This is a genomic window from Gracilimonas amylolytica, assembly GCF_002911695.1.
Lineage (GTDB): Bacteria > Bacteroidota > Rhodothermia > Balneolales > Balneolaceae > Gracilimonas > Gracilimonas amylolytica.
Window position 1 is genome coordinate 1 of sequence record NZ_PQBS01000032.1, and the last position, 91,361, is coordinate 91,361.

Below are 91,361 nucleotides of genomic sequence, written 5' to 3' on the forward strand. Positions count from 1 at the left end.
AATCGGTCTGCTTTTGAGCAGGCAAGAAACTTGGATTCCATTATCTTCGATAAAACCGGTACGCTAACCGAAGGAACCTTTACGGTAACCAATATTCTGAATTTTGGGGATGATCACTCCGATGAAGAGATACTTAAATATGCAGCTTCGCTGGAGAAAAACTCTGAACATCCACTTGCAAAAGGAATCCTCGAAAAAGCCGGCGAAACCTGGGAGCCGGATGAGTTTAATTCCATTACCGGAATGGGAATTGAAGGCAAGGTAAATGGAAAGTCAGTGAAAGTAGTAAGCCCCGGATATGTTCGGGAGCAGGAAATGGAATACCCAACAGCTGAAGTTGAAAAAGTATCATCCCAGGGAAAAACGGTCGTTTTTGTGATCATTGAAGATCAATTGACCGGAGCCATTGCTTTGGGAGATCAAATTCGAGAGTCGTCTAAGAATGCGATTCATGCACTGCACAAGATGGGTATTGAGTGCATCATGCTGACGGGCGATAATCAACAAACGGCCGATTATGTAGCTGGAGAACTAGGCATTGATCAGGTGTTTGCTGAAGTACTTCCGGATGAAAAAGCCGATAAGGTGAAGGAGGTTCAGGGGCAAGGAAAACTTGTGGCCATGACCGGAGACGGCGTCAACGACGCGCCCGCACTTGCGCAGGCTGATGTAGGCATTGCTATTGGAGCTGGGTCTGATGTAGCCGTTGAAACCGGTGATATTGTACTGGTAAAAGATAACCCTCAAGATGTAACAGCATTGATCAAGCTCTCAAAATCTACCTACAGAAAAATGGTGCAAAACCTGTGGTGGGCTTCCGGCTATAATATCGGAGCTATTCCTCTGGCTGCCGGAGTACTGTTTGCCTGGGGCATTATATTAAGTCCTGCAGTTGGAGCCATTCTGATGTCTCTAAGTACGGTGATCGTGGCAATCAACGCACGGTTTTTGAAGATCGAAAATTAATTCCAAACCATACTGACCATCACTCAATCTTTACAGTTCTTTTGTATACTTTCTGTTGAAAGTAAACGGAAGAATGAAGTATGGTTGCCTTTGAAGTCGTAAAAGCATCAGGTGAACGGGAGCCGTTTCAGTTATCTAAACTGAAGCATTCGTTGAGTAATGCCGGGGCTCAACCGGACATCATACATTCTGTGATCGATGATCTTGAAAAGAAAGGATTGTTCGAAGACGGAATGTCTACCAAAAAGATCTACAGGGAAGCTTATCGGTTGTTAAAGCAGAAATCAACACGTATTGCCGGCCGGTATAAATTGAAAGAGGCTTTGCTTGAACTCGGGCCTTCCGGGTACCCCTTCGAAATATTGATATCTGAACTCTTCAGAAAGCTCGGTTATACAACGAAAGTCGGGCAGGTTGTTCAGGGTGAATGTGTGTCTCATGAAATTGACGTGATCGCGGAAAGAGATCATGAGCATCTGATGATGGAGTGTAAATTCCACAACCGACAAAATCACCGTTCTAATGTCACCATCCCACTCTATGTAAGATCCCGCTTTCTGGATGTCAAAAGTTCGTGGATCAAACAACCGGAACTCAAACACAAACAATTTTCAGGCTGGGTTGTTACCAACACGCGTTTTACCGGTGATGCCACAGAGTACTCTAAATGCATCGGGTTGAAATTACTCAGCTGGAATTACCCCAAGAATAACGGGCTAAAAGACCTGATCGGCCGTACCGGACTCCATCCCGTTACCTGCCTGTCCGAAATTGACAAATCGGAAAAGCAATTACTTTTGAAGAATGATGTGGTTCTTGCCCGTCAGATCTGTGAGGATATCAACGTGCTGCTGCAGCTTGGCATCCAACATAACCGGGCAGAGCGAATTCATCAGGAGGCAACAGAAATCTGCAACCATAATCAATCTGATCATGAGCACTAATATTAAAGTTCATTTCCTGGGGGCTTCAGGAACGGTTACCGGATCCAAATATCTCATTGAAACACCTGATAAAACGATTATGATCGATTGCGGTTTGTTTCAGGGGGTTAAAAAATTACGAGAATTGAACTGGCAGCAGCTCCCCGCAAAAGCCTCTTCCATTGACCTGGTGTTGCTTACACACGGCCACCTCGATCATAGCGGTTTTTTACCGAGGCTGGTCAATATGGGATTTAATGGAAGAATTTGGGGAACCGCACCCACACTCGATATCGCAGATATCATTTTAAGAGACAGTGCTAAAATTCAGGAGGAGGATGCAGAACGGGCCAATAAGGATGGCTTTACGAAGCATCAACCGGCAGAACCGCTGTATACCACAGAGGATGCAGAAAATGCCATCAGTCGTTTTCAATCACAACCTGAAGATGAATGGATCGAGATCCAATCGGATATCAGAGTTCGATTCAGATATAATGGTCACATTATTGGCGCTACGTTCATAGAGCTTGATCTCTACGGCAAACGTTTTGTGTTTTCAGGGGATGTGGGCCGACCTAATGATCCTCTCCTGCGTGATCCGCAAAAACCTAAAAAAGCAGACGTTCTTTTCATGGAGTCCACCTATGGAGATCGCAAACACATAGTAGAAGATACTCTCGCAAAGCTTAAAACCACCATCGACGAGACCGTTCAAAACGGTGGAACCCTGATCATTCCAAGCTTTGCCGTCGAAAGAGCTCAGCTGTTGATGTACCTTATCTGGCAGCTTCATAGAAATGATCAGATCCCGGATTCTCTCCCGATCATCTTAGACAGCCCCATGGGGGCCCGTGCATTATCAACCTTTATCAAATATCCTGAATGGCATAAATTGACGGAGCGGGATTACAGGGACATGACCGACCGCATCCGCATTGTGGAATCGTATAAGGAAACCTGGCAGATCATTGACGATAAAAGACCGAAGATCATTATTGCGGGAAGTGGGATGGTTACCGGAGGCCGGGTACTCACTTACCTTCAGCAGTACATAAGCCGCGAAGAAACCACCGTGCTTCTGGCCGGCTTTCAGGCTGAAGGCACCCGTGGGCGACAATTACTGGATGGCGCCGAGGAGATCAAATTTTACGGAAAATATTATCCGGTTAAGGCTCGCATAGATATGCTGGAAGGGTTATCGGCTCATGCTGATCAAAGCGAACTATTGGATTGGGTTTCAAATATCGGTCACAAACCTGATCACCTGTTCCTTGTTCACGGAGAACCTCAAAGCCTGGATATGATGCGGGTTAAACTAAAAGACACCTACGGGTGGGATGCCCACATCCCTGAACTCTATGAGATCATGGATCTCACGATTTCATGACAGATAACTTTGGGGCATTTTTGGTTTGAACCGATCACTTAAGTATAATCTGACTTATCCCAAACCAAACCCAAGCCGCCATGAAAGAAACGATCCTGAGCTACCAAACTGATGAAATTAAAGTTACATGGGACAAAGAACGTTGCATTCATGCAGCAGAATGCGTTCGTGGCTTACCTAAAGTTTTTGACACTGATCGCAAACCATGGATCAAACCTGAACTGGCAGGCACTAGTGAGTTGATACAGGTTATTGAAAAATGTCCTTCAGGTGCACTGCATTACGAACTGAAGCAATCAGACCAAACCGAACAGCCTCCCGAACAAAATATTATCACGATCGAAGAGGATGGCCCGCTTTATATACACGGTGAAGTAGCGATCAAAGACCTGGATGGCAATGTAGTCTTGAAAGATACAAGAGTAGCTATGTGCCGGTGCGGTAAATCACAGAATAAACCTTTGTGCGATAATTCACATATCGAAGCCGGCTTTAAAGCAGACACCTCATACGATCCTGAAAGATTGGGAACTGAGCCCGTTAAAGGCAAGGGCGGAGAGTTATCGGTAACCCTTTATGAAAATGCCCCTTTCCTGGTTGAAGGGAATTATGACCTGGTTGGTGAAGATACCGGTAGAGAGACATGCAGCAAGAAGATGAGTTTTTGCCGATGTGGTGGTTCACAAACCAAACCATTTTGTGATGGAACGCATAAAAAGATCGGATTTGTAAGTAGTTAATCGCTTACTGGTGTAATGGTTATTGGGGATTTGTTAACTTATTCATATTCAAAACCTAATTTTCAATAACGATTAACTTATAACCAAATGTCGAATCCCAAGATCATCATCGCCATTGCAGCCATTCTAATGGCTATAGCCGTAGCAGCCGGAGCATTTGGTGCGCACGCCCTTAAAAATATTCTTTCGCCCGAACGACTCGAAACCTGGCAAACTGCCGTACAATATCACGCATGGCATGCTTTAGGGTTATTCCTGATCGCCCTGATCGGCTTACAATTTGATGTGACCATGACCTGGCCGGCATCACTGATCTTAGCCGGGATCCTGATCTTTTCAGGCAGCTTGTACACCTTATGCCTAACCGGGATCGGATGGATGGGGGCTATTACTCCGATCGGTGGGGTGGCGTTTATTGCCGGATGGATTTTACTGGGTTTCAAAATGTTGAAATAATTTCAAAATACACGGAGCCATGCCATGGGTATTAGATATCAATTTATACCGCTCACGTTATTCATCCTTTTACTGTTCAGTGCCCAAACAGTGGCTCAAAATGAAGTTCTCCGTGAACGAAACTCCTTGTATGGCATTCAGGAGTTCGGGGTGTCTGTCAATATTGAGCGGCCATTAACCCTCAATTCTGTTCCGTTCGATGTAGACAGTGTGCGACAGCTTATTGTGAACAAACTGAATGCGCTGCCGGTCAGAATAATTGGGGAAAGAGACCTTAAGCGTTCTGATCAGTTTCCCCTGCTGCATCTCCATATTAATATCATGAATGATGTGGGAGGTTTTCACCCATTTTCAGCGGAACTCAAGTTTTATCAGCCTGTAAAGTTGCCTCTCAATAACGATATTCAAACCATGGGTTCTACCTGGTCTGACAGTTTTATTGGAGTGGTTACTCCCGACCTTATGAATTTTATTGCAGCAAAATCAGCCGGACTCGCTGAGAATTTTCGGTCAGATTATGAATCTGTGAATTGATTCATGCATATCGAAGCCTTTTATAACTACTGCCTGGAGCTTCCGGGAACTACCGAAGGTTTTCCATTTGATGGATCCACACTGGTGTTTAAGGTCATGGGTAAGATGTATGCCTTGACTGATGTCGATTCCTTTGAGAGCATAAACCTTAAATGTGATCCTGTGAGAGCTTTGGAACTCAGGTCTGCCTATGAAGAGATCACACCGGGCTACCACATGAATAAAAAGCATTGGAATACGGTTAACACACATAGCTCCATATCCGATGAATTGATCTTTGAACACATACTGCACTCATATCAATTGGTGGTTCAAAAACTTCCCAAAGAGCTCCGGGAAGAATTAAGATCTACTTAACACAGATAAGGTCCTATTTATGCGGGACCATTCTTTCGAACATCTTCTTCATTCTGCCCCAAAAGAAGTCGAATTGACCAAACATTGCTGCATAGATCAGTATGAAGATATTGTACATCGGAAAGATGGTTACTGCCCAGATCAAAGTTTTAAACCAAAATGGGTCTGATGATTCAATACCCAAAAGCGGAAACAGAAATCGTCTCGAATAAAGCGCACTGATGCCGGTCAGAGCAAACACGACCAAAATAATAACTAACTGCCAATTGCTCTGAATTCCCCAACGGGATTTCATTTTTTTAAAATAATTCATGAAAATATCATTCTTTGCTTAAAAATATCCTTTTTCTAAACCTATATGAAGTCAATTATTTAGAAATCTTAAAATGCCTTTTTACAAAAAACATTAAGCTACTGTTGCAATTTCTACGCGCTGCAGGTAGTTTTCGAAACGAGGTTGGACACATTATAAATAAATAAACATCACGAACGATTTGGGTATGCAAGCATATGTAACCGAAGCGGTTGGCACTTTTTTCCTGGTAATGGTTTTTGGGATATCAGGTGATCCGCTTGCCGTTGGCCTTACCTTAATGGCCCTTATCTATATTGGATACCCAACTTCCGGCGCTCATTTCAATCCCGCTGTTTCAATCGCTTTCTTCTTTAAGAGAAAGCTGTCGTTCGCTGAGTTAACAGGCTACCTGTTTTGTCAGGTCATAGGAGCCTTTTTTGCTTCTTATCTGATCTACACCTTTGCCAACAGTGTGTTTTACCTGGAACCTCCGGTTGACACGGACTTATATGAGCAAGTGTTTTCTGAAGTCTTCTTTACAGCTATTTTTGTAAGTGTTATGCTTTCTCTAACCTTCTCTAATCTTCACAGAAAAAATCAGTACATGGGGCTGATCATTGGCCTCACCTTCACGGGAATGCTTATGGCTGCGTCTCCTTTGTCGGGTGGTGTACTCAACCCGGCATTCTCAGCAGGTACCACTTTGTTCGATCTTGTTAAAGGTGGAGACTCCTACATCTATTCTGTGTTATACGTATTGAGTCCCATTGCAGGTGGTGCCTTAGCGGCTTTCTCATCTTCTTATTTCAGTTCAAGATGGGGAGATTGAAGTAAAACCGACTCCCTTTTCCAACTTCACTTTCCACTTTTATATCGGTTTGATGAGCATTTAAGATTCCTTTCACTACAGAAAGTCCCAGTCCGGTTCCTCCCTTATCCCGTGAACGGGCTTTATCCGTGCGATAGAAGCGGTCAAACAAACGATCGAGGTGTTCACGTCCAATTCCGGTTCCCGTATCTCTCACCGATATTTCAACCACTTCACCTTGCTTCTCAAAACTCACTTCTACCTTACCGGCCTGCGTATATTTGATCCCATTGGAGATCAGGTTATCCAATACCTGTTCTATTTTATCGGGATCAGCATTCACCTTGCAAGAAAATGTATGGGACGTATCCAGTTCCAGTCCTTTTTTATGCGCTATGGGTTGATAGGCATGTTCAACTTCCTTAACCAGATCATTCAGGTCAAAATCCTTGCGGTTTATAAAGCTTTCATCAAAATCGTAACGCTGAAGCGTTTTGATATCCTCAAACAGCCTGGCTACGCGCTTGATCTGTTTTTGAGCCGTTACCATATACTGCTTTTTCTTTTCAGGAGGCAGATTCTCAAGCTCCAGCATTTCCAGGGCACCTGATATGGTGTGCAAGGGATTCCTGACCTCGTGCGTGATATCAGCAAAAAACTGACTCTGCTTCATATTCAGTTTCTTCAGCTTCTCGTTATCTGCTCTGAGCGTTCGTGCCATATGGTTCAATGAATCTGCCAGGGTACCGAACTCATCGTTTCTTTTCAGGTCGATCTTACGATCTAGGTTACCTCGTGCAATATCAAGGGCAGCCGCATTAAGATGCAAAATTGGAGCCGCAATATACCGGGCAAACAGAAAGCTGACGACGATCACTGCCGCGATGGAAAAGAACATCCCCGCATAAATAATATGCCTAATACTTGCCACCGCTGCATAATACTGACTTTTATCCTGACTGATCCTGAGATACTGAGCAGAGTTATCAGAATCACCCAGATCCACATAAGAGATCAGTTTGGGCGACGTCTCGGTATTCTCTATGATGGGCTCTCCGTCTCTTTTCTCAAGTTCTGCTAACAGACTGTTATCAAGAGAGGTCGCAACATTCTCAAAGGCTTCTTCGGGAAATGTTAAAAATCGATCCCCGGTTCGGTCATAAACAGCTACCTCATAATTTGAAAGCTCAGCTAACCCCACGATCTTTGAGCCGAATTGCTCATCTTCCTTAAAACTACCGGTAGCAAGCGCCATGGATAGGGCGTCTTTTTCAAATTGCTCGATCCCTTCTTCCAACAAAAAACTTCGAATGGTCAGAATCGAATAGGCACTGATGGTAATGATACCAATGACCAATAGGATGACATAGGTCCACGCCAGTTTAGAGCGAATTTTCATGCGTGAAGGAATTCCTTATTAAACCCGTAACCAACGCCACGATAGGTTTTAATAAGCTTGCCTTCATCACCCATTTTCAATCGCAGGTTTTTTACGTGAACATCCACGGTGCGGTCGAATACAAATTTTTCCTCATCCGAGATCTTCTCAAGGATCTGTTGACGGCTGTACACCAGTTTTGGGTTTTGAAAGATCATTTCAGCGATGGTGTACTCTGTATGGGTCAGGTCAATGAGTTCTTCGTTGATGTACATTTCTTTGGAATCGAGGTCCACATATACTTTACCATACTGAATCCAGTTACTTTTTTCCGGAGAGCGCCGGCGAAGCTGTGTTTCAACGTGTGCTTTAACAAGATTAAGGCTCGCCGGTTTTTTGATATAGTCATCGGCACCGAGTTCCAGTCCTTCTATCTCATCCTGTTCTTCATCCCGTGCGGTCAGAAATAAAACCGGAATATCATAGATCACCGGGTGCTGACGAATGTTACTGCATATCTCCTTACCATCGTGATGTGGAACCATTATATCCAGAATGGCCAAATGAATTTCATTCGCGTTCTCTTCTATATACTTGAGTGCTTGTTTTCCGTCTTTGGCCCACAAAACATTGTAATCATTCAATTCCAGGAAGTTAGCCAGCATCTCGCCTGACTCTTCTTCATCTTCCATCAGAAGTATGGTGTGTTTGTTACTCATTGCGGAGATTTTGTGTTAAAGTGTTTATGTGTTACAGTGTTAAGGTAAATAGAAAATATTACCTTAACACTGTAACACCTTAGTAATATTAAATTATCGCATTAAAAATCTGAATTCTACCATGAATTACCAAGGAAAAACCGTTTGGATAACAGGAGCCTCATCCGGAATAGGCAAAGCCTTTGCCCATAAACTTTATGATCTTGGTGCCAACCTGATACTTTCTTCTCGCCGTGAAGAGGCCTTGATCAAGGTTAAAAACGAACTTGGTGCGGATTCTTCCAGAATCAAAGTATTACCTCTTGATCTTACTGAACCTGAAACTTTCCCTGCTAAAACTAAAGAAGCACTAAAGGCTTTCGGGCAGATCGATGTTTTGATGAATAATGGAGGGATCAGTCAGCGTTCTACGGTGCTTGAAACAGATATGGAGGTGTACCGAAGACTGATGGAGATCAATTATTTTGGAGCCGTTGGCCTTACCAAACAAGTGTTACCGCATATGGTTGAGCGAAAAAGCGGGCACATCATTGTTACCAGCAGTGTGGCCGGTAAGATCGGAACCCGAGTCAGATCTGGCTATTCCGGCAGTAAGCACGCTGTTCAGGGTTTTTTCAATTCGCTGCGACAAGAGATGTACCAACACAATGTTGCTGTGACTTTACTATGCCCGGGATTTGTTAAAACGGACATCAGCAAAAATGCATTAACAGCCGATGGCTCTGAGTTCGGCAAGATGGGAGATGCCCACCAAAAAGCTATGACAGCGGAACAGATGGTTGAAAAGGTGATGCCCAAGATCACCGCTCGAAAAGAAGAGATCTATGTTACCGGTTTTAAAGAAAGGCTGGCGATCTGGGTGCAGCGAATTTCACCGACATTGTTGAATCGGATCCTGAAGAATCAAAAGGTGACATAGATTCGTTACTGGTGTATTCGTTGATGGTTATCAGTGAGCCGATTGCACGATCAACGAGTGATCTACCCCACCAAGACTAACCCAGTCTACGTCTTTTAGTAAGGTATGCCAGCAAAGACTGATCGAACTGAGCCTGTGTATCCATTTCTTCAAAATCGATCTCAAATTCACTGCAAGCCATTCTGAACTGCCTGGTGTAATCTTCGACCTTTCGTTGATAATCTTTCCGGACCTGTGCAGGCAATACTTCCACTTCATCACTCAGCTCCATGTCCTCAAAAACAAATCTTCGGTCAGGAAAATCAAGATCTCTCTCGCTTTTCTTTTCCAGCACATTGAATAGCAGTACCTCATGCTTCCGGTGGCGCAGATGCTTCAACGCTGATATCAGTTCACTGTGTTCACTTACATTTTCAAACAGGTCCGTTATGATGATCACCAGACTACGGTGATTCAGTCGCTCTGCCACTTCATGAATGGCCTGGGCAGATGCCGTTACCCGCTTGTCCTTATCCCCCTTTTCCTCACGGATCAACTCGCGCTCCAGTTCCGTATAGATCTGCCTTAAGTGCGCATAGGTGGACTTTGCGGGAATAAACGCATCGATCTTTGAATTGAAAGGAATCAGCCCGCAGGCATCCCGTTGTCGGTGCATGAGGTACATAAGCGAGGCCGCATAATGGATCCCATACCTGAGTTTACTCCATTCCGCAAAATATTTGAACTGCATGGAGGTACTTGTATCAAGCATGATGTACGATCTCAGGTTGGTCTCTTCCTCGTACTGCTTCACATAAAAACGCTCTTTCTTGGCATACACCTTCCAGTCAATGTGCTTGAAATCATCTCCGGGGTTATAGGGCCGGTGTTCAGCAAACTCCACACTGAACCCATGGAACGGACTTTTATGCAATCCGGATATGAATCCTTCCACGATCTTCTTGGCGCGAAGCTCAAGGGAGGATAATTTGGATAAAATACTTGGTTCAAGGATCATCCTATATGGTAACGGTATAAATCAATAGTTGAAAGTCATTACACACACTGCCCCTAATCTTCACAAACTTTTCGCAAAGAACAGCTATACTATGCACACTCACACACTCATTAAGTATTCGTATTCAGGTTAAACACCATGAAAACATTTTCTAAAGATCATGTATCTATTCTGATCGGGGTCATCGGATTTATCATTCCCTTTTTTCTCAGTATTCCGGGACTTTCTGAAGCCGGGCATGTAGCCTTAAGTGTCTTCATTATCGCCGCCATTTTCTGGATGTTTGAACCGGTTCCCATTTACGCCACATCCATTATGGTGATACTGTTGCAGGTGTTTTTTCTGAGCAAACAGGGCGTACTATTTCCTGAGGTTACGGCTGAATATACCCCAAATGGTTACACAGATTTCATCGGTACGCTTGCCAATCCCATCATCATTTTGTTTTTAGGAGGATTTGTACTGGCGGATGCTGCTGTTAAATATGATCTCGACAAGAACCTTACCCGGATCCTGTTAAAACCATTTGGTTCAAAACCCAAATTCATCATTCTCGGTTTAATGGTTGTGACAGGACTGCTTTCCGCTTTTATGAGTAACACGGCCACTACGGCTATGATGATGACCGTAATCCTTCCGATCATTGCCAAAACAGAAGTATCTGACCCACTTCGGATCGGATTGGCATTAAGTATTCCGTTTGCTGCCAATATTGGAGGGATCGCTACTCCCATTGGAACCCCTCCAAATGCTGTGGTGATCGGGGCTCTCTCGAATCAGGGAATCGATATTGCCTTCACTGAGTGGATGGTATTGGCAGGACCCCTGGTAATAATCGTGTTGTTCGTTACCTGGCTGGTACTTCTCTGGATGTTCAAACCCGAAACAGATTCCATTCCTTTAGATCTTAAAGGGACCTTCCAAAAGAACTCCTCAGCCATATTGGTTTATCTGGTTTTTGGTGCCACCGTTATACTTTGGGTCACTGAAAGCCTGCATGGCATCGGGAGCAGCATCATTGCACTGATCCCAGTAACCGTTTTAGCCCTCACGGGCATTCTGGACAAGGATGGCATTCGTCAACTCCCCTGGGAGGTTCTATGGCTGGTAGCCGGAGGCATTTCACTCGGTATCTCTATGGAGGGAACCGGACTGGCAGAGTGGATCATTACGAATATCGAATGGAGTATCTTTTCTCCGGTTTTTATGATCATCATCTTTAGCTTAGTGGCTATTGTGATGTCCAACTTTTTGTCCCATACCGTTTCCGCCACGCTGTTGATCCCACTGGCTGTCAGTCTTGCAACCTCCGGTGTAGCCGGAGAGGGATTCAGCCTGGTGTTGATCAGTTTGGTTATCGGTGTCAGTGCCAGCCTCGCCATGATGCTGCCGATCTCAACCCCGCCTAATGCCATTGCCATCAGTACCGGAACCCTGAAGACCAAACACATGACCCGCGCCGGCCTGGTGATCGGACTCTTTGGCCTGATCATGGTAACTCTCTACGCCTTGTTCTACTGGCCATTAATCTTAAATTAGAAAACCATGGATCACAAAATTTATATACTGATCGTTGAAGATGAACTTGAAGTGATGGATGCCCTTGTAAAGGATCTCGAAAACTTTGAGGCCTTCTTTCCCGTCGAAACTGCCAATGATACCCGCGAAGCACAGGAAGTGATCGATTATATCATTGATCATGGCCACAGGATTGGATTGATCCTCTGCGACCATGTGTTGCCGGGTAAGAACGGTGTGGATCTGCTTATCGACCTTCAGTCAAATGAGGATACCATCAAGAGCAAAAAGGTTCTCGTTACCGGACAAGCAGGACATGAAGACACCATTCTGGCTATCAATAAAGCCAACCTGGATCATTACATTTCCAAACCGTGGACGGAAGAAGGGTTACAGGAAGTGGTCAGAAACCAACTCACGGATTACGTGATCGAAAATGAAAAGAACCTTCTTTCTTACATGCAGATCCTGGATGCTGAAAAATTATCGGAAGCCATGCGAACTAAAAAAATGACCGATCATTGATATGACTGACCAACAAGGTATATCGTGGCTTAATGATACCGGGGCCATACTGAATTTTATTCGAAGATTGATCAAAGATCTTCCTGAACTGCAGGAGCGGCTCATGGACCTTAATGAAGGTGATCTACTTTTCTCTCAGGGTGATCCCCTGGAGCATATGTATCTTGTGTTGGAAGGAAATATCACTCTCACCCGAACTCAACCCGATGAATCTGAAGTTAAGCTGATCACATTGGGTCCCGGTAGTTTTGCCGGGCTTATTGCCTTCACCACCGGTGAACCAACCCTGACAAGCGGACGCATTTCACAGAAAGGTCAGGCTTTGAAGATGCGGCCTCAACAATTTGAGCAGTATTTGAACGATCACCCCCGCTTAAAACATCCGCTTCAGCAACTCATGCTGAACAACATGATCCAGCGGTATAAGAGCAACCTACGGCTTCAAACCAGAACCCACCTGCTCAGTAAAGAGCTGAACAAAGAGCGTAATGATCTTAAAAAAGCCTATGCCCAATTAGAGGAAACACACCAAATGCTGGTACATCAGGAGAAAATGGCGACCCTGGGTGAGCTTGTTTCAGGTTTTGCCCACGAGGTCAACAATCCGGCTTCCGCTTTAATGCGAGCCGCTGAAAACCTGGTAGAGATCTACTCCAAGTTTGAAAGCAGTCATTATTCATACAAGCTATTCAGGTTGGGCTTACAATCCACACCGGTTGACAGTAATACCCAGCGTAACCGAATGCTTATGATCGAAAAGCGTTACCCCTGGATCCATGATCGCTCATCGGTTAGAAAACTGGCTCATATGTCGGACGAGGCCCTTGACCTGATCGATGCAAACCGGAAAAAGGGAGAGATGGATACGCTTATCAATCATTATGAAGCCGGCAAGATGATCCATAATATTCGTATTGCCAGCCAACGCATCGCCAATCTTGTGAAGAGCCTTAAAAGTTACAGCCGTCAGGATCAAAACAAGGAAGAACACGCAGACATCAGAGAAGGCATTCAGGATACCATTTTGGTATTAAGCAATCGCCTCAAATTCATTGACCTGAACCTCAAGTTCAACGACATCCCAAAAACCTGCGCTAACATTGGAGACCTCAATCAGGTCTGGACCAATATTATCGTAAATGCCTGCGATGCCATGAAAGATCAGGGCAAACTCACTATCTCAACTGAAGCTACTGATGACTTCATCTTTGTGAAAATATCCGATTCCGGTCCCGGAATACCTGAACATCTCATTCCAAAGATCTTTGAACCGAATTTCACGACCAAAAATCAGGGAGCTGAATTCGGTCTTGGACTTGGACTTGCCATTTCAAGCGAGATCGTAGGTCAAGCCGGGGGTGAAATAGAAGTCACCAATAAAACCGGGGGCGGGGCTCAATTTTCTATTTCCATCCCAATTCGGGAAGATTGCTAACAGTTGATGCCTGATCAATCAACCCTTATGAATTCTTTTCCGCGGCTTCATTCGCCATATAATACAGCTGCATGATCCGGATCTGATCATAACCGATCTTCTTATTCATACGATCATACACCACTTTTAACATGTGTGAACCCTTCTCATCAAAAACTTTGATGATCTCATCCTGCTGCCTTAAAGATAGACTTGTGGCATCGGTGATACCATCCAACCGGAGATCATTACCCTCCTTCAAATAATCTTTAAGGTGGTTCAGAATGGTTACTTCCTTTACACCGTGTTCTTCAGCCAAATGTTCAATAGACTGACCGGCATTAAAGGCTTTACCTATCTGCTGATGCAGCTCAACATTTTCAAGTTCTTCGGCTTTTTCCTGAAGGGTTTCTTCTTTGGATTCAATGTCGTGCTCGGCCGTGTACTTTTTGATGACACCGATAAAGGCCGACCCGTACTTTTTCAGCTTCACATCTCCCACACCATACAGCGGTAACAAATGCTCCTTGTCTTTTGGATAATAATAGGCCATTTCCATAAGCGTGGTATCAGGGAAAATGGTGTACGGTGGAATGCCTTTTTCATCTGCCATCTGTTTACGCTCTTTACGAAGGATCTCAAAAAGGTCCTCATCGTATTTAGCTTCCACTTCACTGGCCACACGCGACGCTTCTTCGGTGCTCATGGCCGTAGCGGTTCTATCCAGCGTTCCGTACACATTTTCATCCCCTTTCAGCACAGAGTGGCCCTTTTCTTCAATCACCAGCTCGGCATGCTCGCCTTTCGACAAATAATCCTGCCGGATCAACATTCTTGAAAGCTGCTCCCACTGATTTTTCGACCATTCTTTGCCTGATCCATGTGAGCTTAGCTTATCGTGTTCCAACTCCAGTACTTTTTGCGCTTTGGAACCTCTCAATACATTGATGACCTGCGTTTTTCCAAAGCTCTCGCCCAATTCGGAGATACACTTCAGTAATTTCTGTGCCTGCAGGGTGAAATCTTCCACATCCTCTTCTTTTGAGAGGCAATTATCACACATACCACATTCATCTTTCGTGTATTTCTCTCCAAAATATTTCATCAAAGGAATACGGCGACATTTTTTTGTCTCAATGAATTTAACGAGATCATCCAGGTGCTTTTCAGCAATCTCTTTTTCCTGCCCTTCTTTTTTGTTGATGAAGTATTTGATCTTATGGCGATCGTTGTAGCTGAATAACATCACACAGTCGGAGCGTAACCCATCTCGCCCTGCACGACCAATTTGCTGATAATACTGCTCGATGTTCTGTGGCATATCATAGTGCATCACAAAACGCACATTTGGCTTGTTGATCCCCATCCCAAAAGCAATGGTAGCCACAATGATCTGCACATCATCCCTAATGAACTGCCGCTGATTTATGGCGCGGTCACGGTCAGAGAGTCCCGCATGGTAGGGTTTCACCGAATATCCTTCATCATCCAATGCCTGATAGAGTTCATCTACCTGTCGGCGTGAAATACAATAAATGATACCGGATTGATTCTTTCGCGTATACAGAAAATCCAGCACCTGATTGGTGGCATCTTCTTTATCCGCAATTTTCAGAAACAAATTAGGGCGGTCAAAGCTGGCGATGAATTCTTCAGACTCACCAAACTCCAGCGTCTTCTTGATATCTTCACGCACCCTTGGGGTAGCCGTTGCTGTCAGAGCCATGCAGGTGGCATCCGGAAAGATCTCCTTTCTTACCCGGGCCAGTTCCCGATAATCGGGTCGGAAATCATGCCCCCATTCAGAGATACAGTGAGCTTCATCCACAGCAAAGAGATCTACTTTAATATTATCCAGAAGCTCGCGGGTCTTGTCCATTAATAAGGTTTCCGGGGCTATATACAGGAGCTTAGCCTTTCCGTTCAGGACCTGTCGCCGGTTATAACCGTATGCTTCCGGTGAAAGGGAGCTGTTCAGGTGTACAGCATTGATGTCAAATTCGCGCAGTTGTTCAACCTGATCTTTCATCAGGGAGATCAGGGGAGATACGACCACCGTAAGGCCGTCAAAAATTAATGCCGGGATCTGATAGCAGAGAGACTTCCCCCCACCGGTTGGCATAATGACGAGTGCATCTTTTCTCTTGAGTACCTGACTGATAATATCTTCCTGAAGGGGACGAAAGGTATCGTAGCCGAACGTTTCTTTTAGGGTAGCTTTTGCTTCTTTGATCACAGAATAGTGGTGTTTTGGTGGAGTGCAGATCTTATCTCTTTATTGCTCGTCTGCAATTTCACACTTTAGATTTATAATTATTGGGTTCTCTTATGACCCTAAAGGTAAGGCTGTTTTCATCAAAATTTAAGGAGGTTAGCAAAATTGATGGCTATCCCAATTATTTAATATTTAGAATTTCTTTGTGAGCTATAAACGAATCGACCATCCAACGCCTAAAGCAACGTCAGAACTGGATTCCGTTAATCCAAAAGAAAGAGAACTATTCATCGATATTTTTGAGGAAATAATATAACCTAAACCGGTACTTACACTTAAAGGCGGCTCATAATCATTAATAATTTCAGTGAAGCCGCTCAGGCTGGTACTCACAAGCCATTTTCCATTTGCAAGAGAACGACTGTATCCGATACTATAAGATAAAGGATCCTGAAGTTTAAGGTCAGGCATATCACCATACCACCATTTCATGAGGTCAACATACAGAAAATTATTACTGAGAAACCGTTGTGAGAGTGAGGCTCCAAAACCAAAATCCCATTCACCGGTTCCAAACCCATTATCCGTGCTTGTCATTGGGATTTTCAGGTTCGCGTTAAGCTGAAGACTTGTAGCACCATTATTTGACCTGATGAGATTATAATTGGCATAAACTGACGGATCACCAAAAGAATAGGAGTTGTAGGACAGGGTATCCGTCAGGTTGATCGTACTGTCTGATGAGTTATTAGCTAATGAAGCAGGTGAACTAAATTTACCCATTCCTCCGCCTCCCTGACCTCTTCCCGGTCGGTTTCCGGATGAATCTGCCAATGAACCGTGTTGTGAACCTCCTGTTGGTAAGTAACCGGTAGCTCCATAGGAAATCCAAGGGGAATTCTGATAAATAAAAGGCACGGATAACGAGGCATTGATCCTACTTCCCGAGACCATAAACCCGTTTAAAAATGAGACACTCTCGGTGTTTTCAGTAAAAAAATAGGAACCGGTTGTGTAATGCATACTTCCGTTGTAGGAAATACTTTGTGCCACTACACAACCGATTCCCTGATGGCTTGCTAAAGTTACCATCAACATCACCCCAATTTTGATCATTTGGGATCTCATACACAACTCCTATCCGGCTATAAACCACTTATTATTTAGGTAGTTAGTACTCTTAGTTTTGATTTTGCTTCAGGTTATCTTTTTCGTGCAAACGATCCCGAATTCTATCCATCGCTTTTACGGCTTCCTCGGCCTGGCCTGTCATATCATTTAATCGTTGGCGAAGCTGTTCCATATCTTGCTGCATGGCTCTGTCCTGGGTCATCTGGCGATCTTGAAGCATCATATTGCAACGTTCAGCGGCGTTTTTAAGGTTACCGATGGTCAACCCTAATTGTTCACTGAATCGATACATATTCTGATACTGATATCGTAACTGTTCATTTTGTGTTTGCTGCATGTTACGATTCATTTCCTGACTCAACATGTGTGTGCGTTCCTGAAGCTGATTCATTTTCTGCACCATCTGTTGTACTTGTTGCTGTTGCTGCATCTGTTGCATTTGCTGTTGTTGACCGGTTTGCTGGGCAACAACATTTGCGGTTAGAAACATACACATCAAAAGCATTGACGAGATCTTCATGGTTGTTTTCATTGTGTCTCCCTTCTTTATTTAATATTAATTTTGGCTCTCTAAACCATATATAAAATAACAAAAACGCTTATCAATAGATATAGCAGACCCCTAAGGAACAAACATTTAGCTCAAACTATTTCAACTCAAACCTTACCCTACCATAACCCGAAAAAATAACAAAGCCCTCCGTAGAGGGCTTTGTTTATGTTACCGATATACGTTCTATTTAGACAAATACAAGCTCTTGAACTCATACGGTTTCTTGAAGTGCTCGTCATTGAAGTCCTTCGCGAAGTAGATACTTTCACCTGTGGACTTCATCTCCGGCCCCAGTTCTTTCTTCACTTCCGGGAATTTATCGAATGGGAACACCGGCTCTTTGATGGCCCAGTTCTCCAGCTTCGAGGTCAGGTCAAACTCGGTCAGTTTTGCCCCAAGCATCACTTTCACACCAATGGCAGCTTCCGGTCGCTGTGTGGCTTTGGCCAGGAAGGGGATGGTTCGCGTGGTTCGAGGATTTGCTTCCAGCACATACACCTTGTCATCCTTGACGGCATACTGCACATTCAGGAACCCGAGGATCTCCATGTTTTCAGCAATCTTCTCCTGATATTCTTCGATGGTTTTTATGATCTCATCGCTTAGTGAATAGGGAGGCAGAACTGCCGTGGAATCCCCTGAGTGAACCCCGGCCGGCTCGATATGCTGCATGATGCCCGCAATATGAAGCTGATCGCCATCGAACACGGAATCCACATCCACCTCAATAGCGTGCTCCAGGTATTTGTCGATCAGGAAAGCATTCTCGGGATGCGTTTTCAGAATATTGGCTACATATTTCCGCAGCTCTTCTTCTTTCACCGCGATCCGCATGCCTTGCCCGCCGAGTACATAACTTGGTCGAATCAGTACCGGATAACCGATCCGGTCAGCGATCTTAACCGCTTCTTCCACTTCATGGGCCGTACCATATTCAGGGAAGGGGATATCCAGCTTCTTCAGGAATTTCGAGAACTCTCCGCGGTCTTCAGCAAAGTCGATCATGGCGAAATCGGTTCCAAAGATCTTAATGCCTTCTTCCACAAAACGTTTTCCAAGCTTGAGGGCTGTTTGACCACCCACCTGCAAGATCACTCCTTCCGGTTTTTCATGGTCGATGATATCCAGCACACGCTCCCAATACACCGGCTCAAAGTAGAGCTTGTCGGCGAAATCGAAGTCGGTGGACACGGTCTCAGGATTACAGTTCACCATGATAGCTTCATAACCCATTTCCTTGGCGGCCAACACCGCGTGCGTGCAGGAGTAATCAAATTCTATACCCTGACCAATGCGGTTCGGGCCACTTCCCAGGATCAGCACTTTTTTCTTATCGGTGACTTCACTTTCGTTTTCACCTTCATAAGCAGAATAGTAGTACGGGGTCTGCGCCGGGAATTCGGCCGCACAGGTATCTACCATTTTAAAGGAAGGGGTGAGGCCCAATTCTTTTCGGCGGTCACGGACTTTCTTGTCATCCACTTTCTCACCGCTTTTGCTTAGCAAGTAAGCGATCTGCGAGTCAGAGAAACCGGCTTGTTTCAGCTCAAAGAAATCGTCCTTGGTGATCTCTTTCAGGCTTTGCCCTTCGGTTCTATTTTCCAGCGAGACCATATACCGGATCTGCTGCAGGAACCACGGATCTACTTTGGTGATATCGGCAATTTCTTCAACCGAAGCCCCCATTTTGAAAGCATTACGGATCTGCATCGAGCGATCCCAGTAGGGCTTCAGCAAGCGTTCACGGACCGTTTTTCGATCAAATTCCTCGTAGCCGTCAGCACCTAATCCATCACGTCCCACTTCCAGTGATTGCCACGCTTTGTTCAGAGCTTCCGGGAAATTTCGCCCAATGGACATCACTTCTCCAACTGCTTTCATCTGGGTTGAAAGCTCTTCATCCACGCCCGGGAATTTATCGAAGTTGAAGCGTGGTATTTTGCAGACCACGTAATCGATACTCGGTTCAAAACAAGCGGATGTGGTTCCGGTGATCTGATTCTTAAGCTCATCCAATGTGTAGCCCACGGCCAGCTTCGTCGCTACTTTCGCGATCGGGTATCCTGTGGCTTTGGAGGCAAGGGCTGATGAGCGGCTCACTCTTGGGTTGATCTCGATGGCGACCAATCGGTCACTTCCGGGTTCCATAGCAAACTGCACGTTACAGCCGCCCGCGAAAGTTCCGATAGAGCGCATCATCTTGATGGCTGCGTCCCGCATGTGTTGCAGTTGTTTGTCACTTAATGTTTGAGTTGGTGCCACGGTCACCGAATCTCCGGTGTGAACACCCATCGGATCCATGTTCTCGATGGAGCAGATGATGATCACGTTGTCGTTGGCATCGCGCAGTAACTCCAGTTCATATTCCTTCCACCCAAAAATAGATTCCTCGATCAGTACCTGATGCACCGGACTCATTTCCAGTCCGCGCAGTACTTTTCGCTCAAACTCATCCTCATTCCATACGATACCTCCACCGGCACCACCCATGGTGAATGATGGTCGGATCACGATCGGTAAACCGCCAAGCTCTTCCTTGATCTCCTTTGCATCCAGCAGCGATTGAGCCGTTCTACTTTTACACTGCTCGATCCCGATCTCTTCCATCTTATCACGGAACAGCTGTCTGTCTTCGGTCAGCTCAACCGCATCAATATCTACCCCAATGATCTGAATGTCGTTCTCTTTCCAGAAATTCTCTTTTTCAAGATCACGGCAAAGGTTCAGTCCTGTTTGCCCACCCATGGTTGGGAGTACGGCATCGGGTTTTTCCTTGGCTACAATTTCACGGATGGAGTCGGTGGTCATCGGCAGCATGTACACGGCATCGGCCATGATCGGATCCGTCATGATCGTCGCCGGATTCGAGTTGATAAGTACAATTTCATAACCCTCTTCCTGAAGAGAGCGGCAGGCCTGAGAGCCGGAATAATCAAATTCGCAAGCCTGACCAATTACAATAGGTCCTGAACCAATGATCAAAATTTTATGAATGTCGTCGCGTCTGGGCATTTTGAGTTTCGTTATTTGTTAATTCGTTATTGGTAATTCGGTGTTAGGTTGGTTGCTTACTTCTGCTCTTTCATCATGTCGATAAACTGATCGAACAGGTACGCTGAATCATGCGGACCGGGGGATGCCTCCGGGTGATATTGAACCGAAAACCCGGGAAAGTTCTTGAACTTCAATCCTTCAATGGTATTGTCGTTCAGGTTAATGTGGGTGACTTCAGCAATCTTCTCATCGAGAGAATCTTCATCGACTGCAAACCCATGATTCTGGGTTGATATTTCAACCAGTCCTGTCTCAAGGTTTTTCACAGGTTGATTGGCTCCGCGGTGTCCTACAAACATCTTGGTAGTTTTGAGGCCTTCGCTTAGAGCCATTAACTGGTGGCCGAGGCAGATGCCAAACATCGGCTTTCCGGTTTCCTTGGCGTAATTCACAGCTTCGAGAGCATACTCAGCTGTTGCGGTGGGGTCGCCCGGACCGTTGCTGAAAAAATATCCGTCCGCTTCCCATTCTTTGATCTCATCCACCGAAGTTTTAGCCGGAAAGATCCGCAGTGTACAACCGCGTTTATTCAAATTATTAATGATGTTCTGCTTGATGCCATAATCGAAGGCGGCAACTCTGAATTCATCTTCGCCATTCACGGTCTGCGCTTCGGACCGGGTGACTTTGGTAGCCAGTTCAAGACCTTCCATGTCGTCCCAATCTTTGGCCATTTGAACAAGCTTATCCTCATCCATTTCTGTGCTGGAGATCACCGCGTTCATGACTCCTTTTTCGCGAACATGGCGTACGAGCTTCCGGGTATCAACTCCTGAAATTCCCGTGATCTCATTATCCTCGAGATATTCCTGAAGGCTTCGGTCCGCCATGGTGTTACTATACTCATGAGAGAAGGCCCGGCAGATAATACCTGCCACCATCACTTTTCGGGCTTCATCATCGCGTGGCTGGGTTCCGTAGTTGCCTATGTGCGGATAGGTCATCATCATTAGCTGACCGTAATAACTTGGGTCGGTGAAGATCTCCTGATAGCCGGTCATGCTGGTGTTAAAACACAGTTCACCACCGGTGATACCTTTATGGCCAACGGCTTTCCCGTGAACCACGGTTCCGTCGCTAAGTGCAAGTATGGCTTTTTTTCTTTCGTTTAATGACATGGGTTAGATATAGTTCTGGTTTGGTGAAATTGGTTGTTGGATAAATCTTGTCACAAGCGAGCCGCTTGCGTCAGGTTTTGGCTGGATAGGTTGAGCGCCAAGACGGTAAAGACGCTGAGCGTCATACCCAGTCCTTAAGGTGTAATTCAGCATCTCGCTCCATACGCTCTGCGTTGGAGCGGGTTGATTACGAAACAGAGCGTCGTAATCAGGCAGGAATGGAATTTTTAGCTCAAAAAAAATCCGACTACGGAAACCGCGTCGGATTTGAAAAATGATATGGGCAAATAATAATGCCATCAATTGCACGACCTCCTTTTTTGGGCGTGCGTTGTCAGTGCTTCAAAGCTATGGATTGCTAAATCGTTAATTTTGGTACGAGCTTTTTTGAAGTTTGCCTAAGATAAGGAGCGGGAATATTGGATTCAATTTTTGATTGAAGTATTTACGAACCTGTCCCGGAGTTTCACTTTTAGTATTGGGTTTTGAATCACGGATTATGGGTATTTATAGATGAACGCGGATTTTCTAACTATTCCGTAAAATCCTCTAATCCGCGATTTAAACCCTCAGCTAAACTTCCTGGAACTCGGCGTCTCCTTCACCAAAGAACCCGTTAAAGCAGCCAACCCACTGACCAATCCACCCAGAATGCCTGTGACCAAAACCACTATGATCGGGGAGCCAACCGAAAGCATCTCTGCAATGCGGGTGGAAAGTATGGCATCGTTGGCAAGGTGAATGTAGAGCGCTTGCCCGCCCCAAAGCAGGAACAGGGCTAAAAACCCCAAGCCAAAAGATACCAACGCTTTTTTATTGAAAACATATCCAAAGATCAACCCGGGAATGGCAATACTCCACCAGGGTAAGAACAGGTTCAATAAAAAAGCACTAATTAAGATAGCAGCAGCAAGAAGCATTCTTTCAACATTAATTTGAGTTAAGGCCTGAAGTGTACCAATAATTTTTAAAAGCTGTAACTGTATCAGATCAATTTTGGAATTCTGTCTTTTTGGAATGAAATTCAGCCAAATTAAACCCACACTTTGTGTCATGAAATTTCGCCATTTACCCCTTCTACTCCTTTTTATTCTGCCTATCTCCGTACTAGCCCAGGAAGTCTACTATCCCGGCACCTGGGGAAATTGGGAGAAACGTTCACCTGAAGAAATCGGCCTTAACGCCGATAAAATTCAGGAAGCCATTGAGTACGCTCAGGCAAATGAGACAAGTAATCCCCGCAGTATGGAGGAGAATCATTATGGCACCTTTGGTCGTGAACCCTTTGGGGATGGTATAGGCCCATTCAAGGACAGGGGACCTCAAACGGGCATTATCATCAAAGATGGATACATCGTAGCCGAATGGGGGGAGCCGTTTCGTGTGGACATGACGCACAGTGTGACCAAAAGTTTCCTTACAACTACCATTGGGGTTGCCTATGATCGCGGGCTGATCCGGGATGTGAATGATAAAGTGGATCCATATATGGCTCCCATCTACCTTATGGAATGGGATAACAATCAAAACAAAGCAGATACTTATAAAGAGCCTAAAGTTTTTGAGCCCTTCAAGGGAGAACATAACTCCAAGATCACCTGGAATCACCTGCTTCGGCAGACTTCTGATTGGGAGGGCACATTATGGGGTAAGCCGGACTGGGCCGACCGACCATCCGGAGATCGCTCCGAATGGATGACCCGCGTACGGCACGAACCGGGTACCGAATTTGAATACAATGATGTAAGAGTGAATGTTCTGGCTTTGGCTGCTATGAATGTATTACGCGAGCCGCTTCCCAAAGTACTTCGTGAAGAAGTAATGGATAAGATCGGAGCGTCCCCTACCTGGAGATGGATGGGGTATGAGAATTCATGGGTGATCATAGATGGTCAACAAATGCAGGCCGTGAGCGGTGGGGGTCACTGGGGTGGCGGCATGTTCATCAGTGCCCGCGACCAGGCTCGATTTGGGCTACTGACTCTAAGAAATGGAAAATGGAAAGACCAGCAGATCATTTCTGAGGAATGGAATAAAATGGCTCAAACCCCCACCGAAGCCAACACCAATTACGGTTTTATGAACTGGTTTTTGAATGTCAATAAAGACCGGTTGCCAAGTGCCCCAACTTCAGCATTCTTCCATCTTGGCTCCGGAGTTAATATGGTGTACGTAGATCAGGCAAATGAACTTGTTATAGTGGCCCGCTGGATCGAAAGTGATGCTATGGATGGGGTGGTTAAACGAGTTTTGGAGGCTATGGAGTGATCTAGTAAAATCCCTTTTCAAACATAGTCGGACAGGAATTCAATATAATTATGTTATCCGGTTGAGTTAATAGTTCCGAAATCCTACATCATATCACCAAATTACCCATGAATAAAACAGCGATCGTTATAGGTGCTACAGGATTGGTCGGATCTGAAGGATTGAATCTGCTTCTGGAAGATGAGCACTATCAAAAGGTCAAAGTCTTTCACAGACGAAGTACCGGTATTAACCACCCTAAACTGGAAGAGCATATAATCGATTTCGACAAGATCCATGAATGGAAAGACCTGATCACAGGTGATGAATTGTACTCTGCTCTGGGCACCACGATTAAGAAGGCCGGAAGTGAGGAGAGGCAATACACCATTGACTACACCTACCAATATGAGGTTGCAAAGGCCGCTGCAGAAAACGGTGTGAAAAAATATTCCCTGGTTTCATCAGCCGGTGCTAATCACCGATCAAGGGTATTCTATTCCCGCCTCAAAGGTGAACTGGATGACGATGTTAAAGCCCTGCCTTTGGATGTTATCACGATCATGAGGCCGTCCATTTTGGTCGGCGTTCGTAATGAAAGCAGACCGGGAGAATCTGTTGGTCTATTTTTTATGTCCTTTTTAACCAAACTGCCCGGCTTAAAGAAATACCGTCCTATCCCCGGAAAAACAGTGGCTCAGGGAATGATCAATTCGATGCATAAATGTCCACCGGGATACCACATCTTTGAACTGGATGAGATCTTTCATTTATAGCAGACCTATGTCATTTCCACAGGCAGTAGAGACGCTATGCATCGCGTCTCTACTGCCTGTGGAAAGCCTATTTTCAATTTGCAGGCTGATTAGTTACTATCCCTAAACTGCAATTTTACTCTCCTGCTATGAAAAAAACCTTTCTGCTATTCTTAATTTCATTTATTTCAATATCTGCCAATGCCCAAAACCTTAAACAGATCATTGACCAAAAAGCGAATGACATTGAGGAACAGGTCATAGAATGGCGGCGGCATTTTCATGAAAATCCGGAGCTCTCTAACCGTGAATTTGAAACAGCTGCTTATATCGCAGAGTATCTGAATGAGCTGGGGTTGGAAGTAGAAACCGAGGTGGCCCACACCGGTGTTGTTGCAATTTTGGAGGGAGGCAAACCGGGCCCCGTGATCGGTTTACGTGCCGATATTGATGGTCTGCCTGTCACAGAACGCAATGACCTCCCTTTTAAATCCATAGCCACCGGAATGTATCAGGGGAAAGAAGTTGGGGTGATGCATGCCTGTGGCCACGACACCCATATTGCCATCTTAATGGGTGTGGCTAAGATCTTAATAGATATGAAAGATGAGATCAAAGGAACAGTCAAATTCATCTTTCAACCCGCTGAAGAAGGAGCCCCCGTTGGTGAAGAGGGAGGGGCGAAATTGATGGTGGAAGAAGGAGTGCTTGAAAATCCTGATGTGGATGCCATTTTTGGCCTTCATATCTGGGATAGTACCCCGGTTGGCACCATTGGTTACCGGTCGGAAGGCATCATGGCAAGTGTTAACAGTTTCAGTGTGGAAATTAAGGGAAAACAGGCCCACGGATCTGCACCATGGGCGGGTATTGATCCGATCGTGACCGCAGCACAGATCATCAACAATGCACAGACGATTGTGAGCCGCAGCATGCCTTTGACTAAACAAGCGGCTGTGGTAACCTTTGGTAAAATTGAAGGTGGCGTTCGCCATAATATCATTCCGGAATCTGTAAGTATGGAAGGAACCATTCGGGCGCTGGATGAAGACATGCGTCAACTCATCTTTAAACGACTGGAAACTATCGTCCAAAACACGGCTAAAAGTAACGGAGCTACTGCAGAGCTAACTATCTATGACGGATATCCGATTACCTATAACGACCCGGAATTAACTACCATGATGGCTCCAACCTTGGAAGAAGTGACTGACGGAAATGCCCGGATCATGGATGCAGTTACCGGAGCAGAGGATTTCTCTTTCTTTCAGAAAGAGGTTCCCGGCCTGTATTTCTTCCTGGGTGGAAAGTCGCCTGATGTGGAATCCGGCGGCCACCACACTCCCGATTTTTACGTGGATGAAAGTGCCATGAAGCTGGGTGTCCGGGCTATGAGTAACCTGGTGATCGATTACATGAACAAAGTGAAATAGCCTTATTGCTTCTATATGTTATGGGCTATGTAAGCATTTACATGAGAAAAAGTCCTCAGTGATCTTTATCATTCATTCAATGAATAAAACTAAACTCACTTATGAAGAAATTACTCTCTCTTACTTTTACACTTTTTCTTTTAACAACCACTCTAAAAGCTCAGTTACCGGATCAAATTCAGGTCATTGATCCACCCTTTTGGTGGACTGAAATGCCGGTGACAGAGTTACAGCTGCAGCTTTATGGAGACGACCTCGGGCTCTATCGGGCGTCAACCGACTACCCTGGTGTAAAGATCACTAAGCAGTATGCCGTCGATTCGCCCAACTATTTATTCATTTATTTTGATATTTCGGATGAAGCCCAGGCCGGGAAAATGGAGATCGTGCTCACCCATCACAACAAGGAAATTGTATTTGATTATGAGCTAAAAACCCGGGAATCAACGGAGGGCCGAAATCAGGGATTTGATCCCTCTGATGTGATCTACCTGATGATGCCCGACCGTTTTGCCAATGGCGATCTATCCAATGATTCCATCGAGGGCATGCTCGAATCAGCCGATCGGTCCGATCCGCAACGCCGGCAAGGTGGCGACATTCAAGGGGTGATCGATAATCTTGATTACATTCAAAACCTGGGCATGACCGCCATCTGGTTTACTCCCATGTTCGAAAATGATATGAGTCCTGAGTATGGTGCATATCATGGATATGCGGCCACTGATCTATATAAAGTTGACCGCCGCTACGGAACCAATGAACTGTATAAAGAACTGGTGTCGAAAGTTCAGGATAGAGGTATGAAAGTGATCATGGATATGATCCACAATCATATTGGAGATAAACACTGGTGGATGAAGGATCTGCCAACTAATGATTGGGTTTTTGATTACCAGGAAGTTGGGCAAACCAATCATAGAGGAGTTGTGGCTTCTGATCCCTATGCTTCCAATTACGACTCCACCAAACTTACGGATGGCTGGTTCGTCCCTGAAATGCCTGACTTAAATCAAGACAATGATCTGTTAGCTGATTACCTCATTCAAAATACTTTGTGGTGGATCGAATACTCGGGGATCGACGGTATTCGCATGGATACCTATGTCTATCCTGACAAAGATTACATGGCTCGTTGGGCCAAAGAAGTCCTCGCTGCCTATCCCAACTTTAATATCGTTGGGGAAGCCTGGGTTGAAAATGTACCGGCCGAAGCTTTCTGGCAGTTTGATCAAGAAGGCGTTGATGACGGATATCAGTCACATCTTCCAAGCCTGACGGATTTTCAGTTCGCATTTGCCATCAGAGAAGCTTTTAATGAAGACTTTGGCTGGGAAACCGGACTGAGTAAATTGTACTACATGCTGTCACAGGATTTTCTTTATTCGGATCCAATGGGGAATGTGATCTTTCTGGATAATCACGACATGAGCCGGTATTTCGAACATATCGGTAAAGATGAGGATCACTTCAAAATGGCCTATGCTTTTCTGATGACCACTCGCGGAATACCTCAGGTCTATTATGGAACTGAGTTGATGATGGCTCACGAAAACCGTGGGGGTGATGACGAGGCCTGGCGCCAAACCATGCCCGGTGGCTGGCCCGATGATGATCGTAATGTATTTACCGAAGAAGGTCGCACCGACAAAGAAAATGAGATCCACGATTACATCACTAAGTTGACCCAATGGCGAAAGGATGCCATTGCAACCCATGAAGGCGAACTGGTGCATTTTATCCCTGAAAACAACACCTATGTTTACTTCCGGGTCCATGATGAACAAACTATCATGGTAGCCATGAATGCCAATGAGAACGCTGTTTCGTTAGACAGAGATCGTTTCGCTGAGATACTGGATGAATTTGAGCTTGGTCTCAATGTGATGTCTGGTAATGAGATCAATCTTTCAGAAGATATCGGGATTGAAGGAAACACTGCCCTGATCTGGGAGCTGGAATAAGACACCATTCCGTAGGGACAATTCATGAATTGCCCCTACGGAATACATTTTGCTCTTTTCGAGACCATCACATTATGTGCCGACGCAATGCGTCAGGCACGAGGCCAAACTGATGTTGAATCAACTCACGTCATCTCTTTAGTACTCCTCACTCTCCACTACAAACTTCAACCAAAAGGCCGTATCTTTAAGGCTTCAATCAAGCTGAACGAGACACTATGAGCACGGCCACTGCCGAAACTGACATTACTAAAGAGGCGAAAAAACGACGGACCTTCGCCATTATATCGCACCCGGATGCGGGTAAGACTACCCTCACTGAAAAGCTATTACTGTATGGTGGGGCCCTTCACGAGGCCGGATCGATCCGGGCCCGTAAAGCGAGTCGTCATGCCGCCTCCGACTGGATGTCGATCGAGCAGGAGCGTGGGATCTCGGTAACCTCCTCCGTTCTCCGTTTTGAGAAAGACGGCATCAAGTACAATCTCCTGGATACCCCGGGTCACAAAGATTTTTCTGAAGACACCCTCCGAACCCTGGTAGCTGCCGATAGCGGCCTCATGGTGATTGACGTTGCCAAGGGAGTTGAGGAGCAGACCGAAAAGTTATTTGAGGTTTGTAAGCTTCGTGAAGTTCCGGTTATCACTTTTGTAAATAAGTGTGACCGCCCCGGTATGGAGCCCTTGGAAGTTTTGAGTAATGTAGAGAATAAACTTGGTATTGAAGCTGTTCCGGCCAGCTGGCCAATGGGCTATGGGCAAAAGTTTCAGGGCATCTACGATGTGATCGAAAAGAAAGTTCACATGTATGAGAAAACCGATCACGGGGCCAAAAAAGCCGTAACGGAAGTGCTCGATCTGGAAGATGCGCTTGAAAGGTCCACTATGTCTGATACTGAAAAAGCTGCTTTCGAAGAGGAAGTTATGCTGATCGATGATATGTATGAGAACATGGATCGCACTGCTTATGCCACCGGTAAAGTGACACCCGTTTTCTTTGGTTCAGCCTTACACAACTTTGGCCTGGATGTATTTCTAAACTACTTCCACCAGCTGGCACCTCATCCCCAACAATACAAAACACCGGACGGTGTGGCACGTGACCTGAATGACGGTTTCTCCGGCTTTATATTTAAGATGCAGGCTAATATGAATCCTGATCACCGGGACTGTGCCGCCTTTATTCGTGTGGCTTCCGGAAAATTTGAACGGGGCCAACAGGTTACCATTGCAGGTATTGACAAAAAAGTGAAGATGTCGACCCCACATACCCTGATGGGCGATGATCGTCAGCTCATGGAAGAAGCTTATCCCGGAGATATCGTATCGATCTTCAATCCCGGTTCATTCCGTATTGGAAGCACCATTTACGAGAAGAACGAGGTTAAATTTGATGTGATACCATTGTTCACCCCCGAACATTTTCAAAAAGTGGCAACCAAAGATCCTTTCAAACGAAAGCAGCTGCGGGAAGGTTTGAAACAGCTTTCCGAGGAAGGGGTGGTTCATGTTTTTGAGGTGCCAAACGGAGTTGGTAACGAACTTTTATTGGGAACCGTAGGAGTGCTTCAGTTTGAAGTGGTGGAGCACCGCATGCTTGCAGAGTATGGAGTTGAACTGATCAAGACACCGGTTTCTTACTACTGCGCCCGTTGGCTCCCCAATGATCGTGATGACGTGATCGAAAAACTGGAAGCAAGCTACTCCACCCACGTCACCAAAGACATGGAAGAAAATCCAATTGTTCTGTTTGACTCACAATATGCCTTAAGTCAGGGTGAGGAAAAGGTTGGAAAAGAAAACCTCTTCAAATTCAAACAGGGCTGATTCTCGCACAGGATCCTGAAAAACGGCTCAAAAAAATTCACTAAACCACTCATTTGAAAATGAAATGAGTGGTTTTTTTATGCCATTTCTGATCAAAGTTTACTCCGACTTCTCGACTATCTCTTCGGAAAACCGCATCCATTTAAAATTACCTAGGCAGCAAATAACTTTATGATTTTATAACGCATAAAATTCCACACCGGGTACAAACACGCAGTATAGTTCCGTAATTTTTGTGGGTATAAAAACACGAAAGATCCTGACCATTTTCTTTTCCCCTAAGGCTCATCTATAACAGGATCTGATTCAACAATAAATTCACAACATTACCACGACTACATCTACATGAAATAATATTTAGACCTGTTTGGTCTCAATGATAAGATCGACTATATAATTGAAATTTTAGCCGGTGTTACGGTTTCCCTTGCTTTGATCCCGGAAGCCGTGGCCTTTGCGATGATCGCCGGGCTTTCTCCTTTAACCGGTTTGTATGCCGCCTTCATGGTAGGACTTGTAACATCCATCATCGGTGGGCGTCCGGGTATGATCTCAGGAGCTACAGGGGCCGTAGCCGTCGTATTGGTAGCTTTAGCTGTTTCTCATGGGCCTGAATATATCTTTGCAGCCGTCGTTTTAGCCGGATTGATTCAGGTTGCAGCCGGAATGCTGAAGCTTGGTAAACTCATGCGCCTTGTTCCTCACCCCGTGATCTTCGGTTTTGTGAACGGATTAGCGGTAATCATCTTCATGTCTCAACTGGATCAATTCAAGTCTCCATCCGGAGAATGGATGTCCGGACAATCATTGTATATCTTGCTTGGGCTCGTACTTTTAACCATGGCGATCATTTGGGCCCTGCCTAAATTCAGTAAAAAGATCCCGGCATCACTTGTCGCCATTTTGACCATTTTTGCCATTGTGGTTGTCTTTGGGATCGAAACAAAGACCGTGGGAGATATTGCTTCTATTCAGGGAGGATTCCCCCCATTTCATATTCCACAGATTCCATTTACCTGGGAAGCCTTTATGGTCATTCTCCCATACTCTGTGATCATGGCCGGAGTTGGCCTGATCGAAAGCCTGCTAACGCTCAATATCATTGATGAGATCACCGAAACCCGTGGAAATGGAAATCAGGAAGCCATGGCACAGGGTGCTGCAAATATCTTCTCTGGATTCTTTTCCGGAATGGGTGGTTGCGCCATGATCGGGCAAAGCCTAATCAACGTATCATCAGGGGCACGAACAAGGATCTCCGGTATTGTAGCTGCTGTTATGCTGTTGGTCTTCATCATGTTCGGCTCAGGCTTGATAGAATTATTACCCATGGCCGCTCTCACCGGCTTGATGATCATGGTAGCGATCGGAACTTTTGAATGGGCCAGTTTAAAGACCTTCAACCGTATGCCCGTTTCAGATATTTTTGTGATGATCATGGTCACCCTGGTTACCGCGGTTCTGCATAACCTGGCACTGGCCGTACTCATTGGGGTCATCATTGCAGCCCTTGTCTTTGCCTGGGATAACGCCAAACGCATCCGCACCCGGAAACACATCGACGAAGATGGCATCAAACACTATGAGATCTATGGACCGCTTTTCTTCGGTTCTGTATCTGTGTTTAACTCCAAATTTGATGTATTGAATGATCCCGATGAAGTCATCATAGATTTTGAGGAAAGCCGGGTAGTAGATATGTCCGCTATTGAGGCGCTGAATAAGATCACCGAACGCTACAGTAAGGTCGGTAAAACGGTTCATCTAAAACATTTGAGCAAAGACTGCCGCCACCTGCTCAAAAACGCCGATGCCATCATTGACGTGAACGTTATGGAGGACCCAACCTACAAACTGGCTTTGGATAAGATCTAAAACGTATTAAAAAAGGCTCAGCATTGAGCCTTTTTTAATTTTTCTACTTACCACCATTTGCCTGAAGATCCGCAATACAATTTGCGTCGAGGGCCGGAATGGATTCATCATTGAAAAGCTGCTCAATAAGATCTGAGCGCTGCATGGCATAGTACATCAGGCAGCTTTCGTTGTCACAATGGCTTCCGTTCTGCTCATCCTGATGATCCGTTTGCATATCCGTACCGGAATTTGGCACGTTCACTAATCCAAAAAGATGACCAAATTCATGTCTGAGGGAGATCGCCTCTACCTGATAGCGGGTCAGGGATCCAAATCCGGTTGAGGCATCATCATAAGCCGGGCCAAAAAATGCGTTAGACGTATTGAAGTAGGCAATACCCAACACGTTTTGCTGAGAGTAGTAGCCATCCGTGATCACCATGTAGGTTGAAAGTACGCCTTCCTCTGAAAAATTATTCCGATGTTCATTTTCAATATTTCGCACATCATTGGCCGAGTACGAATTCTGCTCTCCGGATGGGATCTGGGTTGGCTCAAGTATGGTAACCGTTGATTTATTCAACCGCTGCTCAAGAAAAGCTTTTAGGCTGTCGAGGGCTCTTGTGTTGGGAGCGTAGCCCGGCATGTAATCGATCTCAACGATCAATTCAGAAAAGGATTCATCTGATAAAAGATCGTTAGCAGACAATCCGGGGTTTTTTTGATGATCATATTCAAATCCGTTGCCATCGCCATTACTGCTTTGCGGATTATTTACGCATCCATAGGCCATAAACAGGACGGCAAAGAGTGCGACTATTCCAAGGTATTTAGATTGTAACAAGGTTTTCATAAGTGTGGGTTTGTTCATATTTCACCTAATTTAATGATCTGCAGATCTTAAATGTTCCAAAATTACTCACTCAACGACTTTCAAACCTTAAAGTATATGTGTAATTTATGTTATGACCCACAATTTTCCCATCAGAAAGATTATTCATGTTGATATGGATGCTTTTTATGCTTCCGTGGAGCAGAGAGATAATCCTTCTCTCCGAGGTAAACCGGTAGTGGTGGGAGGTTCGCCAAGTGGCCGGGGTGTGGTGGCCACTTGCAGTTACGAGGCCCGTAAATATGGGATCCACTCAGCCATGCCGGCCTCACAAGCTATTCGACTTTGTCCTCATGCTATTTTTGTGAAAACGCGTTTTGATGCCTACCGGGAAGTCTCTAAGAAAATTAGGGAGATCTTTTTTGAGTACACCGATCTGGTGGAACCACTTTCGCTGGATGAAGCTTTTCTGGATGTCACTGAAAATCACAAGAACATTCCTTCGGCTACCCTTATAGCCAAACAGATCAAGGAGCGCATCTTTGAAGAAACGAAACTGACCGCTTCAGCAGGTGTGGCTCATAACAAGTTTCTGGCAAAGGTGGCTTCCGATATTCATAAACCCAACGGCCTCACCCTCATTACTCCGGAAAAAGCCGAAGCCTTTTTGGAAGAACTCGATATCAAACGGTTTTTTGGTGTTGGGAAAGCCACCCAAAAGAAAATGCATGCTATTGGCATTAAAACCGGTGCCGACCTTAAGCAGTGGACCGAAATTGACCTGGTGAAGGCGTTTGGTAAGTCAGGCCGATTCTACTATCGGATCGTACGAGGGATCGATAATCGCGAGGTTAAGCCCCATCGAATACGAAAATCATTCGGCAAGGAGAGAACCTTTTCGGAGGATATTGACAGCATAGAGTGGATCCATAATTTTCTGGATGAACTGGCTCAAACCATCGCAGAGGGTATGAAAAAGATCAACGCTGCAGGAAAGACCATCACCCTCAAGGTTCGGTACAAAGATTTTGAAACCATTACCCGTAGCACCTCTATTTCTCATTATACGAACCGGTATCAGGAGATCAATGATGTGGTACGTAGTCTTTTAAAAGATACAGAGGTCGGGAAGCGTCCGGTTCGGTTGCTTGGCATCACACTTTCAAACCTAAACCTGAATGAAAAGAAAGTCTGGGAACAACTGGAGCTTTCTTTAAAATATTAAAAGGTGATGGAACTACGGTGTTACAGTGGTCAGTATCAACCACTGTAACACCGTAGTTCTAAAACATCATCACACTGAATACAGACTATCATTTTATCAAGATTATCGTGAATTTCCCCCGATACCATTCAACAATAAGAAATTGACAAAAAATGAGTGACGGTTACGGATTATTAAAAGGAAAAAAAGGAATTATTTTTGGTGCTTTGGATGAGCGCAGCATTGCCTGGAGAATTGCCCTGGCTTGTAAACGTGAAGGAGCTGATTTCGTTTTATCAAATGCACCGGTTGCATTACGACTGGGAGCTTTAGATGCATTGGGAGAAGAAACCGGAGCTCCGATCATTCCCTGTGATGTAACTAAAGATGATGAGATCGAAGATCTGATGAATCAAACCAAGGAACACTTAGGCGGGGTAGATTTCATTCTTCACGCTATCGGTATGTCACCGAACGTTCGCAAGAAAAAAGAGTACACCGATCTGAATTATAACTGGCTGCAGCAAACCCTCGATATCTCAGCGATCTCGCTTCACCGGGTTCTGCACCATGCTGAAAAAATGGATGTACTGAACGATGGCGGAAGTATTGTCGCACTTTCTTACATTGGCGCACAACGCATCTTCTCAAAATATTCTGACATGAATGATGCCAAGGCACTGCTTGAGAGTATTGCCCGAAATTATGGAAGTCGTTTAGCAAAGCGTGGCATTCGAGTTAATACGGTTTCTCAGGCACCGACAAAAACCTCGGCCGGAACCGGTATCAAAGGCTTTGATGGCATGTACACTTTTGCCGATATGATAGCTCCGATGGGCAACCCCTCAGCTGACGAATGTGCCGATTACTGTGTGACCTTATTCTCTGATCTGACACGAAAAGTGACCATGCAGAACCTGTATCACGATGGTGGTTTTGTGAATTCGGGTATCTCTGAAGAAATGATCAACGACCTCGCAAAGATCTACGCTGACAAAGACGACGAATAATATATGCCTGATATAATCCTCGGCATCGATCCCGGTTCCCGAAATACAGGGTATGCCCTGTTGACGGAAGAAAACGGAAAACTGATCGCTTTAAGGTGCGATGTGATCCGTATGGCCGACATTGATGATCATGCCGAGCGATTACAGGTGATCTTTGATAAGATCTCAGGGATCATCAGATCCAATCAACCTACGGCTTGTGCTGTTGAAACCCCCGTTTATGGGGTGGATCCCATGGCTATGCTCAAGCTTGGAAGAGCTCAGGCAGCCGCCATGCTGGCTATCACCAATAATGGCCTTCCGGCGGTTGAATACTTTCCTAAAGTGGTGAAGAAATCCATTACAGGTAACGGAAACGCCAGTAAGGAACAGGTGGCCTTCATGCTTAACAAGATGGTGAAACTGCCCGATGAAAAGCTATCCAATGACGCAACTGATGCCCTTGCAGTCGCCTGGTGCCATTTGATGAAAGGCAAGGGAATCCCCGGCTCCACCAAAAAGAAAACACATCAGAATAATGCCAAAGGCGACTGGGCTAGTTTTGTAGCTGACAATCCGGATCGGGTGAAGGGGATGTAGATGAGGCAAAAGCCTTCATAAGACATTCCCCAGCAGAGCTACGGAATGAGATAGATACCGTAGGGGCGAATCGCATTCGCCCTGATGTTTGAATCAAACAAAGGCGTATGCGATACGCCGCTACAATAGAAATGAATAACACATGATCGCATTTTTAAAAGGTTACATCGAAGAAAAACGAGAAGGACTTGTGATCCTTGACGTATCCGGAGTAGGCTATGAAGTTGAGATCTCATCCATCACTCAGGAGCAACTGGAAAGTGCCGGTTCAGAGGTGAAACTTCTTATCTATCACCATATCACTGACAGCGACCAGCGTTTGTTCGGTTTCTTTTCAACGGATGAAAAGGCTCTTTTTGAAAAACTGATCACCGTTAAGGGGGTTGGGCCTAAATTGGGGCTGACCATCCTATCCGGGTTACCTGCCGACCAACTGATTGGAGCGATCACCAATGCTGAAGCATCCACCCTTTCTAAAGTACCCGGCATTGGTAAGAAGACTGCGGAACGTATCATTGTTGAGTTAAAAGATAAGCTGGCAGAGTATGCCGCATCAGCAGGCGTTACGCCTACCACTTCATCTGAATCCGGCGTAATGGGCGAAGCTATCTCTGCCCTGGAAGCACTTGGATTCAAGAAGAAAGAATCTGAACAAGCGGTGTTGAAGGCTATGAAAAACTCCGGTAGTGAAGATGCCTCGGTGATCATCAAGAAAGCTTTGGCGAGTTTAAATAAGTAGTCCCGCCTTTAGCAGACTACTACTGTTGGTGTGAATTTATCTTTCCTTCACATCGGTACCACATATTCACATACATTTAAATTTTTCCGCCAACAAAAAAGCGCTTCCAATGATAGATAATATCAAGATTGCCCAACAAGCTCCTATGAAACACATGCGCCATTTTATGGCCAAACTTGAACTGGATGAAGATAATTTTGAGTTCTATGGAAAATACACCGGCAAGATCCGGCTCAATGTTTTAGAGAAGTTTAAAGACCGACCAAATGGAAAGCTGATACTGGTGACGGCCATCACCCCTACCCCTGCCGGAGAGGGAAAGACCCTTACCTCCATCGGGTTGAGTCAGGGGCTCCAAAAATTAGGCAAGAAGCCGTTGGTTGCACTTCGGGAACCTTCATTGGGCCCGGTTTTTGGGATTAAAGGGGGAGCTGCCGGAGGGGGGTACTCTCAGGTCATACCCATGGAGCGCATTAATCTTCATTTTAATGGTGATATCCATGCTATCGGCACGGCTCACAACCTGTTAACGGCCATGCTGGACAATCACATCTTTAAAGGCAATGAACTGGATATCGATGTCACAAGTCCGCTATGGAATCGTGCCATGGATATGAACGACCGAGCACTTCGGCAGATCGTGGTAGGTTTGGGAGGTCGTGTAAACGGAATTCCAAGAGAATCGGCCTTTATGATCACCGCTGCTTCTGAGGTGATGGCCATTCTGGCCCTGGCAACTTCAAGGAGTGACCTCAAACGTCGTCTTGGAGATATCGTGGTTGGCTACAATCGTTCAGGAGAAGCCGTAAAAGCTAAAGACCTTGGGGCTCATGAGGCTATGGCGGTAGTACTTAACGAAGCCATAATGCCAAACCTGGTGCAAACCCTCGAGCATGTACCTGCGCTGATCCACGGCGGACCTTTTGCTAATATTGCTCACGGTACCAGCAGTATCATCGCTAACAAGATCGGCTTGAAACTTGCTGATTATGTTGTGACCGAAGCCGGTTTTGGTGCCGACCTCGGGGCCGAAAAATTCTTTGATATCGTTGCAAGAACCTCGGATATCTGGCCCTCTGCTGTGGTTCTTGTTGCCACTGTTAAGGCGCTAAAATATCACGGCGGACTCACCGTGGAAGAAGCGAAGGAAAGCGGTAAGCACCTCAAGGAACTTCAAAAAGGATTAGAGAACCTGGCAGCTCATGTCAACAACATGAAAAAATTCAAAACTCCTGTTGTGGTTGGTATCAACAAATTTGTGGGTGATACCGATGAAGAGATACAGATGATCAAGGATTTCTGTGTTAAAATGGGGGTTCCATGCGAAGCTCATAACGGGTTTGAAAAAGGCGGGGAGGGCGTTACTGACCTCGCAAACGAAGTGGTTAAGCAGGCCGAAATGAATAAGGAGCCTGAGAAAGTCACTTTATACGATACACAGGAACCCATTGAGCAGAAGATCGAAACGGTTGCACGCGAGATCTACAATGCTGATGGCGTTTACTTTGAGAAAAAAGCCCTAAAAAACTTAGCAACCTTTAAAAAACTGGGCTATAGTAAACTCCCGATCTGTATTGCCAAAACCCAATCCTCCATTTCTGATAACCCGGCTCTAAAGGGAGCCCCAAAAAACTTCACTCTCACCGTTACGGATGTTCAGCTTTCAGCGGGCGCCGGCTTTTTGGTGATCATCTGTGGAAATATGATGCTGATGCCCGGTTTACCTAAGGAACCTGCAGCCATCAACATGACCGTTGATGACGATGGGGTGATATCCGGATTGTTTTAAACACAAAAGGCTCCGTTTTTACACGGAGCCTTTTGTTAATTTCACGCTTCAATGTGGATCAACTCTTAGTCGATCTCAAGGTTACTGTGATCTCCCACATCCACCTTACCCTTAACATTCTTAAGGGTGGTAAATGCACCAACGGTTGAGCCTGAGATCTCGGAGGCATTGATCTCTGAATGATCCCTGATAATGGTATTCTCTATCTTGGAATCTTCGATCACCGTATCATTTTCAATACTCACTTTAGGCCCGATCGTACTGTTCTTGATCTGTACGCCTTCACCAATATATACCGGAGGTATGATCGTTGAACCGGGATATTTATCTTCATCCACACCATCAAATTCTTTTTCCGTGATGATGCCGGTCGTTTCCAGCCATGCGGGCAGAGTTCCGCAATCCAACCATTCATCTACTGTGGCTGTTTTAAAGATCTTTCCGTCTTTGATCATCTTATCGAGGGCATCGGTCAGGAAGTACTCCCCACCAGGCCCTTTCATATCATTATCGATCACCCATTCGATCTGTTTCTTGAAATATCCGCCGTCCTTGAAATAGTACACCCCAATAATAGCCAGGTCTGAAATAAACTCTTTAGGCTTCTCTACAAACCCGGTAATGGTATCGCCTTCATGGGTGGCCACACCAAAACGAGATGGATCTTCCACTTTTTTCAGCCAGATCACGCTGTCGGCATCACCCAGGTCGAATGCCTTGTCACTGTCAAAAATGGTGTCGGCGAACGCGATGATCACTTCCCCATCCAGATGTTCTTTTGCACAGGCAACGGCATGGGCAGTCCCAAGGGCCTCTTCCTGAACTTCAAAAATTGCTTTCGCATTATGGCGCTTGCTCATGTCACGCAGTGGCTGCTTGATATCCTCTCCGAAATCAGGCCCCAGTATATAAACGATCTCATTGATATCGCGATCCAGTGTTCGGTTAAAGGTTTCCACAATGCGCTCAACGATCATGGTTCCCGCTACAGGAAGCAAAGGCTTTGGTACGGTATGTGAATGGGGACGAACTCTGGTACCCCGTCCGGCCATTGGGATAATTAATTTCATATATTTCTCTTCGTTTTTTTGAAACATTTACTTTGAATGCGCGGTGAATATAGCAAGCTTATAAACCGATTTCGAATATTGGTTTATTTCATAACTTGTAAGAGCATTACACGGCTATTAATCCTAAATCAACCCACATACATTGAACTGGTACTACACGACGCTTAATGTCGGCGCTATACTGATTTCCTTTATCTTTTTACGGTACACCATTTACAGAATGCGATTCTTTTTGCATACCTACCAGCAGGTTGGCTATAAAAACAACGAATTCTGGCAGTGGATGAAAGAGCACTGGGAAGAAAAGGTACTTCCTCCCTCTCTTTCCATGTCAATGATCCTTTTGTTCATTCTTGTTATAGGTGGAAACTGGGTGCTTGAATACCTCACCTACACTTCATTGACCCTGATCGTATTTGTACTCATACTTTTCTGGTTCGGGTCAGTAAAAAATTACACCTCAGAAAAGGTTAAAAAGCCCCTCGTATTTACTCCCCGGGTCTATCGGTTGTCTGTTCCCTTTGCCATTCTAACTTCCTTGTTTCCCCTTTATTCTTCATATATGGCTTTTACCGGTTTTATGCCTTTTACTGAAGAAGTGGTTCCGGCTTATTTTGCAGGTGTGCTGAATTTTGATCTCACAATTTTATTTGCCGGATGGGCTTTCGGGATAGCATTTATTCCCTTTCTAATTCTGTTTTCCGGATTATTCACCCGCCCCGTTGAAACCTATATTCAGAATGGATTCAAAAAGCAGGCCCGTAAAAAACTCGCCTCCATGCCCGACCTTAAAGTCATAGCCATTACGGGCAGTTACGGTAAAACGAGCACCAAATTTATGATCCGCGATCTTCTTAAAGAGCGCTTCAGCGTGTGCTCTACACCGGGAAGCTACAATACCCCCATGGGAATCTGCAAAGTAATAAACAATGACCTTCAGGCCAGTCATCAGATCCTCATTCTCGAAATGGGTGCCCGCTATGAAGGCAACATTCAGGAACTTTGTGATATTGCAAAACCTGATATTTCCGTAGTTACAAATGTTGGTGTTGCCCACCTCGAAACCTTCGGGTCTCAGGATATCATTGCTCAGGAAAAGGGAACTTTGGTTGATAATCTGGGATCAGGTGATGTAGCAGTTCTTAATGCCGATGATCCGCGGGTTTCTAAAATGGGTGCAGATCGATCCGAAATAAAACGCATTATGGTTGGACTGAAGAACGGTGAGATCCGGGCTGACGATATCCAATACAATACGTCCGGAATGACCTTTAATGTGACCCTTGACGATGAAACCGAAGCATTCCAGACAAAACTTCTTGGAGCACACAATGCTCAGAATTTATTACTGGCCGTCGGTGTGGGGCATCATTTTGGTCTTCGATTGAAAACCATGGCCATAGCAGCCCGCAAGATCGAACCTGTTGAGCACCGGCTTGAATTGAAACAGAATGGAGAGCTCACGATCATAGATGATGCATTCAACTCAAATCCTGTAGGCGCCAAAAATGCCGTCGAGATCTTAAGTCAATTCAACAGTGGTAAACGCATTATCGTTACTCCGGGCATGGTCGAATTAGGTGATATCGAAGAAGATGAAAACTTTAAATTTGGACAGGCTATCGGTCAGGCCAATCTGGACCTGGTGATCCTTGTTGGAGAGCAAAGAGCCAAACCTATTCAGGAAGGTATCCGAACAGAAGATTCAGCCTCCCTGAATGTCAGAGTGGTCAACAGCTTGTTTGAGGCAAACGAACTGATCCAAAAAGTAGCGCAGGCCGGCGATGTGATCCTTTACGAAAACGACCTCCCTGATGTTTACAATGAGTCGTAACATTTCAATGGTTACCCCATCGAATTACTCATAACGCACCGCATCGGCCGGTTGAATTTGTGAGGCCCGGTGCGCCGGATACCAGCTGGCCAGAATACTCAGCATCAAACTGACCACCAGAATAAGCACAACGTCCAAAGGGTTGATCTGAACCGGGTATGCGTCGATGATAAATGCAGACGACAATTTTACCAATCCAAATTTCATTTGCAGCCAACTGATCAGTAATCCCAGCGAACCGCCTATACCACAGCCGATCAGCCCAATATACAATCCCTGTTTCCTGAAAATGGATTTGATCCCGGACTTACTATACCCCATTGACATCAGGATCCCAATATCCCTTTGTTTTTGAATGACGATCATGGTCAGTGATCCGATAATGTTCAACACAGCTACGATCACGATCAGTATGAGCACTACAAATGAGCCCCACTTTTCGAGATACATGACATCATACAACGGCTTCTGAAGGTCATACCAGGTGGAGATCTTGAATTCAGGCCCAAGTGCCCGGGTCAGTTCAGATTTTACCTCCTCAGCCATTTCATTATCCGTGAGTTTGAGGTCCAACCCGGTTATCTCATTCCTTACCTTGAACAAGCGTTTTGCCGCCTCTATATCCACAAATACTTTGGGTCCGCCGGCTATTTGCTGAAGATAATAGGCTCCTCGCAGATCAAAGCGGTAGGTCTGAGGAACTGTGATCTGGGTCAGTGCATTTTTCATACCGGCTGCGCTTAACAATGCAAGGTCATCTCCAACATTGATACGGAGCCGATTCTTCAGCTCCTCATGCACGATGATCCCGGGGGTTCTGTCACGCACGGTTACATCAAACACCCCGGTGGTGACGCTGTTTTCAATATCCACTAACTGAAAAAACACATCCCGTTCCACTCCTTTCACATCCACTACTTCGTTTTGTGCATCATCCATGGCAAGCAGGGCTTTTCCTTCTACATACGGCGAGATGATCTGCACTTCCGGGATCGATCGTATCTTATTCATCATCTTTTCGTTTTGTGCGAAGGTAGCGGTACCAGAGGCCTCAATTCTCACATCCGGATCGTAAGAGAGAAGGAAGTTTTTTATCACATCAAAAAAACCATTGAAAACAGACAAAACGACGATCAGTAAAGCTGTACCGATGGTTATACCTGTAATGCTGATAAATGTGAGAGTTGAGATCAGCGATATATGTTTACGTGAGAACAGATACCGCCTTGCAATAAATCCGGAGTTTTTCATAACTGCAAAATATAGAAACAAGCAATTGAAAGCACTTTAAATGGGCTCATACATTTGATAAACTTTTAGTATCTTTTATGCCCTTTCGAACCTAATAACGGTGATGAGTTCAACACTTACAAAAGAAATTATTTCTACCATATCAGACGGCTCTCATGGTGATCCATTCTCAGTTTTAGGATTGCATGAAGTTGAGATCGAAGGCAAAACCAAACTCGTGCTTCGCACATTCCGGCCCGAGGCCAAATCCGTAACTGTTCTCATAGATAAAAAATCTTACGACCTTGACCGAATCTCTGATGAGGGACTGTTTGAACGGGTGTTCACGAGAAGGAAGAACCGGTTCAATTATGAACTTAAGGTCCAGCCTCATAACGGAAAGACCTTTACCATCAGCGATGCTTATCAGTTCGACTCTCTGATCAGTGATTTTGACCTTCAGCTTTGGGGAGAAGGAAATCACAATCAGGCTTATGAATTTATGGGAGCTCACCCTCGTGAAATTGATGGGGTGAAAGGAACCCATTTTGTTGTTACTGCCCCCAGTGCAACGCGCGTAAGTGTGATAGGGGAATTCAACAGCTGGGATGGACGTGTGCACCGCATGCGAAAATTCCACGATCAGGGGATCTGGGAGATCTTTATCCCACATGTACAAGCCGGCGACTACTACAAATTTGAAATTAAAAGCCCCGTTCAGGATCCTCCCCTCAAGAAAGCCGATCCCTTTGCCTTTTATTCAGAACTCAGGCCGGGTACAGCCTCCATTGTTTCGGAAGTGGATAATTACGAGTGGAATGACGATGAATGGATAGAGTCAAGACCGGACAGGCAAGCGCTTGATCAACCAATTTCGATTTACGAAATGCACCTTGGCTCTTGGAAACGAAAGGTTGGGGAAGACCCCGGTTTTCTAAACTACAGAGAAACTGCCGATCAGCTGGTTCCCTACCTGAAAGAACTTGGGTACACCCATGTTGAGCTGATGCCGGTGGCCGAACATCCGTATGATCCATCCTGGGGATATCAGATCACAGGATATTTTGCTCCAACAAGCCGGTTTGGCACTCCAGAAGACTTTATGTATTTCGTGGATAAATGTCATCAGGAAGGCATTGGTGTGATCGTAGATTGGGTGCCTGCTCACTTTGCCAAAGATGACCACGGACTTCGCCGATTTGACGGCACCGGACTTTTTGAGCATGACGATCCCCGTAAAGGATTGCATAAAGATTGGGGAACCTGCATCTTTAATTATGGACGCACGGAGGTTCAAAACTTTCTCATTTCTAACGCGGTGTATTGGTGCGATAAATTTCACATCGACGGCCTGAGGGTAGATGCTGTAGCCTCTATGCTTTACCTGGATTATTCCAAGAACGAAGGGGAATGGGTCCCTAACAAATACGGCGGCAGAGAAAATATTGAGGCCATCGACTTTTTAAGGAAATTCAACGATACAGTTCACCACCATTTCCCCGGCGTGATCACTTTTGCTGAGGAATCCACTTCATGGGGTGGGGTTTCACGCCCTACTGAAACCGGTGGACTTGGCTTCGATTTCAAATGGAATATGGGTTGGATGAATGACACCCTGACCTACATTGAAAAGGATCCGATCTTCAGAAAATATCATCAGGATCAACTGACCTTTTCTCTGATCTATGCCTTTTCAGAACACTTCACATTGCCTTTTTCGCATGATGAAGTCGTACATATGAAGCAATCCATGCTGTCTAAAATGCCTGGTGATGATTGGCAGAAATTTGCTAACCTGCGGCTGCTTTATACCTATATGTATGCCCATCCCGGCAAGAACCTGCTTTTCATGGGGTGTGAATTTGGACAGTGGTCTGAATGGAGTGAGTCCCGGTCTCTCGATTGGCATCTGCTGGAATGGGAGAAGCACAAGGGATTACAACTCCTGGTTAAAGATCTTAACAAATTAAATACAGAAGAAAAGCCACTTCACGAACTCGATTTTGACTGGAGGGGATTTGAATGGGTTGACGTGAGTGATGCAGACAACAGTATTATTTCATTTATACGCCGTGCAGAAGACCCTGATGATTTTCTTGTCATCATTCTGAATTTCACCCCAACAGTGCACTACGGTTATAAGGTAGGCGTACCCCATGCCGGAGAATATGAAGTGCTCATGAACAGTGACTCAGAATATTACGGTGGCAGCAACGCCGGTGATAATAACATTCATGGTGAATGGGGAGAGTGGCATGGACAAAAAGCAAACATTTCAATTACAATACCACCTCTCGCAGGTGTAATTTTAAAACCTAAGAGTTAGATATTTCATGAGGTTTCCACGCTCTTGCGGTACTTTGGTACACCCAACATCTTTTCCCGGCAAATACGGAATGGGTGATTTTGGATTTGAAGCCCGCAATTTTATTGATTTTTTAGAACGAACCGATCAAACTATTTGGCAGGTCCTGCCCTTAACACCTACCGGTTATGGAAATTCACCATACGCCAGCTATTCAGCATTTGCAGGCAATGTATATCTGATCAGCCCAGACCTGTTACAGAAAAAGGGACTTCTGAACAAAGAAGAGATCAAAGAAATTGAGTTGCCTTCCGAAACAGAAGCCGATTACGACACTTCCTTCAATAATAAGGACAAGGTTTATAAGCTTGCCTCCGATCGGTTTTATAAAAACATGAGTAAGGAGGAAGAAAAGGCCTTTAATGCTTTTAAAAAACAAAATAAGCACTGGCTGGACGATTACGTTCTTTTCATGGCCTGTTCTCTCCATTACGATAAACAACCATGGAATACCTGGGATAAGGATCTTGCTCAAAGAAAACCCAAAGCACTGAAAAGCTATCGGGAAAAGTTCAGTGAGCAGATCGATTTTCAATACTGGTTACAGTTCGAATTTTATAATCAATGGATCGCCCTGAAAGAATACGCTAATGAACGCGGAATTCGGGTTGTCGGTGATATCCCGATCTTTGTGGACCATAACAGTGCTGATGTGTGGGCAAATCCTCAGTACTTTGAAGTCGATAAAAAAGGAGACCGGCAATTGGTTGCCGGCGTTCCACCAGATTATTTCAGTAAAACCGGGCAGCTTTGGGGTAATCCACTTTACAAATGGGATGAGCTCGAAAAAGATGGCTTCTCCTGGTGGGTTGACCGTTTCAAGCATATGTTTGAAGCTTGCGACGCCATTCGTGTGGATCACTTCCGTGGCTTTGATGCCTACTGGGAAGTAAAGGCCACCGAAAAAACAGCCGAAAAAGGCCGGTGGGTTGAAGGTCCGGGTGAAAACCTTTTTGACACCATATTAGAAAAATGCGGTGAATTACCGATCATTGCTGAAGACCTTGGATTTGTAACCGAAGGTGTCGAAAAGTTGAGGGATAAATATAATTTCCCCGGAATGAAGATCATTCAGTTTGCCTTCGATTCAGACTCCACAAACAGTTTTTTACCCCATAATTATTCTCAAAACAGTGTAGCCTATTCAGGCACTCACGATAATGATACAGCTATTGGCTGGTATCGATCAGCAAACGAGACGGAACAGCACCGGGCACGAACATACACGCGCTCTGATGGAAAGAATATTCATTGGGAATTTATTCGGTTGGGGATGTTATCCGTCTCTGACCAGGCTATTTTTCCATTACAGGATTATATGGGGCTGGATGCTGAACACCGGATGAACATACCGGGCACATCGTCCAATAACTGGCTTTGGAGGTACACAACCGACATGCTAGACTCTGTAGATGAAGATCATATCCGCCACCTCATCGAGCTTAGTAACAGGAACATAAACCGCGATAAATAACTATAGTGTTAGCCGATTTCATATACAGGTAGTGTTTTTGTATATTTCAGGCTTACATATTTCAACTAATTTATGGCATTTACACTCAAAAATTTACCCTACAGAACTGATAAACCCAGAACTAAAGGCCTCACACTGGCCCTGGATAAAGGTTATAGCGTAAGGCAAGCCGAAGATCTTGTTGAATCCAGCTCTAACTATATTGACGTGGTTAAACTGGGATGGGGCACATCTTATGTAACCCAAAACCTTGAAGAAAAGATAGCCGTCTATCAAAATGCTGACATTCCGGTCTATTTTGGTGGCACTCTTTTCGAAGCCTATCTGCTCAGAGATCAACTGGATGCTTATGTAAACCTCATGGAAAGGTATAACATCAGTCATGTTGAGGTTTCTAATGGCACTATCTGGCTATCAGACGACAGAAAACAGGCAATCATTAAAGAGTTAAGTAAAGATTTTACGGTTTACTCGGAAGTAGGAAGTAAAAACCCCAATGAGATCATACCACCTTACAAATGGGTTAAGGTGATAAATGAAGAGTTGAATGCCGGAGCAGAAAAAGTAATTTGTGAAGCTCGAGAGAGTGGAACAGTGGGTGTTTTTCGGCCAAACGGGGAAGTTCGTTCAGGATTGATCGAAGAGATAACCGATCAAATATCTCAGGATAAACTGATTTTTGAGGCTCCTCAAAAAGAACAACAGGTTTGGTTCATCCGAAAATTTGGAAGCAATGTTAACCTCGGAAACATCGTTCCTGCTGATGTAATTGCAGTAGAAACACTCCGACTTGGATTACGAGGCGATACTCTTCTGGATTTCTATTCTCTGGATGATGACGAAGACTTAAATCAAGTAATAAAAGATAGTAATACAATCTCTAACAAAGAGTAATCACTGAGAGCATACATTTATGAAAATTCTATACGTTGCAGCAGAAATTTCTCCATTTGCACGCATGACCTATACAGCAGACCTGCTGAGGTTCTTGCCTGCTTCACTACAAGACAAAGGATTTGAAATTCGGATCCTGTTACCCAAATACGGTACCATCAACGATAGAAGAAACCGACTTCACGAAGTGATCCGGCTTTCCGGTATTGAAGTAGAAGTTGGTGAGAATGTTGAGACCATGAAAATTAAAGTGGCGAGTATTCCCAACGCTAAACTACAGGTTTACTTTTTAGATAACGACACCTACTTCAAGCGTAAGGGACTATTCAGAAAGCCCGATTCTGAAGAGTTTTACGAAGATAATGATGAACGTTTAGCCTTTTACAATAAAGGCGTGTTGGAAACAGTTATTAAGCTCGGTTGGCAGCCTGATATTATTCACTGCCATGACTGGCCTGCAGGTTTGACTCCACTATTGGTGAAAACCCTGTACAAAGATGAGAAGATCTTCAAAGACACTAAGATCGTTTATAATCTGCATCACCCGATCAATGAAGGGGATTCTGATTCAGCGCGTGTTCTTGAGCTACTCGGATTACCGGCCGATACCGATATTGATAACCTTACTGAAGAAGGAAAGGTTGATCTTTTAAAACTTGGTTTGAAATACAGCGATCACGTCGTGACAGGAAACTACCTGAAAGACGAATTCGATGACGTATTTGATGAACTTGGCATCAAGCCGGAAAAAATTCAGGGCTCACCTGAAGATGTTTCTGATAAGTTCGCTGAATATTATCGCAAAATATCTGACGCAGAATAACCGAAAGAGAACTTTTTAAATACTTTCTTAATGACAACACACAATAAGGGTTTTGTTTCCTTATACATTACGCTGTTAGCTTTAATTATTTTTCTAAATGGATGCGAAGACCCCGGCAGTGTAGGCAGTGGCTTTATTGATGAACCATCAATAGTTACAGATACGCTAACTCTGGATAACACCACAACCGAAAACTTTGTTGGTTATACCGGAAATTTCGGTCTTTTTAGCATTGGTAAATATTCTGACCAGCTTTTTGGCGAGGTTTCAACAGTTGGCCTTTTAAAACCGATCCGCAGTGTACAGGTCCCTGACAGTCTCGATATTGTTGGCGACAACTTTTCCATGAAATTGCAGATCCAGCTGGATAGCCTGAACACCTACGGAGATACTCTTTCCACTTCTGAATTCTCAATTTATGAAGTAACTGAAACGTGGAGAGGGAACGAGATCAAATCCAACTCAGAAGTTGCCTATAATTCTGCAAATCCGGTTGGAAGCTTTACGATCGGTCAGGAAAAAAACATCACCGTTGACCTCTCTGAATCCTGGAAAGATCAGTATTACCCGTACTTTAGCAGTACTGAAGATGATGCCGATTCAACCTACCGTTATGAGTTCCATGGGCTGGCTATTGTACCCGAAAGTAATACCAATAAGATCTCATTCATGAGTTCTTCGGCCAGTCAGTTTTTGATATTGAGTCCGGATGAATCTGACACCGTCAGGGTAGGGCTAAATAACTGGGCTTATTTCATGGATAGAACAGGTGCCGTGCAGAATCCGGAAACGACCTCACTTTTTACCACTCTCGAAGAAGTGATGCGCATCGATCTTCCCCTAGAAATGCTGAGAGAAGAATATCGTTCCAAAAACATATTAAACGCCCGTTTGGTGATCCAGGAAAATTCAGAAGACCTGAACAGTACCTTAGCGGCCGATCACAGTAGGCCTAACCTTAATCTACTGAACCTTCACCTTGGCACAGATTATGATGAGGCTTTTGAATATCAGCTTACACAACCTGAATTTACTGCCTCAAGAGATTCTCTATCCACGGAAACATACAACAGCAATATCACTTTACTTTTAAATAACCTGTTTTACGGTGGAGCTGAAACAGATGAAATATATGTTGGCATAGGATCATTATCCGGAGTTCTCCGTTCCACACAGATCTATAATGGAAATGCGCAGGCTGATAGAAGGCCCAAACTTATTATCTCTTACATTGAATGAATAAACTGAACTCATATACATTTTTTACCGCGGTTTTTGCATTACTGTTCATTTTCAGCAGCAATGCTCTTGCACAAAGCGATGAAAGCAGTATTGGCAAAAGTGGATCTTTTTATTCTCTTTTTGGCATGGGCTTCCCGGTTGAAACTAACACTTCGCGAGAGCTCAGCATGGGGATCTCCGGTATCTCTTTAGATAATGCCCAATCAAACGGACTGCATAATCCGGCACTTTGGGGAACCAATACGTTTTCAACAGCCTCTACCGGCTTTAGTCTCTCAAAATTTCTTTCTGAAGATAATACTACAGAAAGTAAGAACACGGCTCTTCAGGCAGGCTACCTGCAACTTACATTCCCTGTTTACAGAGAAAAACTTGGGATCTCTGCCTCATTGCACCCGGTTACACGATCTAATTATAGGTTTTTTAACACCAGCAGCATACTGAATGAGCAAAACCAAACGATTGACTACGCCTCTGATGCCTATGGTACCGGCGGGATCAGTAAATTTGAGATCGGTTTTGGCTGGAGCATCAACAAAAATATATCTGTCGGTTATGCTCCCTCTCTGGTATTTCTCTCGCAAAATAATTCACGTGAGCTGTTTTTTGACGATGGCTCTTTCACAACCAATGTTATTGATTCAAAGATAACCGGATCCGATTTCAGTCATAAATTTGGGCTTCTGGCTTCATTCCCAACCATATTCAGCGACAGAGACCGTGTTAGCTTTGGAGCTACAGCTATACTGCCTGTAGAAATTAATACTAAAGAATCCATCTTAGGTTCTCGTCAGGTGAATAATCAGGTGCAAGAAGTCACGCTTGACGAAAATGTTGGCGGAAAAGCAGAGCTGCCTCTGGAATTAAACAGTGGGTTCACCTATTACCCAAGTACACTGTTCAATGTATCGCTGGAAGGTAAGTTTCAACAATGGAGTGAAACAAATTTTAACCTGAACACTACAAACGATACGTTTGAACTGTCAGACCGTTATAAGCTTGGTTTGGGCGCTGAATATCATGCCTACAGAACCAATTCAAACAGTTTTTTCTCGAATTTTCGGTATAACGCCGGAATGGCCTACGACTCAGGTCACCTCAAGACCGCTCAAGAAAACATTAATACACTTTGGTTTTCTGCCGGTTTAGGAATAATTTCACCGTTCTCCAATTCAACTATAGATCTCAGTGCCCGATATGGTTTGAGAGGAACCACGGCTAATGATCTTATTCAGGAAAGAATTTGGTCGTTCAATATCTCTGTTAATCTGACTGAGCTCATGTTTTTCAGACCTAAATTGAACTAATTATTCCTTATTTATAATAAATAAACACTCTGATTAGTTTATTTAACTAACAGCTTTAATTACAGTTAAGAACAATGAAACAATTAATTACGCTTTTAGGGATTCTTTTTGTTAGCTCTCCTATTATTAATGCACAGGCAGAATGCCAGCAAGAACCACCAAGTGGATTATCTCCTTTGGCAGCTTATTCTATTTTTTACGAAAACTATAAATCCGGCGATTATGAGTTCGCATTGGATTATGGCCGATGGATGACTTGTGCAAAACCCGAAACGATCGAGGGTAATCCTCGCTTTAGCTTATTAACTCAATACGAGCGTTTGGTTAAGATCTATGACGAAGTTGGACGAAGCAAGGATGATCCTACAATCAAAGCAGCTTACATTGACACAGCTGAAACTTTGCTGAACGAAGCCATCGAACTTTTTGGTGATAATCCTGAAGATAAATTCGACATCGTTTTTGATCGCGGACGTTTCTACCAGCAAAATTACAATATCATTGATGGAGGTCTAGATAAGGCCTACAATGACTACGTAATGCTTTTCGAGATCGACCCTGAACGAGCCGCCAACATGGGTAACGGGTACTACCTGCGCCAAGCCCTGAACCACCTGGTTAGCGAAGACCGAAAGGAAGACGCTCAAAACCTGATCGATACCGTCAGCCCTATGGTTAGCGGTGAGTTAGCAGACTTTCTGGGTGAAAAACAGCAAGACATCCTTGGTTCTCCACAAGAACGTGTGGCTTATTTTGAGCCTCTGTTAGAGAACGATCCGAATAACCTGGATGCCCTGAAAGCCCTTGAAGGTGCCTATGAAAGCCTTGATCAGCGTGATAAGCTCAATGAAGTCAAAGTTAAGATCAATGAGCTGGAACCTACTTACGAAAGTGCCTACAGCCTTGCTGAATTTGATAGAAGTAACGCCAATTACACCGAAGCCATCACGTTCTACGAGCAGGCGTTAGAAAGAGCTGATACAGATGATCAACGAAAAACGGTTTATCTGCGACTGGCTGATATGAATATTAATATTGAGAACCTGCAGACTGCCAAACGTTACGTACAACAGGCCCTGCAAATTGATCCAAATGATGGTAACACCATTATTAAGATGGCTACCATTTATGGAGCTGCAGTAACCAAATGTACCGAAGGCAGAAAGCTTGAAGCAGCTGATAAAGTGGTTTACTGGGTTGTCATTGACTACCTGAACAAAGCAAAAAGTGTAGATCCTTCAGTTGCCGGCACTGTAAACCAACAACTTTCTACTTATGAAGATGTGTCTCCAAACTCTGAAGACAAATTCTTCACGTTAAACCTTGAAGATGGAGATACGATCAGAGTAGACGGTTCCCTCAGAGACTGCTACAGCTGGATCAACGAATCAACAACCGTTCGTTAATTTGGTATCAATAAAAACATTTGTATCTTTTCTCATCCACTAAGATTTAAGGTGCGGATCTGAGATCCGCACCTATTTTTTCTCTCCCTCCTATCTAATTACAAAAACATTTCTGGTTTACACTTCGATATCGGGAGAAGTTCATAACAATTCGCATCAACTATATGGCACGGAAAAAAAATTATAAGAACCGTAACAAAAACCGTGGAAACCGCGGCAAGAATAACAACAATGTTTTCATTCCAAAATTCAACTGGAAGAATAACCATGGAGTAGCCGGTCGATACGCCGGTGTTTTGGAGATCAACTCCAAGGGATGGGGATTTATCAGAAAACTTGACTACGAATTTTCGTACCAGCCTCAGGATCCGTTTATGAAACCGGATGAAGTTAAAGAACTTGAATTACGTCCGGGTTTAGTATTGGAAGGGGAGTTTGAAGAAGACAATCAGGGAAGAAAACATGTATCCTCTGTAGATGTGATCAACGGCAGGCCGGTAGAGGCATGGAAGAAATCAAGCCGTTTTGAACGGCAAACTCCCATTATGCCTGTTGACTGGATCAAGCTTGGTTTTCAGCCTGACGACGTTGAAATGCGTGTTATTGATCTGGTGGCTCCTATTGGTAAAGGTCAGCGCTCACTTATTGTTGCTCCTCCAAGAACCGGTAAAACCGTTTTATTAAAAAAGATCGCAAAATCATTGACTGATAATTACGATGATATTCATGTCAGTGTTCTATTGGTTGATGAGCGACCGGAAGAAGTTACCGACTTTATCCGAACCACACAGGCAGAGGTCTTTGCTTCCTCAAACGATAAGAATACAGATAGCCACATTCGTATTACCGAAATGGCTCTCGGCTATGCTAAAAGAAAGGCAGAAATGGGAGAGGATGCTGTTCTGCTGATAGACTCTCTCACACGCCTTGGCCGAGCTTACAACGCGGTTCAAACCAACAGTGGCCGAACGCTCTCCGGGGGACTTGATATCAGAGCTCTCGAAATACCCAAAAAGATCTTCGGTTCAGCCCGAAAAATTGAAGGTGGCGGCTCATTGACCATTATCGCAACCTGTTTGATCGAAACTAATTCCCGTATGGATGACCTGATCTTTGAGGAGTTCAAGGGAACCGGTAATATGGAACTTGTTTTGGATCGTGAGTTAGCCAACGACCGCATCTATCCCGCCATTAATATTCAGGCTTCCGGCACAAGAAATGAGCATAAATTCATCACGGATTCTCTGGAAGAACGTAATATGGTAAGGCGATATCTTCTGAAAAAATCACCTAAAGAGTCTATGTTAGGTTTGCTTAAAGTACTTAAGAATACGGATAGCAATCAGGAGTTACTCAACCAGATAGCAGCACTGGCATAACGAGACCGGCACACATTTGTGTATTGATCGCGTTACATGAACGGAAGAGAAGGGTCAATTTCTTTGGCCCAACGCATCATGCCTCCCTGTAAACTGATCACGTTGTTGAACCCTTTTTCTTTAAGCTTTTTACAGGCATCCATACTGGTATTACCCGACCTGCACATAACGATCAGTTCAGACTCTGTATGTTCAGAGATCTCGTCCAATCGGTTTTCCAACTCTTCATACGGGATATGGTATCCATCAATGTTTGATACCAGATATTCGTGGTAATCACGGACGTCTAACAAGAAAAATGATTCCCCGTTTTCCTGCTTTTGTTTAAGGTCATGAACAGTGATCGTTTGCATAGCCATTAATCAGTTGTATATCGGTCTAGTTTAAATTGTTTACCTAAATATAATTTCTTGGCTTTTTCATCTTCGGCCAACACATCTGCTGAACCTTCCATTAAGATCTTACCCTCAAACATTAGGTATGCTCGATCCGTGATAGCCAAAGTTTCATGTACATTATGGTCTGTGATCAGGATCCCAATATTTTGATGCCTTAAACCTGATACGATCTGCTGAATATCTTCAACCGCAATTGGGTCTACGCCGGCAAATGGTTCATCAAGTAAAATAAATTTTGGATCGGTTACCAAAGCACGGGCGATCTCACATCTTCGGCGCTCCCCACCCGACAAACTATATCCCTTACTGTCAACAACCTTCTGTAGCCCAAATTCTTCGATAAGCTTATCCACTTTCAGATCGATCTGTTTCTTGGGAACCGAAAGAAACTGCAATACCGACTCCAGATTTTCCCGTACGGTTAGATTTCTGAACACACTTGCTTCCTGTGCCAGGTACCCGATTCCCATTCTGGCTCGTTTATACATTGGCATTTTGGTCAGATTCTTTTCGTTTAAAAAGATTCTGCCGCTGTTAGGCCGAACCAGGCCCACCATCATGTAAAAGGTAGTGGTTTTACCGGCTCCGTTTGGCCCAAGTAAACCAACTACTTCACCCTGTTTTACATTGATCGATACTTCGTCCACAACCGTTCGCTTCTTATAGCGCTTAACCAGGCTATTGCTGTGCAGCATAAGTTCGGGTTGTGTTTCTGTACTCATAATGGGGTTAAGCTACAGAAAGTGAGTTTAAAATAGATTCAAAGATCGGTTTTCCATCTTCCGAACCCAGTAGTTTTTCCATTGCTCGTTCAGGATGGGGCATCATACCTAATACATTTCGTTGTTTATTCACAATACCGGCAATATGGTCGACCGATCCGTTAAAATTGGCTTCTTCCGTCAACTCGCCCTGCTCATTACAGTATCTAAACAAGATCTGATCATTGTCCTGAAGGGATTTCAACCCGTCTTGTTCAATAAAATAATTGCCTTCGCCATGAGAGACCGGAATATCCAATATCTGCCCTTTTTCTAATCCTGAGGTGTAGATACTATCGGTTGACTCCGTTCTTATATATACATTCTTGCACACGAACTGGAGCTTTTCGTTATGCATCATAGCACCCGGAATCAATCCTGCCTCAAGCAAGATCTGAAAACCATTACAGATACCCATGACCGGCCCACCTTTTTCAGCAAACCTGACAACCTCCTGCATAACCGGTGAGAATCTGGCAATAGCGCCGGATCGCAGATAATCACCGTAGGAAAATCCTCCGGGTACGATCAGGAAGTCAATACCTGAAAGGTCTGTATCCTTATGCCAAAGGAATTTGACCTCGGAATTCATTACATGTTTAAGGGCATGATAGGCATCGTGATCGCAATTTGAGCCCGGGAATACTAATACGCCAAATGTGGCCATGTTTCTATCCTTTTATTTCGGTAACAAGTTGAATTTCTTTAAGTACGCTATCGATCTTGAGGCATTCTTCAAACTCGCCTTCGTGAACGATGGCCTTACCCTCATTATGCACTTTCCAGGTTAACTCCTCTGCTTTTTCCAAACCACATCCCGTGGCTTTCATTAACTGTGCAATAACCTCATCGAAAGTGTGAATGTCGTCATCATACAGAATAAGTCGCCATGGAGTATTTATAGCCTCCTCAACGTCTGTTTCCTCCTGTGTCTCTACGTTATAATCAACGCCTTCTTCGCTCAGCAAGATATCAATGATATGTCTTTGAGCAAGAATTGTCATAGATCAGGATTCGATCGTTATTTCAAAATCTTCCATCACTTCATTGGCCAGCAGTTGTGTACATGCTGATTCTACGATCTCTTTGGCCGTTTTTTCGTCTTTTGCTTCCACATCAAGCTCAATGAATTTACCTATGCGAACCTGCTGAACTTCATTCAATCCAAGGTTTTGCAGAGCATGATGAGCGGCTTTTCCTTTAGGGTCTAAAATTGACGGTCGGAGCGTCACGTTTACTTTCGCTTTGTACATAGTCGGGCTTCGTTTAAAATGAGTTCCAAAGTTAACCTTTCTGCAACTTAGCTGCTAACTTGTATTCGTGGATTTAGAAGGGTAAAACACATGATAATTTATTTCTATAAATCCACCGTTTTTATAATATTGAGACATGCCAACAGTTTTAAGAATAGACGGTTATCGTTTTTTCTTTTTTAGTAATGAGGGAAATGAGCCCGTCCATATACATATTGAAAGTGGAGACGGATATTGTAAATTTTGGATAAACCCCGTTTCATTAGCATATTCTAAAGGATATCATTCTTCAGAATTAAATAAAATTCGCAAGCTAATTGAAGAAAACGAACAACATTTTATAAGGGAATGGAATGAATACTTTAGTAAAAAATAAGCCGGCAATTGCCCAAAAAGTACGTTTTTCTGATAATATGTTAATTGCACAGTTGGAAGATGGAAGGGTGATCTCTGTTCCATTGGAATGGTTTCCAAAGCTACGTGATGCCTCTGAAAAAGAGTTAAATAATTGGCGTCTTATTGGTGGAGGTATTGGAATACATTGGGAAGATCTTGATGAAGATCTATCTGTTGAAGGGTTTCTTCATTGACTTTCGTTTCTGAACTAACCAATCCGCTGCAGCATTTCATCCACAATCATCTTATCCGGTTCCAGCCAATGAATGAATTCCCATCTTTTGTACCAGGTCATTTGTCGTTTTGAGTACCGCCTTGTGCTTGTTTTGATCTTCTCGATGGCTTTTTCCAGCGACCACTCTCCATCCAGGTATTTTATGATCTCCTGATATCCGACCGTATTCAGCGATTGAAGATCTTTTGAATGCCCGGCTTCAAGTATTGACTTCACCTCATTAACCAACCCCTGTTCTACCATCTGATCCACGCGCTTATTTATGCGTTCGTAGAGTTTCTGTCTGGGCCACCTCAAACCAAATACAACGGTGTTCTCATCAGGCTGTATCTCTCCCCGCTGATGGAAGCTGCTAAATGGCTTTCCGGTTTGCATCCATACATCCAGGGCTCTTATGATCCGTTGTCGGTTCATGCCGTCCATCTTTTCAAGGTACTCAGGGTCAATTTCCTTCAACATATTGTAAAGCGATTCAAGCCCTTCACGCTCAACCCGCTCGTTTAATTTTGTGATGTTATCCTCATCAGCTTCCGGCATTTCGTTGAAGGGTTGAATCAAACTTTGGATATGGAGTGTGCTTCCTCCTACATACAGCACGTGATCAGATTTTTCCAGAATTTTCTGCTCCCAGGCCTTCGCGCGTCTCTGAAAATTCATGGCGTTATCATCCTCTTCCAGGTCAAGCAGAGAAATATTGTAATGCCTCACCCTTTTCATTTCTTCGGGAGATGGCTTTGCAGTTCCGATATCGATATGCTTATAGCATTGCCTTGAGTCAGCCGATATGATAGCTGTATCTAAATTCTCTGCCAACTTGAGGGATAGCTCAGTTTTACCGGATGCCGTAGGACCTAAAAGTATAATGCGCAAAATGTAGATTATTAGTGTTAAGGTGTGATTGTGCTAAAGTGTTACGGTGTTATAATGTAAAAACTATAACACCGTAACACCATCAAACTGAAATACCGCAACACTAATTAAAATCAAACCTAAGCGAAATACGGTGGGTAAAGCCCATATCATTGGATGCTCCGGCAAAACTGGCGAAGCCATAATCGAGCACAAACCGGGAGACTTTCAGTCCCATACCAAGGGTAGGGGAAACAGTAAAACCGGACACCGGGTCGGTAATAAAATCCGTGACTCCGGCCCGCAATGCGATCAGGTCTCTGTATGAAATTTCTCCACCTACATGAGGCTCAATGCTCATCCTGCCGACGTTGATATAATAAGCCTGTCGGTTTTCAAAAAACAGATCGGCATCCACAGCAGCAACAACTTTCAGGTCGTTGGTAATGTTCAATTTTTTTGAGGCACCGAGTGAAACAGAAGGTAACACATACTCATTCTGACCGGTAGGAAGGGTAGCACCCAGGCTGTCGAATTGTGCTTCATAATCACCAAACGCACTTTCATCCACCGTCCACATCTTTTGCATGGTTGTAATATCCCTGACAGATACCCCAAGATCCGCGATCTCCGTTTTGTATTTAACGCCTACATCCAGGCTGTACCCCCAGGCTTGTGCAAACGGCCCCAGCTTATGATGAATGACCTTAGCGGATGCTCCAAATGAAAAGTTATTGGTGCGTTGCATAGCATATGAAAAGAAGAAGGCCATATCCGCCGCACTGAAACGGGTAATGTAGTCCTCCACATTTCCCCGGGGCTGATCGCGTTCCCGATCCCAAGCATTCAAAGTATTAGCAATGTTATCTACTCCCTGCCTGAAAAAACTAACCGAAACCACTCCTTTAGTGTGTTTCAATGGGAGTGCAGCGGCTCCGTAATCATACCCAACAATACCATTGAAACGCTCTGAATGCATATACATGATCTGCGGAGAGGTAATACCGGCCAGCCCGGCTACATTCCAATAACCTGATGTTACATCACTCGCTAAACCGGCGTGGGCATTACCCATCCCCAGGGCTCTTGCGCCGCTTCCGGTTGATAAAAAGTCATTTCCATACTTTGCCGCTGCAGCCTGGGCTAACACCTCCACAGAGCCAAAAAAAAGAACTATAAGCGCCGGAAGGAAACGGATCATCTGATGAGTTTTATAGTTAAATTAATGCAGCGCTAAATGGTTACTAACAGTGACTTGACAGGACTGAAAATTGCACTTTCTGCGGTTGCAGAGAGAGCGAGTATTTCTTAGTATAAGCACACTTCAATGAAAGGGCAATATCGGATAAAAAGGGCCCTTAAACCACTTTAAAACTTGTGTATATGAAATTTTCCGTATCGAGTAATGAACTGAACAAAGGACTTTCGGCCGTTATTGGAGCCGTTCCTTCAAAAGCCACTTTGCCCATTCTTGAAACCATTCTTTTTGAGTGCGAAGACGGAAAGCTAAAACTGACAGCCACCGATCTGGAGATCTCGATCATAGAATACATCAATGCGGATATTGAGGAAGAAGGAGCTGTAGCTATTCCTGCACGCAGGTTACTTGAAACCCTTCGTCAGCTGCCAAATATTCCGGTATTCTTTGATGTGGATGACCGAAAGAACATCAATTTCCGTACTGACAAAGGCACCTATAAGCTGGTGGGGGATGATGCCGATGAATTCCCTGAAGTGCCTTCCTTAGATGACGGTACCACGATCAGCACAACCGCTGAGCTGATGCACAATGCCATTCACAAAACACTCTTTGCCGTATCAAGTGATGACCTGAGGCCGGCCATGATGGGTGTATATTTTCAGATCGGAACGGACGAAAGTAAATTTGTGGCAACTGATGGTCATCGTTTGGTAAAATACACCAACCGTGAGATCACAGCCGATAATGACGTAAATTTCATTGTTCCGGATAAAGCCCTGAGCCTCATACAGAAAACCATTGAAGGAGACGATTGTGATCTGACCGTAACTGAAGATCATGCCCGTTTCAAAAGTGGAAATACCATTGTGATCACCCGCCTCATCAACGAGCAGTATCCCAACTACGATTCTGTGATCCCAAGAGACAACGACAAATTCCTGACGATCAGCAAAGATCAGATGCTTTCCACCGTTAAACGTGTGGCTATCTTTTCCAGCACAACTACGCGTCAGATCCGACTGCAACTTGGTTCAGACAAACTAACCATCCGTGCAGAGGACCTTGATATGAGCAGTGAAGCCAAAGAAACCATCGAATGCGAATACTCAAACGACGAGATGGAGATCGGTTTCAATGCAAAATACCTTGGGGATGTACTCAGCAACATTGACGACGATGAGGTTACCTTTGAGTTTTCTTCGCCTAACCGTGCCGGGATCGTAAAGCCTTCTGAGGAAAATGAGAACGAAGATATCCTAATGCTTGTGATGCCGGTGATGCTCAACAGCTATGCCTGATGAGTCAGATCATAACCCTTACAACTGATTTCGGATTACAGGACCATTACGTTAGCGCCATGAAAGCGGTGATGCTTGGAATAGCTCCCGATGTCCGTTTCGTGGATGTTTCTCATGAGATCCCGCCTCAGGATATCATGGCGGGGGCCTGGGTTATAAAGAATTCTGCCTTTTTGTATCCACCGGGAACCGTTCACCTTGTTGTGGTCGATCCGGGAGTGGGTACCAGCCGGCATCCCATCGCCCTTAAGATAGAGGATCAATATTTTGTAGGGCCTGATAATGGCATTTTCTCTCTTCTGTTCAAGGAATACGACTTTAAAGCCTACAAGCTGAGCAATTCAACATTCTGGAAGCAGGGTGTATCCAACACCTTTCACGGTCGTGATATCTTTGCGCCGGTTTCCGCTCACCTCAGTAAAGGCGTTCCCATTCATGAGATCGGTGAACCGATCGACGACCTGGTGACCTACCACTGGGCGGTTCCTATTGCTGACAGAGACGGTTTGCAAGGCTGGGTGGTTCATATCGACCGTTTCGGGAACCTGATCACAAACCTTTCCGGTTACCTGATCGAAGATCACCTGAAAAAGAAAATTGTTAAGATTTATGTCGGAAATACCATGCTCAATAAGATAGTATCGACCTTTGGGGACGTTGAAGAGGGTGAACCGGCCGCCTTTATCGGTTCATCGGGCATGCTGGAGATTGGCATCAACAAAGGAAATGCTGCCCGCATGTTAAGTGTTGACAAAGGTGCTCAGATTTCGATCGTTTTGCAAAAGTAGGAGCCCTCAGGTTTTTAAAAGTCTCTGAAACACATTACGGTTCAAAAGCGTATCCTCTTTAAAAATCACCCATTATGAAGTTAGAATTACGTTCGCCCATAAATGAACGCGCCGGTATTCACGTCCCCGATGAGGTCGCTCAATTAGCCAAGCCCTTTAACGGAACCGTTGTATCCAAAGAAGGGGATGAATACCCGATCAAGAATAACATCATAGACTTGTTAGGTAAAGAGCCTGATTTTACCTCCATTGCTAATTACTCCAATCACTGGAAACTTACAGCCTCGATCTATGAAGACATCTGGCGTAAACGATCACTATCACTGCTCTCGGGAGAAGAATTCCCCATTGAAAAGGAGCACGAACTGCTTATAGAATGGACCGCTCCTAAAGTGGATGGCTGGTATCTTGATCTCGGCTGTTCAACCGCACTATATGGCAGGGCCCTCAAAGCTGCTCAGAAAAAGGCCAACATCGTTGCGTTAGATTTTTCATCGCAAATGCTTGAAGAGGCTCGCCTCAAAGCGGAAGCTGATGAAACCGACATGTACTTCCTCAGAGCCGATGGCCGCCACCTGCCTTTCTTTTCGAACACTTTTGATGGTATCGTTATGGGAGGCACACTCAATGAGCTCACTGAAGAGATCAAAGTGCTGTACGAGGCAAAACGGGTAATAAAAAAGGATGGGGTTTTCTTCATGATGCACCTCATTAAGTCCGATGCCTGGTACGGGCGACTTCTTCAGGAATCAGCCTCCCTTGGTGGTATAAAGTTCTGGACCGTTGATGAAAGCAACAAGCTATTCAATCAGGCCGGTTTTAAAGTGGAAGAACAGCTGGTGAAGGGCATTGTGTGCTTTACGAAGTTGGTTCCGGCTTAGTCTGCATTTCTAAATCTCTTATTCTATAATTTAGAAATTTTAATCTCTTGAGATAACTGTTTCAGTTACTTTATTAGGGTACAAAACATTAGGAGTAATAAAATAAGCTCCGGGTATTTAACAGCACATACAGACGTAACCAAAAGCTCATATCATGGATAAAAAAGCCTCGGGGCAACCGTTTCCACTCACGCTACTACTTGTCACTTACACGGGTTTGATAGCATTTTTTATTCTCATTTACTTCAGTAGTCAGTGGATGGACTTTGAGATTGAAAAATTTACCGCAGACCCTATTACTACTTTCGACTCCCATCCGTTTGTTGGTGTGGTTTCCAATCTCGGGGCACTTATATGGTGTGCAACGGCCTCTGTATTATTCTTCTCATACATTTTGCTGAAGAACAAGTTAAAAGGAAGATCAGCCTCTTTTCTTTTATGGTCCGGTTTACTTACCTCACTGCTATTGTTCGATGACCTGTTCATGTTTCACGATTATCTGGCACTTTGGCATCTGAATATGGAGCAATATCAGGTGTATCTGATATACCTGATTCTGGCTTTAACCTGGTTTATCAAATTTTTTGATGAGATCATATCCAACGACTTATTGATCTTTTTGCTTGCCGGATTCTTTTTAGGCTTATCAGTTGTTGGGGATTTTATTCTTCCTCAGGAAGGCATTGCCTATATGTTTGAAGATGCCTTCAAATTCTTCGGAATCGTAACCTGGGCTATCTACTTTATTCGGGCATCTCTTTACCGTTACAACAAAATGAATCTTGCACCCTCTTAGGTCTCATACCTCAGTCTTTGTTGACCGTTGCCTTTAATAAGCTGTTTAATAGATCTGACTCAGGATCTTTCACATATACCGTATCGGTTCCTCTAATTGAAAACTTGATATCAGGGGTCTCTGTTTGTTCATTTAATACATTTCCGTGTTTGCCAATAAGCATGGCCACCAATGGATTCCTTTTCATTTTGAGGTTTTGATAAAATTGAACCAATACAGACCCATTATTCAGACAATGCAAGCCGGATAACCAGGAGGCTGAACCGTAGATCTCCATCATTCTTGTCGGATTAGATGACATTTGGTGCTTTTCCATTATTGAAAATAGATCCGATTTGATTTGAACCTCGCTTACTTTTTCTCCATCAAAGTCGAAGTAAAAGAGTTTAGGTAGCATGGCATGGCTCGCAACGATCTTATCCTGACAAACTACCGCAAACGAAGACTCAGCTAATGTGAGTGGCTGCATACCATATTCTGCTGGATCGACCGGTAGTTGGAAAAATGCTTTTTCCACTTCCATAGTTAACGGATCAAACAAGTGCAGTAAATAATGGTCATCAGGAGTGGTCATACCACCAATCAACAATACCACTCCATTTGGCAGTATCTTTAAGCCATTTAATCGCGGAATACCCGTGTCTGTTACCGATTGGAATTTTCCCGTAGCGTCAAACTTTGAAATCCTTCCTTTGAATTCTGAAACGAGATATTCCCCTGTTGATAATTTTACGACAGAGGTTGGTTTCTCGAGATCCCCCGGACCCCTTCCATATCTCCCAAAGTGGGTCAACAGTTTTCCCTCTTTATCATAGACCAATACACGGTGAGTTTCCTGATCTACAACCAATATTTCATTTCCAATTCTTTCCTGAAATCTTGGCAAGCCTAAGATCACCTCATTATTTTCTTCTAAGGTGAGTCTATCAGTGACCTCAAAAAATTGCCCGTAAAGATCATTTAGCGACAGCAATAAAATTACTAATACCGTTAAGAACGCTCGGCTCATAGGTTTGAATTCTTAGGGTTTTCAAAGAATCTAACCTGCATCCTTTATAAATCAAAATATGCACCCTGCCTGAAAAGACAGACCTTCTTACATCTGATCCGGTGCCGATATGCCCAGAATGCCCAATCCATTTCTAAGTACCTGAGCAGTAGCTTTTGCCAATTCTGTTCGGGCATGAGCCAGCTCCTCGTCTTCACCTAAAATTCTGCAATCATGATAGAAGGAGGTAAAGGCTGATGCCAGTTCATTAAGGAAGGTGATCACGTGGTGTGGTTCACGCAGCCTTGCTGCATTGCCAACGGTTTCTGGAAACTTCAGCATGGTTTTGATAAGCATGATCTCACTTGGATGCTCTAACAACTTCAGGTTAGCCCTTCCGCTCAGTTCATATTCATCATTCACTTTTCTGAGAATACTTGAGATGCGAGCATGGGCATATTGCAGATAAAACACCGGGTTCTTCTCGCCGGCTTCTTTGGCCTGGGCTATATCAAATTCGAGGTGGGTATTTGGGGAACGCATGAGGAAGAAGAAGCGCGTTACATCGGCACCCACTTCGTCCATCAGATCATCCAAAGTCACAAAGTTAGCCTTCCGTGTACTCATCTTGAACGGTTTGCCATCTTTAACCAGCGTTACAAACTGATAGACAACCACATCAACCTTATCGGGGTCGTAACCGAGGGATTTGATCCCACTCAGAACATCCGGGTAAGTGGCGATGTGATCGGCACCAAACACATCCACACACAGGTCATATCCCCGGTCTAACTTGTTGGCGTGGTATGCTATATCAGGCAGGCGATAGGTCGGCTCACCCGAACTTTTAACCAACACCGTGTCTTTATCCTTGCCAAAAGCGGTGGTCTTAAACCAAACCGCTCCGTCTTCATCGTAAGCCAGATCGAGATCTCTAAGCTTTTGAATGGTCTCTTCGATCTTACCATCTTCATACAAGCTGTGCTCGTTAAAAAAGGAGTCCATTTTGATATTCATGCGCTTCAGAGTTGCACTGATATCTGCAAAGATCTCCTCTTCAGCTTTTTCCTTGAATGGCTTTTCATCGGCTGCACTCAACAAACCATCTCCAAATTCATCAAGTAAAGATTTGGCAATATCCTTGATATATTCTCCTTCGTATCCTCCCTCCGGAAACTTCTCATCTTTACCAAGCAGTTCATAATAACGCGCCCTGACACTCTCACCTAAAACACGCATCTGCCGCCCGGCGTCGTTGAAATAATACTCTCTTTCCACATCCGCGCCGGTCCATTCAAGCAATCGTGCCACAGTATCACCCAATACCGCATTACGGCCGTGGCCAACTGTCAGCGGCCCGGTTGGGTTTGCACTCACAAATTCTACCAACACCTTTTTACCTGTATTTGTATCGGTTTTTCCGAATGATTCTCCCCCTGTTAAGACCTCATTCAACTCGTCAAACAGATAATCATCCGAATACCTGAAATTGATAAACCCCGGTCCGGCAATCTCAACAGCAGATATTTTTTTCTCATCATACTCAAGGCCATCCACAACCTGTTGGGCAATGGCACGAGGGTTATTCCTCAGTGGTTTGGCCAGCATCATGGCAATATTGGATGAGGCATCTCCGTGTTCAGGCTGATTTGGAGCCTCTATTCTGATATCCGGTTTCTCTTGCAGATCAAATTGTTTGAGTGAGTTGCTGATGATCTCAGCGATGTATTCTTTCATGGTAAATAAAGATTTCGAATTTGCTCAAAGATAAGACAAAAACTGACTATGAATCAGCTTCCTTTAAAAACTCTGTGGCATAAAAAAAGGGACCTCATTACTGAAGCCCCTTAAATTCTCTAAAGATCAGGTCAATTCATGTAGCCTTCTACAAGAGCTTTGAATTCTTCAAAGGTGCGGGGATTTCTTTCCACCTTATCACCATTGATGTAGAAAGTAGGGGTAGAGTTTACATTCAGGCGCATCCCTTGCCGTTTATCTGCCATCACAATGCGTTGCATATCGGCTGAATTAAGATCTGCGCGGAATTTTTCCATATCAAGTTCCAGGCTCTTGGCATAGCCAATAAACATGGATTCGGCATTACCTCTTGACCACTGCTCCTGTCCGGCAAAGATCATATCGTGCATTTCCTGATATTTGCCCTGAGCTCTTGCGGCTTCAGCTGCTCTTGATGCTAGTTGAGCATATTCATGCATGTTCAGTGGAAAATGCTTTGTGATGAGTGATATCTCTTCACCGAATTCCGCCTTCAGTTGCTCTTCAATAGGTACGTAATACTTACAAGCCGGGCATTGGTAATCGCTGTATTTTACGATCTCAACTTTAGCTTGCGAACTCTCACTGCTTTGAGCCATCAGCGGACCGCTGAATATCATTGCAAAAACGGTGAGTAAAAATAATCCTCTTTTCATGATCCTTATCCTTTCTTTCTGTAGAAATTTACTTTATCAAAATGTCGTTCTAAGATAACACTCATTTTTTCAATTATCTGTGGAATTCTTTGACTTCATCAGATGAACCAATAGACAAACGCCTTTCACACCGATTATCTTGTGTGCAGTTTTTATTTAAGTCAATTCAGCAATTCCTGCAATTCTTTTACAGAGTTGATTATCTTTTACTCAAGATACCGTTTCTTACATTTTTTAAAATTAATGTCACATCTATTAAATAGCTGCCATAAGGCCCATATGAGGAACATCGGATCATAATTACAGTACATCTTTTTCGTTAGCTATGCCTTAAACCTTCTCTCAAATTTTAGTACATTCAGGAAACGCAATTCTATGATGAGCAAAACACCCACATTTTTTCTGTTTATTGCATTTTTATTACCGGCTATTACCTTTGCACAAAATCGTCAGACCGGTGCGGATAATACATTACTGCCTGAGATAAATCCTCAGGATATTGAGATCCGAAGTGAATTCAAGGCCCGTTTTCCAGGCCTTAGGAGACAACCCATTTTAGGTTTCAATCCAAAACCACGTGTGTTTCAGATCGATCCTAACCGGATCCCGTTCATTGAAACCCGAGAGGAAGCGGTTGCCGATATTTCTGTGACCCAGCTTGGCAGACCTGAACCGCCAACCCGAAATATTCTGCAAGACCCTGACCGTATGAACGGATACATCCGAGCCGCTCTGGGTAGCTTTGTATCTCCTGATGTTAATGCTTACGGCTACTACGCCCTTGATGAAAGCAGTGCTGTCACCGGAAATATGAACATGCGCGGATCTACCGGTCACCTTGACGGGCCTGAAAGTTCTTTCCGTTACTTGGATGCCAATATTGGCTATATCAACAAATTGCAAAATGGCATGCGCCTTTCCCTCGATTTAGGGGCACTCAGTGACTTTAATGACTTATACGATCTCAATGACCCCAATATTCAAGGTCAGATCGGTGAAACAGCCTCTAAAGATTATTCCGGTTTTAACGGACAGCTTCGCCTTCAAAAAATCAAAAATACCCTTAACGGCTGGGACCTGACCGTTGGAGGAAATGTGTTCAGCACTACGCTTGATGCCGGTTCTTCTACACTTGGTGGTGAAACGGACGAAACAGCCGGACACCTATCCTTTTCTTATTACTGGCCGGGTCAAAAGATGTACGAAACATTCAAAGTTTCCGGTAATCTGGAGTCCGCCACCTATTCTTCTGATGCATTCGATTCAGAGAACTGGGTGAATGCTGAAGCGGCCGTTACTTATGAGAGGTTGTTCGACTTTTCAACCCGCATTAAGGCAAAAGGTGGTGTAAGTTATATTACCGATGCCGTTGACAGCAAAGTCATGTTGAGTCCTGAGATAGAGATTATTCACTATTTAAATGAGCGCCTTTCTGTTACCGGAACAGCCTTTGGCCGCCCTGAACTGAACACTCTACAGGAACACCATCAGTACAATCGTTTTCTTTCAGCCGATAACCTGTTAAGATACTCATATGATGTTGGAGCCGGGGCCGAAGCTAACTTACAGCTTTTTGGTGGCAACCGGGTATTTGGCGGCGCTTCTTATACCCATACCCAAAACTATGCATATTATCAGCGATCTATTCTGGCTCCAAATGATACGCCCGGATTTTATTCTGTGATGTATGGAGACGCGAACATTTTTGAGATCTATGCCGGTGCAAATCAACAACTGGTACCTGAAAAGTTCTGGGCTAATGCGAAAGTTTATGCCCGCAGCCCTAAGCTATCTGCCGGTGGTGATATTCCATACGAGGAAAAACTTGGCCTGGAGGGCTCTATATCCTTCAAACCGGTAAAAGAACTGACATTGAATGCGTGGGCTGAATATCTTGGAAAGCGCCGGTCACCTGAAACCGGTACTGAATTAAAAGCATTTGCATTACTTAATGCAGGTGCCGAATATCAGGTCAACGATAAAATTGGCGTTTTTGCCAAAATGTTGAACGTCTCAGGACAAGAATATGAGGTTTGGAGTGGCTATCAGGAACGTCCTTTTCAGATCTTTGGAGGTATAACCATAAAACTATAATCTCTTATGACGGATAAATTTTTAGAAGCACTGGGTGTGGTAATACGGGATCAGATCATAATGAAAAATTCGGTGGAAGTGGATGAACTTGGTACTTTCAAACCGGTTCATTACAACCAAAAACAGGAAAAACGTGCGGATGGCACCAATGTCATGCTGCCCCCAAAAGACACCATCGAATTTACATCTGCTAAAAAGGGATAAGCTATGCATATAGATCACTCAAAGCTTGTTGAGCTGCTTGTTGAAACTTCCGGTATCGAAAAGGAAAATATTGAAAATCAGCTGGCTGACTTAGTAAAAGAAATTAACGAGGCCATTGAAGAAGGGGAAGCCTATGAAATTGAAGGCTTTGGGGTCTTTAGTGCGATCGGTGAAAATGTAGTATTTATTCCAGCTGATGAACTTGCCACGGAGATAAATTACAAATACGTGGGCATGGAAGCCTTAGAACTGGATGAAGCTTCCGGTGCAGAAGACGAACCTGATGCTGAAGATAACGATGACCCCTTCGCCGGATTACTGGATGATGAACCTGAGATGGCCAAGACTCCGGAACCGAACATGGATACTGCTGATGATACCGGTGAAGAAGATGGATCGGAGGAAGAAGATTCACCTTTTGATCTGGATGATGAAACTGACGAGGGGGATGAAGAAGAGGAAAAACCCGGTCCTGATAAGTGGGGTATCGATACCTATAAAGATGAAGGGGCCGAAACCATGTTCTCCGGACTTTTAGGAGATTCCCCCGATGAAGAAACAGAGCAGGAAGAAGAACATTTTAAAGCCGTATTCGATCAGGAAGATGATGAGGACGAAGACCTTATTCGAATTTCTGAAATTGAGCGTGAACTTGCCGGTGAATCTGATGATGATTCCGATGACGAACAGGATCCTTTTGCCGCTCTCGCAGATGTCGGTTCAGATCCCGAAGAAGAGGAAACATCGGATGACCTTGATGATGTCCTAAGTTCTGCTGAAGAAAAAGAGGATGATGAGGAAACAGATGACCTGGAAAAAGCTCTTTCTTCTTCTATTGATGAAACCGTAAATGAAGATGACGACTCAGAGCCGGTTCCTGTTATCAAGAATTTAGCCTCAGCTAAAGACGATAAAAAAGGAAAAGACGAAGAAAAAAGTTCAGACAAAAAGAAAGAAACAAAACGAAAGCCCTTCAAACGGCCTCAAAAAGCCAAAGACACCGGAGGGCAGTCAGCCATCCTGTTGATCATTATCATCATATTAGTTTTAGGCGGTGGGATCTACGGATTGGGTTACTTTGGGGTGGTTAACATTCCGGGTATTACTCCAACTCCGGTTCCGACAACCACACAAACAACACCACCGGCTCCAACCCCTGATGTAACTGACTCTGAACAACAGACCCAGGATACCCCTGAACCTGTAACAGAGTCAACAGAGGCAGAACCGACTTCAAGTGATCAAAATGAGGCTGCTACAGGCACTTCTGATCAGGAAGGTGAATCTGCCAACAATGAAATGGAACAAGCGACTGAAACTCAGGTAACAGAAACAACACAAGAGGCTCAGGATACAGATTCCGGTGAACCTGCTTCCTATGGGCTTACCGGTTCTTTAAATGAGGCAGCTAACAACGGATATACCATTGTTGTTTACTCGTTAACCAACGAGGATAACGCCCGGGCTAAAGTTTCAGAATTAACCGATCAGGGATATCGCGTGATCTTAGCAGAAGTTCCGCATCAACAATATGGAACGCTTTGGAGAGTTAGCCTGGGACAGTTTGAAACCATGCGTGATGCCGCAGTGGCTGCTCAGGAACTCGGGAATCCCTTTAAAGACAATTATTTCGTAACTCAAATTCAGTAAATCAAAAGATCATCTACATGCACTCTTTATTGATATTTTTGCAGGATACTACTGCAGTTGACTCCCTGATGGCTATGCAGGAAGAAACCACTACATTCTTCGATCTTCTTGTTGAAGGCGGCGTATTAATGATCCCTATTACCATATTATTTATGATCGGTATGTACGTGATCGTTGAGCGCTGGAGAGCCCTAAACCGCTCACACGTTGACCCGGATAAATTTTTGGGTACCATTGAGAACATGCTCAAATCCGGAAAAGGCGGAGCCAAAAATGCCATGGATTACTGTGATGAGTTCAATAAACCCATCTCTCGAATCATTAAAGCCGGTATTCGTCGCTTAGGGCGCCCCATCAGAGATATTGAGGACGCCATTGACAACGCAGGTAAAAAGGAGATCTTCTTTCTTGAAAAGCGCATGAACTGGCTGGCAACAATTGCCGGTGTGGCTCCATTGCTTGGTTTTACAGGAACGGTAACCGGTATGATCGAAGCCTTTATGGATATACAATCGTTGCAGGGTAATGTTAATCCAAGTGTGCTTGCCGGTGGTATATGGGAAGCTCTTATTACTACCGCGGCCGGACTAATTGTTGGTTTGATCGCTTATGGATTCTATAACTTCCTGCTGGGTAAGATCAACCGCTCCATTTTTGAACTGGAAAATGCCTCAGCCGACTTCCTTGACCTGCTTCAATCACCTGCAAAAAAAGAAAATAACTGATCATGGCACGCGATTTCAGAAGAGGAGATAAACGCTTACCGCCCCTGTCATTGTTTTCACAATCGTCATTGACGGATATCGTGCTTCTGTTACTTATTTTCTTCCTGCTGACTTCATCTTTTGTGACCAATTTCGGAATACGGGTTGAAGTACCTAAAGCCGAAAGCAGTGCCGCAACTGAGCAACAGTTTATTTCAGTGGCTGTCACCAAAAATGGTGAGTTCTATGTGGATGGCGACCTGACCGCACGCGGTTCATTGGCTTCAGCTATCAGAAACGCACGAAATAATAAGCCTCAGGGAACCGTTGTACTAAGGGCCGACAAAGATGCCAAAGTTGACGATGCCGTAAGAGTGATGAATATCAGCAAGGCATTGAATCTCAAAATTATCATGGCTACCGAACAAGGATCCTGACCACTATGGGCCGCTATAAATTCACAGAAGATGACCGTTTTGCACTTAAGGTTACCCTTGGTGTAAATACCATTCTTTTGATCATATCTCTCATCTACACTTTTGATATGAATTCAAACGTGCGGCCTTCCTACATAGAAGTGGAATTTGGGGAATTCAGAACCGGACAACTTGCCGAATACTCAGAGACTCAAAATGAAGAAGTGGCTCAGCGACCTAATCCCTCTGAAGTTGAACCTGAAGAACCCGTTGAAGAAGTCGTGGAACCTGAAGTTACTCCACAAACGACCACAGAAGAGGAAACCAAACCTGTAGATCTTCCCGATGAGGTTGAGGAAGTAGAGGCAGAGGAAGTCACCACCCCCAACACAGAAAAGATCGATCCAAACCAGCAGGAATCGCAACCTCAGGAAGAGGAAGTAGAAATTCCACCGGTGGCACAAGAAAATGAAACCGTTACAGAAGGCGCCGACGAGAGTGGCGATGTGGACGGTGCAACAGGAGACATGCAGTCGGATCAGGGTATTGGAAATGATGAGGAAAAATCATCTCCCTACGAATTAAGCTGGGAAGGTGAAATTGACCGATCTCCAATGGTTCAACCCCTGCCTGAAAACTCCACCAATTCCGAGGCTGTTATTACCGTACGTTTTGAAGTTCGGCCCGATGGAACGGTGGGACGTATTATTCCACTTCGAAAAATGAACCCCGAATTAGAGCGTGAGGTAATGAGTACGCTGAGAACCTGGAGGTTTTCAAGACTACCCGGTGCTGTTCCTCAGGAAGTTCAGTGGGGTACATTAACCTTTCGCTTCGTCGTTCAATAAAGCCCTAAGATTTTATGAAGCTTTCTATTTTGATCCTTTCCTCAATGATCTTGTTATTAACCATAGGCTGCAGTACGGATCAGTCGGTAAGTGATGATAATTTTCAAAGTGTTGTGCCTGAACAGGTTGATATCGTTAGTCAGGAAGCTAATTCTGTAACCTTTGGATTATTTACCTCATGCGGTTCTGCCTGCTGGGGAGAGTTTCAACAGATCGTATCCAGTAATGGGAACACCTACGAGATCAATACCATGGCAGAAGTTACCGCAGAATTATGCACTCAACAGTGTGTGCCATACGATTGGGAGTATACTATTGAGGTTCCGGAACCGGGTGATTATACCTTTCAATTTACTCACCGGGATAGCGTTTATCACTCCTTAAACGTCAGTTTTCCCTGATGGTTTTAAAGCCTAAAGGCAGTTTAGGGCTCGCTTTTATCTGAATCGGTTTCAGAATCCTCTGACCCGTGTTTCACTTCTTTATTTCCCATATCTAATCCTGAGCGAACATGCAGATCGCGTTGAGGGAAAGGGATCTCAATGTCATACTCTGCAAATTTGCGGACGATCGCCTGATTCAATGTATTCTGAACCTGATACCTCTTTTTAACATCCGGGATCCATACCAGTAGTTTCATATCCCAGGCTGAATCCCCAAAACTTCTCAGATGCACATCATGCTCCGGATGCTTAAGAACATCGTCGCTTTCCTCAGCCACTTCATTTAATGCTTTTAAAACCAAGTCAAGAACTGAAGAGTAAGACACTCCAACATCAATACTTAACCTGTATGAGGTATCCCCATGAGAAAAGTTGATGACATCCTTCGATACAAACTCTGAATTTGGAACAATAATGGAAATATTATCCAGGGTCTTCACTTTGGTCGACCTGATATTGATCTCCTGAATGTCTCCCTCAATATTATTGACTGAAACCCGGTCTCCCACACTGATCGGACGTTCAAATAAAACGATCAGACCTGAAATGAAATTGGAGGTAATATTCTGCAAACCAAAACCAATACCTACAGAGAGGAAACCAAAGATCACCGCGAGTCCGGTCATATTGATCCCTAAGAACTGAAAGGAAATAAAGACCCCAATCACCACCACCACATATTGAGACATACGAGATAGGGTATAACGCAACCCACTATCCTTTACAAACTTGGGAAGGATTCGGTTATTGAGCATCCTCTTAACAAAAGATGCGAGGAATGAGAACCCAATGATCAGTAAAACAAATATAAGCAGCTTCAGGAACGTGACAGGCGTATTTTGAATGGTAAATAACTGCACCTGAAGCAGGTCCCATATATAAATAAAGGTGTCACCGACCGTGTAATCAGACGGGTCCGGAATATTCAGGGCCGAATCTGCTGAAATAATATTTTTGGCACTGTCGGTTGTCAGTGAATCGACTTGAGGTGTTGATGTAGGTAGTTGAAAATTATTCATGTACCAAAGATAATAGATTTGTAAGGATTATCGAACAGGGTTCTATAAACTAAAAGAGGCCAACCAATGGCTGACCTCTCAATATCTTTCAGCTCGATAATTTATTAACTGAATTAGCTCACGAACCCTGAACGGTTCCGACGCGGAGCGTACGGAACCAGGTCGGTTTTCGTTTTATCATTCAGATTTGAGCGATTTTTTATTCGTTATACTAAGCCCGATACTTGTAGACCTGATTGTCTAATATTCAGTTTACAGCTGTTATGAAATAGAGTTACTACACAAATGTTTTAAGCCGGTTTCACACACTCGGTGGGAAACCAACTCAACTCTATACTAAAACTACTTCAGGCTTTCCTTAGGTGCCTGCCAGATCTCATCGTTGTAATCATTGATGGTACGATCACTGGAGAATTTACCGATGTTAGCCGTGTTAATGATCGCCTTACGGTTCCATTCATCCTGATCCTTGAACGCTTCAGAAACTTCATCCTGTTTTTGGACATACGCCTCATAATCTGCCATCACCATAAAGTAATCGCCTTCATGGAGCAGGGCATTAATGATCGGTTCAAACAGGGCTTTATCTCCGTTACTGAAGAAACCATCACGGATCTGATCCACGGCTTGCTTCAGTTCAGGATTAGCGTTGTAGTAATCCCACGGATTATATCCTTCCCGGCGAACCTGTTCGATCTCTTCTTCTTCCAGACCAAAGATGAAGATATTATCGTCACCCACTTCTTCTTTGATCTCCACATTGGCTCCATCCAGTGTTCCGATCGTAAGGGCTCCGTTGAGCGCAAACTTCATGTTACCGGTTCCGGATGCTTCCATACCGGCTGTTGAGATCTGCTCCGACAGGTTTGCTGCAGGGATCAGCTTCTCAGCCAGGGTCACACTATAGTTCTGAAGAAATACACACTTCAGTTTCTTATTCACGTCCGGATCATTATTTACCACTTCTGCAATACTGTTGATCAGCTTAATATGCAGTTTGGCCATGGTGTAACCCGGTGCGGCTTTACCCGCAAATATGACCGTTCTTGGGGAAATATCGAGGTCCGGATTTTCCTTGAGCCTGTTGTAAAGAGTGATCACATGAAGAGCCGCCATCAGCTGACGTTTGTATTCATGGATACGCTTGATCTGAATATCGAACATGGAATTTGGATCCACATCCAAGTTGTTTTCAGCTTTGATGTAATCCGCTAAACGCTTTTTATTCTCCAGTTTGATCTCTGCAAATTGCTTGCGGAATTTCTTGTCCTCAGCATAGTCGTTGATCTGCTTCAATTCATCAAGGTCTGTCACCCAATCTTCCCCGATCTTCTCAGAGATCAACCCTGAAAGCGCCGGGTTACACTGCTTCAACCACCGGCGAGGAGTGATCCCATTGGTCTTATTGGTGAATTTATCCGGATACATTTCTGCAAAGTCCTTGAACATAGACTGCTTCAGCAGGCGGGAATGCATAGCGGCCACCCCATTTACTTTTCGGGCACCCACTATACCAAGGTGGGCCATGTGAACCACAGGATGTTCACCTTCACTCACTATACTCATTCGGCTCTGTAGATTTTTATCCTCTCCCAGCTTGATCTTCACATCATCCAGAAAACGCCGGTTGATCTCATAAATAATATTCAAATGACGAGGCAGCAGGTTCCGAACCAGAGATACCGGCCATTTTTCAAGGGCTTCCGGCAACAAGGTGTGATTGGTGTAAGCCATGGAGCGAACCGTAATGTCCCAGGCTTTCTCCCATTCCATATGCTCTTCATCCAGCAAATGTCGCATCAACTCAGGGATTGCCAGGTTTGGATGCGTATCGTTACACTGAATGGATACCTTGTCAGGAAATTTGGTGAAATCGTTATACTGTTTTTTGAACCGGCGGATGATATCCTGCATGGAGGCTGATACCAGGAAATACTCCTGCTTCAATCGCAACTCCTGTCCCACAAACACTTTATCATTGGGATATAACACCCGTGAGATATTTTGCTCCAGCTGATTATCGCGAACCGCATCAATGTACTGACCCTGATTAAAACTCTTAAGGTCTATGGCTGAGGATGATTCTGCTTTCCAGAGGCGCAGATAATTGACAATGCCGTTATCATAACCCGGAATAGGGGTGTCATAGGCAACCGCTTTAACACGGTGTGTATTCTCCCAGGAGTAATAGGTGTTGCCATTGCTGGATTTCTGTACACCCTGATTTCCATAAAACTCTACAGGATATTGCACTTTGGGGCGAACCGTATCCCATGGGTTCCCATATTTCAGCCAAAGATCCGGCCGTTCTACCTGATATCCATCCTGAATTTTTTGATAGAAAATTCCATAGTCATAACGAATACCATGACCAATAGCCGGAATACCCAATGTTGCCATTGAGTCAAGGAAACAGGCCGCAAGACGACCTAAACCGCCATTACCGAGCCCGGCATCCCATTCCTGATCGCGAATATCTTCATAGGACAGGTCGAGCTCATCCAAAGCTTCGGCTACCAGGTCACGAACATTCAGGTTGACCAGCATGTTATCCAAAAGACGGCCGATCAGATATTCCATGGATAGGTAATAAACCCGCTTGGCATCGGTCTTATAATAATGCTGCTGGGTTTTAAGGAGCCGGTCATTCAGCCGGTCCATGATGGTCAGGGTTACGCTTTTGTAGCGATCCCAGTTGGTGGTTGAATATTCATCCTTTGCCAGGGTGTGGCGCAAGTGCAGCTTGATATCCTCACGAAGGGAGTCTTTGTCCATTCCTGAGCGAATATTAACACCGGTTGCTTTCTTTTTACTCATAATTCTGTTTTCTAAAATCTAAAATTTCTTCTCTGATCTATACTAATAAGTGATAATGTAAGGGGTGATGGGTCAGACTTTGGCTTTAGTTGCTGCCTTTATTTCATAAAACCTTACAATAACTCCGGCTGTCAAGCCGCAAAAGTTATGTGATCACCCTTCACTGTATCATCCTTCTTTTAAATAAATGCCTTGGTCCGGCTTGAATTTTGGTCTGGTTATATTGGCCGGAAAACCGAGCTTATGAAACGATTCATACGCATTAATTGCAACAAAATCCTGCTCAAAAATGCCAAAAACACTGGAACCGCTTCCACTCATACTGGCGTATTCAGCCCCGAATTCGTAGAACTGATCTTTGATATTCCCGACCAGATGTAAGCGTGGAAATACCACCTTTTCAAGTTCATTCATCAGCAGGTAGCGCCACTCTTCCGGCTCTTCCTCCAGCAGTACATTCTTGAGTGAAAACTCCGGCTCCGGATTCGGCTCACAAAATTCATACGCCTTTTCGGTACTGCTCTCAATATTAGGATATACCGTAACGATAAAGGCATCGGGTTGAATATCCAGTGGCTCTATTTCATCGCCCTTACCTGTGGCAAACCCGGCTTCACCATTTATAAAAAAGGGAACATCCGCCCCGAGTTGTTTACCCAACTTGATGAGGTCATCTTGTGAAAGACCCAGATTGGCGATCTTATTCATCATCCGAAGGGTGGTAGCGGCATTACTGCTTCCGCCACCAAGGCCCGCACCGGTCGGGATATTCTTTTCAACCTTAATGTTATACTCATCCTTAAGACCTGCTTCCCTTTGAAGTAGTTTTATCGCTTTCACGATCAGATTTGTATCGTCCACAGGAATTTTCGGGTCACTCATTTCGAGGTGCATACGGCCGGGTTTCACCTCAAAACGGTCGTTCCACTCAATAAAGCAAAACCCCGTTTCTATAGCATGATATCCATCTTCAAGTCTCTCAAGGATATTAAGACCCAGGTTGATCTTCCCGTAAGAATTAGAGATCCAGAGTTCAGCCATTTTATAAAAAATCGTTTTTATGTTCCATCATATAGTTAAAGGCCGCATCATGATCATTCGGAATATCACCATTCAAAATCGCTTCTTTCACGGCATCTTTTACATCGCCAACGGCTCGGCTTGGTTTTATATTCAGTGCTTTCATGATCTCCTCTCCTGACAGTGGGTTCTTCCAGTTCCTGATCCGGTCTTTTTCTTCAACCTCTTTGATCCGCTTTTCCACATAGTCAAAGTTCTGCTGATATTTCTCCTGCTTGTACTCATTCTTAGTGGTGACATCTGCCCGGCAAAGCTTCATGAGATCATCAATATCATCACCGGCCTCATAAATTAACCTGCGTATTGCGGAATCCGAAACTTCATCCGAAACCAAAGCAATAGGCCTGAGGTGAAGGCGCACCAATTTCCGAACGTAACGCATGCGTTCATCCAGAGGGAGCCCAAGCCGGCGAAAAATCTTCTTGGTCCATTTAGCACCCAGGGCATCATGTCCGTGAAACGTCCAGCCGGCTTTTGGGTGGAACCTCTGAGTTGGCGGCTTGGCAATATCGTGCATGATAGCTGCCCAGCGTAACCATAGATCTGCCCCCAGCTCAATAACATTATCCAGTACTTTCAGGGTATGCCAGAAATTATCCTTATGCCGAACGCCTTTGATCTCTTTAACCCCATGCAGGTTGTGCATTTCGGGGAAAAACTCCTTCAGCAGTCCGGTCTTAAACAACATGGTAAATCCGAGAGAAGGATGATCACTCAATATGATCTTATTCAACTCATCAATGATCCGTTCTTTTGAAATGATATTGATCCGGCTTGCCATTTCGGTGATGGCATTAAAGGTCTCTTCCTCGATCCTAAAATTGAGTTGAGAGGCAAAACGAATGGCCCGCATCATTCTAAGTGGGTCATCGCTGAAGGTTTGATGAGGATCGATCGGGGTTTTGATATTCTTGTTTTCCAGATCTTCCATACCGCCAAAAGGATCGACCAATTCACCGTAATTCTCCTCATTGAGCGACCAGGACATGGCATTGATGGTAAGGTCCCGCCTTAGTTGGTCGTCCTCAAGGGTGCCGTCTTCCACAATAGGCTTTCTGGAATCCCTGCGGTAACTTTCCTTTCGGGCCCCCACAAACTCCAGTTCCAGGTCTCCCGTTTTGACTTGTGCCGTTCCAAATTGCTTGTAAACAGCCAGTGAGGAGTTTTTGATCTTATCAGAAACTGACCTAGCCAGTTTAATTCCGGAACCGACTGTAACAAAGTCGATATCCATCGCTCCTTCTTTTAAGCGGTTCAAATAATGATCACGTACATAACCGCCAACTACATAAACCGGGCAATCCAGTTCTTCTGCGGCCTGACTAATGATCTTAAATACTTTCTGGTGCGACGTTGGTATGTTTTTCATGTGTTTCAAAGCACTACAAAGATAGGAATGTTAAACGTTGCTTTCAGAGGATTACTAAGATATTTTCATTACCATTGTTACATTACAAAGAGACCTCGATAAGTCAAAAATATAGATATGGGAAATACAAAAACCTGGGTGATCGCTACAAATGGAACCAAATACGCAAGTGAGGCCGTAAAATATGCGGCTGAATTATACCGTGACTTGAGAACAGAACCGGAGATCTACATTCTGGTAGTGGCTACCGACGATGAGGCTGTTACCCAGGCTAAAGCTATTCTGGAAATGGCAAACTTCACCTTCGAGGATATCGCGGGAAAAGAGGGAGCTTTGACAACCCTGGTTGAAATTGGGGAACCGGGTGAGGTCATCATACAACAAATGAAAAAATTAAACGGTGACCACTTGTTCATAGGCGGGGCCGATTTCAAATGGGATATTAATGATGAGGGTGACGGTGGTATCAGTAACTACATCATTGAAAACATTAGCGGTGGTATCACACTCATAAAGTAACTTTTCAGTTTGTTTTACACATAATATTCACATCTCCATATATATTTATAGTAAATGAACCCTGTACATCATGGAAGCTCATTTACTTTTAGAAGCCAGATTACCCATGGTGGGGTCGGCTACCGACTTCACATATAAATGGTGTGTAAATATGGGGTTGAGCCGGGATGACGCTACAAAAATGGCCCTGGCTACCGATGAAGTTCTAACTGACATCCTTCTCCACGGATATAAAAATGAGTCGGGTTACATCGAAATATGGTTTCAATACACCTTTTCAGAGATCGAGATCGCCATTCAGGAAAAGGGTGAACCTTTTGATCCCGAAAAACACAGCTATAATGCGGACAGGGCCATAAAATACAATGACTTTGAAGGCGCCGCATTAAAGACGATCCGGAAAATGACCGATCAGTTTCTTTTCTTGAACCGGGGCAAAGATGGAAAAGAGTTTCGGCTGGTCAAGCAGTTTACTTCCTCCCACATAAAAGATCTGCTACCTGAGCATCTTGACCCGGAAGACCTGGATGAACCTGAAGCTGATTGTGATTATCTGTTGACACCCGCTACCACCGAAGATGCAGAAGATATTGCCAAACTCATTTATCGGTCTTACAGTTACACCTACTCCAAAGAAGACCTGTATTTCCCTAAGCGTATTGAAACGGCCATCAAGCACGAGTATAAATTTGGGACCATCGTTCGGACTGAAGCCGGGGGTCCTGCAGGATATTTTGCCGTCATCAAAAGTACAGATTCCATGATCGGGGAGGTGGGAGAGGCCGTGGTTTCACCAAACCACCGTGGACGTGGACTCATGAAAAAAATGATGAATGAACTCATCAAAATGAGTAAACAACGCGGTCTGCTCGGATTGTTTGGTATGGCATCTACTTTTCACATCATCAGCCAAAAGGTCAATGATAAATTTGGGTTCAGAAGTACCGCCCTGATCATCGCTAAATCTCCTCAGAAGCTGTACAAAGGAATGGCCTCGCAGGCCTCTGAGGTCGTCAGTGTGGTCATGGATTTCCTGCCATTAACCAGGTTATGGCGCAAGCCCATTATATTACCCGATGAATACGAAGATATACTAAGTGAGATCTATGCACAGTTCACCGGTCAAAACAGAACGATCGGAGCTGAAACCCCGGCTTTTCAAGATCCCGACCAAACCGACCTTGGGCTTACCATTAATTACGAGACCCAAAATGTCCTAATAACGGTCAAGGATTACGGAAAGACCTTTGAAACAAGCTGTCTTCGTTTGTTCAGAAGTATAGATGAACTGAATCTGAATGCGATTTATATCGACCTGCCGCTTAAAAGCACACGCATAAATGGTGCGGTCGAGTGGTTAAAAGAACAGGGATTTATCTTTAGTGGCCTCATGCCTCTGTTTCATCAGGAACATGACTTTATGCGCATGCAGAAGATCATGATCGAAACGAATTTTGATAAAATTAACACCTATACAGAGTTAGCCGGTAAACTGAAATCACTCATTAAAATGGAGTATGATGCAGTACAAAAAAGATAAATATAGAATTGAGGTTGAGCTGCCGGGCGATTTCAATCTGAATGCAGTGCGGCTCATTTCTGAGCAAATGGGAGACCGAAAGGAACTGCGTATCGACTTGTCCAAAGCTCACTTTGTGAATAGCAAAGCCATCATTTTCATGCATAAACTCATGTTCGGCGAAAAGCAGGTGATGGTAAAGCTCAAAGATCCTCCAAAGATTTTTTTTGAACTCCTACAAACCCTCGGTCTTCATACGGTATGGAACCTGGACGAAATTGTTGAACCTTAAAGAACTCCCAAAATGACACCTAAAAACGACCTGACAGTTACCCGTCTCAATCTTGAATTTCCGGTCTGGGATCAGATCTTTACGGTTCACCCTTTGGTTATCGTTGGAACGGTTGAGCCTGATGCTTCACCGGATTTTGCCCCCAAACACATGGCATTTCCCCTGGGCTGGAAAAATTATTTCGGCTTTGTATGCACTCCCAATCATTCGACCTACCAAAACATCAAACGAACCGGTGAGTTTACCGTTACTTATCCCAAACCGGATCAATTGGTACTAACGAGTCTGACAGCTGCCCCTCGCTGTGACGACGATACCAAGCCTGAATTAAAAAGCATGGATACTTTTTCTGCTACTGAGGTGGATGGAGAGTTCATCAAAAACGGATACTTATTTCTGGAATGTAAACTGGAGCGATTTGTAGATGGCTTTGGGGAGAACAGCCTGATACTTGGGGAAGTGGTTGCCGCCCACGCCGAAAACAACTTCATCCGAAAACCCTCTCAACCCGATGGAGAGAAATTACGCAGAAACCCACAACTGGTTTATGTGTCACCGGGTCGTTATGCCACCATTGAAGACACCCGGGCTTTTCCTTTCCCAAAAGATTTTAAAAAGTAGGTTATGGAAAATGCGACTCAACATATCAGGGATATTGACATAAAATCAGGCTATCGCGATTACTTCCTGAATATCTTACAAAAGCTGGTTGAAACAGAAACTCCGCCGGCAGATCCGGCATCACATAAAGCTTTATTTTCGATCCTTGAGAAGGAGCTTGAAGGACTTGGGTATGAGGTTTCTATGTACAATGGAGTTAAAAGCGGTGGACAGTTATTTGCCAAACCAAAAGCTCAAAAAACAGGGTGCTATCAGCTGCTGCTTGGTCACATTGACACCGTATGGCCGACAGATACCCTTCAAAAGATGCCATTCCGTAATGAAGATAACACGCTGACCGGTCCCGGTGTGTATGATATGAAAGCCGGAGTGGCGATGATGCTGACGGCTCTAAAGGTGATATATGACCACGATGATGTGGAACCGGTTGTAACGCCCATTCTGTTTTTGAATTCAGATGAAGAAAGTGGAAGTGTTGAATCCGCATCCCGAATTAAATTGCTGGCACGAGCCATGAACCGGGTGTTGGTGCTCGAACCATCTCTTGACCCGGATGGTAAGATCAAAACCCGCCGGAAAGGAGTCGGGCATTTTGATGTGACCATAAAAGGGGTATCATCTCATGCCGGTATTGAGCCTGAAAAAGGTCGAAGTGCCATTTTGGAATTATCTTATCTCATTCAAAAGCTGCATCAGCTGAATGACCCTGAAAATGGTATTTCCGTGAATGTCGGCACCATTGATGGGGGTATAAGTACGAATGTGGTAGCGCCGGAAAGCCGGGCTTCGGTTGATGTTCGCGTAAGAACCAAAGCAGATGCCAAGCGCCTTACAAACGAGATCACTGCCATGGAGTCAGATACCGAAGGGGTGACCTTAGAGATCAAAGGCGGGTTTCGTCGGCCTCCGTTGGTTCAGAACAAAAGGAACAGGGCTCTGTGGCAGGCAGCAAAAGAAGTCGGTGATCAGCTTGGACTGGAACTGACTGAAGGCACCTCCGGTGGCGGTTCTGATGGCAGCTACACCAGCTTGTTTGCGGCTACCTTAGATGGGTTAGGAGCCGTAGGTGATGGGGCTCATAGCCCTACGGAAAGGGTTTTTCTTAATGAAACGCTCCAGAGAATTCCCCTGATCGTGAATTTATTACTTTTACCACCCTTAAATGAACAGGGTTAATTTCAGTAACTAATCGTAGCCCTTAAACTTGAATAACTCAGGGACCGGATCTTTTAACGCATAGTATAATCCGGTTTGCGTGAATGAGTAGGAGCGTCCATTTTTTGATCTGAACATTTCCTTTAAAGCGGTGGTAGTCAGTACAAACTGGGTGTCCTTAAACTCCGGAAGCGGGAAACTTTCACCCAATGCAATTTTACAAGCCAGTAAAGGAAAGTTTATCCCTGCCTCTAATGAACCGAGCATGGTTGTCCAATACCGGGCGTTGAAATCTACGAGTTTGTAGGAGCCTTCACGTTCATCAAACCGGAAGTCGAGGTGACAGATCCCGGACCAGTTTAGCTTTTTGATGATCTCACTGATCTGATCAAGAAACCCCTCATTATGTAACAGTTCAATACCCGGAGAGTATTGAAGTTCCTGAAGAATGAATCCTTTTTGGAGGGTATAAGCCAGTATCTCTCCCTGATCACACAATAAACTACAGTCAATATCAAAACCGGGGATGTATTCCTGTAATAAGTAGTTATTTGGATCAATTGGATTTTCTTCAAGGAATTGATCCATTTCAAACCGGTCATCGAACATTCTTACACTGATACCATAGGCATCACCGCCACGATCCCACAGGGGTTTAAAAAGCACAGGAAAATTAAGGGATTCCGGAAGCATTTCATCCGGTTTTGATGGTACGTTCCATGTTCTCGCAAAAGGCAGATCATTTGCTTCCAGCCATTCATTCAAGGCATTTTTGTCGATCACCTGATGCAGGGTTTTAAGGTCTGATAACGGAGATATACTGGTCAAGTCGCTTATCTCATCTTTGTATTTGATTACAAATTCAACAGCCGGTTCATCGATCGGGAGCAGTACATCAGACTCGGTCTTTTGTATGATCGCCTTGAGGCTCAGAAGTTGTTCATCATCCGACTTACCGGAAAGAACGGTATAAGATCTCAGATAGCGGCTAAATCGAGTGCCGGTTTTGCCTTTTGCTGCATAGTGTATGGTAAGTCCCGGTTCCTGCCCTAAACAACGCACCACCGGTAAACCTAACCTATTTTCCCCGCCAAATAACAAGACTGAATAGTTTTCCTGACTCAAAATACCCTGTTTTTAATTTTCATTGTTATATACCTCGAAAAACTGAGCTGTAAATCTCCTGATTTATCTCATCTTTAACAATTGTCATTGATTAGATTCAATTAATATGAATACGAAGTTTGAAGAATCCTTTTAATCTCTCATATTAGGTGCATGGAGCAATCAAACACAGATAATTCCAGGCTGATAAAAGTGGCCGCCCTCTTAGTAATTGGGGTGTTAGTGGTCTACATCATGATCAACGCACAGTTCATTTTACTGCCTCTTGTATGGGCCGCCTTTATTGCCTTACTGATCCTGCCACTGACCGAGAAACTGGAACAGATCAAATTTCCCAGGTGGTTATCCATTATTTCTGTTTTGATTCTGGTCACGGCAACCTTAAGTATCATATTGTATTTACTTTCGCTACAGGTGGGAGGCTTGCTGAGGGATATTCCGGCTGTGACCGGTAAGCTTGATATCTGGTTCACTGACCTCCAGCATTTACTTGAAATACGTATCGGGATCTCTCACGAATTATTAACCCGGCAGGCCTCCAATTCTTTATCGCAGATCATTCAAACCGGGTTAAATGAACTGAGTAACTCTCTCTTTTCTGTGTTCAGGTTACTAACGGTGATCAGCGTGATCCCACTCTATATTTTCTTTATGCTTTACTACCGGGATGTGTTTTATCGTGGATCTCTGCAGTTATTCATCAACTATCACGACCAAACCCGCTGGCTCTTCAACAAGATCATTAAAGTGGCTCAACAATATTTAAGAGGGCTTATGCTAGTCACCCTGATAGTTGGAGTCTTATTTTATGTGGTTCTGTACGTGCTGAATGTTAAGTATGCTTTTTTCTTCGCCGTCTTTCTGGCGTTCTTCAACCTGATCCCTTACATCGGTGTATTTATTTCTTCCCTGTTGGTGGTGCTCTATTCTATCACAACCAGCGATTCCATGTTTTACCCGGTGGCTATTCTTATTTCACTCTGGGTCATTCAGCTTATTGAGAACAACCTGATCACCCCTTATGTAGTTGGTTCACAGGTCAAGATCAACCCATTGGCGGCACTGATCGCTGTATTTGCAGGAGCTTCTATCTGGGGAGTATCGGGCATGATCTTATTCATCCCCTTAGTTGGCGTACTTAAAGTCGTTTTCGACGAATTTGAAAGTCTGAAACCCTTTGGTCTGTTTCTTGGAAAGTATTGAATTCAGATTAGTTAGCGGACTTACTTCTTTTCAAGTTTTGAGATAAACTCATTGATCTTATCGACTCTTTTTTGCTCTGATGTTTGAGCGTTCACTTCCTTCAGCATATTCTTCACCTCACTCGTAGTCAGATCCTCAAACTCTTTAATAAGACCCGCCACCTCAAAGCTTTCTCGTAGCTCAGATTCATCTATAAGTCTATCCTTGGTTTGAAGAAACAAGGTCACCCGCACCATATCGCCACCCGTCTTACCAATGGTTTCCCGAATCTCTTTATTCACTGAAATATTCTTGTCGTCATCCTTTCTGGGGGCAAGATTCAGTTCATTTATTTCGCAGTTATCTATGGTTCCTGATACTTTCAGATCTCCCCATTTTCCCTCAATGTCGGCTGTGTCAGGAATCACAATATGATAGGTCCACGCTCCATTTCCTTTTTTATACCGAAGCTTTAGATCTTCATTTTTGACCAGTGTTCTCATTTCAATCATATTTAATCGATAAACAGGTATTCTTTTTTAAGACTAACAGCTTTCTTCCCTGAACCGTGCAAATGACCACCTATTTATTTACTAGACCCTGGCTTGTCCTCATGAACTAAAACATAGATATTACCCGTACTCATGAACAACTCTTCAGGTAATGAAAAACGCAGCCTCTCTAACACTTTTTCTTCTCGTACCTATCTTTTTATTCTTTTCCTGTGTCTCTGAAAACCAATTTTCCCTGAGTACACCCGAAGTCATTACATCCGGATATCAATTCACGGAAGGACCTCACTGGCTTGAAGATGGTAGCCTGATATTTAGTGATATTCCGGCAAACAAGGTCTATCAATGGCAGCCGGGATCAGAAGAAACAACCATCTTTATCGATTCCTCCGGTAGTTCAAACGGTATAGACGGCTTGCCGGGTGGTACCATTGTATTAACACAGCACGATGGTATGGTCTCAAAATTGAATGAGGCCGGCAAATTGGAAGCTTTGGTCAAAAATTATAAGGGAATGAGACTCAACAGCCCGAATGACCTGGCTATACGCTCTGATTCTCTGATCTATTTTACCGATCCGCCTTATGGGGTATCGGCTGAAGATCAGGAGCTTGATTTTGCCGGTGTGTACAGCATTGACCAGAACGGAGCTTTAATACTCCTGTACGATCAGCTTGCTCTGCCTAACGGCATTACATTTTCACCCGATGAGACACACTTATATGTCAGTGATTCTGAAACTGGAGACATACTGCGTTTTGAAGTCCTTGAGAATGGTGACCTTTCCGATCATATTGTTTTTGCAAATATTGGGAAACCGGGTGACAAAGGTGCTGCCGATGGACTGATAACCGATTCCGAAGGCCGGCTTTATACCACTGGTCCCAATGGGTTAACCGTTTTTGATGTGGAAGGCAATCAGTTGGCAACTTTAAGTTTTGATGAGCAGATCACAAATGTGGAGTGGGGCAGTGATGAAAAAACACTGTATATAACGGGAGCCAACAACGTTTATCAAATTATCGTCAGCAACTATTAATTCTTCATTAGTAATAACTCTACCGTATAATCTTCCTTATTTATCTTTTTATTTAAGCTTGGATATGGCTTTAAATCCTTTAACTCCAGCCTGTACCCGGACAACGTTGTATCCTGAGGATCCAGATAAGTATTTAATTCAGTTTTAAGCTCGTTAAGCTGAATAACGATCCTTCCATTACCTGCCCAGAAACAAGTTGCCCCTTCCGGACACCGTGAATCCTCCAGCAGCTCATCGAATCGAACGTTTAGATCCTCTTGTTGAAACATCACACTTTCCCCAAGTTTGATCTTGAAAGGTTCTCCAATCTCTGGAGTCACTGAGTTAACTGAGTTATCGCAACTCAGTAGCAATATGGTAAGTAAAACTATACCTGATAAATTTTTCAAAATCCTATCCCCTTAATAATTCTTACGTATATAAATAGGTAAAAGGAAAAACTATTTCAACACAGCACTCATCCAATGGTTTAGGTCTGTTAAGAACATCAAATACGATTCTCCTTTTTCAAAATTATGAGATTCCAATTAATTCCAATTGGATATTAAACTTTTCTTTCCCCTATTTTAGCTTCCGTTGTTAGCAATCAATATAATTTTAGTACGTGACCTTAGATCTGTTTGAACCAGCGGCCGTCACCCAAAAGGAGCGGGTGAATAATGCCATGGGTGAGGAGCTGCCTCCTCACGAACCCGGCGTATATACTATGTACGACCGTCATGATCAGGTGATGTATGTTGGAAAGGCTAAAGACCTTCAGCAGCGGATCACTTCTTATCGCTACACCAAGTCGAAAAAGTTACAACGGATGATCGCTCATCTTGAACGGGTATCTTACGAGGTCTGTAACACCGAAACGGATGCCATCCTGCTTGAAAACCTCCTCATCCGTTCACTCCGGCCACCATTCAATCATGCCAACAAAAAACCCGAAACTTACTACTATATCTCCACGGCACGCAGGGGGTATAACCGCGAGTTCCGGCTTTCCATGCGGGTTTTGGATGATTACCCAAACGTATATGGGTGTTTTAAAGGTCATCTGAAAACACGAAAAGGTCTCGGCGCTATGCTGAAACTCTTGTATGTGATGAATCGACCCATCCGCAGTGCCACCTACTTGCCAAGTCAGCTTCTGAACAGGATGACACCTCAGAAATTTCAGATCCGATTAGATACACAAACCGGTGTATTGGTGGATCAATTCTTGAAAGGGAGTTCCGGCTTACTGGTTGATGAACTGGAAGAACAGGTGATGGGGATTCGATTCAAAGATCGGTTCACCGAAAATTATTTTGATAACGAGCTTGAACAGCTTCGTATGTTTTTTACCCTGGGGCCAAACCGTAATTATCGACTGCAGAAAGAGCTTGGGCTGGATTCGGTGCTCATAAACCAGGATGAGATCGATGACCTGATGGCCTTAATGGGTTGACTTTTCATTGATATAAGCAGTGTATGCTTTATTGCTTCGACGCAAAGCGATCGGAGCAAGTGGGGGCAATTAATGGGCTTTATAGATACGGTTTTTAATAACTGCTACGAACCTCCCCCTTCAATACAACGTAGCTTTTTACACCTTGAGACCCTTCGCATTATGCCAAATCATCCTGATCATTCATTTTAAGCGCTCAGGGTTATAGATATCAGTTAATTCGATGACAATGTTGGTTAAGATGAAGACCCTGAAGGGGTCACATATGAATAACCCAGGGTAAAGCCGCGTAAGCGGGAGCAACCCTGGGATACATCTCCCGAAATAGCAAAAACCCAAGCAACGAAAGGAGCCAAAATATCACATGACTATCGCAGGGTTGGAGCAAGCGGACACCAAAGCCACTAAAAAAATTGGTTGCCCAAGCTTCGTTAAACGGTATAGACCAAATCCCCTTTTAGAGTCGTGCAGGAAAAAGTTTAATATTCTGTCCTCGAATTATCTAACATCTACAAGGGTGACAGCCGGGAACTCTGGTTATTCCGAACTCACGTTATAAGTTGCACCACGCTCCGCGTTGGAGCGATGCACTTATGGTCACTTGATGTTCCTTATTGAATGTTCAACCCACCCAATCCATATAATCACTTAGCTCGCCTCTGTTATCTGCGTTCTTTCCGGTTTTGGTCTGAACCGATTCGGGATATTCATCAGGAAACAGAAAAATGGCTCCCAAAAGGATCTCATGCTTTGGAATGCCAAGGTACTTCAGCACTTTGGGTTTTCTTAAACACCCACCAGACGACCAATAGGCATTGATCCCCTGATCGGTTGCTGCCAACAGGAGGTTTTGAATGGCAGCCCCGGTAGCGGCAATATGTTCCATATTCTTCACATTCGGGTGGTACTTACGACCCTTACTTCGGTTCTTTTCCGGGATCCAGGTTCCGAGTATCAGGGCATCGGCGGCCGCCAGCATTTGCTTGATGCCATCCGTCGATTTAACGGGTTTTTCATCGATCAATGCCTCAAGTAAAGACCTGCATCCGGCTCCGTCGATGGCATGAAATCGCCATGGCTCAGAACCTTTTAAATTTTTGGCCCGCTGCTTTTCAGGGCTTTCATAATGAAAGGGAGCCTGAGCTGCCAGTTCTATGAGTTGCTCTACCGTTGACCTGAATTCAACTCCTTTTGTAACCGGTAATGGTGATTCGGGATTTGCTCTCAGCTTCAGGGTCTTGCGGGCACGAATAGCTTCTTCAGTATTCATTCAGGTTTTATTTGGTTCGGTTTATTAATAAGAAGATAAGGATTAGATCATTATTCAAACACCAGAACGGAATACCCAACATGGAATAAAGAAGTATGAATTACCTGGATACCGGGTGTTCCGTGTTGGTTATTTGATATTCAAGCTAACCCACATCAATCAATCCAGAATATAGTTCTTAGCGATTTGATTGTATTCTTTTACTTCCTGTTCCACCCAGTCCTCATCTTTTCCAAACTCTTGGGCTATGAGTCGGCCGACCTCAGGGGCCATTTCCATACTGGCTTTGGCATCCAGCAACAGCGCGCGGGTTCTGCGAGACAGAATATCTTCAATGGTTTGAGCCATTTCATTACGTACGGCCCAGATGACCTCCGCTTTCACATAGGGGAGATCCGGATGTATTTTCTCACCCAGTTCCGGGTTCTCCTCTATCAGTTTTTCCAGTGCTACTTTATCTGATCCATATACATAGAGGTGGTTATTTCGATCCACATTCTTAAGCCACCCATGGATACGAAGGTCTTTGGTTGGGGTTTCCTTGACATCCAGCCCGGCAACCATAGCGGCCTGATCTATGGTATCTTCCGCCATTTTTCGATAGGTCGTCCATTTTCCTCCCGCTATGGTCACCAAGCCGGATTCCGAGAACTGTATATGGTGACTTCTCGATATTTCTGATGTATTCTTGGCGTCTGCAGGACTTACAAGTGGCCTGATACCTGCAAACACGCTTTTGACATCTTTTCTTTCCGGATCTTTGGTCAAATACTGAGCCGCGTGCCTTAATACAAACTCGATCTCTTCTTCCAGAGCTATAGGCTCCAGGGTAGCTTTTTCAACCGGTGTGTCTGTGGTTCCAACAATCACTTTATCATGCCAAGGGACTGCAAATAAGACACGGCCATCATCCGTATGAGGTACCATGATGGCAGAATCACCGGGCAAAAACTCCTTATCCAATACAATGTGAATCCCCTGTGCATACTGAATGATCTTAGTATGACCTTCCTCATCCATTTCCAGGATATCATCCGAAAAGATACCGGTGGCATTAACCACCACCCGGGCATTGACCTCGTGATCCTTTCCGTTCAGCATATCACGGATCCTGACTCCCTCTATGAGGTTTTGCCCGTTTTTCTTCAATCCGGTCACCTTCATATAGTTAAGCGGAAAACCACCCTCATCATACATGGTTTGAGCCAGGTTTATAGATAACCGTGAATCATCAAACTGACCATCATAATAGATCACCCCACCACGCAGGCCATCCGGCTCAAGGGTTGGAATTTTCTCCAGGGTTTCTTCTTTTGACAGGTTTTTGGATTTATTGATTCCCAGTTTACCAGCCAGGGCGTCATACACTTTCATTCCCACTCCGTAAAACGGTCCGTTCCACCACTCATAGCTTGGTACTATGAATGACTGATGACTCACCAGGTGAGGGGCATTCTGAATTAACAACCCGCGTTCATGCAGGGCTTCAATCACCAGCGAAACATCCCCTTGTTGCAGATATCTTACTCCGCCGTGAACCAGTTTTGTACTGCGACTTGAGGTTCCCTTGGCAAAATCGTGCATTTCCAGAAGCAGGATTTTGTAACCACGAGAGGCTGCATCAACCCCAACACCCAGTCCGGTTGCCCCTCCGCCAATGACTACTACGTCCCAGTAGTCATTATAGTTTTTTACGTGTTCGATGATCTCTGACCTGTTCATAGTAACTCCCTGTATGGTGAATATTCATCTAAATATTAGAGTATATATAACTAAAAATGAAGGGGCTGAAGTAGCTAAGGGTTAATGTTTGGTTTGCTTATACCATGATTTTAATTGCTTTAAGAGCTCTGCATGATTGCCTCCGTTGAAGCGCCACTCACATTCCTTTAAAAACCAGTAAAAATTATCTGCTTTGATGCCGTTAAATTTGCGCATATGACGCTTGGCTTGATTCCAGAAATTCTCTATTCCATTTATGTGATTCAGTTGATCTGCAAAGAGTTCACTGTGGTTAATTCGCATGTGGTGGAACTCAGAGATATCCAGGGCATTGTAGGAGCGAAAAGTATCGGTATAAACAATACTATCCGGCTGCACATTCTGTTGAATAATTGGTAGCAAGGTTTCTGTTTTAGCATTCGGAATAATAGCCGTGTACACTTTACCTCCACGCTTAAGTAATCCAAATACAGCTACTTTGCCGGTAGATCCACGGCCACGCTTACCTTTACGCTTGCCTCCAAAATAGCTTTCATCGGCTTCCACTTCCCCAGATAATTCATAACTGGGTAGTTTACTTGCAATGAGTTGACGTAGTCTCATAAAAAACCGTATAGCGGTGTTAGCTTGAACACCAATCAATTCCGAGGCTGCACGGGCCGTAGTACCTGCTACAAAATGTTCTATCAGCCGGCTTTGTTGGTGTGGGGTTAATCGACTTTTGCGTTCATACATAGTAACTAATTTAGCACCTTATTCAAGTCTTAGCTACTTCAGCCCC

Annotated in this window: 86 protein-coding genes; 53 read left to right on the plus strand and 33 right to left on the minus strand. The window is 44.3% G+C overall.

The annotated features are described in order from the left end of the window. From C3B73_RS07050 to C3B73_RS07080, 7 genes are all read left to right on the plus strand, one after another. Nucleotides 1-966: heavy metal translocating P-type ATPase (locus tag C3B73_RS07050; protein WP_157939443.1), on the plus strand; the 966-nt coding region annotated here is incomplete at its 5' end. Between the two features lie 80 nt (nucleotides 967-1,046). Continuing rightward, nucleotides 1,047-1,910 carry a restriction endonuclease gene (locus tag C3B73_RS07055; RefSeq protein ID WP_103664898.1) on the plus strand — a complete coding sequence of 288 codons (864 nt, stop codon included), beginning with the start codon at nucleotides 1,047-1,049 and terminating at the stop codon, nucleotides 1,908-1,910. Then, nucleotides 1,900-3,279, plus strand: coding sequence for an MBL fold metallo-hydrolase RNA specificity domain-containing protein (locus C3B73_RS07060; RefSeq protein WP_103664899.1), 1,380 nt, complete (start codon nucleotides 1,900-1,902; stop codon nucleotides 3,277-3,279). Before C3B73_RS07055 ends, C3B73_RS07060 begins: the two co-directional genes overlap by 11 nt. 80 nt (nucleotides 3,280-3,359) lie before the next feature. Further along, on the plus strand, nucleotides 3,360-4,019 hold the full coding sequence (locus tag C3B73_RS07065) for a CDGSH iron-sulfur domain-containing protein (protein ID WP_103664900.1): 660 nt from the start codon (nucleotides 3,360-3,362) through the stop codon (nucleotides 4,017-4,019). 87 nt (nucleotides 4,020-4,106) lie between these two features. Further along, nucleotides 4,107-4,475, plus strand: a complete 369-nt coding sequence (locus tag C3B73_RS07070; protein ID WP_103664901.1) for a DUF423 domain-containing protein — start codon at nucleotides 4,107-4,109, stop codon at nucleotides 4,473-4,475. Nucleotides 4,476-4,499: 24 nt separating this feature from the next. After that, nucleotides 4,500-5,009, plus strand: coding sequence for a hypothetical protein (locus C3B73_RS07075; protein ID WP_103664902.1), 510 nt, complete (start codon nucleotides 4,500-4,502; stop codon nucleotides 5,007-5,009). 3 nt (nucleotides 5,010-5,012) lie between these two features. Continuing rightward, entirely contained in the window at nucleotides 5,013-5,366 is a 354-nt protein-coding gene (locus C3B73_RS07080; protein WP_103664903.1) for an MmcQ/YjbR family DNA-binding protein, read from the plus strand. Nucleotides 5,367-5,379: 13 nt separating this feature from the next. On the opposite strand, the gene C3B73_RS07085 is transcribed toward C3B73_RS07080, so the two are convergent. Continuing rightward, a complete protein-coding gene (locus tag C3B73_RS07085; protein ID WP_103664904.1) occupies nucleotides 5,380-5,679 on the minus strand; it encodes a DUF6787 family protein in 300 nt (99 codons plus the stop codon). A 187-nt stretch (nucleotides 5,680-5,866) separates the two neighbouring features. Here C3B73_RS07085 and C3B73_RS07090 point away from each other — a divergent pair, with 187 nt between their 5' ends. After that, nucleotides 5,867-6,490, plus strand: a complete 624-nt coding sequence (locus C3B73_RS07090) for an MIP/aquaporin family protein (RefSeq protein ID WP_103664905.1) — start codon at nucleotides 5,867-5,869, stop codon at nucleotides 6,488-6,490. Here the strand turns inward: C3B73_RS07090 and C3B73_RS07095 are convergent. Both C3B73_RS07095 and C3B73_RS07100 read right to left on the minus strand, forming a co-directional pair. Beyond that, nucleotides 6,468-7,868 (minus strand): sensor histidine kinase, encoded by a 1,401-nt coding sequence (locus C3B73_RS07095; protein ID WP_103664906.1) that lies wholly within the window; start codon nucleotides 7,866-7,868, stop codon nucleotides 6,468-6,470. The two genes, C3B73_RS07090 and C3B73_RS07095, sit on opposite strands and share 23 nt — an antisense overlap. Further along, nucleotides 7,865-8,566, minus strand: a complete 702-nt coding sequence (locus C3B73_RS07100) for a response regulator transcription factor (RefSeq protein WP_103664907.1) — start codon at nucleotides 8,564-8,566, stop codon at nucleotides 7,865-7,867. Before C3B73_RS07100 ends, C3B73_RS07095 begins: the two co-directional genes overlap by 4 nt. A 121-nt stretch (nucleotides 8,567-8,687) precedes the next feature. Between C3B73_RS07100 and C3B73_RS07105 the strand changes: the two genes are divergently transcribed. Continuing rightward, nucleotides 8,688-9,485 carry an SDR family oxidoreductase gene (locus C3B73_RS07105; RefSeq protein WP_103664908.1) on the plus strand — a complete coding sequence of 266 codons (798 nt, stop codon included), beginning with the start codon at nucleotides 8,688-8,690 and terminating at the stop codon, nucleotides 9,483-9,485. Between the two features lie 76 nt (nucleotides 9,486-9,561). On the opposite strand, the gene C3B73_RS07110 is transcribed toward C3B73_RS07105, so the two are convergent. Further along, a complete protein-coding gene (locus C3B73_RS07110; RefSeq protein WP_103664909.1) occupies nucleotides 9,562-10,482 on the minus strand; it encodes a DUF58 domain-containing protein in 921 nt (306 codons plus the stop codon). 138 nt (nucleotides 10,483-10,620) lie between these two features. Here C3B73_RS07110 and C3B73_RS07115 point away from each other — a divergent pair, with 138 nt between their 5' ends. Genes C3B73_RS07115 through C3B73_RS07125 form a run of 3 tightly spaced genes read left to right on the plus strand, consistent with a single transcriptional unit; the run spans nucleotide 10,621 to nucleotide 13,960 of the window. After that, entirely contained in the window at nucleotides 10,621-12,021 is a 1,401-nt protein-coding gene (locus C3B73_RS07115; RefSeq protein ID WP_103664910.1) for an SLC13 family permease, read from the plus strand. A gap of 6 nt (nucleotides 12,022-12,027) precedes the next feature. Continuing rightward, on the plus strand, nucleotides 12,028-12,525 hold the full coding sequence (locus C3B73_RS07120; RefSeq protein WP_103664911.1) for a response regulator: 498 nt from the start codon (nucleotides 12,028-12,030) through the stop codon (nucleotides 12,523-12,525). Between the two features lies 1 nt (nucleotide 12,526). After that, on the plus strand, nucleotides 12,527-13,960 hold the full coding sequence (locus tag C3B73_RS07125) for an ATP-binding protein (protein WP_103664912.1): 1,434 nt from the start codon (nucleotides 12,527-12,529) through the stop codon (nucleotides 13,958-13,960). A 25-nt stretch (nucleotides 13,961-13,985) separates the two neighbouring features. Here the strand turns inward: C3B73_RS07125 and recQ are convergent, their stop codons facing one another. From recQ to C3B73_RS07160, 6 genes are all read right to left on the minus strand, one after another. Continuing rightward, nucleotides 13,986-16,175, minus strand: a complete 2,190-nt coding sequence (gene recQ / locus C3B73_RS07130) for a DNA helicase RecQ (RefSeq protein ID WP_103664913.1) — start codon at nucleotides 16,173-16,175, stop codon at nucleotides 13,986-13,988. A gap of 189 nt (nucleotides 16,176-16,364) precedes the next feature. After that, complete coding sequence (locus C3B73_RS07135; RefSeq protein ID WP_103664914.1) at nucleotides 16,365-17,282, minus strand: transporter; 918 nt, start codon at nucleotides 17,280-17,282, stop codon at nucleotides 16,365-16,367. Nucleotides 17,283-17,334: 52 nt separating this feature from the next. Next, nucleotides 17,335-17,817 (minus strand): hypothetical protein, encoded by a 483-nt coding sequence (locus tag C3B73_RS07140; protein WP_103664915.1) that lies wholly within the window; start codon nucleotides 17,815-17,817, stop codon nucleotides 17,335-17,337. Nucleotides 17,818-18,021: 204 nt separating this feature from the next. Beyond that, nucleotides 18,022-20,850: a carbamoyl-phosphate synthase large subunit gene (carB, locus tag C3B73_RS07145; RefSeq protein ID WP_103664916.1), complete on the minus strand. Its 2,829-nt coding sequence runs from the start codon at nucleotides 20,848-20,850 to the stop codon at nucleotides 18,022-18,024. Nucleotides 20,851-20,906: 56 nt separating this feature from the next. After that, complete coding sequence (gene carA / locus C3B73_RS07150) at nucleotides 20,907-22,010, minus strand: glutamine-hydrolyzing carbamoyl-phosphate synthase small subunit (RefSeq protein WP_103664917.1); 1,104 nt, start codon at nucleotides 22,008-22,010, stop codon at nucleotides 20,907-20,909. 569 nt (nucleotides 22,011-22,579) lie between these two features. Next, nucleotides 22,580-23,065 (minus strand): hypothetical protein, encoded by a 486-nt coding sequence (locus C3B73_RS07160; RefSeq protein ID WP_232803060.1) that lies wholly within the window; start codon nucleotides 23,063-23,065, stop codon nucleotides 22,580-22,582. Here C3B73_RS07160 and C3B73_RS07165 point away from each other — a divergent pair. The 6 genes from C3B73_RS07165 to C3B73_RS07190 all read left to right on the plus strand — a co-directional run bounded on the left by C3B73_RS07165 (nucleotide 23,064) and on the right by C3B73_RS07190 (nucleotide 32,110). Continuing rightward, nucleotides 23,064-24,278, plus strand: coding sequence for a serine hydrolase domain-containing protein (locus tag C3B73_RS07165; RefSeq protein ID WP_103664919.1), 1,215 nt, complete (start codon nucleotides 23,064-23,066; stop codon nucleotides 24,276-24,278). The two genes, C3B73_RS07160 and C3B73_RS07165, sit on opposite strands and share 2 nt — an antisense overlap. 107 nt (nucleotides 24,279-24,385) lie before the next feature. Continuing rightward, on the plus strand, nucleotides 24,386-25,033 hold the full coding sequence (locus C3B73_RS07170; RefSeq protein ID WP_103664920.1) for an NAD(P)H-binding protein: 648 nt from the start codon (nucleotides 24,386-24,388) through the stop codon (nucleotides 25,031-25,033). 128 nt (nucleotides 25,034-25,161) lie between these two features. Beyond that, nucleotides 25,162-26,445 (plus strand): amidohydrolase, encoded by a 1,284-nt coding sequence (locus C3B73_RS07175; protein ID WP_103664921.1) that lies wholly within the window; start codon nucleotides 25,162-25,164, stop codon nucleotides 26,443-26,445. Between the two features lie 101 nt (nucleotides 26,446-26,546). After that, nucleotides 26,547-28,409, plus strand: coding sequence for a glycoside hydrolase family 13 protein (locus C3B73_RS07180; protein WP_103664922.1), 1,863 nt, complete (start codon nucleotides 26,547-26,549; stop codon nucleotides 28,407-28,409). A 218-nt stretch (nucleotides 28,410-28,627) separates the two neighbouring features. Next, nucleotides 28,628-30,235 carry a peptide chain release factor 3 gene (locus C3B73_RS07185; protein WP_103664923.1) on the plus strand — a complete coding sequence of 536 codons (1,608 nt, stop codon included), beginning with the start codon at nucleotides 28,628-28,630 and terminating at the stop codon, nucleotides 30,233-30,235. A gap of 363 nt (nucleotides 30,236-30,598) precedes the next feature. Then, a complete protein-coding gene (locus C3B73_RS07190) occupies nucleotides 30,599-32,110 on the plus strand; it encodes a SulP family inorganic anion transporter (RefSeq protein WP_408609850.1) in 1,512 nt (503 codons plus the stop codon). A 43-nt stretch (nucleotides 32,111-32,153) separates the two neighbouring features. On the opposite strand, the gene C3B73_RS07195 is transcribed toward C3B73_RS07190, so the two are convergent. Then, the gene (locus C3B73_RS07195) at nucleotides 32,154-32,963 is read right to left on the minus strand and encodes a zinc metalloprotease (protein ID WP_103664924.1); all 810 of its coding nucleotides are present in this window, start codon (nucleotides 32,961-32,963) and stop codon (nucleotides 32,154-32,156) included. A gap of 136 nt (nucleotides 32,964-33,099) precedes the next feature. On the opposite strand from C3B73_RS07195, the gene dinB reads away from it, so the two are divergent. The 5 genes from dinB (at nucleotide 33,100) to C3B73_RS07220 (ending at nucleotide 38,245) form a co-directional block, all read left to right on the plus strand. Further along, nucleotides 33,100-34,149 (plus strand): DNA polymerase IV, encoded by a 1,050-nt coding sequence (gene dinB / locus C3B73_RS07200; protein WP_232803065.1) that lies wholly within the window; start codon nucleotides 33,100-33,102, stop codon nucleotides 34,147-34,149. A gap of 152 nt (nucleotides 34,150-34,301) precedes the next feature. Continuing rightward, nucleotides 34,302-35,138, plus strand: coding sequence for an enoyl-ACP reductase FabI (locus C3B73_RS07205; RefSeq protein ID WP_103664926.1), 837 nt, complete (start codon nucleotides 34,302-34,304; stop codon nucleotides 35,136-35,138). A 3-nt stretch (nucleotides 35,139-35,141) separates the two neighbouring features. Then, nucleotides 35,142-35,717, plus strand: coding sequence for a crossover junction endodeoxyribonuclease RuvC (gene ruvC, locus C3B73_RS07210; protein ID WP_103664927.1), 576 nt, complete (start codon nucleotides 35,142-35,144; stop codon nucleotides 35,715-35,717). A 142-nt stretch (nucleotides 35,718-35,859) separates the two neighbouring features. Continuing rightward, a complete protein-coding gene (ruvA, locus tag C3B73_RS07215) occupies nucleotides 35,860-36,456 on the plus strand; it encodes a Holliday junction branch migration protein RuvA (protein WP_103664928.1) in 597 nt (198 codons plus the stop codon). Between the two features lie 109 nt (nucleotides 36,457-36,565). Then, nucleotides 36,566-38,245: a formate--tetrahydrofolate ligase gene (locus C3B73_RS07220; protein WP_103664929.1), complete on the plus strand. Its 1,680-nt coding sequence runs from the start codon at nucleotides 36,566-36,568 to the stop codon at nucleotides 38,243-38,245. 65 nt (nucleotides 38,246-38,310) lie between these two features. Here C3B73_RS07220 and C3B73_RS07225 read toward each other — a convergent pair whose 3' ends face one another. Further along, nucleotides 38,311-39,315 carry a sugar phosphate nucleotidyltransferase gene (locus tag C3B73_RS07225; RefSeq protein WP_232803067.1) on the minus strand — a complete coding sequence of 335 codons (1,005 nt, stop codon included), beginning with the start codon at nucleotides 39,313-39,315 and terminating at the stop codon, nucleotides 38,311-38,313. 142 nt (nucleotides 39,316-39,457) lie between these two features. Here C3B73_RS07225 and C3B73_RS07230 point away from each other — a divergent pair, with 142 nt between their 5' ends. Then, on the plus strand, nucleotides 39,458-41,149 hold the full coding sequence (locus C3B73_RS07230) for a Mur ligase family protein (protein ID WP_103664930.1): 1,692 nt from the start codon (nucleotides 39,458-39,460) through the stop codon (nucleotides 41,147-41,149). Between the two features lie 24 nt (nucleotides 41,150-41,173). On the opposite strand, the gene C3B73_RS07235 is transcribed toward C3B73_RS07230, so the two are convergent. Then, nucleotides 41,174-42,400, minus strand: coding sequence for an FtsX-like permease family protein (locus C3B73_RS07235; RefSeq protein ID WP_232803069.1), 1,227 nt, complete (start codon nucleotides 42,398-42,400; stop codon nucleotides 41,174-41,176). A 103-nt stretch (nucleotides 42,401-42,503) separates the two neighbouring features. Between C3B73_RS07235 and glgB the strand changes: the two genes are divergently transcribed. The 8 genes from glgB (at nucleotide 42,504) to rho (ending at nucleotide 53,269) form a co-directional block, all read left to right on the plus strand. After that, nucleotides 42,504-44,705: a 1,4-alpha-glucan branching protein GlgB gene (glgB, locus tag C3B73_RS07240; protein ID WP_103664932.1), complete on the plus strand. Its 2,202-nt coding sequence runs from the start codon at nucleotides 42,504-42,506 to the stop codon at nucleotides 44,703-44,705. Nucleotides 44,706-44,712: 7 nt separating this feature from the next. Then, nucleotides 44,713-46,218, plus strand: coding sequence for a 4-alpha-glucanotransferase (malQ, locus tag C3B73_RS07245; protein ID WP_103664933.1), 1,506 nt, complete (start codon nucleotides 44,713-44,715; stop codon nucleotides 46,216-46,218). 72 nt (nucleotides 46,219-46,290) lie between these two features. Beyond that, on the plus strand, nucleotides 46,291-47,112 hold the full coding sequence (locus C3B73_RS07250; RefSeq protein WP_103664934.1) for a phosphosulfolactate synthase: 822 nt from the start codon (nucleotides 46,291-46,293) through the stop codon (nucleotides 47,110-47,112). Nucleotides 47,113-47,131: 19 nt separating this feature from the next. After that, the gene (locus C3B73_RS07255) at nucleotides 47,132-47,935 is read left to right on the plus strand and encodes a glycogen/starch synthase (protein ID WP_103664935.1); all 804 of its coding nucleotides are present in this window, start codon (nucleotides 47,132-47,134) and stop codon (nucleotides 47,933-47,935) included. A 30-nt stretch (nucleotides 47,936-47,965) separates the two neighbouring features. Beyond that, nucleotides 47,966-49,174 (plus strand): hypothetical protein, encoded by a 1,209-nt coding sequence (locus tag C3B73_RS07260; RefSeq protein ID WP_103664936.1) that lies wholly within the window; start codon nucleotides 47,966-47,968, stop codon nucleotides 49,172-49,174. Beyond that, entirely contained in the window at nucleotides 49,171-50,484 is a 1,314-nt protein-coding gene (locus C3B73_RS07265) for a hypothetical protein (protein ID WP_103664937.1), read from the plus strand. The genes C3B73_RS07260 and C3B73_RS07265 overlap by 4 nt, the downstream gene beginning before the upstream one ends. 74 nt (nucleotides 50,485-50,558) lie before the next feature. Next, nucleotides 50,559-51,890 (plus strand): tetratricopeptide repeat protein, encoded by a 1,332-nt coding sequence (locus C3B73_RS07270; RefSeq protein ID WP_232803070.1) that lies wholly within the window; start codon nucleotides 50,559-50,561, stop codon nucleotides 51,888-51,890. Between the two features lie 164 nt (nucleotides 51,891-52,054). Next, nucleotides 52,055-53,269, plus strand: a complete 1,215-nt coding sequence (rho, locus tag C3B73_RS07275; protein WP_103664938.1) for a transcription termination factor Rho — start codon at nucleotides 52,055-52,057, stop codon at nucleotides 53,267-53,269. 32 nt (nucleotides 53,270-53,301) lie between these two features. Here rho and C3B73_RS07280 read toward each other — a convergent pair whose 3' ends face one another. From C3B73_RS07280 to purS, 5 genes are read right to left on the minus strand one after another with little or no spacing between them, the layout of a single operon-like run. Continuing rightward, a complete protein-coding gene (locus C3B73_RS07280; protein ID WP_232803071.1) occupies nucleotides 53,302-53,628 on the minus strand; it encodes a rhodanese-like domain-containing protein in 327 nt (108 codons plus the stop codon). Next, nucleotides 53,628-54,389: an LPS export ABC transporter ATP-binding protein gene (gene lptB, locus C3B73_RS07285; RefSeq protein WP_103664939.1), complete on the minus strand. Its 762-nt coding sequence runs from the start codon at nucleotides 54,387-54,389 to the stop codon at nucleotides 53,628-53,630. Before lptB ends, C3B73_RS07280 begins: the two co-directional genes overlap by 1 nt. Nucleotides 54,390-54,396: 7 nt before the next feature. Further along, entirely contained in the window at nucleotides 54,397-55,095 is a 699-nt protein-coding gene (gene purQ, locus C3B73_RS07290; protein WP_103664940.1) for a phosphoribosylformylglycinamidine synthase subunit PurQ, read from the minus strand. A gap of 4 nt (nucleotides 55,096-55,099) precedes the next feature. Beyond that, a complete protein-coding gene (locus C3B73_RS07295) occupies nucleotides 55,100-55,432 on the minus strand; it encodes an ATP-dependent Clp protease adaptor ClpS (RefSeq protein ID WP_103664941.1) in 333 nt (110 codons plus the stop codon). 3 nt (nucleotides 55,433-55,435) lie between these two features. After that, nucleotides 55,436-55,681 carry a phosphoribosylformylglycinamidine synthase subunit PurS gene (gene purS, locus C3B73_RS07300; protein ID WP_103664942.1) on the minus strand — a complete coding sequence of 82 codons (246 nt, stop codon included), beginning with the start codon at nucleotides 55,679-55,681 and terminating at the stop codon, nucleotides 55,436-55,438. A 136-nt stretch (nucleotides 55,682-55,817) separates the two neighbouring features. Here purS and C3B73_RS07305 point away from each other — a divergent pair, with 136 nt between their 5' ends. Then, nucleotides 55,818-56,057, plus strand: a complete 240-nt coding sequence (locus tag C3B73_RS07305) for a DUF4160 domain-containing protein (protein ID WP_103664943.1) — start codon at nucleotides 55,818-55,820, stop codon at nucleotides 56,055-56,057. Beyond that, the gene (locus C3B73_RS07310) at nucleotides 56,035-56,271 is read left to right on the plus strand and encodes a DUF2442 domain-containing protein (RefSeq protein ID WP_103664944.1); all 237 of its coding nucleotides are present in this window, start codon (nucleotides 56,035-56,037) and stop codon (nucleotides 56,269-56,271) included. Before C3B73_RS07305 ends, C3B73_RS07310 begins: the two co-directional genes overlap by 23 nt. A 14-nt stretch (nucleotides 56,272-56,285) precedes the next feature. Here the strand turns inward: C3B73_RS07310 and miaA are convergent, their stop codons facing one another. Together miaA and C3B73_RS07320 are read right to left on the minus strand one after the other, a co-directional pair. Next, nucleotides 56,286-57,182, minus strand: a complete 897-nt coding sequence (gene miaA / locus C3B73_RS07315) for a tRNA (adenosine(37)-N6)-dimethylallyltransferase MiaA (RefSeq protein WP_103664945.1) — start codon at nucleotides 57,180-57,182, stop codon at nucleotides 56,286-56,288. Between the two features lie 103 nt (nucleotides 57,183-57,285). Then, nucleotides 57,286-58,362 (minus strand): PorV/PorQ family protein, encoded by a 1,077-nt coding sequence (locus C3B73_RS07320; RefSeq protein WP_103664946.1) that lies wholly within the window; start codon nucleotides 58,360-58,362, stop codon nucleotides 57,286-57,288. 182 nt (nucleotides 58,363-58,544) lie between these two features. On the opposite strand from C3B73_RS07320, the gene dnaN reads away from it, so the two are divergent. The 4 genes from dnaN (at nucleotide 58,545) to C3B73_RS07340 (ending at nucleotide 62,125) form a co-directional block, all read left to right on the plus strand. Further along, nucleotides 58,545-59,660, plus strand: coding sequence for a DNA polymerase III subunit beta (gene dnaN / locus C3B73_RS07325; protein WP_103664947.1), 1,116 nt, complete (start codon nucleotides 58,545-58,547; stop codon nucleotides 59,658-59,660). Then, entirely contained in the window at nucleotides 59,660-60,448 is a 789-nt protein-coding gene (locus tag C3B73_RS07330; RefSeq protein ID WP_103664948.1) for an SAM hydrolase/SAM-dependent halogenase family protein, read from the plus strand. Before dnaN ends, C3B73_RS07330 begins: the two co-directional genes overlap by 1 nt. 74 nt (nucleotides 60,449-60,522) lie before the next feature. Continuing rightward, on the plus strand, nucleotides 60,523-61,329 hold the full coding sequence (locus tag C3B73_RS07335) for a class I SAM-dependent methyltransferase (RefSeq protein WP_103664949.1): 807 nt from the start codon (nucleotides 60,523-60,525) through the stop codon (nucleotides 61,327-61,329). A 154-nt stretch (nucleotides 61,330-61,483) separates the two neighbouring features. After that, the gene (locus C3B73_RS07340; protein WP_103664950.1) at nucleotides 61,484-62,125 is read left to right on the plus strand and encodes a hypothetical protein; all 642 of its coding nucleotides are present in this window, start codon (nucleotides 61,484-61,486) and stop codon (nucleotides 62,123-62,125) included. 10 nt (nucleotides 62,126-62,135) lie between these two features. Here C3B73_RS07340 and C3B73_RS07345 read toward each other — a convergent pair whose 3' ends face one another. From C3B73_RS07345 to C3B73_RS07355, 3 genes are all read right to left on the minus strand, one after another. After that, nucleotides 62,136-63,134: a 6-bladed beta-propeller gene (locus tag C3B73_RS07345; protein ID WP_103664951.1), complete on the minus strand. Its 999-nt coding sequence runs from the start codon at nucleotides 63,132-63,134 to the stop codon at nucleotides 62,136-62,138. Nucleotides 63,135-63,221: 87 nt separating this feature from the next. Next, nucleotides 63,222-64,850 (minus strand): arginine--tRNA ligase, encoded by a 1,629-nt coding sequence (gene argS, locus C3B73_RS07350; RefSeq protein WP_103664952.1) that lies wholly within the window; start codon nucleotides 64,848-64,850, stop codon nucleotides 63,222-63,224. A 131-nt stretch (nucleotides 64,851-64,981) separates the two neighbouring features. After that, complete coding sequence (locus C3B73_RS07355) at nucleotides 64,982-65,545, minus strand: DsbA family protein (protein WP_103664953.1); 564 nt, start codon at nucleotides 65,543-65,545, stop codon at nucleotides 64,982-64,984. 375 nt (nucleotides 65,546-65,920) lie between these two features. On the opposite strand from C3B73_RS07355, the gene C3B73_RS07360 reads away from it, so the two are divergent. The 7 genes from C3B73_RS07360 to C3B73_RS07390 are packed head-to-tail and all read left to right on the plus strand — an operon-like array spanning nucleotide 65,921 to nucleotide 71,862. Beyond that, nucleotides 65,921-67,639 carry a TonB-dependent receptor gene (locus tag C3B73_RS07360; RefSeq protein ID WP_103664954.1) on the plus strand — a complete coding sequence of 573 codons (1,719 nt, stop codon included), beginning with the start codon at nucleotides 65,921-65,923 and terminating at the stop codon, nucleotides 67,637-67,639. A 6-nt stretch (nucleotides 67,640-67,645) separates the two neighbouring features. Further along, a complete protein-coding gene (locus C3B73_RS07365) occupies nucleotides 67,646-67,843 on the plus strand; it encodes an HU family DNA-binding protein (protein WP_103664955.1) in 198 nt (65 codons plus the stop codon). A gap of 3 nt (nucleotides 67,844-67,846) precedes the next feature. Beyond that, nucleotides 67,847-69,493 (plus strand): SPOR domain-containing protein, encoded by a 1,647-nt coding sequence (locus C3B73_RS07370; RefSeq protein WP_103664956.1) that lies wholly within the window; start codon nucleotides 67,847-67,849, stop codon nucleotides 69,491-69,493. Between the two features lie 17 nt (nucleotides 69,494-69,510). Continuing rightward, nucleotides 69,511-70,218 carry a MotA/TolQ/ExbB proton channel family protein gene (locus C3B73_RS07375; RefSeq protein WP_103664957.1) on the plus strand — a complete coding sequence of 236 codons (708 nt, stop codon included), beginning with the start codon at nucleotides 69,511-69,513 and terminating at the stop codon, nucleotides 70,216-70,218. A 2-nt stretch (nucleotides 70,219-70,220) separates the two neighbouring features. Further along, nucleotides 70,221-70,634: an ExbD/TolR family protein gene (locus tag C3B73_RS07380; protein ID WP_103664958.1), complete on the plus strand. Its 414-nt coding sequence runs from the start codon at nucleotides 70,221-70,223 to the stop codon at nucleotides 70,632-70,634. Nucleotides 70,635-70,639: 5 nt separating this feature from the next. Continuing rightward, nucleotides 70,640-71,461: an energy transducer TonB family protein gene (locus C3B73_RS07385; RefSeq protein ID WP_103664959.1), complete on the plus strand. Its 822-nt coding sequence runs from the start codon at nucleotides 70,640-70,642 to the stop codon at nucleotides 71,459-71,461. Between the two features lie 14 nt (nucleotides 71,462-71,475). Continuing rightward, nucleotides 71,476-71,862: a hypothetical protein gene (locus C3B73_RS07390; protein WP_103664960.1), complete on the plus strand. Its 387-nt coding sequence runs from the start codon at nucleotides 71,476-71,478 to the stop codon at nucleotides 71,860-71,862. Between the two features lie 23 nt (nucleotides 71,863-71,885). Here the strand turns inward: C3B73_RS07390 and C3B73_RS07395 are convergent, their stop codons facing one another. The 4 genes from C3B73_RS07395 to C3B73_RS07410 form a co-directional block, all read right to left on the minus strand. Then, nucleotides 71,886-72,923, minus strand: a complete 1,038-nt coding sequence (locus C3B73_RS07395; protein ID WP_103664961.1) for a mechanosensitive ion channel family protein — start codon at nucleotides 72,921-72,923, stop codon at nucleotides 71,886-71,888. A gap of 342 nt (nucleotides 72,924-73,265) precedes the next feature. Then, entirely contained in the window at nucleotides 73,266-75,740 is a 2,475-nt protein-coding gene (locus C3B73_RS07400; protein ID WP_103664962.1) for a glycogen/starch/alpha-glucan phosphorylase, read from the minus strand. Nucleotides 75,741-75,908: 168 nt separating this feature from the next. Beyond that, nucleotides 75,909-76,781: a 4-(cytidine 5'-diphospho)-2-C-methyl-D-erythritol kinase gene (gene ispE, locus C3B73_RS07405; protein WP_103664963.1), complete on the minus strand. Its 873-nt coding sequence runs from the start codon at nucleotides 76,779-76,781 to the stop codon at nucleotides 75,909-75,911. A 1-nt stretch (nucleotide 76,782) separates the two neighbouring features. Then, nucleotides 76,783-78,189: a CCA tRNA nucleotidyltransferase gene (locus tag C3B73_RS07410; protein WP_103664964.1), complete on the minus strand. Its 1,407-nt coding sequence runs from the start codon at nucleotides 78,187-78,189 to the stop codon at nucleotides 76,783-76,785. 117 nt (nucleotides 78,190-78,306) lie between these two features. Here C3B73_RS07410 and C3B73_RS07415 point away from each other — a divergent pair, with 117 nt between their 5' ends. The 5 genes from C3B73_RS07415 (at nucleotide 78,307) to C3B73_RS07435 (ending at nucleotide 82,316) form a co-directional block, all read left to right on the plus strand. Further along, nucleotides 78,307-78,708, plus strand: a complete 402-nt coding sequence (locus C3B73_RS07415) for a universal stress protein (RefSeq protein WP_103664965.1) — start codon at nucleotides 78,307-78,309, stop codon at nucleotides 78,706-78,708. A gap of 70 nt (nucleotides 78,709-78,778) precedes the next feature. Beyond that, nucleotides 78,779-80,248 (plus strand): GNAT family N-acetyltransferase, encoded by a 1,470-nt coding sequence (locus tag C3B73_RS07420; RefSeq protein ID WP_103664966.1) that lies wholly within the window; start codon nucleotides 78,779-78,781, stop codon nucleotides 80,246-80,248. Next, nucleotides 80,226-80,519 (plus strand): hypothetical protein, encoded by a 294-nt coding sequence (locus C3B73_RS07425; RefSeq protein ID WP_157939444.1) that lies wholly within the window; start codon nucleotides 80,226-80,228, stop codon nucleotides 80,517-80,519. The genes C3B73_RS07420 and C3B73_RS07425 overlap by 23 nt, the downstream gene beginning before the upstream one ends. A gap of 12 nt (nucleotides 80,520-80,531) precedes the next feature. Then, complete coding sequence (locus C3B73_RS07430) at nucleotides 80,532-81,140, plus strand: flavin reductase (protein WP_103664968.1); 609 nt, start codon at nucleotides 80,532-80,534, stop codon at nucleotides 81,138-81,140. Between the two features lie 3 nt (nucleotides 81,141-81,143). Continuing rightward, a complete protein-coding gene (locus C3B73_RS07435; RefSeq protein WP_103664969.1) occupies nucleotides 81,144-82,316 on the plus strand; it encodes a M20/M25/M40 family metallo-hydrolase in 1,173 nt (390 codons plus the stop codon). Between the two features lie 9 nt (nucleotides 82,317-82,325). On the opposite strand, the gene C3B73_RS07440 is transcribed toward C3B73_RS07435, so the two are convergent. Next, nucleotides 82,326-83,420 (minus strand): carboxylate--amine ligase, encoded by a 1,095-nt coding sequence (locus tag C3B73_RS07440; protein ID WP_103664970.1) that lies wholly within the window; start codon nucleotides 83,418-83,420, stop codon nucleotides 82,326-82,328. A gap of 153 nt (nucleotides 83,421-83,573) precedes the next feature. Here C3B73_RS07440 and C3B73_RS07445 point away from each other — a divergent pair, with 153 nt between their 5' ends. Next, a complete protein-coding gene (locus tag C3B73_RS07445; protein WP_103664971.1) occupies nucleotides 83,574-84,623 on the plus strand; it encodes an AI-2E family transporter in 1,050 nt (349 codons plus the stop codon). A gap of 20 nt (nucleotides 84,624-84,643) precedes the next feature. Here C3B73_RS07445 and C3B73_RS07450 read toward each other — a convergent pair whose 3' ends face one another. Beyond that, nucleotides 84,644-85,105 carry a DUF1905 domain-containing protein gene (locus tag C3B73_RS07450; RefSeq protein WP_103664981.1) on the minus strand — a complete coding sequence of 154 codons (462 nt, stop codon included), beginning with the start codon at nucleotides 85,103-85,105 and terminating at the stop codon, nucleotides 84,644-84,646. A 160-nt stretch (nucleotides 85,106-85,265) separates the two neighbouring features. Here C3B73_RS07450 and C3B73_RS07455 point away from each other — a divergent pair, with 160 nt between their 5' ends. Continuing rightward, nucleotides 85,266-86,153 carry an SMP-30/gluconolactonase/LRE family protein gene (locus C3B73_RS07455; RefSeq protein WP_103664972.1) on the plus strand — a complete coding sequence of 296 codons (888 nt, stop codon included), beginning with the start codon at nucleotides 85,266-85,268 and terminating at the stop codon, nucleotides 86,151-86,153. Here C3B73_RS07455 and C3B73_RS07460 read toward each other — a convergent pair. Further along, entirely contained in the window at nucleotides 86,150-86,542 is a 393-nt protein-coding gene (locus tag C3B73_RS07460) for a hypothetical protein (protein ID WP_157939445.1), read from the minus strand. The two genes, C3B73_RS07455 and C3B73_RS07460, sit on opposite strands and share 4 nt — an antisense overlap. A 215-nt stretch (nucleotides 86,543-86,757) precedes the next feature. On the opposite strand from C3B73_RS07460, the gene C3B73_RS07465 reads away from it, so the two are divergent. Next, nucleotides 86,758-87,588 carry a GIY-YIG nuclease family protein gene (locus C3B73_RS07465; RefSeq protein ID WP_103664974.1) on the plus strand — a complete coding sequence of 277 codons (831 nt, stop codon included), beginning with the start codon at nucleotides 86,758-86,760 and terminating at the stop codon, nucleotides 87,586-87,588. Between the two features lie 622 nt (nucleotides 87,589-88,210). Here the strand turns inward: C3B73_RS07465 and C3B73_RS07470 are convergent. The 3 genes from C3B73_RS07470 to C3B73_RS07480 form a co-directional block, all read right to left on the minus strand. Beyond that, nucleotides 88,211-88,858, minus strand: coding sequence for a nitroreductase family protein (locus C3B73_RS07470; RefSeq protein ID WP_103664975.1), 648 nt, complete (start codon nucleotides 88,856-88,858; stop codon nucleotides 88,211-88,213). Nucleotides 88,859-89,017: 159 nt separating this feature from the next. Next, complete coding sequence (locus tag C3B73_RS07475; RefSeq protein ID WP_103664976.1) at nucleotides 89,018-90,580, minus strand: glycerol-3-phosphate dehydrogenase/oxidase; 1,563 nt, start codon at nucleotides 90,578-90,580, stop codon at nucleotides 89,018-89,020. Nucleotides 90,581-90,661: 81 nt separating this feature from the next. Next, complete coding sequence (locus C3B73_RS07480) at nucleotides 90,662-91,315, minus strand: IS1595 family transposase (protein WP_103663931.1); 654 nt, start codon at nucleotides 91,313-91,315, stop codon at nucleotides 90,662-90,664. Between the last annotated feature and the right edge of the window lie 46 nt (nucleotides 91,316-91,361).

Coding starts and splice junctions, on each gene's coding strand:
- C3B73_RS07055 (WP_103664898.1), top strand. CDS start 1,047: ATGGTTGCCTTTGAAGTCGTAAAAGCATCAGGTGAACGGGAGCCGTTT.
- C3B73_RS07060 (WP_103664899.1), top strand. CDS start 1,900: ATGAGCACTAATATTAAAGTTCATTTCCTGGGGGCTTCAGGAACGGTT.
- C3B73_RS07065 (WP_103664900.1), top strand. CDS start 3,360: ATGAAAGAAACGATCCTGAGCTACCAAACTGATGAAATTAAAGTTACA.
- C3B73_RS07070 (WP_103664901.1), top strand. CDS start 4,107: ATGTCGAATCCCAAGATCATCATCGCCATTGCAGCCATTCTAATGGCT.
- C3B73_RS07075 (WP_103664902.1), top strand. CDS start 4,500: ATGGGTATTAGATATCAATTTATACCGCTCACGTTATTCATCCTTTTA.
- C3B73_RS07080 (WP_103664903.1), top strand. CDS start 5,013: ATGCATATCGAAGCCTTTTATAACTACTGCCTGGAGCTTCCGGGAACT.
- C3B73_RS07085 (WP_103664904.1), bottom strand. CDS start 5,679: ATGAATTATTTTAAAAAAATGAAATCCCGTTGGGGAATTCAGAGCAAT.
- C3B73_RS07090 (WP_103664905.1), top strand. CDS start 5,867: ATGCAAGCATATGTAACCGAAGCGGTTGGCACTTTTTTCCTGGTAATG.
- C3B73_RS07095 (WP_103664906.1), bottom strand. CDS start 7,868: ATGAAAATTCGCTCTAAACTGGCGTGGACCTATGTCATCCTATTGGTC.
- C3B73_RS07100 (WP_103664907.1), bottom strand. CDS start 8,566: ATGAGTAACAAACACACCATACTTCTGATGGAAGATGAAGAAGAGTCA.
- C3B73_RS07105 (WP_103664908.1), top strand. CDS start 8,688: ATGAATTACCAAGGAAAAACCGTTTGGATAACAGGAGCCTCATCCGGA.
- C3B73_RS07110 (WP_103664909.1), bottom strand. CDS start 10,482: ATGATCCTTGAACCAAGTATTTTATCCAAATTATCCTCCCTTGAGCTT.
- C3B73_RS07115 (WP_103664910.1), top strand. CDS start 10,621: ATGAAAACATTTTCTAAAGATCATGTATCTATTCTGATCGGGGTCATC.
- C3B73_RS07120 (WP_103664911.1), top strand. CDS start 12,028: ATGGATCACAAAATTTATATACTGATCGTTGAAGATGAACTTGAAGTG.
- C3B73_RS07125 (WP_103664912.1), top strand. CDS start 12,527: ATGACTGACCAACAAGGTATATCGTGGCTTAATGATACCGGGGCCATA.
- C3B73_RS07135 (WP_103664914.1), bottom strand. CDS start 17,282: ATGAGATCCCAAATGATCAAAATTGGGGTGATGTTGATGGTAACTTTA.
- C3B73_RS07140 (WP_103664915.1), bottom strand. CDS start 17,817: ATGAAAACAACCATGAAGATCTCGTCAATGCTTTTGATGTGTATGTTT.
- carB (WP_103664916.1), bottom strand. CDS start 20,850: ATGCCCAGACGCGACGACATTCATAAAATTTTGATCATTGGTTCAGGA.
- carA (WP_103664917.1), bottom strand. CDS start 22,010: ATGTCATTAAACGAAAGAAAAAAAGCCATACTTGCACTTAGCGACGGA.
- C3B73_RS07165 (WP_103664919.1), top strand. CDS start 23,064: ATGAAATTTCGCCATTTACCCCTTCTACTCCTTTTTATTCTGCCTATC.
- C3B73_RS07160 (WP_232803060.1), bottom strand. CDS start 23,065: ATGACACAAAGTGTGGGTTTAATTTGGCTGAATTTCATTCCAAAAAGA.
- C3B73_RS07170 (WP_103664920.1), top strand. CDS start 24,386: ATGAATAAAACAGCGATCGTTATAGGTGCTACAGGATTGGTCGGATCT.
- C3B73_RS07175 (WP_103664921.1), top strand. CDS start 25,162: ATGAAAAAAACCTTTCTGCTATTCTTAATTTCATTTATTTCAATATCT.
- C3B73_RS07180 (WP_103664922.1), top strand. CDS start 26,547: ATGAAGAAATTACTCTCTCTTACTTTTACACTTTTTCTTTTAACAACC.
- C3B73_RS07185 (WP_103664923.1), top strand. CDS start 28,628: ATGAGCACGGCCACTGCCGAAACTGACATTACTAAAGAGGCGAAAAAA.
- C3B73_RS07195 (WP_103664924.1), bottom strand. CDS start 32,963: ATGAACAAACCCACACTTATGAAAACCTTGTTACAATCTAAATACCTT.
- dinB (WP_232803065.1), top strand. CDS start 33,100: ATGGATGCTTTTTATGCTTCCGTGGAGCAGAGAGATAATCCTTCTCTC.
- C3B73_RS07205 (WP_103664926.1), top strand. CDS start 34,302: ATGAGTGACGGTTACGGATTATTAAAAGGAAAAAAAGGAATTATTTTT.
- ruvC (WP_103664927.1), top strand. CDS start 35,142: ATGCCTGATATAATCCTCGGCATCGATCCCGGTTCCCGAAATACAGGG.
- ruvA (WP_103664928.1), top strand. CDS start 35,860: ATGATCGCATTTTTAAAAGGTTACATCGAAGAAAAACGAGAAGGACTT.
- C3B73_RS07220 (WP_103664929.1), top strand. CDS start 36,566: ATGATAGATAATATCAAGATTGCCCAACAAGCTCCTATGAAACACATG.
- C3B73_RS07225 (WP_232803067.1), bottom strand. CDS start 39,315: ATGAAATTAATTATCCCAATGGCCGGACGGGGTACCAGAGTTCGTCCC.
- C3B73_RS07235 (WP_232803069.1), bottom strand. CDS start 42,400: ATGAAAAACTCCGGATTTATTGCAAGGCGGTATCTGTTCTCACGTAAA.
- glgB (WP_103664932.1), top strand. CDS start 42,504: ATGAGTTCAACACTTACAAAAGAAATTATTTCTACCATATCAGACGGC.
- malQ (WP_103664933.1), top strand. CDS start 44,713: ATGAGGTTTCCACGCTCTTGCGGTACTTTGGTACACCCAACATCTTTT.
- C3B73_RS07250 (WP_103664934.1), top strand. CDS start 46,291: ATGGCATTTACACTCAAAAATTTACCCTACAGAACTGATAAACCCAGA.
- C3B73_RS07255 (WP_103664935.1), top strand. CDS start 47,132: ATGAAAATTCTATACGTTGCAGCAGAAATTTCTCCATTTGCACGCATG.
- C3B73_RS07260 (WP_103664936.1), top strand. CDS start 47,966: ATGACAACACACAATAAGGGTTTTGTTTCCTTATACATTACGCTGTTA.
- C3B73_RS07265 (WP_103664937.1), top strand. CDS start 49,171: ATGAATAAACTGAACTCATATACATTTTTTACCGCGGTTTTTGCATTA.
- C3B73_RS07270 (WP_232803070.1), top strand. CDS start 50,559: ATGAAACAATTAATTACGCTTTTAGGGATTCTTTTTGTTAGCTCTCCT.
- rho (WP_103664938.1), top strand. CDS start 52,055: ATGGCACGGAAAAAAAATTATAAGAACCGTAACAAAAACCGTGGAAAC.
- C3B73_RS07280 (WP_232803071.1), bottom strand. CDS start 53,628: ATGGCTATGCAAACGATCACTGTTCATGACCTTAAACAAAAGCAGGAA.
- lptB (WP_103664939.1), bottom strand. CDS start 54,389: ATGAGTACAGAAACACAACCCGAACTTATGCTGCACAGCAATAGCCTG.
- purQ (WP_103664940.1), bottom strand. CDS start 55,095: ATGGCCACATTTGGCGTATTAGTATTCCCGGGCTCAAATTGCGATCAC.
- C3B73_RS07295 (WP_103664941.1), bottom strand. CDS start 55,432: ATGACAATTCTTGCTCAAAGACATATCATTGATATCTTGCTGAGCGAA.
- purS (WP_103664942.1), bottom strand. CDS start 55,681: ATGTACAAAGCGAAAGTAAACGTGACGCTCCGACCGTCAATTTTAGAC.
- C3B73_RS07305 (WP_103664943.1), top strand. CDS start 55,818: ATGCCAACAGTTTTAAGAATAGACGGTTATCGTTTTTTCTTTTTTAGT.
- C3B73_RS07310 (WP_103664944.1), top strand. CDS start 56,035: ATGAATACTTTAGTAAAAAATAAGCCGGCAATTGCCCAAAAAGTACGT.
- C3B73_RS07320 (WP_103664946.1), bottom strand. CDS start 58,362: ATGATCCGTTTCCTTCCGGCGCTTATAGTTCTTTTTTTTGGCTCTGTG.
- dnaN (WP_103664947.1), top strand. CDS start 58,545: ATGAAATTTTCCGTATCGAGTAATGAACTGAACAAAGGACTTTCGGCC.
- C3B73_RS07330 (WP_103664948.1), top strand. CDS start 59,660: ATGAGTCAGATCATAACCCTTACAACTGATTTCGGATTACAGGACCAT.
- C3B73_RS07335 (WP_103664949.1), top strand. CDS start 60,523: ATGAAGTTAGAATTACGTTCGCCCATAAATGAACGCGCCGGTATTCAC.
- C3B73_RS07340 (WP_103664950.1), top strand. CDS start 61,484: ATGGATAAAAAAGCCTCGGGGCAACCGTTTCCACTCACGCTACTACTT.
- C3B73_RS07345 (WP_103664951.1), bottom strand. CDS start 63,134: ATGAGCCGAGCGTTCTTAACGGTATTAGTAATTTTATTGCTGTCGCTA.
- argS (WP_103664952.1), bottom strand. CDS start 64,850: ATGAAAGAATACATCGCTGAGATCATCAGCAACTCACTCAAACAATTT.
- C3B73_RS07355 (WP_103664953.1), bottom strand. CDS start 65,545: ATGAAAAGAGGATTATTTTTACTCACCGTTTTTGCAATGATATTCAGC.
- C3B73_RS07360 (WP_103664954.1), top strand. CDS start 65,921: ATGATGAGCAAAACACCCACATTTTTTCTGTTTATTGCATTTTTATTA.
- C3B73_RS07365 (WP_103664955.1), top strand. CDS start 67,646: ATGACGGATAAATTTTTAGAAGCACTGGGTGTGGTAATACGGGATCAG.
- C3B73_RS07370 (WP_103664956.1), top strand. CDS start 67,847: ATGCATATAGATCACTCAAAGCTTGTTGAGCTGCTTGTTGAAACTTCC.
- C3B73_RS07375 (WP_103664957.1), top strand. CDS start 69,511: ATGCACTCTTTATTGATATTTTTGCAGGATACTACTGCAGTTGACTCC.
- C3B73_RS07380 (WP_103664958.1), top strand. CDS start 70,221: ATGGCACGCGATTTCAGAAGAGGAGATAAACGCTTACCGCCCCTGTCA.
- C3B73_RS07385 (WP_103664959.1), top strand. CDS start 70,640: ATGGGCCGCTATAAATTCACAGAAGATGACCGTTTTGCACTTAAGGTT.
- C3B73_RS07390 (WP_103664960.1), top strand. CDS start 71,476: ATGAAGCTTTCTATTTTGATCCTTTCCTCAATGATCTTGTTATTAACC.
- C3B73_RS07395 (WP_103664961.1), bottom strand. CDS start 72,923: ATGAATAATTTTCAACTACCTACATCAACACCTCAAGTCGATTCACTG.
- C3B73_RS07400 (WP_103664962.1), bottom strand. CDS start 75,740: ATGAGTAAAAAGAAAGCAACCGGTGTTAATATTCGCTCAGGAATGGAC.
- ispE (WP_103664963.1), bottom strand. CDS start 76,781: ATGGCTGAACTCTGGATCTCTAATTCTTACGGGAAGATCAACCTGGGT.
- C3B73_RS07410 (WP_103664964.1), bottom strand. CDS start 78,189: ATGAAAAACATACCAACGTCGCACCAGAAAGTATTTAAGATCATTAGT.
- C3B73_RS07415 (WP_103664965.1), top strand. CDS start 78,307: ATGGGAAATACAAAAACCTGGGTGATCGCTACAAATGGAACCAAATAC.
- C3B73_RS07420 (WP_103664966.1), top strand. CDS start 78,779: ATGGAAGCTCATTTACTTTTAGAAGCCAGATTACCCATGGTGGGGTCG.
- C3B73_RS07425 (WP_157939444.1), top strand. CDS start 80,226: ATGATGCAGTACAAAAAAGATAAATATAGAATTGAGGTTGAGCTGCCG.
- C3B73_RS07430 (WP_103664968.1), top strand. CDS start 80,532: ATGACACCTAAAAACGACCTGACAGTTACCCGTCTCAATCTTGAATTT.
- C3B73_RS07435 (WP_103664969.1), top strand. CDS start 81,144: ATGGAAAATGCGACTCAACATATCAGGGATATTGACATAAAATCAGGC.
- C3B73_RS07445 (WP_103664971.1), top strand. CDS start 83,574: ATGGAGCAATCAAACACAGATAATTCCAGGCTGATAAAAGTGGCCGCC.
- C3B73_RS07450 (WP_103664981.1), bottom strand. CDS start 85,105: ATGAGAACACTGGTCAAAAATGAAGATCTAAAGCTTCGGTATAAAAAA.
- C3B73_RS07455 (WP_103664972.1), top strand. CDS start 85,266: ATGAAAAACGCAGCCTCTCTAACACTTTTTCTTCTCGTACCTATCTTT.
- C3B73_RS07470 (WP_103664975.1), bottom strand. CDS start 88,858: ATGAATACTGAAGAAGCTATTCGTGCCCGCAAGACCCTGAAGCTGAGA.
- C3B73_RS07475 (WP_103664976.1), bottom strand. CDS start 90,580: ATGAACAGGTCAGAGATCATCGAACACGTAAAAAACTATAATGACTAC.
- C3B73_RS07480 (WP_103663931.1), bottom strand. CDS start 91,315: ATGTATGAACGCAAAAGTCGATTAACCCCACACCAACAAAGCCGGCTG.